At 36.1% G+C, this 97,500-nt stretch carries 96 protein-coding genes, 13 tRNA genes, 2 rRNA genes, 2 pseudogenes and 2 riboswitches (2 of these 115 cut by a window edge); of the genes and pseudogenes, 88 read left to right on the forward strand and 25 right to left on the reverse strand.

Annotated elements, in window-relative coordinates:
* The 24 genes and pseudogenes from BGI23_RS00835 to BGI23_RS00950 all read left to right on the forward strand — a co-directional run.
* Positions 1–1,338 (forward strand): 23S ribosomal RNA (locus BGI23_RS00835); it begins 1,585 nt to the left of the window's first position.
* 101 nt (positions 1,339–1,439) lie between these two features.
* Positions 1,440–1,555, forward strand: a 5S ribosomal RNA gene (gene rrf / locus BGI23_RS00840).
* 4 nt (positions 1,556–1,559) lie between these two features.
* A tRNA-Val gene (locus tag BGI23_RS00845) sits at positions 1,560–1,635 on the forward strand.
* A 17-nt stretch (positions 1,636–1,652) separates the two neighbouring features.
* Positions 1,653–1,736 (forward strand) — tRNA-Tyr (locus BGI23_RS00850).
* 65 nt (positions 1,737–1,801) lie between these two features.
* Positions 1,802–1,876 (forward strand) — tRNA-Gln (locus BGI23_RS00855).
* 5 nt (positions 1,877–1,881) lie between these two features.
* Positions 1,882–1,957, forward strand: a tRNA-Lys gene (locus BGI23_RS00860).
* Between the two features lie 5 nt (positions 1,958–1,962).
* Positions 1,963–2,034 (forward strand) — tRNA-Gly (locus BGI23_RS00865).
* A gap of 10 nt (positions 2,035–2,044) precedes the next feature.
* A tRNA-Ala gene (locus BGI23_RS00870) sits at positions 2,045–2,117 on the forward strand.
* A gap of 116 nt (positions 2,118–2,233) precedes the next feature.
* Positions 2,234–3,379 (forward strand): glycerate kinase, encoded by a 1,146-nt coding sequence (locus BGI23_RS00875; protein ID WP_070805072.1) that lies wholly within the window; start codon positions 2,234–2,236, stop codon positions 3,377–3,379.
* 209 nt (positions 3,380–3,588) lie between these two features.
* On the forward strand, positions 3,589–4,482 hold the full coding sequence (rocF, locus tag BGI23_RS00880; RefSeq protein WP_044790560.1) for an arginase: 894 nt from the start codon (positions 3,589–3,591) through the stop codon (positions 4,480–4,482).
* Positions 4,483–4,730: 248 nt separating this feature from the next.
* Complete coding sequence (cdaA, locus tag BGI23_RS00885; protein ID WP_001115700.1) at positions 4,731–5,552, forward strand: diadenylate cyclase CdaA; 822 nt, start codon at positions 4,731–4,733, stop codon at positions 5,550–5,552.
* Positions 5,545–7,032, forward strand: a complete 1,488-nt coding sequence (locus tag BGI23_RS00890) for a CdaR family protein (RefSeq protein WP_000359578.1) — start codon at positions 5,545–5,547, stop codon at positions 7,030–7,032. Before cdaA ends, BGI23_RS00890 begins: the two co-directional genes overlap by 8 nt.
* Entirely contained in the window at positions 7,025–8,371 is a 1,347-nt protein-coding gene (glmM, locus tag BGI23_RS00895) for a phosphoglucosamine mutase (protein WP_000521474.1), read from the forward strand. Before BGI23_RS00890 ends, glmM begins: the two co-directional genes overlap by 8 nt.
* 286 nt (positions 8,372–8,657) lie before the next feature.
* A complete protein-coding gene (locus BGI23_RS00900) occupies positions 8,658–8,843 on the forward strand; it encodes a hypothetical protein (protein WP_001208183.1) in 186 nt (61 codons plus the stop codon).
* Between the two features lie 12 nt (positions 8,844–8,855).
* Positions 8,856–10,658, forward strand: a complete 1,803-nt coding sequence (gene glmS, locus BGI23_RS00905; protein WP_000334168.1) for a glutamine--fructose-6-phosphate transaminase (isomerizing) — start codon at positions 8,856–8,858, stop codon at positions 10,656–10,658.
* A gap of 112 nt (positions 10,659–10,770) precedes the next feature.
* Positions 10,771–10,989 (forward strand): annotated as a pseudogene (locus BGI23_RS00910) (transposase); the annotation flags it as partial.
* Between the two features lie 270 nt (positions 10,990–11,259).
* On the forward strand, positions 11,260–11,928 hold the full coding sequence (locus tag BGI23_RS00915; RefSeq protein ID WP_001171286.1) for a hypothetical protein: 669 nt from the start codon (positions 11,260–11,262) through the stop codon (positions 11,926–11,928).
* 261 nt (positions 11,929–12,189) lie between these two features.
* Entirely contained in the window at positions 12,190–12,999 is an 810-nt protein-coding gene (locus tag BGI23_RS00920; RefSeq protein ID WP_000029411.1) for an alpha/beta fold hydrolase, read from the forward strand.
* Positions 13,000–13,406: 407 nt separating this feature from the next.
* Positions 13,407–14,138 (forward strand): gluconate operon transcriptional repressor GntR, encoded by a 732-nt coding sequence (gene gntR / locus BGI23_RS00925; protein ID WP_000167471.1) that lies wholly within the window; start codon positions 13,407–13,409, stop codon positions 14,136–14,138.
* The gene (gene gntK / locus BGI23_RS00930; protein WP_000100548.1) at positions 14,131–15,666 is read left to right on the forward strand and encodes a gluconokinase; all 1,536 of its coding nucleotides are present in this window, start codon (positions 14,131–14,133) and stop codon (positions 15,664–15,666) included. The genes gntR and gntK overlap by 8 nt, the downstream gene beginning before the upstream one ends.
* A 119-nt stretch (positions 15,667–15,785) precedes the next feature.
* Positions 15,786–17,132, forward strand: a complete 1,347-nt coding sequence (gene gntP / locus BGI23_RS00935; RefSeq protein WP_001131723.1) for a gluconate permease GntP — start codon at positions 15,786–15,788, stop codon at positions 17,130–17,132.
* A 243-nt stretch (positions 17,133–17,375) separates the two neighbouring features.
* Positions 17,376–18,785, forward strand: coding sequence for an NADP-dependent phosphogluconate dehydrogenase (gndA, locus tag BGI23_RS00940; RefSeq protein ID WP_000413554.1), 1,410 nt, complete (start codon positions 17,376–17,378; stop codon positions 18,783–18,785).
* A 77-nt stretch (positions 18,786–18,862) separates the two neighbouring features.
* A pseudogene (locus BGI23_RS00945) lies at positions 18,863–19,450 on the forward strand (alpha/beta hydrolase family protein); the annotation flags it as partial.
* A 118-nt stretch (positions 19,451–19,568) separates the two neighbouring features.
* Positions 19,569–20,135 (forward strand): DUF4256 domain-containing protein, encoded by a 567-nt coding sequence (locus BGI23_RS00950; RefSeq protein ID WP_044790565.1) that lies wholly within the window; start codon positions 19,569–19,571, stop codon positions 20,133–20,135.
* Between the two features lie 71 nt (positions 20,136–20,206).
* Here BGI23_RS00950 and BGI23_RS00955 read toward each other — a convergent pair whose 3' ends face one another.
* The 4 genes from BGI23_RS00955 to BGI23_RS00970 form a co-directional block, all read right to left on the reverse strand.
* Positions 20,207–20,713: a DoxX family membrane protein gene (locus BGI23_RS00955; RefSeq protein WP_000236350.1), complete on the reverse strand. Its 507-nt coding sequence runs from the start codon at positions 20,711–20,713 to the stop codon at positions 20,207–20,209.
* Positions 20,714–20,953: 240 nt separating this feature from the next.
* Positions 20,954–21,871 carry a sigma factor regulator N-terminal domain-containing protein gene (locus tag BGI23_RS00960; RefSeq protein ID WP_044790567.1) on the reverse strand — a complete coding sequence of 306 codons (918 nt, stop codon included), beginning with the start codon at positions 21,869–21,871 and terminating at the stop codon, positions 20,954–20,956.
* Positions 21,871–22,362, reverse strand: a complete 492-nt coding sequence (locus tag BGI23_RS00965) for an RNA polymerase sigma factor (protein ID WP_000514137.1) — start codon at positions 22,360–22,362, stop codon at positions 21,871–21,873. The genes BGI23_RS00960 and BGI23_RS00965 overlap by 1 nt, the downstream gene beginning before the upstream one ends.
* Before the next feature lie 140 nt (positions 22,363–22,502).
* Positions 22,503–23,804 (reverse strand): DUF5068 domain-containing protein, encoded by a 1,302-nt coding sequence (locus BGI23_RS00970; RefSeq protein ID WP_070805074.1) that lies wholly within the window; start codon positions 23,802–23,804, stop codon positions 22,503–22,505.
* 439 nt (positions 23,805–24,243) lie between these two features.
* On the opposite strand from BGI23_RS00970, the gene BGI23_RS00975 reads away from it, so the two are divergent.
* Positions 24,244–25,020, forward strand: coding sequence for an SDR family oxidoreductase (locus BGI23_RS00975; protein ID WP_041184059.1), 777 nt, complete (start codon positions 24,244–24,246; stop codon positions 25,018–25,020).
* A gap of 53 nt (positions 25,021–25,073) precedes the next feature.
* On the opposite strand, the gene BGI23_RS00980 is transcribed toward BGI23_RS00975, so the two are convergent.
* Positions 25,074–25,982, reverse strand: coding sequence for an NAD(P)-dependent alcohol dehydrogenase (locus BGI23_RS00980; RefSeq protein ID WP_070805075.1), 909 nt, complete (start codon positions 25,980–25,982; stop codon positions 25,074–25,076).
* Between the two features lie 145 nt (positions 25,983–26,127).
* Between BGI23_RS00980 and BGI23_RS00985 the strand changes: the two genes are divergently transcribed.
* The 6 genes from BGI23_RS00985 to BGI23_RS01010 all read left to right on the forward strand — a co-directional run bounded on the left by BGI23_RS00985 (position 26,128) and on the right by BGI23_RS01010 (position 32,912).
* Entirely contained in the window at positions 26,128–26,892 is a 765-nt protein-coding gene (locus tag BGI23_RS00985) for a DUF6612 family protein (RefSeq protein WP_000720093.1), read from the forward strand.
* Between the two features lie 111 nt (positions 26,893–27,003).
* On the forward strand, positions 27,004–28,440 hold the full coding sequence (locus tag BGI23_RS00990; RefSeq protein ID WP_070805076.1) for an FAD-binding oxidoreductase: 1,437 nt from the start codon (positions 27,004–27,006) through the stop codon (positions 28,438–28,440).
* Positions 28,437–28,970, forward strand: a complete 534-nt coding sequence (locus BGI23_RS00995; RefSeq protein ID WP_070805077.1) for an MFS transporter — start codon at positions 28,437–28,439, stop codon at positions 28,968–28,970. Before BGI23_RS00990 ends, BGI23_RS00995 begins: the two co-directional genes overlap by 4 nt.
* A 78-nt stretch (positions 28,971–29,048) precedes the next feature.
* Positions 29,049–30,770 carry a DUF3981 domain-containing protein gene (locus BGI23_RS01000; protein ID WP_070805078.1) on the forward strand — a complete coding sequence of 574 codons (1,722 nt, stop codon included), beginning with the start codon at positions 29,049–29,051 and terminating at the stop codon, positions 30,768–30,770.
* Between the two features lie 165 nt (positions 30,771–30,935).
* Positions 30,936–32,147: a multidrug effflux MFS transporter gene (locus BGI23_RS01005; RefSeq protein WP_116777297.1), complete on the forward strand. Its 1,212-nt coding sequence runs from the start codon at positions 30,936–30,938 to the stop codon at positions 32,145–32,147.
* Between the two features lie 261 nt (positions 32,148–32,408).
* Positions 32,409–32,912, forward strand: a complete 504-nt coding sequence (locus BGI23_RS01010; RefSeq protein WP_000756528.1) for a hypothetical protein — start codon at positions 32,409–32,411, stop codon at positions 32,910–32,912.
* A gap of 16 nt (positions 32,913–32,928) precedes the next feature.
* Here BGI23_RS01010 and BGI23_RS01015 read toward each other — a convergent pair whose 3' ends face one another.
* Positions 32,929–33,144, reverse strand: coding sequence for a DUF3951 domain-containing protein (locus BGI23_RS01015; protein WP_070805079.1), 216 nt, complete (start codon positions 33,142–33,144; stop codon positions 32,929–32,931).
* Positions 33,145–33,316: 172 nt separating this feature from the next.
* A riboswitch (SAM riboswitch) is annotated at positions 33,317–33,422 on the forward strand.
* Positions 33,423–33,557: 135 nt separating this feature from the next.
* On the opposite strand from BGI23_RS01015, the gene BGI23_RS01020 reads away from it, so the two are divergent.
* The 5 genes from BGI23_RS01020 to BGI23_RS01040 are packed head-to-tail and all read left to right on the forward strand — an operon-like array spanning position 33,558 to position 38,857.
* The gene (locus tag BGI23_RS01020) at positions 33,558–34,475 is read left to right on the forward strand and encodes an ABC transporter permease (protein WP_000289331.1); all 918 of its coding nucleotides are present in this window, start codon (positions 33,558–33,560) and stop codon (positions 34,473–34,475) included.
* A gap of 16 nt (positions 34,476–34,491) precedes the next feature.
* On the forward strand, positions 34,492–35,496 hold the full coding sequence (locus BGI23_RS01025) for an ABC transporter permease (RefSeq protein WP_070805080.1): 1,005 nt from the start codon (positions 34,492–34,494) through the stop codon (positions 35,494–35,496).
* A complete protein-coding gene (locus BGI23_RS01030; RefSeq protein ID WP_070805081.1) occupies positions 35,453–36,463 on the forward strand; it encodes an ABC transporter ATP-binding protein in 1,011 nt (336 codons plus the stop codon). The genes BGI23_RS01025 and BGI23_RS01030 overlap by 44 nt, the downstream gene beginning before the upstream one ends.
* Positions 36,460–37,233, forward strand: a complete 774-nt coding sequence (locus BGI23_RS01035) for an ABC transporter ATP-binding protein (RefSeq protein WP_070805082.1) — start codon at positions 36,460–36,462, stop codon at positions 37,231–37,233. The genes BGI23_RS01030 and BGI23_RS01035 overlap by 4 nt, the downstream gene beginning before the upstream one ends.
* A 13-nt stretch (positions 37,234–37,246) precedes the next feature.
* Positions 37,247–38,857 carry a peptide ABC transporter substrate-binding protein gene (locus tag BGI23_RS01040; RefSeq protein WP_070805083.1) on the forward strand — a complete coding sequence of 537 codons (1,611 nt, stop codon included), beginning with the start codon at positions 37,247–37,249 and terminating at the stop codon, positions 38,855–38,857.
* Positions 38,858–38,873: 16 nt separating this feature from the next.
* Here the strand turns inward: BGI23_RS01040 and BGI23_RS01045 are convergent, their stop codons facing one another.
* Positions 38,874–39,341, reverse strand: coding sequence for a YusW family protein (locus tag BGI23_RS01045; protein WP_001221555.1), 468 nt, complete (start codon positions 39,339–39,341; stop codon positions 38,874–38,876).
* Positions 39,342–39,514: 173 nt separating this feature from the next.
* Between BGI23_RS01045 and BGI23_RS01050 the strand changes: the two genes are divergently transcribed.
* From BGI23_RS01050 to BGI23_RS01060, 3 genes are read left to right on the forward strand one after another with little or no spacing between them, the layout of a single operon-like run.
* Positions 39,515–40,414, forward strand: coding sequence for a helix-turn-helix transcriptional regulator (locus BGI23_RS01050; RefSeq protein WP_000544196.1), 900 nt, complete (start codon positions 39,515–39,517; stop codon positions 40,412–40,414).
* A gap of 18 nt (positions 40,415–40,432) precedes the next feature.
* Positions 40,433–40,624, forward strand: coding sequence for a hypothetical protein (locus tag BGI23_RS01055; protein ID WP_044790574.1), 192 nt, complete (start codon positions 40,433–40,435; stop codon positions 40,622–40,624).
* A complete protein-coding gene (locus tag BGI23_RS01060) occupies positions 40,621–40,971 on the forward strand; it encodes an ABC-2 transporter permease (protein ID WP_044790575.1) in 351 nt (116 codons plus the stop codon). Before BGI23_RS01055 ends, BGI23_RS01060 begins: the two co-directional genes overlap by 4 nt.
* Positions 40,972–41,015: 44 nt before the next feature.
* Here the strand turns inward: BGI23_RS01060 and BGI23_RS01065 are convergent, their stop codons facing one another.
* The 4 genes from BGI23_RS01065 to proC form a co-directional block, all read right to left on the reverse strand.
* Positions 41,016–42,656: a peptide ABC transporter substrate-binding protein gene (locus tag BGI23_RS01065; protein ID WP_000731078.1), complete on the reverse strand. Its 1,641-nt coding sequence runs from the start codon at positions 42,654–42,656 to the stop codon at positions 41,016–41,018.
* A 386-nt stretch (positions 42,657–43,042) separates the two neighbouring features.
* Complete coding sequence (locus tag BGI23_RS01070) at positions 43,043–44,683, reverse strand: peptide ABC transporter substrate-binding protein (protein WP_044790576.1); 1,641 nt, start codon at positions 44,681–44,683, stop codon at positions 43,043–43,045.
* A gap of 132 nt (positions 44,684–44,815) precedes the next feature.
* A riboswitch (SAM riboswitch) is annotated at positions 44,816–44,922 on the reverse strand.
* 151 nt (positions 44,923–45,073) lie between these two features.
* Positions 45,074–45,907 carry an aldo/keto reductase gene (locus tag BGI23_RS01075; protein ID WP_000060176.1) on the reverse strand — a complete coding sequence of 278 codons (834 nt, stop codon included), beginning with the start codon at positions 45,905–45,907 and terminating at the stop codon, positions 45,074–45,076.
* 1 nt (position 45,908) lies between these two features.
* Complete coding sequence (gene proC, locus BGI23_RS01080; protein WP_000956262.1) at positions 45,909–46,712, reverse strand: pyrroline-5-carboxylate reductase; 804 nt, start codon at positions 46,710–46,712, stop codon at positions 45,909–45,911.
* 187 nt (positions 46,713–46,899) lie between these two features.
* Here proC and pnuC point away from each other — a divergent pair, with 187 nt between their 5' ends.
* The gene (gene pnuC / locus BGI23_RS01090) at positions 46,900–47,550 is read left to right on the forward strand and encodes a nicotinamide riboside transporter PnuC (RefSeq protein WP_044790578.1); all 651 of its coding nucleotides are present in this window, start codon (positions 46,900–46,902) and stop codon (positions 47,548–47,550) included.
* 67 nt (positions 47,551–47,617) lie between these two features.
* On the opposite strand, the gene BGI23_RS01095 is transcribed toward pnuC, so the two are convergent.
* From BGI23_RS01095 to modA, 3 genes are all read right to left on the reverse strand, one after another.
* The gene (locus BGI23_RS01095) at positions 47,618–48,469 is read right to left on the reverse strand and encodes a GRP family sugar transporter (protein ID WP_000353544.1); all 852 of its coding nucleotides are present in this window, start codon (positions 48,467–48,469) and stop codon (positions 47,618–47,620) included.
* 301 nt (positions 48,470–48,770) lie between these two features.
* Positions 48,771–49,445, reverse strand: a complete 675-nt coding sequence (gene modB, locus BGI23_RS01100; protein ID WP_000006670.1) for a molybdate ABC transporter permease subunit — start codon at positions 49,443–49,445, stop codon at positions 48,771–48,773.
* A gap of 5 nt (positions 49,446–49,450) precedes the next feature.
* Positions 49,451–50,257, reverse strand: a complete 807-nt coding sequence (gene modA / locus BGI23_RS01105; RefSeq protein WP_070805084.1) for a molybdate ABC transporter substrate-binding protein — start codon at positions 50,255–50,257, stop codon at positions 49,451–49,453.
* A gap of 133 nt (positions 50,258–50,390) precedes the next feature.
* Here modA and BGI23_RS01110 point away from each other — a divergent pair, with 133 nt between their 5' ends.
* Positions 50,391–51,338: a helix-turn-helix transcriptional regulator gene (locus BGI23_RS01110; protein WP_000712210.1), complete on the forward strand. Its 948-nt coding sequence runs from the start codon at positions 50,391–50,393 to the stop codon at positions 51,336–51,338.
* A gap of 204 nt (positions 51,339–51,542) precedes the next feature.
* Here the strand turns inward: BGI23_RS01110 and BGI23_RS01115 are convergent, their stop codons facing one another.
* Both BGI23_RS01115 and BGI23_RS01125 read right to left on the reverse strand, forming a co-directional pair.
* The gene (locus tag BGI23_RS01115) at positions 51,543–51,644 is read right to left on the reverse strand and encodes a DUF3948 family protein (protein ID WP_001060013.1); all 102 of its coding nucleotides are present in this window, start codon (positions 51,642–51,644) and stop codon (positions 51,543–51,545) included.
* A gap of 255 nt (positions 51,645–51,899) precedes the next feature.
* A complete protein-coding gene (locus BGI23_RS01125; protein ID WP_000423069.1) occupies positions 51,900–52,766 on the reverse strand; it encodes a LysR family transcriptional regulator in 867 nt (288 codons plus the stop codon).
* Between the two features lie 127 nt (positions 52,767–52,893).
* Between BGI23_RS01125 and BGI23_RS01130 the strand changes: the two genes are divergently transcribed.
* Together BGI23_RS01130 and BGI23_RS01135 are read left to right on the forward strand one after the other, a co-directional pair.
* Positions 52,894–53,862, forward strand: a complete 969-nt coding sequence (locus BGI23_RS01130) for a DMT family transporter (RefSeq protein ID WP_070805085.1) — start codon at positions 52,894–52,896, stop codon at positions 53,860–53,862.
* Between the two features lie 21 nt (positions 53,863–53,883).
* The gene (locus tag BGI23_RS01135) at positions 53,884–54,024 is read left to right on the forward strand and encodes a YrzO family protein (protein WP_000894070.1); all 141 of its coding nucleotides are present in this window, start codon (positions 53,884–53,886) and stop codon (positions 54,022–54,024) included.
* Positions 54,025–54,095: 71 nt separating this feature from the next.
* Here BGI23_RS01135 and BGI23_RS01140 read toward each other — a convergent pair whose 3' ends face one another.
* Complete coding sequence (locus BGI23_RS01140) at positions 54,096–54,191, reverse strand: DUF3948 family protein (protein ID WP_070805086.1); 96 nt, start codon at positions 54,189–54,191, stop codon at positions 54,096–54,098.
* Positions 54,192–54,528: 337 nt separating this feature from the next.
* On the opposite strand from BGI23_RS01140, the gene BGI23_RS01150 reads away from it, so the two are divergent.
* A complete protein-coding gene (locus BGI23_RS01150; protein ID WP_070805087.1) occupies positions 54,529–55,134 on the forward strand; it encodes a lysophospholipid acyltransferase family protein in 606 nt (201 codons plus the stop codon).
* A gap of 73 nt (positions 55,135–55,207) precedes the next feature.
* Here BGI23_RS01150 and BGI23_RS01155 read toward each other — a convergent pair whose 3' ends face one another.
* Positions 55,208–55,303, reverse strand: a complete 96-nt coding sequence (locus tag BGI23_RS01155) for a DUF3948 family protein (RefSeq protein WP_001059999.1) — start codon at positions 55,301–55,303, stop codon at positions 55,208–55,210.
* A 305-nt stretch (positions 55,304–55,608) separates the two neighbouring features.
* On the opposite strand from BGI23_RS01155, the gene BGI23_RS01165 reads away from it, so the two are divergent.
* The 6 genes from BGI23_RS01165 to BGI23_RS01195 all read left to right on the forward strand — a co-directional run bounded on the left by BGI23_RS01165 (position 55,609) and on the right by BGI23_RS01195 (position 61,926).
* The gene (locus BGI23_RS01165; protein WP_070805088.1) at positions 55,609–56,586 is read left to right on the forward strand and encodes a LacI family DNA-binding transcriptional regulator; all 978 of its coding nucleotides are present in this window, start codon (positions 55,609–55,611) and stop codon (positions 56,584–56,586) included.
* Positions 56,587–56,733: 147 nt separating this feature from the next.
* Positions 56,734–57,063, forward strand: coding sequence for a PH domain-containing protein (locus BGI23_RS01170; protein WP_070805089.1), 330 nt, complete (start codon positions 56,734–56,736; stop codon positions 57,061–57,063).
* Positions 57,064–57,181: 118 nt separating this feature from the next.
* Positions 57,182–58,018, forward strand: a complete 837-nt coding sequence (locus tag BGI23_RS01175) for a YitT family protein (protein WP_044790585.1) — start codon at positions 57,182–57,184, stop codon at positions 58,016–58,018.
* Positions 58,019–58,157: 139 nt separating this feature from the next.
* A complete protein-coding gene (locus tag BGI23_RS01180; RefSeq protein WP_000728417.1) occupies positions 58,158–58,514 on the forward strand; it encodes a YxeA family protein in 357 nt (118 codons plus the stop codon).
* 896 nt (positions 58,515–59,410) lie between these two features.
* Complete coding sequence (locus tag BGI23_RS01190; RefSeq protein ID WP_070805090.1) at positions 59,411–60,208, forward strand: TatD family hydrolase; 798 nt, start codon at positions 59,411–59,413, stop codon at positions 60,206–60,208.
* Between the two features lie 212 nt (positions 60,209–60,420).
* Positions 60,421–61,926, forward strand: a complete 1,506-nt coding sequence (locus BGI23_RS01195) for a DL-endopeptidase inhibitor IseA family protein (protein WP_070805091.1) — start codon at positions 60,421–60,423, stop codon at positions 61,924–61,926.
* 35 nt (positions 61,927–61,961) lie between these two features.
* Here the strand turns inward: BGI23_RS01195 and BGI23_RS01200 are convergent, their stop codons facing one another.
* Positions 61,962–63,611 carry a DUF2334 domain-containing protein gene (locus BGI23_RS01200; protein WP_000710540.1) on the reverse strand — a complete coding sequence of 550 codons (1,650 nt, stop codon included), beginning with the start codon at positions 63,609–63,611 and terminating at the stop codon, positions 61,962–61,964.
* Between the two features lie 250 nt (positions 63,612–63,861).
* On the opposite strand from BGI23_RS01200, the gene BGI23_RS01205 reads away from it, so the two are divergent.
* Entirely contained in the window at positions 63,862–64,395 is a 534-nt protein-coding gene (locus BGI23_RS01205; RefSeq protein WP_000713259.1) for a transglycosylase SLT domain-containing protein, read from the forward strand.
* 16 nt (positions 64,396–64,411) lie between these two features.
* Here BGI23_RS01205 and BGI23_RS01210 read toward each other — a convergent pair whose 3' ends face one another.
* Together BGI23_RS01210 and BGI23_RS28065 are read right to left on the reverse strand one after the other, a co-directional pair.
* Positions 64,412–65,200 (reverse strand): DUF4931 domain-containing protein, encoded by a 789-nt coding sequence (locus BGI23_RS01210; RefSeq protein ID WP_000381049.1) that lies wholly within the window; start codon positions 65,198–65,200, stop codon positions 64,412–64,414.
* Between the two features lie 134 nt (positions 65,201–65,334).
* Positions 65,335–65,457 (reverse strand): hypothetical protein, encoded by a 123-nt coding sequence (locus tag BGI23_RS28065; RefSeq protein ID WP_000709145.1) that lies wholly within the window; start codon positions 65,455–65,457, stop codon positions 65,335–65,337.
* A 426-nt stretch (positions 65,458–65,883) separates the two neighbouring features.
* Between BGI23_RS28065 and BGI23_RS28235 the strand changes: the two genes are divergently transcribed.
* Together BGI23_RS28235 and abc-f are read left to right on the forward strand one after the other, a co-directional pair.
* On the forward strand, positions 65,884–66,018 hold the full coding sequence (locus tag BGI23_RS28235; RefSeq protein ID WP_000830642.1) for an RAxF-45 family protein: 135 nt from the start codon (positions 65,884–65,886) through the stop codon (positions 66,016–66,018).
* 124 nt (positions 66,019–66,142) lie between these two features.
* Positions 66,143–68,023, forward strand: a complete 1,881-nt coding sequence (abc-f, locus tag BGI23_RS01225; protein ID WP_070805092.1) for a ribosomal protection-like ABC-F family protein — start codon at positions 66,143–66,145, stop codon at positions 68,021–68,023.
* A gap of 244 nt (positions 68,024–68,267) precedes the next feature.
* Here the strand turns inward: abc-f and BGI23_RS01230 are convergent, their stop codons facing one another.
* Positions 68,268–68,465, reverse strand: a complete 198-nt coding sequence (locus tag BGI23_RS01230) for a hypothetical protein (protein ID WP_070805093.1) — start codon at positions 68,463–68,465, stop codon at positions 68,268–68,270.
* A 98-nt stretch (positions 68,466–68,563) separates the two neighbouring features.
* On the opposite strand from BGI23_RS01230, the gene BGI23_RS28885 reads away from it, so the two are divergent.
* From BGI23_RS28885 to BGI23_RS01255, 6 genes are all read left to right on the forward strand, one after another.
* Entirely contained in the window at positions 68,564–68,683 is a 120-nt protein-coding gene (locus tag BGI23_RS28885) for a peptide ABC transporter substrate-binding protein (protein ID WP_083322634.1), read from the forward strand.
* Between the two features lie 237 nt (positions 68,684–68,920).
* A complete protein-coding gene (locus BGI23_RS01235) occupies positions 68,921–70,648 on the forward strand; it encodes an ABC transporter substrate-binding protein (RefSeq protein ID WP_000730684.1) in 1,728 nt (575 codons plus the stop codon).
* 103 nt (positions 70,649–70,751) lie between these two features.
* Positions 70,752–71,708: an ABC transporter permease gene (locus BGI23_RS01240; protein ID WP_000860750.1), complete on the forward strand. Its 957-nt coding sequence runs from the start codon at positions 70,752–70,754 to the stop codon at positions 71,706–71,708.
* Between the two features lie 12 nt (positions 71,709–71,720).
* A complete protein-coding gene (gene opp4C / locus BGI23_RS01245; RefSeq protein WP_070805094.1) occupies positions 71,721–72,644 on the forward strand; it encodes an oligopeptide ABC transporter permease in 924 nt (307 codons plus the stop codon).
* A gap of 10 nt (positions 72,645–72,654) precedes the next feature.
* Positions 72,655–73,635: an ABC transporter ATP-binding protein gene (locus BGI23_RS01250; RefSeq protein ID WP_070805095.1), complete on the forward strand. Its 981-nt coding sequence runs from the start codon at positions 72,655–72,657 to the stop codon at positions 73,633–73,635.
* Positions 73,632–74,597: an ABC transporter ATP-binding protein gene (locus BGI23_RS01255; RefSeq protein ID WP_001294511.1), complete on the forward strand. Its 966-nt coding sequence runs from the start codon at positions 73,632–73,634 to the stop codon at positions 74,595–74,597. Before BGI23_RS01250 ends, BGI23_RS01255 begins: the two co-directional genes overlap by 4 nt.
* A 37-nt stretch (positions 74,598–74,634) precedes the next feature.
* Here BGI23_RS01255 and BGI23_RS01260 read toward each other — a convergent pair whose 3' ends face one another.
* Positions 74,635–75,507, reverse strand: a complete 873-nt coding sequence (locus tag BGI23_RS01260) for a Cof-type HAD-IIB family hydrolase (RefSeq protein ID WP_070805096.1) — start codon at positions 75,505–75,507, stop codon at positions 74,635–74,637.
* Between the two features lie 451 nt (positions 75,508–75,958).
* Here BGI23_RS01260 and BGI23_RS01270 point away from each other — a divergent pair, with 451 nt between their 5' ends.
* The 15 genes from BGI23_RS01270 to uvsE all read left to right on the forward strand — a co-directional run bounded on the left by BGI23_RS01270 (position 75,959) and on the right by uvsE (position 89,290).
* The gene (locus BGI23_RS01270; RefSeq protein WP_000664237.1) at positions 75,959–76,066 is read left to right on the forward strand and encodes a DUF3948 family protein; all 108 of its coding nucleotides are present in this window, start codon (positions 75,959–75,961) and stop codon (positions 76,064–76,066) included.
* 35 nt (positions 76,067–76,101) lie between these two features.
* Complete coding sequence (locus tag BGI23_RS01275) at positions 76,102–76,218, forward strand: DUF3948 family protein (protein WP_001984868.1); 117 nt, start codon at positions 76,102–76,104, stop codon at positions 76,216–76,218.
* Between the two features lie 35 nt (positions 76,219–76,253).
* Positions 76,254–76,370: a DUF3948 family protein gene (locus BGI23_RS01280; protein WP_001984868.1), complete on the forward strand. Its 117-nt coding sequence runs from the start codon at positions 76,254–76,256 to the stop codon at positions 76,368–76,370.
* A gap of 44 nt (positions 76,371–76,414) precedes the next feature.
* Entirely contained in the window at positions 76,415–76,522 is a 108-nt protein-coding gene (locus BGI23_RS01285; RefSeq protein WP_000664237.1) for a DUF3948 family protein, read from the forward strand.
* Positions 76,523–76,557: 35 nt separating this feature from the next.
* Entirely contained in the window at positions 76,558–76,674 is a 117-nt protein-coding gene (locus tag BGI23_RS01290) for a DUF3948 family protein (protein ID WP_001984868.1), read from the forward strand.
* 33 nt (positions 76,675–76,707) lie between these two features.
* Complete coding sequence (locus tag BGI23_RS01295) at positions 76,708–76,827, forward strand: DUF3948 family protein (protein ID WP_001984893.1); 120 nt, start codon at positions 76,708–76,710, stop codon at positions 76,825–76,827.
* Positions 76,828–77,135: 308 nt separating this feature from the next.
* The gene (hppD, locus tag BGI23_RS01300) at positions 77,136–78,254 is read left to right on the forward strand and encodes a 4-hydroxyphenylpyruvate dioxygenase (RefSeq protein ID WP_000810913.1); all 1,119 of its coding nucleotides are present in this window, start codon (positions 77,136–77,138) and stop codon (positions 78,252–78,254) included.
* A 66-nt stretch (positions 78,255–78,320) separates the two neighbouring features.
* Entirely contained in the window at positions 78,321–79,277 is a 957-nt protein-coding gene (locus BGI23_RS01305) for a fumarylacetoacetate hydrolase family protein (RefSeq protein ID WP_070805097.1), read from the forward strand.
* Positions 79,243–80,415, forward strand: a complete 1,173-nt coding sequence (locus tag BGI23_RS01310) for a homogentisate 1,2-dioxygenase (RefSeq protein WP_000499913.1) — start codon at positions 79,243–79,245, stop codon at positions 80,413–80,415. Before BGI23_RS01305 ends, BGI23_RS01310 begins: the two co-directional genes overlap by 35 nt.
* A gap of 231 nt (positions 80,416–80,646) precedes the next feature.
* Positions 80,647–82,062: a branched-chain amino acid transporter BcaP gene (locus BGI23_RS01315; protein ID WP_070805098.1), complete on the forward strand. Its 1,416-nt coding sequence runs from the start codon at positions 80,647–80,649 to the stop codon at positions 82,060–82,062.
* Between the two features lie 108 nt (positions 82,063–82,170).
* Positions 82,171–83,442, forward strand: a complete 1,272-nt coding sequence (locus tag BGI23_RS01320) for an MDR family MFS transporter (protein ID WP_070805099.1) — start codon at positions 82,171–82,173, stop codon at positions 83,440–83,442.
* A 383-nt stretch (positions 83,443–83,825) separates the two neighbouring features.
* Positions 83,826–84,911, forward strand: coding sequence for a D-alanine--D-alanine ligase (locus BGI23_RS01325; RefSeq protein WP_070805100.1), 1,086 nt, complete (start codon positions 83,826–83,828; stop codon positions 84,909–84,911).
* A 61-nt stretch (positions 84,912–84,972) separates the two neighbouring features.
* The gene (gene murF, locus BGI23_RS01330; protein ID WP_000610682.1) at positions 84,973–86,349 is read left to right on the forward strand and encodes a UDP-N-acetylmuramoyl-tripeptide--D-alanyl-D-alanine ligase; all 1,377 of its coding nucleotides are present in this window, start codon (positions 84,973–84,975) and stop codon (positions 86,347–86,349) included.
* 305 nt (positions 86,350–86,654) lie between these two features.
* The gene (cshA, locus tag BGI23_RS01335) at positions 86,655–88,232 is read left to right on the forward strand and encodes a degradosome RNA helicase CshA (RefSeq protein ID WP_000206582.1); all 1,578 of its coding nucleotides are present in this window, start codon (positions 86,655–86,657) and stop codon (positions 88,230–88,232) included.
* A 95-nt stretch (positions 88,233–88,327) separates the two neighbouring features.
* A complete protein-coding gene (gene uvsE, locus BGI23_RS01340) occupies positions 88,328–89,290 on the forward strand; it encodes a UV DNA damage repair endonuclease UvsE (RefSeq protein WP_070805101.1) in 963 nt (320 codons plus the stop codon).
* On the opposite strand, the gene BGI23_RS01345 is transcribed toward uvsE, so the two are convergent.
* Positions 89,283–89,855, reverse strand: a complete 573-nt coding sequence (locus BGI23_RS01345) for a rhomboid family intramembrane serine protease (protein WP_000906920.1) — start codon at positions 89,853–89,855, stop codon at positions 89,283–89,285. The genes uvsE and BGI23_RS01345 overlap by 8 nt on opposite strands.
* Positions 89,856–89,947: 92 nt before the next feature.
* On the opposite strand from BGI23_RS01345, the gene acpS reads away from it, so the two are divergent.
* The 6 genes from acpS (at position 89,948) to BGI23_RS01375 (ending at position 95,881) form a co-directional block, all read left to right on the forward strand.
* Positions 89,948–90,307: a holo-ACP synthase gene (acpS, locus tag BGI23_RS01350; RefSeq protein ID WP_000635037.1), complete on the forward strand. Its 360-nt coding sequence runs from the start codon at positions 89,948–89,950 to the stop codon at positions 90,305–90,307.
* 156 nt (positions 90,308–90,463) lie between these two features.
* Positions 90,464–91,414 carry a LolA family protein gene (locus BGI23_RS01355; protein ID WP_025388382.1) on the forward strand — a complete coding sequence of 317 codons (951 nt, stop codon included), beginning with the start codon at positions 90,464–90,466 and terminating at the stop codon, positions 91,412–91,414.
* A 117-nt stretch (positions 91,415–91,531) separates the two neighbouring features.
* On the forward strand, positions 91,532–92,701 hold the full coding sequence (gene alr / locus BGI23_RS01360; protein WP_000390609.1) for an alanine racemase: 1,170 nt from the start codon (positions 91,532–91,534) through the stop codon (positions 92,699–92,701).
* Between the two features lie 301 nt (positions 92,702–93,002).
* Positions 93,003–93,290 (forward strand): antitoxin EndoAI, encoded by a 288-nt coding sequence (locus BGI23_RS01365; RefSeq protein ID WP_000004570.1) that lies wholly within the window; start codon positions 93,003–93,005, stop codon positions 93,288–93,290.
* Between the two features lie 4 nt (positions 93,291–93,294).
* Positions 93,295–93,645 carry a type II toxin-antitoxin system endoribonuclease NdoA gene (ndoA, locus tag BGI23_RS01370; protein WP_000635963.1) on the forward strand — a complete coding sequence of 117 codons (351 nt, stop codon included), beginning with the start codon at positions 93,295–93,297 and terminating at the stop codon, positions 93,643–93,645.
* 67 nt (positions 93,646–93,712) lie between these two features.
* Complete coding sequence (locus tag BGI23_RS01375; protein WP_070805102.1) at positions 93,713–95,881, forward strand: Tex family protein; 2,169 nt, start codon at positions 93,713–93,715, stop codon at positions 95,879–95,881.
* Positions 95,882–95,938: 57 nt separating this feature from the next.
* Here BGI23_RS01375 and cmpA read toward each other — a convergent pair whose 3' ends face one another.
* The gene (gene cmpA, locus BGI23_RS01380) at positions 95,939–96,055 is read right to left on the reverse strand and encodes a cortex morphogenetic protein CmpA (RefSeq protein ID WP_001143642.1); all 117 of its coding nucleotides are present in this window, start codon (positions 96,053–96,055) and stop codon (positions 95,939–95,941) included.
* Between the two features lie 195 nt (positions 96,056–96,250).
* On the opposite strand from cmpA, the gene BGI23_RS01385 reads away from it, so the two are divergent.
* The 8 genes from BGI23_RS01385 to BGI23_RS01420 form a co-directional block, all read left to right on the forward strand.
* On the forward strand, positions 96,251–96,709 hold the full coding sequence (locus BGI23_RS01385) for a SprT family protein (RefSeq protein ID WP_000344246.1): 459 nt from the start codon (positions 96,251–96,253) through the stop codon (positions 96,707–96,709).
* Positions 96,710–96,823: 114 nt separating this feature from the next.
* Positions 96,824–96,898, forward strand: a tRNA-Asn gene (locus BGI23_RS01390).
* Between the two features lie 3 nt (positions 96,899–96,901).
* Positions 96,902–96,992, forward strand: a tRNA-Ser gene (locus BGI23_RS01395).
* An 8-nt stretch (positions 96,993–97,000) separates the two neighbouring features.
* Positions 97,001–97,075 (forward strand) — tRNA-Glu (locus tag BGI23_RS01400).
* A gap of 4 nt (positions 97,076–97,079) precedes the next feature.
* A tRNA-Val gene (locus tag BGI23_RS01405) sits at positions 97,080–97,155 on the forward strand.
* 46 nt (positions 97,156–97,201) lie between these two features.
* Positions 97,202–97,277 (forward strand) — tRNA-Asp (locus BGI23_RS01410).
* Between the two features lie 87 nt (positions 97,278–97,364).
* Positions 97,365–97,439: transfer RNA gene (locus tag BGI23_RS01415), tRNA-Gln, on the forward strand.
* 5 nt (positions 97,440–97,444) lie between these two features.
* Positions 97,445–97,500, forward strand: a tRNA-Lys gene (locus tag BGI23_RS01420) (it continues 17 nt past the right edge of the window).

The raw sequence follows: 97,500 nt of genomic DNA on the forward strand, positions 1-97,500 counted from the left end.
CCTTATGGAGCGAAGTCTTTGATTCCCCGCTGCCAAGAAAAGCTTCTAGCGAGATAAAAGGTGCCTGTACCGCAAACCGACACAGGTAGGCGAGGAGAGAATCCTAAGGTGTGCGAGAGAACTCTGGTTAAGGAACTCGGCAAAATGACCCCGTAACTTCGGGAGAAGGGGTGCTTTCTTAACGGAAAGCCGCAGTGAATAGGCCCAAGCGACTGTTTAGCAAAAACACAGCTCTCTGCGAAGCCGTAAGGCGAAGTATAGGGGGTGACACCTGCCCGGTGCTGGAAGGTTAAGGAGAGGGGTTAGCGTAAGCGAAGCTCTGAACTGAAGCCCCAGTAAACGGCGGCCGTAACTATAACGGTCCTAAGGTAGCGAAATTCCTTGTCGGGTAAGTTCCGACCCGCACGAAAGGTGTAACGATTTGGGCACTGTCTCAACCAGAGACTCGGTGAAATTATAGTACCTGTGAAGATGCAGGTTACCCGCGACAGGACGGAAAGACCCCGTGGAGCTTTACTGTAGCCTGATATTGAATTTTGGTACAGTTTGTACAGGATAGGCGGGAGCCTTTGAAACCGGAGCGCTAGCTTCGGTGGAGGCGCTGGTGGGATACCGCCCTGACTGTATTGAAATTCTAACCTACGGGTCTTATCGACCCGGGAGACAGTGTCAGGTGGGCAGTTTGACTGGGGCGGTCGCCTCCTAAAGTGTAACGGAGGCGCCCAAAGGTTCCCTCAGAATGGTTGGAAATCATTCGTAGAGTGCAAAGGCATAAGGGAGCTTGACTGCGAGACCTACAAGTCGAGCAGGGACGAAAGTCGGGCTTAGTGATCCGGTGGTTCCGCATGGAAGGGCCATCGCTCAACGGATAAAAGCTACCCCGGGGATAACAGGCTTATCTCCCCCAAGAGTCCACATCGACGGGGAGGTTTGGCACCTCGATGTCGGCTCATCGCATCCTGGGGCTGTAGTCGGTCCCAAGGGTTGGGCTGTTCGCCCATTAAAGCGGTACGCGAGCTGGGTTCAGAACGTCGTGAGACAGTTCGGTCCCTATCCGTCGTGGGCGTAGGAAATTTGAGAGGAGCTGTCCTTAGTACGAGAGGACCGGGATGGACGCACCGCTGGTGTACCAGTTGTTCTGCCAAGGGCATAGCTGGGTAGCTATGTGCGGAAGGGATAAGTGCTGAAAGCATCTAAGCATGAAGCCCCCCTCAAGATGAGATTTCCCATAGCGTAAGCTAGTAAGATCCCTGAAAGATGATCAGGTTGATAGGTTCGAGGTGGAAGCATGGTGACATGTGGAGCTGACGAATACTAATAGATCGAGGACTTAACCATATAATATGAAGCAATGTTATCTAGTTTTGAAAGAATATAAAAAACTTGTTGACTTTCAAAGTTAAATGAGTTACAATAATTCTTGTCTTAAATGAATACAGTCTGGTAATGATGGCAGAGAGGTCACACCCGTTCCCATACCGAACACGGAAGTTAAGCTCTCTAGCGCCGATGGTAGTTGGGACCTTGTCCCTGTGAGAGTAGGACGTTGCCAGGCAAATGGAGGATTAGCTCAGCTGGGAGAGCACCTGCCTTACAAGCAGGGGGTCGGCGGTTCGATCCCGTCATCCTCCACCATATATATTTTAAATGTCGGAGGGGTAGCGAAGTGGCTAAACGCGGCGGACTGTAAATCCGCTCCTTCGGGTTCGGCAGTTCGAATCTGCCCCCCTCCACCATTTTCTTTAAAATAACCTGAGAGGGTTTATTTTTTTGAAAAGATAACCATACTAGTAAATATTAATGGGCTATAGCCAAGCGGTAAGGCAACGGACTTTGACTCCGTCATGCGCTGGTTCGAATCCAGCTAGCCCAGCCATTTACGAGCCATTAGCTCAGTTGGTAGAGCATCTGACTTTTAATCAGAGGGTCGAAGGTTCGAGTCCTTCATGGCTCACCATTTTCGCGGAAGTAGTTCAGTGGTAGAATACAACCTTGCCAAGGTTGGGGTCGCGGGTTCGAATCCCGTCTTCCGCTTAATTACTAAGGGGCCTTAGCTCAGCTGGGAGAGCGCCTGCCTTGCACGCAGGAGGTCAGCGGTTCGATCCCGCTAGGCTCCATCTAATAGAGAAAGCTTACATCATATGATGTAAGCTTTTTTTGTGTTTAAAAAGACAACTTTCATACTTGTCATTTAAAATGGAGAAAACGTGAAAATAAAGGGTGGGGGATAATTATGAAAGTTGTTATTGCATCTGATTCATATAAAGAAAGCTTAACAGCTATAGAAGTATGTGAAGCTATTGAAAGAGGTTTTGGAGCAATTTTTCCTAAAGCAGAGTACGTAAAAATACCAATTGGAGATGGAGGGGAAGGAACGGTCGATTCCCTTGTTGATGCTACAAGCGGGAGGATTATATCATTTCATGTGACAGGACCGCTTAGAGAGAGCGTACAAGCCTTTTACGGTATGTCTAAAGATAAAAAGACAGCGTTTATTGAAATGGCAGCAGCATCAGGTTTACAACACGTTCCGGCTAAAAAGCGAAACCCACTTATTACGACGACGAAAGGAACAGGAGAACTTATACTACATGCGCTAGACGAAGGAGCTGAGCATATCATTTTAGGACTTGGGGGAAGTGCTACAAATGATGGAGGAGCGGGTATGTTGTCAGCTTTAGGAGTCAGGTTTATAAATAGAAAAGGAGAAGTAATAGAGCCGTCTGGTGGAACGTTACATTCGATTGTCTCTATTGATTTTTCACAAATGGATTCACGCTTAAAGCATATAAAGATAGAAGCAGCATGTGATGTAGATAATCCGTTAGTTGGAATAAAAGGAGCATCTTTCGTATTTGGACGACAAAAGGGTGCGGAGGAAGAGATGATGAAAGAGCTGGATGAGAATTTAAAGCATTATGCGCATATCCTTAAACAATACCTATTTTGCGACGTATCTAAAATACCTGGTGCAGGAGCTGCAGGAGGTATGGGAGCAGCTGTTAGTGCAGTGCTAAAGGGAAACTTGCGGAGAGGAATTGAAATTGTATTAGATTATACAAATTTTGATAAGCATATAGAAGGTGCAGATTTAATTATAACTGGCGAAGGGAGAATAGATGAACAAACAGCATATGGAAAGGCCCCAGTAGGTGTTGCGGAGCGTGCAAAGCGTCTTCATATTCCTGTCATTGCGATTGGGGGATCAGTATCTCCGAATTACTCGGCTGTTCATGAAAAAGGAATTGACGCAGTATTTAGTATTACAACAAGTCCGATGACATTAGAGGAGGCATATAAAGTAGCAGAAGAGAATATCGAAATGACAGCAAAGAATATTGCAGCAGTGTGGAAAATAGCATCAGAAAAACACTTCTAAATGCGGGAGTGTTTTTTATTATTATCTAATAATAATGATGGTAGTTGTTTCATTAAGTTAACTTTATACATAGAATAGTCTTAACATTTGGATTTTTAGGTGGATATAAGTGAATAATTTGTATATCCATACAGAAAAATGTCGAGTTGAGTCAGACTATATAAAAGATTTAAAATATTTAGTGAAGGCACAGAAGGGGGATACTATCTATGAAAAAAGAAATTTCAGTTATTGGAGTTCCAATGGATTTAGGGCAGATGCGTCGTGGCGTTGATATGGGACCGAGCGCAATCCGTTATGCAGGTGTAATTGAAAGAATTGAAGAAATTGGATATGACGTTAAAGATATGGGAGATATATGTATAGAGAGAGAAAAAGAAGTAGAGGTAAATACAAGCTTAAGAAACCTTACACAAGTTGCAACTGTATGTAACGAATTAGCAAGTAAGGTGGATCATATTATAGAAGAAGGGCGTTTTCCACTTGTATTAGGTGGCGATCATAGTATCGCTATCGGTACATTAGCTGGTGTTGCGAAACATTATAAAAACCTAGGTGTTATTTGGTATGATGCACATGGTGATTTAAATACAGAAGAAACTTCACCATCTGGAAATATTCACGGTATGTCACTTGCAGCAAGTTTAGGGTATGGACATCCCACGCTTGTAGATTTATACGGGGCATATCCAAAGGTGAAAAAAGAGAATGTTGTAATTATCGGTGCACGTGCATTAGATGAAGGAGAAAAAGACTTTATTCGAAATGAAGGTATTAAAGTATTTTCAATGCACGAGATTGATCGTATGGGTATGACGGCTGTTATGGAAGAAACAATCGCGTATTTATCTCATACTGATGGTGTGCATTTATCATTAGATTTAGATGGTCTTGATCCTCATGATGCACCAGGAGTTGGAACACCTGTAATTGGTGGCTTATCTTATCGTGAAAGTCATTTAGCAATGGAGATGTTAGCGGAAGCTGATATTGTTACATCTGCCGAGTTTGTTGAGGTAAATACGATTTTAGATGAGCGAAATAGAACGGCAACAACAGCGGTTGCTTTAATGGGTTCTTTATTCGGTGAAAAACTAAAATAAATGTAAGAAAAGCAACTGAGAAGTTGCTTTTTTTATTTGAAAATAGGCGTATAATAATGATTTATATTATACTGTACGATAAGAATGTTTGACATCTTACCAATTTAGACTAAAGGGGGTTGTTTGTAATTGTCGTTTGTTTCATGTATGGTATAATTAACTAGTTGTTGGAAATACATACAGATAGAGCATAAAACAATATTTCAATATATGGATAGAATTGCTCGTAAGTAGGAGGAAGGGTTAGCATGCCTTTTGAAGATACGACCATTTTGAAATATCTTAGTACGGCATTAGATATTGCCGTTGTATGGTTTATTATATATAAGCTAATTCTCATAATCCGAGGGACGAAAGCTGTTCAACTTTTAAAAGGGATTACAGTTATTATTGTCGTTCGGATGATCAGTATTTTCCTTGAATTGCGAACGCTATATTGGCTAACTGAACAAGTATTAACGTGGGGATTTTTAGCCGTTATTATTATTTTCCAGCCAGAATTGCGAAGAGCGCTTGAGCAGCTAGGACGCGGGAGTTTATTTTCGCGTACTGGAACTCACGAGGATGATGAGCCTGAAATGGTTGCAACAGCGATAGCGAAAGCAACGGAATATATGGGAAAACGTAGAATTGGTGCATTAATTACCTTGTCAAAAGAGACCGGTATGGGTGATTATGTAGAAACGGGTATTCCGCTAAATGCAAACGTATCATCGGAATTACTCATTAATATTTTCATTCCAAACACACCTCTTCACGATGGAGCAGTAATTATGCAAGGAAGTACCATTAAAGCAGCAGCTTGCTATCTTCCGTTATCGGAAAGTCCATTTATTTCTAAAGAGTTAGGAACTAGGCATCGCGCTGCAATGGGAGTTAGTGAAGTTACTGATAGTATTACAGTAGTTGTGTCGGAAGAAACAGGCCAAATTTCTTTAACGAAAAATGGTAAGTTGCATCGTGATTTGAAGACAGAACAACTGAAAGATATGTTGTTAGCTGAATTTAGTGCGAACGAAAAAACGACTTCTTCGTCTTTATGGAATTGGAGGAGAAAGCGTCATGGATAAGTTAATGGAGAATCATTGGTTTTTAAAGGGGATCTCATTACTATTGGCGTGTATGCTTTTTATGTCAGCGACTTTAACTGAAAAAAATACGACATCGGGGATACTACCTTTTGCAAATGATGCGAAAGAAACATTAACTAATTATGCTATTAACGTTAAGTATGATGAAGAGAAATATATTGTAAGTGGTATTCCGGCAGAGGGCGTTAAGGTGAAGTTAGAGGGTCCAAAAGCAGCAGTTGCTACGGCAAAAGCGAAAAAACAATTTGATATACCAGTTGATTTGAGAGGCAGCGAAAAAGGAACGTATGAAGTTTCTTTGAAAACGAATGGACTTCCAGATGATGTGAAAGGAACAGTTCAGCCATCAACAATTAAAATTACTCTTCATGAAAAAGCGAGAAAATATGTTCATGTAGACTTGAAATTATCAAATGAGGATCAAATGCCAGCTGGTGCTACTCTCGAAAAATCAAATATTAAACCTGATACGGTTGAGGTAGTTGGGACGAAAGAAGAAATTGAAAGTATTTCATCTGCTAAGGCGTATGTTGATTTAAAAGGTGTTAATAAAACTGTTACAAAAACAGCCGAAGTTACATTATACAATAAAGAAGGCAAACGTTTAAATGTAAGAACAAGTCCATCTAAAATTAGTGTAACGTTGAATGTGGCGACGCAAGCTACGGCCAATAATACTGAAAAAACTGTTCCTATAACATATGCGAAAAAGGGGAGTTTACCGGAAGGATTGGCCGTTACAAATATTAGTGTTGAGCCGAGAGAAGTAACGATAGCAGGTCCAAAAGATATATTGGATAATATACAATCGATAGAGGGGGTCGAAGTAGATCTTAGTCAATTGACAGAGTCTACAACATTCGATACCTCTGTTTTATTACCAAAGGGTGTAACAAGTGCGAAGCCAAATCAAGTAAAGGTTTCAGTAGGTGTACAAAAAACAAAACAAACGAAAACAAGAACGATTGATGGTATATCAATTCAAAAAAATGGACTTTCTAAAGACGTTACGGCCCAGTTACTTTCGCCGCAAGATGGGAAGATAAGCGTTGATATTTCAGGAGAAACAAGTATAGTAGATAAAATAACAGCTGCTCAAATAACAGCAGTGATTAATCTACAAAATGTGTCTCCTGGGACGAAGGATGTTGCTATTCAAGTGAGTGGCCCTGGTAATATTTCAATAGAGCCAAAACAAAAAAGTGCTAAAGTTACAATTGTGAAGAAAGAAAATCCCGATAAAGAAGTACAGGGTAACGGTGAGCAACCAAATTCAAATAATAATAAAGATAATCAAACTGAAAAACCAAAAAATCCTGAACCTGAACCTAAGCCTGATCCAGAAAAGGAAAAGGAAAAGGAGAAGGAATCGGAACAAAATAAAGATAAAGAAACTAGCCAAGAGCCAACAGTAGATAATCAAAAAGAGCCAGAAAAAGGAGCGAATCATAATGGGTAAATATTTTGGTACAGATGGAGTACGCGGGGTTGCGAATAAGGAGTTAACACCTGAATTAGCGTTCAAAATTGGACGTTTTGGTGGTTATGTATTAACAAAAGATACAGACCGTCCAAAAGTAATTATTGGCCGTGATACACGTATATCAGGACATATGTTAGAAGGAGCTTTAGTAGCAGGTCTATTATCAACTGGAGCAGAAGTAATGCGTCTTGGTGTTATTTCTACACCAGGTGTTGCTTATTTAACGAAAGCGTTAGATGCACAAGCTGGTGTTATGATTTCTGCATCTCATAATCCAGTACAAGATAACGGAATTAAATTCTTCGGTTCAGACGGTTTTAAATTAACAGATGAGCAAGAAGCAGAAATTGAAGCTTTATTAGACAAAGAAGTGGATGAATTACCACGTCCAACAGGTACGAACCTTGGGCAAGTGAGTGATTATTTTGAAGGTGGACAAAAGTATTTACAATACATTAAACAAACTGTAGAGGAAGATTTCTCAGGTTTACATATCGCTTTAGATTGTGCGCATGGTGCTACGTCTTCTTTAGCTCCGTACTTATTTGCTGATTTAGAAGCTGATATTTCAACAATGGGAACTTCACCAAACGGTATGAACATTAACGATGGAGTAGGTTCTACGCATCCAGAAGTATTAGCTGAATTAGTAAAAGAAAAAGGTGCTGATATTGGTCTTGCTTTCGATGGTGATGGTGACCGTTTAATCGCTGTAGATGAAAAAGGAAACATTGTTGATGGCGATCAAATTATGTTTATTTGTGCAAAGTACATGAAAGAAACTGGTCAACTAAAGCATAATACAGTTGTTTCAACAGTTATGAGTAACTTAGGTTTCTACAAAGCACTTGAAGCTAACGGTATTACAAGTGATAAAACAGCAGTTGGTGACCGCTACGTAATGGAAGAAATGAAGCGCGGAGGTTACAACTTAGGTGGAGAACAATCAGGCCATATTATCTTACTTGATTACATTACAACTGGTGATGGAATGTTAAGTGCACTTCAACTTGTAAACATTATGAAAATGACGAAAAAACCATTATCTGAGCTTGCAGGAGAAATGACAAAATTCCCGCAATTACTAGTAAACGTTCGTGTGACAGATAAAAAACTAGCACTAGAAAACGAAAAAATTAAAGAAATTATTCGTGTTGTAGAGGAAGAAATGAATGGTGATGGCCGCATTCTTGTTCGTCCATCTGGAACAGAACCACTTATTCGTGTAATGGCAGAAGCACCAACACAAGAAGTTTGTGATGCATATGTACATCGCATTGTAGAAGTTGTGAAAGCGGAAGTTGGCGCTGAATAATTTAATAAATTTATTGAAAAGGAGCACAATAAGTGCTCCTTTTTCATATGTTTTATAGATGGTGAAAAAATTTTCATTGACGGTTTATCCATGTTTGTTATAAGATGGTCTTGTTCTTTTTCTCAAAGGAAATATTGTAAATTATAGAAGCGCCAGAACTACAAGTAGTGTAGTTGACGAGGTGGGGTTTATCGAGATTTCGGCGGATGGCTCCCGGTTGTTCATCACAACCGCAAGCTTTTACTTAAATCATTAAGGTGACTTAGTGGACAAAGGTGAAAGTGTGATGAGAGAAAAGGAACGGATACAAACTAGCTGTATAAGTATATACGGACTTAAACCCAATCGAGAGGAAGGTGAAAGCCGTTACAAGCTTACAGGGCTAGCAATATGTAATCCGTTTTTTAGTATAAATAAAAATGGTATCGGACTATGTCGTTACATGTTCGCAGAGCAGTGTAAGCATTTGTAACGGCGACTAAACATGTGTGGAATCGTAGGATTTATTGGAGAGCAAGATGCAAAGGAAATTTTATTAAAAGGTTTAGAAAAGCTAGAATATCGTGGATATGATTCAGCAGGTATTGCAGTACAAGCAGAGAACGGTGTTGTTGTATACAAAGAAAAAGGCCGTATTGCAAAACTTCGCGAAATCGTAGATGAGAACGTAGCAACAAGCGTGGGGATCGGTCACACACGCTGGGCTACACATGGTGTTCCGAGCAAAGTAAACGCGCATCCGCATCAAAGTACATCAAAGCGTTTTACACTAGTTCATAACGGTGTAATTGAAAACTATGAGTTAGTGAAGAAGGAATATTTACAAGATGTAACGTTCGTAAGTGAAACGGATACAGAGGTTATCGTACAGCTTATGGAACAACAAGTGAGCACAGGACTAAGTGTAGAAGAAGCGTTCCGTAATACGCTATCTCTTTTACATGGCTCTTATGCAATCGGATTACTTGATGCTGAAAATCCAAACATGATTTATGTTGCTAAAAACAAAAGCCCGCTATTAGTAGGTGTTGGTGACAACTTTAATGTTGTGGCGAGCGACGCTATGGCGATGTTACAAGTTACAGATCAATTTATTGAATTAATGGATAAAGAAATTGTAATTGTAACGAAAGAAAGTATTACAATTAAAAACTTACAAGGTGAAACGATTGAACGTGCACCGTTTACAGCGGAATTAGACGCAAGTGATATTGAAAAAGGAACATACCCTCATTTCATGCTTAAAGAAATCGATGAGCAACCACTTGTTATCCGTAATATAATTCAAAAGTACCAAGATGAAAATGGCGAGATTGAATTAGATCAAGACATCCGCAATGCGATTTTAGATAGCGATCGTATTTACATCATTGCATGTGGAACAAGTTATCATGCAGGTCTTGTTGGAAAACAATTTATCGAGAAGTTTGCAAAAATGCCAGTTGAAGTGCATGTAGCAAGTGAATTCTCTTATAACATGCCATTATTAACAGAAAGACCATTCTTTATTTACATTTCACAAAGTGGTGAAACAGCTGATAGCCGTGCAGTACTTGTACAAACAAATGAAATGGGTCATAAAGCATTAACAATTACAAACGTACCTGGTTCTACACTTTCTCGTGAAGCAGATTATACACTTCCGTTATACGCGGGACCAGAAATCGCCGTTGCATCAACGAAAGCTTACACAGCACAGCTTGCAGTACTTTCAATTTTAGCTGCAGATATTGCTAAAGCAAAAGGTGAAGTTCTTGGTTTTGACTTAACACACGAACTAGGACTTGTAGCAAATGCAATGGTACAACTTTGTGATCAAAAAGAAGAAATGGACGCTTTAGCAAAACAATTTTTAGCAACAACTCGTAACTGTTTCTTCATCGGACGTAGCGTAGACTTCTACGTAGGATTAGAAGGCGCGTTAAAACTAAAAGAAATCTCTTACATCCAAGCAGAAGGATTTGCTGGAGGAGAATTAAAACACGGTACAATCGCCTTAATCGAAAATGGTACACCAGTTATCGCACTTGCTACACAAGAGCACGTAAACCTTGGAATTCGTGGTAACGTGAAAGAAGTAGTAGCACGAGGAGCTAACCCATGTATCATCTCAATGAAAGGCTTAGAAATGGAAGGTGACAGCTTCGTATTACCAGCTGTACATGAAGCACTAGCACCGTTAGTAGCAGTTATTCCATTACAACTTATCTCATACTACGCAGCACTTCACCGTGAGTGTGACGTTGATAAGCCACGTAACTTAGCTAAGTCTGTTACGGTTGAGTAGGAGATTAGTAGGTTAGTAAATATAGTTGTGGATTTGAAATAAAGTCGCGATGTTTTAAAAAAAGTTGTGATGCTTCACCCCTTTAGATATGATTATCTAAAGGGGTGTTTTTATGTCTAAAAGAAAAAGAACACCTGAAATTGAAAAGTGGATAAAAGAAGGTCGTGGTTCAGGTATCGGTATAAATTATAAAACATGGCTGAAAATTCAAGATGTATCCTCTCTAGGTCGTTCAACTCGTTTAAAAGGAATAAAAATGAGTAGGTAACATGAATTTTTATCGGATTTAGAACAAAAATATTTTTATTTAAATGAATATTCAGATTTTATTAAGAGAGAAATTATTTAAGAGGTTATTGAAGTGAGGAAATATCCGAAAGTTTATTTTGAGAGATCTGTCAATTTTTATTCTGAATATTATAGAAAAAAAAGAGTTGTTTCGTAATAAAATTAGAGTAGATTTAAATAGCATTTACTGATGAATTGCATTAATTTGTAAAGATGAATAAATTTCAAAATAATTGTACTTTACTTGAAGGTATGATGGTGAAAACGGGTGCGAAAAAAGCTTGGTCAACAGTAGCGGGGTGGTTTAATTAACATGCAAAAAAATATAGATTTTAATAAGAAAGCTTTTGAATACTATATGGCTGTTTATGCTGCACAGGATATAAGATCGACCATTATTACTCTTGTTATTGGGATAGCAGACATATTTGTTCTTGCGCCTGCTTTTGCGAATCCTTTTCGATTATTGTATGTATATATAGTGGCTCCTCCGATTATCTTTTTGAACTTATGGGCGATATGGATTATTATCAATCCTCGGAAACGGCAATTACAATACACTCTATTTCGAGGAGTATTTGGTATCGTATGTTCAGTAGGATTATTGGTTATAGCTCAAAAATTTGCATATGAAATGTTAGAATTACAAACGCCAATTTATTTTATTTTTTCATTTGGTTTATATAGTTTTGCTTTGTATCATTATTATAAAAATCATATTAAAAAACTTCAGGAACCAAGAAAAAAGTCAAAATCATCGAAAGGAATGGGGGGCATAGGAGCAGTTGCTTTTGTAGGATTAGGGCAACTTATTGCTAACATCAGTCTTGGTTTTGCAACACAACAGATGGTGGCAATTGTATTAATGTGTGTATACTCAATGCTTTCGCTTATTTTGTTTCATTTCATTATGGAACTTCATAGATATTATTATTTACGGAAGCATATAGAAAGTGGAGGGAAAACACATAGAGCCTTTTAAAGAGGGTTTGTTGAACCTTGATTATATAATTGCATTCCTCTTTTGGATAAGAAACCATTTTGATTAGACTTTTTCAAAATGGTTTCTTTTTATTCATCATAGAATACGGTTTAACACAATATTTTTAATCAAACTTTATTTTAAAGCCACACATTGCTTTTTCTTATGGTAAATTTGTTTCTTAGTTATTTCCTGCATTTTATATCGTTCACCAATTATGTAATGTTAAGGGAGATGACAAAAGAAAGGAAGAATGTACAAATGAGTATAGTAAAAAACGGAACATTGCAAGTAATTGGAGCAAGCATCTATTATGAGGTGCGTGGCTCGGGTCCAATTCTTCTTTTGATTCATGGTGGGGGTGGTGATGCCGACAAGTTCCATAATATCGCCGACCATCTTGCTAAGTGGTATACCGTTGTTACTTACGATCGTCGTGGTCATTCCCGTAGCAATCTCGTCAATAAAAATGAGGATTACCATGTGCACACGCATAGCGAAGATGCTCATCGGTTGCTAGCTAATCTGACCAAAGAACCGGCTTATGTATTCGGAAGTAGTTCTGGTGCTGTTATCGGACTTGATTTGTGCATACGTCATCCTGAGCAGGTACAGTTACTAATTCCACACGAACCGGTTTTATTACAACTTTTATCTGAAAATGAGTTGAAGCAGGCTATAAATTTCATGGAAGACCTTAAAGGGAATCATCAAAGTGAGGTCATGAAGTTATTGTCAAATATTGATGATAGTAATTCCGAACCATCGAAGGATATGCTAACAGAGCGACTACTTGGCAATTCGATGTATTTCACTGAGTATGAAATCCCGGGAATTCTCAGCTATACTTTAAATATCGATGCATTAAAGTCCCTATTAAAACCTGCATCGATACAGGTACGTCCAGCTGGTGGAAGTATTTCAAGAGAAACTTTTCCTTATCATTGCGCATTCAACTTAGCAGAACACCTCGGAACAGAATTCGCAGAGTTTCCAGGACATCATGTGGGTTATAACACAGTGCATCATAAAGAGTTTGCTGAGAGGTTACATGATGTTATTGAGAATTAATCGGGAAGCTATCAATGAGCAGTGTATAAACACAATAGTGCGAATAGATATTCATGGAGTTACAAGACAATACGTAATTTAGGGTTTTGTCTATATGTCTAAATTAATTTCAAAGCATCAGCAGAATATGAACAACTAAAAAAGCAGCTACCTCTCCATTTAAAGGTAGCTGCTTCTTTTTACATAGATTCTATAATTATTTGTCTTTCATACCACTTGTTTCGTTTTCCATTTCCTAAATCTTCTTTATCAACAATAATAGTTTTGGGGTGACTTGATTTGTTAGCTTAATAATTATGGGCTTTCCTCTAATAGAACCAACGCGAACAATAAAAGCGCTTGCATAATTAAAAATCCGAGTTATAATACTTGTATACAAGTATACTTGATTAACACGAGGTGGGTTTATGACGAAATCAATGGAATTTCTTTATCCTGAAAAATGGCTTTCAAAAGCTTCTACAGGTGATCGTGTTGCGAGCGAATTGAGAATGCGCATTATTGCAGGTGCAATTGAAAGCGGTACCATCCTGTCAGAAAATAAAATAGCTGCCGATTTTTCTGTAAGTCGGTCACCCGTTCGTGAAGCATTAAAATTACTAGCTTCTGAAAATATTATTCGCTTAGAAAGAATGGGCGCAGTTGTCATTGGTTTAACCGAGAAAGAAATTGAAGAAATATATGATGTTCGTTTACTTATAGAAACGTTTATCTTTGAGCGACTTGGAAAGATGGACACAAATGATTTAGTAAGAGAACTAAATAAAATAATGGAAATGATGAAAATCGCCATTAAGTATCATGATTCTGATGAATTTTCTTATCAAGATCTCTTATTCCATGAAACGATTATTCGAACCATTGAGCATTCCTACATCCTGATGATTTGGAATAATTTAAAGCCTGTTATGGAAAGCTTAATCCTTTTATCAATGCGTACTCGTTTCAAGGAAAAGTACGAAGACTTTGAACGGATTATTAAAAATCATGAGCTTTATATAAAAGCAATCGAATCAAAAGATCGAGCCCTCATGATTAAGGCCTTACATCAAAACTTTGATGATGTTCAAGGGAAAGTCGAAGACCTCTGGATGTCACAACAAATGTTATCTAAAGGAGTTGAGCAAGGACATGAGTAGCTATATGTTAGGTATAGATATCGGTACAACAAGTACGAAAGCAGTTTTATTTACTGAAAAAGGCGAAGTCATTCAAACTGAGAATATTGGTTATCCACTTCGCACACCGGATATATCCACAGCGGAACAAGATCCAGAAGAGATTTTTCAAGCAGTTTTACAAGCAATATCAAATATAACGAAACAGCATTCAGATAAAAACCCATCGTTTATTTCATTTAGCAGTGCTATGCATAGTGTCATTGCCATGGATGAAAATGATCAGCCGCTGACACCTTGTATCACTTGGGCAGATAATCGCAGTGAAGCATGGGCACATAAAATCAAAGATGAACTGAATGGCCATGCAGTTTATAGACGAACAGGAACACCTATTCACCCAATGTCACCATTAAGTAAAATTACATGGATTGTGAATGACCATCCGGAAATTGCTATTAGAACGAAAAAATATATTGGAATCAAAGAATATATCTTCAAAAAATTCTTTGATCAATATGTTGTTGATCATTCCATCGCCTCGTGCATGGGTATGATGAACTTAAAAACGCTAGATTGGGATGAGGAAGCTTTAAAAATTGCTGGTATAACATCAGCTCAATTATCTAAACTCGTACCAACCACCAAAATATTCAGCAACTGCAATCCAGATTTAGCCCAAAAGATTGGTATCGATTCCCAAACGTCGTTTGTCATTGGTGCCAGTGATGGGGTGCTTTCTAATCTAGGTGTGAACGCAATTCGGAAAGGGGAGATTGCTGTCACAATTGGAACAAGTGGTGCTATTCGGACCATCATTGATAAACCACAAACAGATAAAAAAGGAAGAATATTTTGTTATGCCTTAACCGAAAAACATTGGGTAATTGGTGGACCGGTAAACAATGGAGGGATGGTCCTTCGCTGGATTCGTGATGAACTTGCTTCATCAGAAGTAGAAACTGCGAAAAGACTAGGAATTGATCCATACGATGTATTAACTAAAATAGCAGAACGCGTGAGACCTGGTGCAGACGGATTATTATTCCATCCGTACCTCGCAGGGGAACGTGCACCATTATGGAATCCAGATGTACGTGGCTCCTTCTTCGGTTTAACGATGTCACATAAGAAGGAACATATGATTCGTGCAGCTTTAGAAGGTGTTATATATAATTTATACACTGTATTTTTAGCATTAACAGAATGCATGGATGGTCCTGTAACTCGTATTCAAGCAACAGGCGGCTTCGCAAGGTCTGACGTTTGGCGACAGATGATGTCCGATATTTTCGCATCTGAAGTCGTTGTTCCAAAGAGCTACGAAAGCTCTTGTCTAGGTGCATGTATATTAGGTCTCTATGCCACAGGAAAAATTGATTCTTTTGAAATCGTTTCCGAAATGGTTGGCAGTACCTACAAACATACACCGAAAGAAGAAGCAACAAAAGAATACAGACAATTACTGCCTATATTTATTAACCTATCAAGGGCACTAGAAGATGATTATACACGAATTGCAAATTATCAAAGAAATTTAATAAAGTAAAACTTTCATCAGTAATCTCCCATGCCTCGCTTCTATCTAAATCTCGAGGTGGTGGGGGCCTTACTGCCCACGAATAGCGGGATCAATACAAATACAGCTAAGATTAGGGGGGAACTACGATGCCATTAGTCATTGTAGCAATTGGGATTTTAGCATTACTTTTACTGATTATGCGCTTTAAATTAAATACCTTTATTTCATTAATCATTGTATCCGTCGGGGTTGCGTTAGCACTTGGAATGCCACCAGAAAAGATTTTTAAAACCATTGAAGCGGGATTAGGCGGAACACTTGGGCACTTAGCACTCGTTTTTGGACTTGGTGCGATGTTAGGTAAGTTGCTTTCAGATTCTGGGGGTGCACAACGCATTGCCATGACCCTTGTGAAAAAATTTGGTGAAAAGAACATTCAATGGGCTGTTGTGACTGCCTCATTTATTATCGGGATTGCATTATTTTTTGAAGTAGGATTAGTATTATTAATTCCGATTGTATTTGCAATTTCAAGAGAATTAAAAGTTTCTATCTTATATCTCGGTATTTCGATGGCAGCTGCTTTATCTGTAACACACGGATTTTTACCACCACATCCAGGACCAACTGCTATCGCTGGTGAATTGCATGCAAACATCGGTGAAGTATTACTTTACGGTTTTATGATAGCGGTTCCAACGGTTGTGTTAGCTGGACCTGTATTTACTAAACTTGCAAAAAAACTAGTACCTGAGGCGTTCACAAAAACCGGTAATATACAATCATTAGGTGAGCAGAAAGTATTTAAACTTGAAGAAACTCCTGGTTTTGGAATCAGTGTTTTTACCGCTTTACTGCCTGTTCTTTTAATGGCAGTCGCTACAATTATTACTTTGTTGCAAAAAACAATGGGATTCAAAGATAATAGTTTACTAGCAACGATCGAGTTTATTGGGAATGCGGATACTGCCATGTTGATATCCTTACTAGTTGCGATCTATACAATGGGATTGGCAAGAAATATTCCAATCAAAAACGTGATGGAATCTTGTACAACAGCGATCTCGAATATTGGGATGATGCTCTTAATTATTGGTGGAGGCGGCGCTTTCAAACAAGTATTAATTGATGGCGGCGTTGGTAACTATGTAGCCGAATTATTCAAAGGAACTTCATTATCACCGATCTTGCTCGCATGGATTATCGCTGCCATCTTACGTATTTCATTGGGGTCTGCTACGGTTGCTGCATTAACAACTGTCGGTTTAGTGATTCCGATGTTAGGTCAATCTGATGTTAACCTTGCTTTAGTTGTCCTTGCAACAGGGGCTGGTAGTTTAATTGCTTCACACGTGAACGATGCTGGTTTCTGGATGTTCAAAGAGTACTTTGGTTTAAGCATGAAAGAAACATTTGCAACATGGACTTTACTTGAGACTATCGTTTCTGTAGCCGGATTAGGGTTTACTTTATTATTAAGTTTATTTGTATAGATCTTTCTAAACAGTAAAAGGGATACGGAAGCTGTTTAATGTGATTTTTCATGATTGATTAATAAGGATGAAAATTTCTCTTTATTTTTTAACTTGATAGTGATGTGCCGTGTCCCTTTAACCTTTTGCACGAATACTGGCAGAGCCTATTGAAATGAAAAAGTTGGATTATTTGATTAAAATGTTATTTTAGGTATATATACTATAATACAGAGTAACATACATGGAAAGGAACGATAGAATATGGAAAAGTTACAAATTGGAGTTGTTGGTGTGGGCGTTATGGGAAAAAGCCTCGCACTTAACTTTGAGAGTAAAGGGTATTCTGTTGCCCTATATGATATTTCAAAGGAAAAAGTTGATGAAACCATTGAGGAAAACCGTGGTAAAAACTTAGTTGGTACTCATATAGTTGAAGAGTTTGTTAACTCACTCGAATCACCTAGAAAGATTTTATTAATGGTTAATGCGGGAGAAATTACAGATAAAGCGATTGATTCTCTAGTCCCTCACCTCGATAAAGGTGATATTTTAATTGACGGTGGTAATACATACTTTGTCGATACAATTCGCCGAAACAAACGTCTTGCCGAAGAAGGAATCAATTTCATCGGGGCAGGTGTGTCAGGCGGCGAAGAGGGTGCATTGAAGGGACCATCTATTATGCCCGGCGGACAGAAGGATGCATACGAAAAAGTAAAGGATATGCTTGAAAACATCTCTGCAAAAGTGAATAACGAGCCTTGCTGTTCTTATATCGGACCGAATGGGGCAGGACACTATGTAAAGATGGTTCACAATGGTATTGAGTATGGAGATATGCAATTAATTTGTGAAGCATATTTCTTCTTGAAACAAACACTAGATTTGACTGCAGAAGAGTTCCATGAAATATTTGCTGAATGGAATAAAGGTGAACTGAACAGCTATCTAATTGAGATTACAGCCGATATTTTCAAGAAGAAAGATGAAGAAACTGGTAAGCCATTAGTGGATGTTATTCTTGATACTGCAGGACAAAAGGGTACAGGGAAATGGACAAGTCAAAGCGCACTTGATTTAGGTATCTCTCTGCCTATTATCACGGAATCTGTATTTGCACGTTGCATTTCTGCTTTAAAAGAAGAGCGTGTGAACGCAAGCAAAGTTTTATCTGGCCCTAAAGATAAAACAGCAATTGGAGTTGAAAAAGCCGAATTAATTGAAGCGGTGCGCCAAGCTTTATATATGAGTAAAATTTGTTCTTATGCACAAGGATTCACGCAATTGAAGGCAGCTTCTGAGGAATACGATTGGAACCTTGATTTTGGCAGCATTTCTATGCTTTGGAGAGGCGGATGTATTATCCGTGCTGCCTTTTTACAGAACATTAAAGAGGCTTATGAGACTAACATTGACCTACCGAACCTTTTACTTGATCCATACTTTAAAGAAATTGTAGAGTCATATCAAGGTGGATTACGCCAAATTATCTCAATGGCGGTACAACAGGGCATTCCGATACCTGCATTTTCAGCAGCAATTTCTTATTATGACAGCTATCGTACTGCCAAACTACCTGCAAACTTGTTGCAAGCGCAGCGCGATTATTTTGGAGCGCATACGTATAAACGAGTAGATAAAGAAGGTACATTCCATACAAAATGGATATAAAATAATAAATGGACTAAGATTAAATTCTTAGTCCATTTTTCATTCCACAATTCGTAGGCTATAAGACTCCCACTGATGGAAGTTCTGGTTATGGTAATGAATTTTTAAAAGCGAACTACAGAAAACAAGGACTTGCTGATTACGATGATGTTATATCTGGAGTGGATGAACTAGTTGAAAAAGGGATTGTAGATAAAGATAGAGTAGGAGTTATGGGATGGAGTAACGGAGGATATATATCAGCTTTCTGTTCTACATTTAGTAGCAGATTTAAGGCAATTTCAGTTGGGGGCGGAATTACGAACTGGAGTACTCATTACGTAAATACAGATATCCCTTACTTCATTAGGATGCATTTAGGAAATACTCCATGGAATGATCCAGATATATATACGAAAACATCACCAATGACGTATATTAAATCAGCTTGTACGCCTACCTTAATCCAACATGGCGAAAAGGATGCAAGAATTCCAGTTACAAATGCATATGAGCTACATCAAGGATTAAGGGATATGGAAGTTGATACAGAATTAATGATATTTAAAGGAATGGCATATAGTCCTGATCAGCCAGGAATGAATGTAGCTATTATGAAGCAGAATTTGATGTGGTTTTCACATTATATTCTTGGAGAAAGTATGGAGGGTTTTAGTACTATATAATGGATATCCGCACAGGGATTATTCGTTGTGCAATCGGGCCAGATTGTTGTAAACTGCAAGTAAACCATTATTGAGAAGATTTAAGTGGTTATAAGGAAGCTTAATTCGGAGGACGAATATGACAGAGAATAAAAATGAGTTATCTGTAGAACGACGTGAAGAACTATTAAAAGTATTACAAGCCCGTTTTGAGAAAAACATGAACCGCCATGAAGGCCTTGAATGGGCTAAAGTTGAAGCGAAGCTGGCTACTAATAATGAAAAATTGTGGTCACTTAATGAAATGGAAGTAACAGGCGGTGAGCCGGATGTTGTTGGTTATGATGAAGAGAAGGACGAATATACTTTCTATGATTGTTCAAAGGAGAGTCCTAAAGGCCGTAGAAGCCTTTGTTATGATCTTGAAGCGTTAGAATCAAGAAAGAAGCATAAACCAGAAAATAACGCTATTGATGTGGCAGCCGCTATGGGTATTGAACTATTAACTGAAGAACAATATCGAGAGTTACAACAACTTGGAGATTTTGATATGAAATCATCAAGCTGGGTACAAACACCTTTAGATATTAGAGAACTCGGTGGTGCGCTATTTTGCGATTATCGCTTCGGGCATGTTTTCGTGTATCACAATGGGGCAGATTCTTATTATGCTGCCAGAGGTTTTCGTGGCTCGTTAAGAGTTTAAATTTGGAGTAAACAAAAAAGAGCCTATACGCAGGCTCTTTTTCTTATTTATATTTTAAGAGTAAACCGTTACTACGCAGTTTTACTTAATTTATATGTTCCGTGGTTGTTTTTACGGAAAATTTTTGGGAAAACATAGCCATCTAATCCAATACGTCCAGCGTTCTGTCCTGCAACTAAAATGAACATAGTCAAAATAAGCAGGTTTGGATTTACACTAACAGTTCCGCTTAATAAAAATGATAGATTCATTATGATTCCGAAAAATGCAGCTGTTTTTGTTAATCCGCCTAAAATCAAACCTAGACCTACTAAAATTTCTCCCCATTGAACTAAAAAGCTAAATAGGTCTGCGTTTGGAAGAACAAAATGTTGAAGAAAATCTGCCCACCAACTTTGTACTGCGGGGTGGTCACCTGATGCTTGAGCGATAGCGCCCTTTAGAAAACCACTTGCGTCAAAAGATTGTCCAAAGACTTTGCCTATTCCAGCAGCGAGCCATGTATACCCTATGTAAAGTCGTAAAAATAATAATATGAAAGTAGCACGTTTATCAGTTCTTAAAAAATTGATAACCATCGAAATCCCTCCAATATTGTATTTACAAGTTTATTATATATCCATTGTGAAAAAATTCACAATGGATATAATGTGAACAAATTTATGATTTTTTATTTATAAAATTGCACATAAAATATTGTGAAGTTTATTTTTGAAAATTAAGCAATAAATGAGAGATGGGAGCTATCTATTGTAGCGGATAGCTCCCGTAGTAAACAGGTTCATGTATGTTCTTTAAGTTCATCTGGGGGTTCCTTATTATTTCTCTGGTTTTATATAAGGAACAATTGGTGCAGTAACCCCTACAGAAGCACCACGAATAAATTCTTGATTTTCTAATGCCTTAAAGTTTTCCGTTTTTCCTGTTAGCATAACACCTAAAATTTTCACTTGATCGAATGGTTTGCCCTTGTTTGATTTTAAAAACTTTTGGATATCTTCGTGATATCCATCGTCATCGTATTGTTTAAGTGAATCAACGAACTCTTTGTACGCTTCTTTAGGAGAATTGTCTGGATTGAATCCGTAAACGGGCATACCAGCAGGTCCTTTGCTTTCATCTCCAATTGGTGAGGTCATATATAACCATACAATGTTTAAGTTGTCTGGAATTTTTTCTTTAATTTCTTGTAGTGTGTAGGGCTGATTGAAAGAGATAGCAACTTCGGCAACATAGTTGTTCATTTGTGAAACTTCTCCTAATTCATTTTGGACATCATCAAAATAGTCCTTAATAGCAGGATTATAAAATGTTGCAAATTTATTCTTTGTTTGTTTATCATACTCATAAAACTCTGTATTGGACCTAGACCAATAAAAACCAGGCGTTAATTCATTGGAATCAATATTGATACGGATCCAACCATAGGAGCTTGTTAATGTGTTCCATGGGACGATATAACCATTAATATTTTTGGAACGATTTGATATAATATTGCCGCCAAACATAGATGAATTACTCGTTACTTGAGAATCAATTTGTACATTTGGTTCTGCAATTGCATTATGTAAAAATAGTTGTTCGTGAAGTTTCGTAGAACTTTTGGCTGCGAAGTAATTGCCCACCTTATAAATGATAGGGATAAGTATGATGACAACGATAATAGAAGTAATGATGATTTTAAGTAACTGTTTCCTTTTAGCTTTTTTTAATGCATCTTTTAAAGAAGTATCCATTAAGGTTTTCCTCCTACTGTAGAATGAATTGTTTTACGTGCGCGATGTAACTTTTGTTTGACGCTGTTTACTCGAATATCTAGTATTAGTGCGATTTCTTCGTATGTAAAATCGTAATAATACTTTAAAAAGAAGGCTTCTTTGTATTCTAGTTTTATATCTTTTAATAGATAGAAAATCTCATCTTTATTTAAAACAGCATCTAATTCTCGGTCTGTATATTGTAGTTTTGAATAAATCTCTTCAGTTAAATAGATGTTTTGCTGCTCTTTTTTTCTCTTCAAGTCAATGTATTCGTTTAATGCAACCCTAAAAAACCATGGACGTATGTTATTCTCTGTTAGGTCATCTAGCAACGTATATACTTTATAGAAAGTATTTTGGATGATGTCTTCTGCGTCTTCTTTTATAGCCCCTTTCGCTAGTAATAGTTTGAACACTTCCTCCCCTAAATTGATAAGATAGGAGGTCAATATATTTTCTTTTCCCATCATTTTTCCTCCCTATACTTATACAACGAATAGGTAATCATAAATGTATACACTTAAATGAAAGTTTTGTTCTTGATACAAATAGAAAAGGCATATAACAATCATATGTTATATGCCTTTTCTATTATATATTTAGTAATTTATTTAGGTAATGTAAATTTAGCTTTTTTACCTTGTGAAATATCTTTAGCTTCTTTATTTCTCATAGGTCCTAACTCAATCTCAAAGCTTTTGTCTTTCCAAATCTTCTCATACTGCTCTTGATCTAAAATAAATACTTGCAGTAACTCTCCAGATGTTCCCGTTTTGACTGCAGCGTTATAGTCGTAATTTAGTAGCATACCTTCATTAATCGTATATTGTGTACCATCATTCACTCTCAATGTAGAGCTTATAGGAGATAGTGAAACGTCTTGAGTATCTTTGTTATCAAGCTTGAATTTCACTGTTAATAGAACAATACCATTTTTGAAATTTGCAAAGCGTGGAGCTTCGACGGAATTTGGTGTGAATTGAGTAAATTGGTATCCGTCTAATGTAACATGAACAGCACCTAATTCTTGGCTGCTATTAATACTTGATTTCTCTTTTAACATTTTTTTATCGCCCATGTTATTAGCCGTAGCTTTATCTTGGTAGAAAGTTTTATCTGTTGCAACCTTCTCAGCACCTTGTTTATTTAAACTTAATGAAAAGCTTCCAGGGCTTCCGATTGGAGCATCGAATTTTCCTTTATTAGCTTGTGCAGTTGGGACTGTGACTGAGACTGTTGAGAGACTTGAAATTTTTTCTAGATCATCTTTTCCGAATGGATACGCGATATAACCAGAAATAGTTTCTCCTGCTTTTACTAAGTAATCATTCGTTGGAGCAAGCTTAGTTGGTAGCTGATCTTCTTTTGGAATTAAGTCTTTATAGTTACTATATACTTTCTGAGCACCAGTAAATGACATGTCCAATGCTGGCATATAATAAATATCTTTAGCTGAACTATTTTTTACGCTATAGTTCACAAGAATAACTCCGCCCTCTGTTTGACGGTTAAATGGAATGTTAAAGTCCGTATGGAATCCATTTAATTCAACTAATGTATAGCTGTTCATCGATACTGAAACATCTTCAGCTTTATGGACTTGTGGTTCCTTATTTTCAAAAAGAACTTTTGTTTTACCACCTGTTTCTTTTTCCATGTAGGAAATAAGTTTAGAATAATCGCTGGAGCTAGTAGCGGTATTTTCCGTCTTTTTATCTTCAGTTTTCTTATTTTCGGATTTTTTATCTTCAGGTTTATTTTCTTTCGTCGTATCCGTTTTTTCTGTTTTGCTTTCTTTTGTTGCATTCTCTTTTTGTTCTTTATTTGTCGTATCGCTTTGACCACAGCCGGTTATTACAAAAGCTGCTACGATTATTGCAGAAAATAAAGAAAGTAATTTTTTTGACATGTTTCTTCCCCCTATTTGTATAAAACTAAACTCTCACATTAGCCCCACGTTTTATTATAAGAAGGCTAGTCAATATTTACCAGTGTTTTTTTCTGATTATTTCCATTATTTAAATATTATAATATAATAAATTTGATGGAAGTTTGGAATGGAATATTGGTTTTTATTTTTTATCATTTAAAATATTACATCATATTGTTAAGATAGAAATAGAGGTATATGGAAAGGAGACAAGGACTCAATATGTGGATGAACTTGTAATGATTAGAAATTAGATAGATGAATTTTTCTCTCATAAGTGAGGGGTTATTTAGCTATCTGTAAATCATGCAAGGATTGCATATTTGGCTTGTGCATCCCCTTTGTAAGGATAGATACGTATGTGGGGAAATTCATATCTCTTATATAAAATATGCGTCCTTTAAAATTGGAGGAGTATATGATGAATCAATTAAAACATAAAGTAGCAGTTGTTACAGGTGTAAGTCGTCTAGATGGTATAGGTGCAGCAACTTGTAAAGAATTAGCTGAAGCAGGATACGATATATTTTTTACATATTGGACAGCTTACGATAAAGAGATGCCTTGGGGCGTTGATCAAAGTGAACAAATACAATTACAAGAAGAGTTACTAAAAAATGGTGTGAAAGTATCGAGTATGGAGTTAGATTTAACTCAGAATGATGCACCGAAAGAGCTTATAAATAAAGTTACTGAACAACTAGGCTACCCCCATATATTAATTAATAATGCAGCATATTCTACGAATAATGATTTCTCTAATTTGACTGCTGAAGAACTGGATAAGCATTACATGGTAAACGTTCGTGCGACTACATTGTTAAGTAGTCAATTTGCCAGAGGATTTGATAAGAAATCTGGTGGTAGAATTGTGAATATGACGTCGGGACAATTCCAAGGGCCTATGGCGGGAGAACTAGCGTATGCAACAACGAAGGGAGCTATTGATGCTCTAACTAGTACGTTGTCAGCAGAAGTAGCTCATTTAGGAATAACAGTGAATGCAATTAACCCAGGTCCAACCGATACAGGCTGGATGACTGAAGAGATAAAGCAAGGATTAAAACCGATGTTTCCTTTTGGAAGAATTGGTGAACCAAAGGATGCAGCAAGACTCATTAAGTTTTTAGTAAGTGAAGAAGCAGAGTGGATTACGGGGCAAGTTATTCATTCAGAAGGTGGATTCAAAAGGTAAAAAGAAGGTATCTCACCCTGGTGAGATACCTTCTTTTTTAATCCTTATATATTTTATTTTAAGGTAATCGAAACGTTTCCTTTTTTATGCCCTTTTTCCACATACATATGAGCTTCAGCAATTTCTTCTAATCGGTAAGTTCTATCAATAACAGGTTTTAAATGTTCTGTTTCAGTTAGTTTTTTTAGTAGAATCATATCCTCTTTACTTACCTTTGCCATCATTCCATTCACAGATACATATTTTCCATTGGGTGTTAATGTATTTGTACAAAGGGATTTTTTATACTTCCCAACTGCATCAAATATAATATCGTAGCGCTCGCACCCCTTAGTAAAATCTTCTTTCGTATAATCAATTACTTTATCAGCCCCTAAAGATTGAACGAGTTCAAAATTTGAATTACTACAAACAGCCGTAACGGTCGTACCAAAATATTTAGCAAGTTGTACGGCAGCTGTTCCTACTGATCCAGATGCGCCATATATTAGTACTTGTTGCCCCTTTTTTATCCGGCCTTTTCTCAGAAAATGCAACGCTGAAGTTCCACCAAAAGGAATAACTGCCGCTTCTTCATACGTTACATTGGTAGGTTTTAATGTTATTAATCCACTTTCATGCACGCATGTGTATTCGGCATAACCACCAAGATTGAGTTCTGTTAATGCAAAAATTTGATCCCCTTTTTTAAATTGAGTTACATCTGTCCCAATATCCTCTATCTCTCCTGCTAATTCTACGCCAAGTATAGGGTTTCTCGGTTTTCTAAGTCCTAATATAAGTCGCATAGGAATCCAAAATAATAGAGGGCTATTAAATCCGCGTATTTTACAATCTCCAGTCGATACACTTGTTGCGTGAATTTTAACTAATACTTCGTTCTTTTTAGGTATAGGTTTCTCTATATTTTGAAGCTGAAGAACGTTAGGTGGTCCATACTGTGTGCAAATGATCGCCTTCATAATGTCCTCCTGAAATGAGTTGTCGTTATTTACATCATATTTAAAATCTTTATTAAACATGTCGCTATATAGCGAGTATAGATTAAAAATTATATAGATTTCATAGGAAAAGAGGTGATATTATTTTGGGAAAGGGGGCAACAGTATGAAAAAAATTATTTTTGTTTCAAGTTTAGTACTTGCAATCAGTCTAGGGGTAGGGTGTAGTAATGAGAAAACAGCAAAGACGGATGAGCCGAAAAAAGAATCCGTTCAAAAAGAAAAGGAATTAACGGCGAAAGATGTTTTCAAGAAAACGAATGAAGCTTTTAAAAATGAAGAACATGTAACGATGACATATGGTGTAGGGGTAAAAGCTGAGGGGACAGAGATGGATATATTAAAGGCTAAGATGCAATTAGAGCCAAAGACAAAGAATTCTCGTTCTGAAATGAATATTTCCGGTACAGATGTTGTAGTGTATACTGTGGATGGTAAAGTTGCTGGTGAGGTAAAAAACCCTAATACAGGAGAAGTTATAACCGTACCAGAGGAGCAATTAAACGCTGGTGGAATGAAAGCGACTCAAGATATTATAGATAAATTAGAAGTACCGGAAGTAGTTTTAGATAAAATGAAGCTGGAGAAAAGCGGAGATAAATATAAACTGAAATTTACATTAAAAGGGCAAGAAACAGAAAGTATGTTAACTAGCATGGATGAAACGCAGAAGAAAATGTTACAAGCACAAAATGCGAAGATAGAAGAAGTGGATGCAGAATATATCATTACAAAAGATTTTAAATATGAATCAGCAAAGATAGACATGATTATGAGTAGTAATGGCAAGGATAAAGCACACATTATTACGAACGCAAAATATACGTCGTATGAAAAGTTTGACCCAATACAATTGCCAGCAGCAAAGTAACAGTTTTGATAAGGAGGGACCTAAAATAAGGTCCCTCTTTTTTGTATTCTTTCTTCATAGGAAAATAGGTACAATATAAAGAGGAAAAGATGTAGAAGAGGAGAGTGTCATTTGAAAAAAGGAAAGATAGCGGTGGTCATTGTAGCATATACAGTGTTGCTTGCAACGTCTGTACATACATATAAAAAACAACTCGATCATCCTATTATGAGTGATGTAGGTAAATTGCTTCCGACAAAAATAAAACGTGTTGAAAGTGCTACTGATGAGCAATCGTTAATAAAATTAGTGCAAGATGCGAATGTTTCTGGAGAGAAGATTTCTATTGCTGGTATGCAACATAGTCAGGGCGGGCAGACGTATTATCCACATGGTACGATGCTTGATATGAAAGGGTATAATAAAATATTAGAATTTGATCCAGAGAAGAAGCGCATTACAGTTCAAAGTGGTGTCACGTGGAATGATATTCAGAAGAAAATAAATCCATATGGTCTTGCAGTTCAAGTTATGCAATCTCAAAATATTTTTACGGTTGGCGGTTCATTAAGTGTAAATGTACATGGTCGTGATATTCGTCATGAAGCATTGATTGATACAGTAGAGTCGTTTAGATTGCTAATGGCGGATGGTACGGTGCGTAATGTAAGTAGAGAAGAGAATGCAGATTTATTTCCTTACGTCATTGGCGGTTACGGGTTATTTGGTGTCATTTTAGATGTGACCTTAAAGTTAACAAATGATGAATTATATGAAACGCATACGAAAATGCTAGATTATAAAGAATACACGTCTTATTTCAAAGAAAAAGTGAAAAAAGATGCTAATGTTCGTATGCACTTAGCTCGTATTTCTGTTGCTCCAAATTCATTCTTAAGAGAAATGTATGTGACAGATTATACATTGGCACAAAATCAAAATATGAGGGAAGAGTATAGTGAACTAAAAGAAGAAACTATTATAGCAGCGCCGAAATTTTTACTTGGATTATCACGTTATAGTGATTGGGGAAAGAATACGTTTTGGGATATACAAAGAAGTTATTTTGAACGTACAGATGGAAAGTATGAGACGCGAAATAATGTTATGAGGTCAGATAGTGCCTTTATGGAATATGAAAACCCGAATAGGACAGAGGTGTTACAAGAATATTTTGTGCCTATAGATTCTTTTACGGAATACATAGATGATTTACGTAACGTATTAAATGAAGAAGAGTTTAATTTGCTCAATATTACGATTCGTTACGTGGAAAATAATGGAAATTCGGTTTTATCCTATGCGAAAGATGATATGTTTGCACTGGTTCTTTTAATTAATCAAGGGCGTTCTGAAAATGAGATAAAGAAGACAGAGAATGTTATTCAGAAAATGATTGATGTTACGTTAAAGCATAACGGTAGTTATTATTTACCGTATTATTCTTATCCAACGAAAGAGCAGTTAAAGAGAGCATACCCTCGTATAGAAGAATTTCTTGGGAAGAAAAAAGAAGCGGATCCAAAAGAGAGATTTGTGAATTTATTTTATAGGGAGTATACGAAATGACATATAGAAGATTTATAGCTTCACAAAGCATTATTATGATGGCGGGAAGTATGGTGTTTCCTTTTTACATTCTATTGCTCCGGAATGTTGGAAATAGCTTTTCGCAGTTTGGCTGGGCTTATGGTTTATTTGCCTTAACTTCAGCACTTGTATACCCGTTAGTAGGAAAACTGTCTGATCGAGTAGGCGATCAAAAATTATTAATTATATATGCCTGGACCATGGCAATATTAATGCTTTGTTTTCCTATTGCAACAGAAGTATGGCATGTATACATTCTTCAAATTTTAATGGGTATTTTAGGGGCTGTGCAGCGTAATACGGAGAAGACTTCGTTAGCACGAAAAGTTGTACAAGAAAATGCTGGTTATGAGATTGGAAAATATCATGTGTGGACATCGATTGGAGGAGCAGTAGCAATTATTGCAACAGGATATTTAGTAGATTTCTTTACGATCGGCACGATTTTTTATATTGCATCTATCTTATATGTAGTGAGCGGAGTTGTATTAAGTAGTAAAAAAATATAACAATTCCCATTTTTACCTGAATAACCTTTATTTGTTATACTAAAGAGGAAGACAAAAGAAAAGGGGACATTGCCTTTGATGAAATTTTTAATTTTAGCTATTCTCACTTTGTTTTTGATCCCATGGACAAGAAGAAGCGGTAGTAAACTTCGAGCAGTGGATAAGAAAGGGGATGAGAAGGTTGTAAAGGGTAAGAAATCATCTATTTTAGTTATTCCAGTTTTATTTTGGATAGGTATTGCAATCTATGAATATTTTTGGCTAATTGATGATCGAGTGGATTCAATTCTTACTCATTATTCTGTTGCAGTAGCGATTTTAATTGGGCTTGTTTTATTTTCCCAAGATCAAATAGGTAAATTAGAAGGTACGTTAAAAGGACTTCTAATGCTTGTTTTACTTGCAAGTTACGGCTACTTTGGTTATTTGCACGATATAGTAATCTCGCAAAAGAAATATGATTCTGTTGTAAAGGTAGAGAAAGATATTTCAGAGCCATTTACTGAAAATGATCAGCCATTTACAGTGCCGCCAAAGACAGCGGAAAATAAGATGAAAAAAGTATTTGGGGATATTCCGAAAGTAGCTTATTTTGAGCTAGGAGAATTAACGCCACAAATGGTAAATGGCGAGGCTTTATATGTAGCACCGATTGAAGTTTCAGGATTTTTTAAAGCACGTAAAGCTGAGACAATTCCAGGGTACGTCACGATGTCAGGTACGAATCCTGATGCAGAAGCAAAGCTGCACCTTGGTTATAAAATGAAATACGTGCCAAGCATGTTTTTCGGAAATAATTTAGAGCGTGTGGTAAGGCAAGCAGAACCAAATTTAATCTTTAAAGGAAAACCTAAATTTGAAGTGGATGATAAAGGGAAACCGTATTATACAATGACGTACGGTGAATTTATTTCAGGAAGATCTGGATTTGAGGTAGAGGGCGTTGTAGTAGTAGATGCACAAACAGGCGAAGTGAAAAGATACGATAAAGGAAAGGCACCTAAATTTGTTGATGGCGTATTAAATCACGAGACTGCATCTACGTTAAATACGTACTTCGGTAAATATATTCACGGATTTTGGAATACAAAATTCTCGCAAACTGATATGAAGATCCCGACTGAGTGGGGAACGAAAGAAGGAGTTACACCGATTTTCGGTAAGGATGGAACACTATATTACTTTACTGATTTCACTTCTCCGAAAGAAGGAGTAGATTCTGCGTTAGGTTACTCACTCATTGATGCGCGTACAGGTAAGTTGTATTACTATAATGGAAAAGAAGTAAAGGGAATTATGGATGGTTCGGCTGCTTCGGAAGTCGTGGATAATTCCTTTAAGAGAGAAAAGTGGCATGGAACAATGCCGGTTATTTATAACGTGTACGGTAAACCTTCTTGGATTGTACCTGTTATTGATGATGGAGGGTTAGTACGTGCCCATACTGTTATCTATGCTTCTAATGCGAAAATATTTGCAACAGGTTCGACGCAAAAAGAAGCGCTTGAGAATTATAAAAATGCGCTGAGTGGAAGCGGAGATTCATTTAGACCGACTTCAAATGGAAAAGAGGCGCAAAAAGAAGGCGTTGTACAACGTGTATATAAAGAAAAATCAGGTGAAAATACAATCGTGTACGTACTGTTAGAGAATGAACAAAAAGTATTTATGATACCTGTGAAGAAATTCCCATATGCTATGTTTACAGAAGTGGGAGATCCAATTCAAATCACATATTTAGATACAGGAGAGGCGATGTCTTCCGTATCCAAATTTACAAATAGTAATTTGAACAAGTAAAGCGATAGAAATTCTATCGCTTTTTTTACAGAATTAAACAGGAAAATGCGCTATACTTGACGTATGTTTATGTTGTAACTATAATTGTTACGATTTAGTATATATAGGAAAGGGTGAACGAAAAAAGTGAATGAAGTTAATCAGGAAATATATAAGCCTGTAAAGATGAACAGGTTATGGATGATTCTTGTATTAGGAACACTTACGGCAATTGGGCCATTATCTATTGATATGTATTTGCCTTCGTTACCAAAGTTAACGGATGACTTGCAAACAGGTGCATCCCTAGCGCAGCTTACATTAACAGCTTGTTTGCTTGGGCTTTCAGTAGGACAATTATTTGTTGGCTCAATTAGTGATATTTATGGAAGACGCAAACCTCTTATTATTGCTCTCATTATTTATGTTGCTTCTTCTTTACTTTGTGCTGTTGCGCCATCTATTTGGACTTTAGTGTTATTACGCTTCCTACAAGGAGCTTCAGGATCAGCCGGGATTGTTATATCACGTGCAATGGTACGTGACATGTATTCAGGTTCTGAAATGACGAAATTCTTCTCATTGCTTATGTTAGTAAACGGAGCAGCACCTATTTTGGCACCAATTATAGGGGGACAATTATTACAGTTCACAACGTGGCGCGGTGTCTTTATCGTTCTCGGGGCAATAAGTGTATTTATGTTAATATCAGCTACTTTCGTATTACGTGAAACATTACCTCCTGAAGAAAGAGAAACAGGCGGTTTGTCAGGGACGTTAGCGACGTACGGAAAACTATTAAAGGATCGTTTGTTTATGGGATATGCATTGTCACAAGGATTAGTAACAGCGGCAATGTTTGCTTACATTTCGGGATCGCCATTTGTATTGCAAAATATATACGGGGCATCACCACAGCAATTTAGTTTATTCTTTGCGATTAACGGTATCGGTATTATTATTGCTAGTCAGGTAACGGGTCGTTTAGCAGGGAAAGTGAATGAGAAGACATTATTTGTCTCTGGTATCATTATTGCAGCTGTTGGTGGTTTATCTTTATTACTAACAATCTTACTAGGGATAGGGTTAATTGGTGTTTTATGCTCGTTATTCCTTGTCGTATCAAGTGTTGGGGTTGTCTCAACAACTGGGTTCTCATTAGCGATGAGAAATCAAAAACAAGCTGCAGGAACAGCATCAGCTTTATTAGGCTTATTACAGTTCATTTCAGGAGCGCTTGTTGCACCGCTAGTAGGTATAGGTGGAAGTAACACGGCATTACCGATGGGTGTTGTAATAGCTCTTTGTGAAATTGGTGCGGTACTATGCTATTTATTTATGGCTAGAAGAAGTGAAAAGCAGTTTGAACTGCAAGCAAGACAAAATTTAGAGGCTTAACAAAAAAGAACTGATTCAAAGGGAATATTTGAATCAGTTCTTTTTTCATTTCTTTGAAATACCTCATATAGTTTTGTAAGGTGCTGTAGTAAAGCAGTGCAAAAGTTATTTGTATAAAGTGACGATACTGTGACAAACATGTTGGTATATATATTATGATGTCGTCTTAAGTGTAAAAAGTAGGATGTTCTCGGTATAATAACAAGTGGAGATAAAAGAAACTATAATGAGTAGTAGCTGTAGATAAAAGGAGAAGAAGAGATGAAGAAGGTTTTGGGTATTGCTGTAATGGGAAGTATGATCCTTCTAGCAGGATGTAATGGAAATAAGGATACGAAAGAACCGAAAGAAAAGGTAGAGCAATCTACAGAACAAACAGAAGAAATGAAAGAATACCGTGCAGTACATGAAAAATACGATTTGAAAATGAATAAAGAAATTAATAATGCACTGCAGTTATTTGAAGTGGCAAAAGAAAAGGGCGGTAAGGAAATAACGACTGCTACATATAAAGAAGATGTGCAAAAGGTAACAACGAGCATGTTAGAAGATATTGATCATATACGAAAAGAAATTCGTGTTCCGAAGTCGAAAGAGCAAGAACATGAGGTATATGTTGGTTTCTTGAATGAATCGGAACAAGCAATGAAAAAATTACAGAAGTTAGCTAAAGAAGAAGATTCATCGTTGATTCGTGATATAGAAATTAATTTTGCAACAGCATCGACATACTATAAACGTTTTCAAGCAGAAACGAAAAAATAACCTTGCCTATGCAAGGTTATTTTTTCTTCTTGCCATCTCCATCTTCATCCTCGGATACTAATATCTTCTGTTCTTCGTGAAATTCGGAAATAGTTTGCCCGGTAATATTATCAAAGGGGGTGTAAAAAGAGGTAATGCTTTTCTTTTTAATGAAAAGCTTATAAAATCCAATGATAACAAGTATAACGATTGTTAATGGTAATCCTATAGTTGTTAGAAGTAAGGGATCCATCATATAACTCCTTTCATATCGTTTTTTTTTATTATAGGCGAAAAACTGTAATTTAGATAAATACACTATTAAAAACTGATTTTTCTAAATATATCCAATTTGATTGACTTTTCATTTTTTCAGAATTATAATTCGAAATATACAATTTGAACCAAATAATAATATAGCAATTTACTTATCCAGAGAGGTAGAGGGACTGGCCCTATGACACCTCAGCAGCGGGTTCTGTAATAGGAACACCGTGCTAATTCCAGCAAGCAAGTCTTGAAAGATAAGTGATAGGCCTTTGTTTATTAAGCCTTGATCTTATTTTTTAAGATCAAGGCTTTTTGTATTCTAAAAAGAGAAAGGGAGTAATGGAAAAAGTACGTTCATAAAACTAAGTAAATATATGTGTTTAGGGGGTTATTGGAGTGTATGTAATTAAAAAATTATCGGTTATGGTGTTCACACTATGGGTTATTACGACAGTGACATTTCTAATTATGCATATTATTCCGGGAGATCCATTTTCATCAGATGCAAAGATCTTTCCGGAGGAAGTTGTGCAAAATATGAGAGCGAAGTATCACCTTGATGAACCGTTATGGAATCAATATGTTGCTTATTTAGACGGCGTAGTTCATTTTGATTTTGGTGAATCTGTTCAATCAACCGGGCAAGGTGTATCAGAAATCATAACAACTGGCTTTGGTCCATCAGCAATTATTGGTTTACAAGCACTTATTATTTCATTGCTAGTCGGAATTGCTGCAGGTACATTTGCTGCTCTCTATCATGGGAAGGTAATTGATTACGGTGTAAGTTTACTTGCCATCCTCGGTATTTCTATTCCAAGTTTTATTTTAGCACCACTATTTATACAAATATTCGCTATTCAATTCGAGCTCTTACCAGTAGCCTCTTGGGGTACATTTGAACATACAGTATTGCCATCCTTTGCATTAGCGTTAGGACCAATCGCAGTGATTACAAGATTTGTTCGCTCTAATATGATTGAAGTTTTGCAGAGTGATTATATTAAGTTAGCGAGAGCGAAAGGTATACCGATTAAGAAAATTATTATAAGACATGCTCTTCGAAATGCAATTGTTCCAGTGCTTACATTTGTTGGGCCGTTAATGGCTGGACTTTTAACAGGGACTTTCGTTATTGAAAAGATTTTTTCAATTCCTGGTCTCGGAAAATATTTTGTAGATAGTATTTTTAATCGAGATTATCCAGTGATTATGGGAACAACCATTTTTTATAGTGCACTTTTAATTGTATGTATTTTTATTACAGATATTATTCATCGTATTGTTGATCCACGTATTCGTTCTATTACGTAAGGAGGGAGATGTTTAGATGGAGGCTTATGAAATTAATGACCAGTTATTAACAAATGAAGAGAAAAAAGAATTAACAATAAATAAAGATCAGCAAAAGATTAGCCGAAAGAAAGAAGTGTTTCGTAAGTTTGTATCGAATCCAATCGCAGTTTTAGGATCAGTGACGTTATTACTCATTATTGTTTTTTCACTTGTTGGTGAAAGTTTAACGCCATTTACTGCGAGTGAACAAGTAAAAGAGGCGACAAATTTACCACCTAGTAGTGAGCATTGGTTCGGAACAGATGATTTGGGAAGAGATATTTGGGCGCGTACTTGGGTTGGTGGGAAGATTTCGTTAGTAGTTGGATTAGTGGCAGCTGCTCTTGATATAGGACTTGGTGTGCTAATTGGAGGATTTAGTGGATATGTGAGAGGGCGCAATCGCCTTGGGACATTAATTGATGAGTGGATTATACGAGGAATCGAAGTGTTATACGGTATCCCGTATTTATTAATTGTTATTTTACTATTAATTGTTATGAAACCAGGTCTTTTTACCATTATCATCGCCCTTGCATTAACAGGATGGATTGGTATGGCACGTCTCGTTAGGGCGCAAGTCTTATCTTTAAAACAAAGAGAGTTTGTTATTGCAGCGGAGCGATTAGGTACATCACATATGAAAATTATATACGGGCACTTAATTCCGAACTTAACAGGCATTATTATCGTAAATTTATCATTTACAATTCCAGCAGCTATTTTTTCAGAATCATTTTTAAGCTTTATCGGACTAGGAGTGCAATCACCGGCAGCAAGCTGGGGGACGATGACGAATGATGCGCTTGGGACATTACTAAGCGGGGAATGGTGGCAGCTATTCTTCCCAGCAATCATGATTGCGCTCATTATGTTCGCATTTAATGCGATTGGTGATGGTTTACAAGATGCAATTGATCCAAAAATCGTAAAACAGAATCGAAAGGAGAAAAAACATGGGACAGCTCTTATCTTTAGAAAACGTAACGTTAGCCGTTGAAAAAGAGAATAGTAAACAAGCAATTGTGAAACATGTTTCCTTTTCTATTAACGAAGGTGAAATTGTTGCACTTGTAGGAGAAAGTGGCTCAGGGAAAAGTGTTACAGCACAATCTATTATCGGCTTAAATCAAGAATCAATTCATATTGATGATGGAAATATATCTTTTGAATCAGAGGAATTAACGAATCTACAAGAATCAGAATGGAATCAAATTCGTGGGAAAGATATTGCTTTTATCTTTCAAGACCCACTTTCATCTTTAAATCCGACGATGAAGGTGGGAAGGCAAATTACAGAGGTGATTTTGCAACACGAAAAGAAATCGAAAAAAGAAGCAAAAGAAATTGCGATTAACTTATTAAATGATTTAGGGATACATGAAGCAGAGAAACGCTTTGAACAGTACCCACATCAATTAAGCGGAGGCATGAGGCAACGTATTTGTTTAGCGATCGCATTTGCCTGCCACCCAAAACTCGTTATTGCGGATGAACCTACGACAGCGTTAGATGTAACAATTCAAAAGCAAATTATGGAGTTATTAAAGGAAAGAAAGGAAAAGCAAAATACGAGTATTTTACTAATTACGCACGATTTAGCACTTGTACGTGAAGTAGCGGATCGAGTAGTTGTCATGTATGGAGGACGTGTTGTTGAAAAAGGAACGATAGAGGAAGTGATAGGCTCCCCTAAACATCCATACACAAAAAGCTTATTACAAGCAATTCCCAATATGGATGATTCTGAAAAAGTATTACGTGCAATAGAAGGGACGACACCTTCCATTGAGACGTTAAATAGCTTTGGTTGTCCTTTTGTAAATCGTTGTCCAGTAGCGATAAAAGAATGTATTCATCGTTTCCCAGAGAGAACAATATATTCCAAGGAGCATAGTTCACATTGCTGGCAACATGTTCTGGAGCATAATAAGGCGAAATCAAAAGAGAAGGTGAATGCCTCATGACGACAGATTTAATTACTGTAAAGCAAGTAACGAAAACGTATGGAAGTAAAAATAAAGAAATCGCAGCGTTAAAAGACATATCACTTGCGATCCCTAAAGGAACAACGCTTGGCATTATTGGAGAAAGTGGTTCAGGAAAAACAACACTTGGTAAGCTCATAGCTGGGATTGAGAGTCCAACGTCTGGTGAAATTGATTATAACGGTCAAGTCGTTCACAAGTTGAAGGCAGCTCATAAACGTGATTTCTTACAGAAAGTACAGTTTATTTTTCAAGATTCCACAGCAGCATTAAATCCGCGCTGGAAAGTACGCGATAGCGTAACGGAAGGTTATATTTCATTCGGTTTAGGTGATAAAGGATTAAAGGATAAAGTAGCAGGTGATGCGCTAGAACGTGTGGGGTTAGATAGACGATATATCGATCGCTATCCGCACGAATTTAGCGGAGGACAACGTCAACGAATTGCTATTGCAAGAGCGTTATTGTGTAAGCCAGAAGTATTAATTCTTGATGAACCAATTTCAGCCTTAGATGTTTCATTGCAAATTCAAATTGTACATCTGCTGCAAAAAATCCAAAAAGAACAAGGTTATACATATTTATTCATCGCGCATGATTTACCGATGGTTCACTATTTATGTGAAAAAGTAGCTGTCTTATACAAAGGAGAACTTGTTGAATTTGGAAATACGGACGAAGTATTCCGTAATCCACAACATTCTTATACAAAAACACTATTGGCATCAACACCAAAAATTTCAGGTTAAAGGAGAATGTAGGATGAAGAAGTTTTTACTGTTTGTCATTATGACTGTTTTAGCAATTACTTCTGTCGCTTGCGGTAAGAAAGAGACGCAAAAGGCGAGTGCTGGTAAGGGAGAAGGAGATCGATTAGTAACGAATATTGGTAGCGATCCATATACACTTGATTCCGCTATCGCGACAGATAGTACTTCAGGTTATGTAATTGGACATTTATTCTCAAGCTTATATACGCAAGATAGTGATGGGAAATATCAAAATGAATTAGCAGAGAAAGAAGAAGTAAATGCTGATGGAACTGAGTATACAATTCATTTAAAGAAAGATATTAAATGGTCAGATGGTTCTGCTATTACAGCAAATGATTTTGAATTTGCATGGAAGCGATTATTAAATCCGAAAACGGGTTCTATGAATGCGACAGAAATGTATTTTATTAAAGGGGCAGAGGCATACAATACTGGAAAAGGTGAAGAAGGACAAGTTGGCATTCAAGTCATTGATCCTCAAACATTAAAGGTAACACTTGAGCACCCAGTGTCTTCTATTAAACAAAAGTTAGCAAGCTCATTATTCATTCCATTATCTAAAAAATCAATTGATGATAATAATAAATTAAAAACAGATCCAAAAGAGTTAATTACGAACGGACCATTCACATTAAAAGAATGGAAGCATAATCAGGCTATTACAGTACAAAAAAATAAAGAATACTATGATAAAAAGGTAACATTAAAAGAAATTGAGTTTCGTATTATTCCAGATTCTAAAACAGCGTACCAATTATACAAATCAAAAGAATTAGATGTACTAAGTGGTTTACCACAAGAGATGATTGAGAAAGAAAAAGGAAATAAAGAATACAAGCGTGTTTCAGGATTTTCATCTTATATTTATTCGTTTAACGTAGAAAAAGAGCCGTTCACAAATGCGAAAGTACGTAAAGCATTCTCGTTAGCAGTTGATCGTAAGTTTATTGTTGAAAAACTGTATAAAAACAATGCACAAGAAGCAAATGCATTCGTTCCAGAAGGAGCAAAAACACAAAGTGGGCGTGATTTCCGTAAAGAAAAAGGTGGTTACGTTAAATTTGATCCAGCAGAAGCGAAAAAATTATTAGAAGAAGGCATGAAAGAACAAGGCTGGTCTACATTACCTGAAGTAACATTAAAGTTCACTACAGATACACAACATAAAAAAGTAGCAGAAGCAATGCAAGAAATGTTTAAGAAAAATCTTGGCGTAGATATTAAATTAGAGAATAAAGAGTGGAAGAGTTACATCGACACATATAAGCAAAGTGATTTCCAATTAGCTTATATGGGATGGGGCGGTTCTCTATTAGATCCAATTACTAAATTAGATTTATATGCAGGTGATGGTCCAAACAATTATGCAAAATGGCATAATAAAGAATTTGATGCTTTAGTGAAGGAAGCAGAAGTTGAACAAAATGAAGATAAGCGTTTTGACTTATTGCATAAAGCGGAAGATATTATGTTTACAGATTCACCATTAATTCCAATTATATTCCCGTCGGATTCCTATTTACAAAAACAAATGGTATCTGGACTTCAATATTATGTTGGCTCTAAACCAGATTTAAGATATGCAAAAATAAAGAAGTAGGCAACTGCCTACTTCTTTATTTTATTTCTCTTTTATATTCTTTTTTCGTTCCATCAGAGAAGACAACTTCTAACTCGAATTTTTGATAGTCTTTATCAAGTTTGAACACGTTCACTACTTGATCGATTACTTCTTGGTCAGCAGTATCTTTATCAAATTTTAATTCTTGTAGAAGTGGGCTTAATTTTGTAATAGCCTCGTCTCCTGTTAATTTTACATCTGCTTTATGATCTTCAATTTTTGCTTCCATTTTCTTATCAGCTGCTACATTTTTATAATCAGCTTCGTAGTCTTTCTTCGTATCTTGATAGTCTGCATCTAAACTAAATTCATTAAAATTAAGTTTTAAATCTGCAGGAGCTTCATTTTTTGCTTCTTCAGTTGTTTTCTTATTCGAAGTTGTATCTTCTTTTGCAGGAGCTTTACATCCTGTTAATGCAGGTACTAGCATAAGAGCTAATAAAACTGATAGTAGAATTCTCATTATAAATTCCTCCTTATGTAAATTCGTTCTATACAAGTTTTTCCCAAAAACATGTAATTATGTATGTGTTGAAAATAAATTATTATTCTGTAGTCACAAGGGCTAATCCGCAATTTAAATCAAAAAAGATTTGTATGTATATGGTAAATTGAAGTTGTGAGGGAGGGACTAACATGCATGAAGAGTATAAAGAGATAATAAAAAAATCAATTGAATATATAGAGAATCACTTACATGAGGAGCTTACAACAGAAAGAGTGGCATCTCACAGTGCAGTATCGATGTACCATTTTCATCGTATCTTTCAAAGATATGTTGGGATGAGTGTAACGGATTACATTCGAAAGAGAAGATTAACTCATGCTGCACAGGCTTTAGTATCAACTGAAATAGCTGTTATTGATATTGCAATGCAATATGGTTTTTCCTCACAGGAGGCATTTACGAGGGCTTTTAAAAGAATGTTTCAATTGCCACCAAAGAAATATCGAAAGTACTTCCAGTCATTTTATATAGAAAGAGAGGGTGTTTCAATGCAAAAAGGTATACCGAAAGGATGGATCTTAAGTGGAAGTCATCCTGCTGAATATGAGATGGGTTTAGATTATGAAGTTGTCCATCAAGGGAAAGTATCTGCATACATAAAAGCAAAAGAGAATGTTACGCACGGAGGATTTTCAACATTAATGCAAATGTTCCGAGCAGATAAATATGTAGGGAAGAGATTACGTTTTACAGCATTTGTTAAGAGTGAAAATGTAAGAGATTGGGCAGGATTGTGGATGCGAGTAGACGGAAAAGAGACAGAACCGCTCGCTATGGATAACATGCAAAATCGCCCAATTAAAAATACGAATAACTGGCAATCGTACTCGGTTGTATTAGATATAAAAGAAGGAGCGCTTGGTATTGCATTTGGTGTTTTATTATCAGGAGAAGGTTGTGTATGGCTAGATAGTATTCGATTTGATGAAGTAGATGAAAAAATTCCTACAACAGATTTGGCAGAGAACTTTTATGAAACACTTTTAGAAGAACCAGTGAATCTACAATTTGAAGAATTAGAAAAATAAAAAACAAGGAGAAAAGATATGCTCAAATATGTAAAACTAATAAGTATTAGTTTAGTAATAGCGTCTTGTATTATGGGAATTAATTATTTAGTTAGCTATCTTTGGTCAGGGCATATACCTTCTTTGACGTGGAGAACATATTTGATGTTTGTGTTTATATTTATGATGAGTTTTAGTTCGATGCAAAAAGATGGGGAAGAGGATTATTGAAAATAGTCTTCTTCTCCTTTCTTTCATTAACACAAATGTTCATAGCTGTTTTCGGAAATGCAGGTATGATCTTTAATATAATTTCACTATCGTTACAACTCGTAAATTCGGGTGTAATTGTACCGCATGAAATGCTTTCTAAAACATATCAAACAATCGGCGAATTATTTCCCGCAACATATGCAGCGAATGGCTATTATACAATAATATTTGGGGGAGTTAATTTAGAGAGAAATATTATTTCGTTATTAATTATTGTATTGGTTACACAATCAGTAGCAGTGATGACTTTAGCTATAAAAGGAATGGTAAAGGGAAGAAGAAGCTCTGTAGTTAAAGAAGCATAAAATAAAAAGGTATCCTCGGTGGGATACCTTTTTATTAGTACTTATTATTTTGCAACTTCTGTCCACTTGTAGTTAAACTCACCACCGAAGTCAGTTGTTACAAGTCCTTTAATGAAAGAGCGTTGTAAGTAAGAACGACCTTGTTGGTATAAAGGAGCGACAGCACCGTCTTGTAATAGAATTTTTTCAGCTTGCTTCATTGCTTCCCAGCGAGCTTTTTCATCACCAGCTAAATCTGTTTTTACTTTATGAATTAGCTCATCGTACTCTTTGTTAGAGTATTTATCGAAGTTGTAAGCACTATCTGTTGTAAATAAATCTAAGAATGTAATTGGATCAGCGAAGTCAGGGCCCCAGCCATCAATACCGATTTCATAGTCACCACTTAACAGTAGTTTTAACTGTTGTTTACGTGGTTGTGGTTTTAAATTCACTGTTAATCCATCTAAGTTCTTTTCTAGTTCACCTTTTAAATATTCACCAGTCTTTTTAGCTAAAGCATTATCACTTGTTAGGAGTTCAATTGTTACTTTGTCAGTACCAAGTTCTTGCTTCGCTTTTTTCCAGTTTTCTTTCGCTGTTTTCACATCATCTTTCACTAGATTTCCATTTTCTTTACGGAAGTCGTTGCCATCAGGACTTTTTGCGAATTTCGCAGGAACCATTCCTTCAGCTGCAACAGCGCCGTTATTTAAAATTGTTTCTACATATGCTTTCTTATTCATTGCTCCGTTAATAGCAAGGCGTGCATGTTGATTTTTTAATGTTTCATTTTTTTGATTGAGTCGTAAAAATTGAATGCCAACTTCAGCGCGTTCTTTGAAGTTTGGATCGCCCTTATATTTATCAACAAACTCCGCAGTTAAAGCAACGCGATCAATTTGTCCTGAATCATATAAATTAACTTCTGTAGACTTGTCTTTAACGACATTGAAGTTGATTTCTTCTAATTTCACCGTTTTAGCATCCCAATAGTTAGGATTCTTCTTCAGTTGGAAGCTTTGCTCGTGTTTCCAGTTATCTAATGTGAAGGCGCCGTTGTAAATTAAATGATTTGTTTCTAAACCGTATTTATCGCCTTGAGACTTTAAGTACTCTTCATTAATTGGTAAGAATGTTGAGAATGTCGTTAAACTTAAGAAGTAGGGAACAGGACGATCTAGTTGTACTTCTAACGTTTTATCATCAATAGCTTTGACCCCTAGTTGATCAATCGGCAATTGTTTTTGGTTTATTTGTTTCGCATTCTTTATATCGAAGAATAAGAATGCATATTCAGCTGCTGTATCAGGGTTTACAGCACGTTGCCAAGCGAAGACAAAGTCTTTTGCTGTAACAGGAGTACCGTTTGACCATTTTGAATCACGCAGATGGAATGTATATTTCGTTTTATCGGGACTAACGTCAACCGACTCAGCGACACCAGGAATCGGTTTATTATCTTCTCCCATTGCATATAACCCTTCAAAAACATTACGCATTACGTTCATGGATTCCCCATCCGTTGCTTTTGCAACATCCATTGTTGGAATTTCTGAAGCAAATGATAAGTTAATTGCCTGTTTATCAGGTGCTTTATCATTTGCTTTCGCTCCGCTTGCGTTATCTTTATTTCCCCCGCAAGCAGTTAGTAATAGACTTGCCCCTAAAACAGATGCAACAACAGGTACAACTTTTTTCTTCATTGTTCGTTCCTCCCTAAATGTGTTGTTCGTAACGTCATAATGTCCATGTTTTGAAGTGTATCTATAGAAGAAGAGAAAACCTATTATAAATATGTACATGTAGGTAATCAGGTGTTCTATATGTATATACATGTTGAACTATAATTTATCATTATATGCTTCGACGTAGTAGACGTTATATTATGATGGTGAAATATTTCGTTTCTTTGATTATTTAGAATATTAACACTGGAGAGAACTATATGTCAATAATAAAAAGTTGAGCATTAATTTTTTAAAATAATATATTAAAAAAGCGGATTTCCTCTTATTGAGAATCCGCATTTAATACATTTTTTCAATAAAATAATTGGTTTAGATAGAAAAACTTCAATTCAGGTTGTCTTTTATTTTTCAATTTGTGCCCATTTGAAGTTTAATTGGCCTGCAAAGTCTACTTGCACAATTCCTTTCACATAAGAACGTTCTAAATAAGATTCACCTTTTTGGTAAAGGGGAGCGATAACAGAGTCTTTAAATAATATTTTCTCAGATGCTAGTAATGCTTCCCATCGAGCTTTTTCATCACCAGCTAAAGTCGTTTTAACCTTTTCAATTGTTTCATCGAACTCCTTATTAGAGTAATGATCTAAGTTGTATGGATTATTCGTTGTAAACAATTCAAGGAATGTAATTGGATCAGCAAAGTCAGGGCTCCAGCCATCAATACCGATTTCATAGTCACCTTTTAATAAAAGTGAAACTTGTTGTTTACGTGGTTGTGGTTTCACATTTACTGTTAATCCATCTAAATTCTTTTCTAGTTGTCCTTTTAAGAACTCACCCGTTTTCTTATCAAGGTCAGCATCACTTGTTAATAATTCTAATGTAATCTTTTCAGAACCAAGCTCTTGTTTTGCCTTTTTCCATAACTCTTGTGCAGATTTTGTATCAACTTTGGTTAAATCCCCGTTTATAGTACGGAAGTCCTTTCCATCAGGCCCTTTTGCAAAGTTTTTTGGAACGAGACCAAAGGTTGGTGTAGAGCCATCATTTAATAGTGTATTTACAAAGGATTTTCGATCGATTGTTTGATCGATTGCTTGGCGTGCAGAAACGTTTTGAAGTACTTTATTTTGTTGATTCATACGTAGAAACTGTACCCCTACGTTCGGACGTTCTTTAAAGTTGGCATCTTTTTTATATTTATCAACGAAGTCAGATGTTAGTTTTATACGGTCTAATTGTTTTGATTCGAATAAATTTACTTCTGTAGATTTTTCTTTTACGACGTTAAAATTGATTTCTTCCAGTTTGACAGTATCTTTATCCCAATAGGTAGGATTTTTCTTGAATTTAAAGCTTTGCTCGTGCTTCCAATCGCTTAGTGTAAAAGCTCCGTTGTACAAGATTGCATTGTCTTCTAAAGCGTACTTATCACCTTGTTGTTTAAAGAATTCCTCGTTAATTGGTAGAAATGTTGGGAACGCTGTTAAGCTAATAAAGTACGGAACAGGACGTTCTAATTCTACCTCAAACGTATGGTCATCAATTGCTTTTACACCAAGTTGGTCGGCTGGAAGTTCTTTGTTGTTAATTTTTGTTGCATTTTTAATATCAAAGAATAGAAATGCATATTCAGAGGCTGTTGCTGGATCAACAGCTCTTTGCCAAGCGAAGACAAAATCTTTCGCTGTAACAGGAGTACCGTTTGACCATTTTGAATCTCGCAGGTGGAATGTGTATTTCGTTTTATCACCACTTACTTCATGAGATTTTGCAACACCAGGGACAGGTTTGTTACCTTCACCAAGATTATACAAACCTTCAAATACGTTTCTCATTACTTGACCAGAATCAGTATCTGTAGCACGAGCTGTATCCATTGTTCGTATTTCAGTAGGTGAAGATAAGTTTAAAACCTGTTTACTAGGCGCCTCGTCTTTTGCATTTGCTCCGCTTGCTTCGTTTTTATAACTACCGCAACCAGTTAATAAAATACTTACTCCTACAACTGATGCAATACCGGGTACAAACTTTTTTTTCATTTGATTTTCCTCCTAAATAATTAAGTTTGGATGATGATGAGGGAAATGAAAAATAAAAAATCCCTCTTTTCATATTGAGAAAGAGGGATTTTTACGTACAAGTTATGCACCCGTATATAAACGAAGTCCCTCATTCTATCTTTCAAGCTATAAAGCTTGCAGGAAGTGGCACAGTATTCAAAAATGAACCTGCTGCCGAGGTTTCAAAGGGCCAGTCCCTCCACCTCTCTTGATACAATGAGTAAACGAATAAACTTTATTAATTTTTGTGTTTCTTTGATAATTCAAAATCTTACACCTTGGATGATGAAGTGTCAACTGAATGAAATATAGTTTAAATTTTCAGTTTTCTTTAATGAAAAACCACTGCATATGGCAGTGGTTTTTCTATTAGAAGTTAAAGTTATCTGGATCTGGACCAACGCGACGATCTTCATTTAAAGCTTGAATTGCTTTCATATCATCAGCACTTAATTCAAAGTCGAAGATGTTTGCATTTTCAATAATACGATGTTCTTTAATTGATTTAGGAATTGTTACAACTTCGTTTTGTAAATCCCAGCGTAAAATAATTTGCGCAGTTGATTTATTATATTTTGTCGCAATTTCTTGCAACGTTGGATTATCTAGTAGTTGTCCTTGCATTAACGGTGACCAAGCTTCAAGCTGGATATTATGTTCTTTACAGAAAGCGTGCAACTCTTCTTGTGCTAGACGTGGGTGGTATTCCACTTGATTGACCATTGGCTTAATTTCAGCAATTTCAAATACGTCTTGTAAGTGGTGAATATGGAAATTACTCACGCCAATTGCACGAACACGGCCGTCTTTATAAAGTTTTTCTAACGCTTTCCATGATTCAGTATATTTCCCTTTTACAGGCCAATGTACTAAATATAAATCTAAATACTCTAGTCCTAATTTTTCTAATGTAGTTTCAAATGCTTGAAGTGTTGTTTCATACCCTTGATCGCTATTCCATACTTTTGATGTAATAAATAATTCTTCACGTGAAACACCTGATTCACGGATTGCTTGGCCAACGCCTTCTTCATTTTGATAAATTGCTGCAGTATCTATACTGCGGTAGCCATTTTTAATTGCTGCTTTCACAGACTCAATTACTTCTGAACCATCTTCTACTTTAAAAACACCTAAGCCGAACCAAGGCATTTTTACACCGTTATGTAATGTTGTATAGTCTTTTAAACTTGTTAAACTCATATTATTTCCCCCTAGCTTTTTTGTTTGTCGCTTCTACTGCTTTTTGAATTGCCTCTGAAAAATTATATTCATATAAAGCTTTGAGACCTTCAGCTGTGGAACCACCTGGCGTTGTTACTTGTTCACGGAGGTTAGCTGGATCTTGTGTTTGTTCAAGCATAGAAGCAGAGCCAGAAATCATTTGAATGACAAGGTGTTTTGCGGTTGCTTCATCGACTCCATAACTTTTTGTTGCTTCAATTAAACTTTCAGCAAAGTAATAAAGGAAGGCTGGTGCACTTCCAGTAACTGCAGTAAGTTGATGAACTTCTTCCTCGGTACAAAGTTGCGAAGTACCAATGCCCCCTAAAAGCAATTGCAGGGTTTCTTGATCAGTCTCGTTTACGAATTGTCCCATCGTGTATAAGGAGATAGACTTACCAATTTCAGCAGCTGTATTTGGCATAATCCAAGCAACAGGCGTTCCTTTAGGAAGTCTTTCTTCTAAATAAGATGGGCCGATGCCGGCAGCTACCGTTACGACAAGTTGATTCGATAGTAACGGAGATAACTCTGCTAATAATTCTTCATGTGCAGAAGGCGGCATTGCTAAAACAATCGTATCAACAGATGTAACATGTTGCTTCCAATCTGTTGTAGTAGACACATTATATCGCGCTCGTAATTGATCTAGCTTTTCTACGTTACTTCGGTTAGAAACGATAATCTCTTCGATGTATTCTTTGCTTGTTTTAAGTAATCCGGAAAATATAGCTTCTGCCATACGACCAGCACCAATAAATAGAATTCGATGTTTAGTTAGCATATCCTCTATTCCTTTCTAGTGGAGATATGTTATAAAAAACGATAACATTTTTAAGAGAATTTTGTAAAAAGAAAAGATTTCCCGTAGGTGGAATGGATAATGAAAAGTAGGAAATTCATGGTAAATGTAAAGGCTGTTACTTATACTGGTGATAGGGAATTTATTATACATCTGGGGAGAGATGATCATGATTAGAAGTCCGCTATTTTTAGTTGTTTCTAGTATCATTTGCGTATTGGTTGGATTTTATATTCAATCGAGTTATATTGAAATTTTTGCATCGGTTATGGGGATTATTAATGTTTGGTTATTAGCGAGGGAAAAGGTCTCTAATTTTTTATTTGGCATGATTACCGTTGCGGTATTTCTGTATATTTTCATTACACAAGGATTATATGCAATGGCAGTATTGGCAGGTTTTCAATTTATATTTAATGTATATGGTTGGTATCATTGGATTGCACGTAGTGGGGAGGAAGAGGTAAAAGCAACAGTTCGTTTAGATTTGCAAGGTTGGATTTTTTATATAATCTTTATTTTAGTTGCATGGATTGGTTGGGGGTATTATCAAGTCCATTACTTAGAATCAACAAGTCCATATTTAGACGCTTTAAATGCTGTACTAGGATTAGTAGCTCAATTTATGCTAAGTCGAAAAATCCTAGAAAACTGGCATTTATGGATTTTATATAATGTAGTTAGTATTTCAATTTATATCTCCACTGGGTTATATGTTATGCTAATATTAGCTGTTATTAATCTCTTTATATGTGTAGCGGGTTTGCTAGAGTGGAAGAATAATTATAAGGGCCAAAAACATACAAATAATTATATCTAGAAAATAATTAGAATTAAAAAACCCCTGAAGCATATGTGCCTCAGGGGTTTACTAATAGATTATAAGTTTATGCTTTTGTCATACCAAGTAATACAGCGCCGCCGATAATTAAAACACTACCTAGTGCAATAAAGATCAATTGACGTTTCGTTTTCTTTTCGCCTAAGAAGACAATCGCACCAAATGTTGAGATAACGATTCCAGTTTGAGATAATGGGAAGCTTGTTGCTACTCCGACACGTGGTAATGAAAGAAGTAAGAATAAGTTTCCAGTTCCCCATAGTAAACCAGATAAAGCGTTACGGATTGCATATTTGTTAAATGGTTTATGTTTAGATGTCAGTACAACCGCACCAACAAACATACCAACTGCTTGTGGTAAAATAGCAGACCAACCATCGATGTTATACCAACGAATAATAATTACATATACAAGATAGCCAAAAGTAGAAACAATTAAAGTAAGAAGTCCCTTTTTCAATTGTCCTGGTGGCTGAGCATTTTCTTTATCATCTAATGATGTGAATACAACACCAACTACGATTAATAGGATTGCAATCGTTCCCAGAATGATCGTTGTAGTAGTAGTCCACTCACGGAAAGCGATAACCCCAAAGATAGAAGTTGCAACAAGTTGCATACCAGTAGAAATTGTTACAGTAGTTGAAACGCCTAGTTTTTCAACTGTTTTTAATTGGTTTACTTGTCCTAAAGCCCAGAATAAACCTGAAATAAAACCAACAATCAAGATTGTCATTGTTAAAGCTGGTTGAGTAAATACATACATAATTGTTGCGAAGAATAGAGCACCGATTGTCATACCTACCGTTTGGCTATATGCACCACCGCCCATTTTTACGCTTACTAATAAGATGTTTCCCCATGCAATTGCAGGAAGAAGCGCTAATAAAATGTCCATTACAAGACTCCCTTCGTTTTGCTATACCAATATAATTACATATCGTTCTAACGATCGGTAATGCCCCACTAATAGAGTAGAAGATTACCGATCGCTAAAACAGGATGAAGAATTCACGATATAAATGCGTTTTCATTTCTTCATTTTTTCAAACACCTCCATATAATAACAGGAAATTGCCTATTTTAGAAAGTAAATTCAAATAGAATGTATATTTAAATAAAATTTAAAATTCAGTTATTTCCCGGTGGTATATTTTTATTTCCTAAGAAATAAAAAAGCAGCTTCAAAAAGAGCTGCCTTAAGAGTTAGTAATTCTTTTATTAATAAGCTGAATACATAGCAAAAATAGGAGGGACATACTAATAGTGATAACTACTAGTGTCCAGGCGAGCTGCATATTACTTGCATCAATCGCCATGTAAATGGCAGTTGGGATAGTTTGTGTTTTACCAGGAATGTTTCCGGCAAACATGAGCGTAGCACCAAACTCACCAAGCGCACGAACAAAGCTCAAAATCATTCCACTTAGTAAGGCAGGAAATGCAAGCGGAAGTGTGACGTGTAGAAAAACTTGATATTCACTTGCACCAAGGTCACGAGCACTTTCTTCAATTTGTACATTCGCGATAGAAAATCCTGTTTTTGCTGATTGGTACATAAGCGGAAATGCAACAACTGTAGAAGCAATGATAGCAGCAGTAGATGTGAACATAATAGATTGCTGAAATATTGATTCTATCCACGTTCCAATAGGACTGTTATTTCCAAAAATGATAATGAGAAAAAAGCCGATTACAGTTGGCGGAAGTACCATTGGTAACAAGAAAATCGTTTCTAATATTACTTTATATCTCCATGAGGAGCGTGCTAGCGCTCGTCCGATTATCGTTCCTAAAATGGTAACGATAATGGTGGCACATGCAGCTACTCGTAAAGATAGAAAGATTGGTGACAAAATAGCATCAAAGCTCATGGCAATTATGGTAGGACTGTAAATCCATATTTTTTAAAGATAGATTGTGCATCTTTTGACTGCAAATACTCATAAAATGAGGTCGCCTCTTTCTTGTGCTTAGATTCTTTTATAACACCTAAAGGATAGTGAATTGGCTCATGAGAAGTAGCCACTGCTGTCTCACCAATTTTTACTTTGTTTGAAATAAGAGCATCTGTTTTGTATACAATACCAGCATCAACATTACCTGTTTCTACATATGTTAACACTTGGCGAACATCTTTTGTAAATACGACTTTATTTTGAATGTCATTCCAAAGATTTTCATGTGTGAGAGAAGCTTTTGCGTATTTTCCCGCAGGTACAGATTCAGGTGTACCAAGTGCGATTTTTTTTATTTTTTCATCTTTTAAATCTTGAATTTCTGTAAGAGAACTATCTTTTGGGACGACTAGAACGAGTTCGTTTCCAAGGAGATTTTTCCCCTCTTTTTCATTAATGAATCCTTTTTTAACGAGAGTTTGGAATTTATCTTCGGCTGCTGAGAAGAATAAATCAGCAGGTGCACCTTGTTCGATTTGTTGTTGAAGTGCACCAGAAGCGCCGAAGTTAAAAGAAAGTTTAATATTAGGTTCTTTTTCTTTATATTTTGTTTCAATTTCTTTTAGCGCATCTTGTAAGCTTGCAGCTGCTGATATAGTAAGTTCAACTGTTTTTCCTTCTTTAGCGGTTGATTTCTCTTTCTTCTCTCCGCTTGTACATGCAACACTAAATATAAGAAGAAAAGAAAGGATAAGTGCCCCGATGGAGTGTAATGTAAACTTATTCATAAAAAATCCCCTTTCGTTTTTACATAATTAATTATAACTAAATATAAATAAATATAACTAGTTATAATTGAATATAATTTGAACGATGTAGTTATTTTTAAAATATAGGAGAAATATTCTTTTCTTTGTTACAATGAAGAAAGAAAGTGAGGAATCGTCTATGGATCATCATTCCTACACAACGGAAGAAGTAGCGAAGCGATTAAAAGTATCAAAATTAACTGTATACGATTTAATTAAAAAAGGAGAACTGCCTTCTTATAGAATTGGTAGACAGATGCGCATTGATGCAGCAGATTTAGAACAATATATTAAGCAAATGAAAACAGGTAACGTACAAGTTACTTCTGTAAAGAATGACAGTAATAGTATCTCGAATACATGTATTATTAGCGGACAAGAACTAACGTTAGACATGTTGGCAAAACGTATAGAAAATCGCCTGCCAAGTTCAAATATATTAAGGGCATATCAAGGTAGTTTAACGAGCCTAGTAAAAATGTATCAAGGAGAAGGAAGTATCGTTAGCTTGCATTTGTTTGATGGCGAAACGGGTACATATAATGTTCCTTACGTAAAACGTATTTTAGTAGGACAACCATGTACGATGATTAATTTATTAGCAAGGAACGTTGGGTTTTATGTGCAAAAGGGGAATCCTAAAAATATAAAAACATGGGCTGATTTATCTCAATCATCTATACGATTTATAAATCGAGAAAAGGGTTCTGGTATTAGGGTGTTAGTCGATGAACAATTGCGCATTCAAAATTTAAATAAAGAACGTATTAGTGGATATGAATGGGAAGAATCGAATCATCTTGGTGTTGCTACGCAAGTCGCGAATGGGAAAGCTGATGTGGGAGTAGGATCAGAAAAGTTTTCGCAAATTGTAAATGTAGACTTTATTCCAATCATGAAAGAGCAGTATGATTTAGTGATTTTGAAGAATAAAGAAAATGAAGAGTTGATCGAAGTTGTAAAAGACATTCTGCAATCGGAAGAATTTCATAATGAACTAAAAGCGATTGGCGGATATGATATGACGAAAACAGGTCAAATTATATATGAAATAAAGTGAAACTTTAATCAGTGGGGGGCTTCATCCCCCACTGATTATCAGCCCTCCCAATCGGACTTTAATGGGCAGCCCGACCCCACCTAACTTCTTTGCTTTCGCTGAAGGGGATCTTACTGCCCATTAAAGCGGGACAAACTAAAAAGCTGCTTGTCTATAAGACGAGCAGCTTTTTCTATATATAAAGGGGTTTGGGGAAACAAAGTGTTAAACAAGACCTTGAGCAAGTGTGTAAATGAAAGCTGTAAGAAGAGTCGCTCCACTTGCAAGTCCGAAGAAATCTGATTTGTTAAATGTAATGTTGTTCATTATAATCTCTCCTTATTTGTTTAATGTAGTTGCAACGGCTTTTGCATCGACAAGTGCGGATAGCACCATGCCCATTGTATTTAAAAATTTGTTTGATTTCATTTTGTTCATCATGCGTATCCGCTCCTTTTCGAATTGTTGTTGCCCTGCTTTATATCTTAATTATAGGAAATATGATCGCCTGCAACTATCGAATTAGCTTACGGAAGACTTACACTTTTGTAAGAAAAAAAGACATTCGTGTAAGAATGTCTTTTAAAGCATATTAATGTGGTGGTGCTCTTCGATTGTTTTTAAAAAGCTACGCATTGAATTTGTCATATAGCTATCCTTGCGGCGTATGAAAACCGTTGAAATACTGCCGTATTTTTCAGGGATTGCATGACAATGTACTTTCCCTGCTTTAGAAAGGTGGTGGACAGCAGACTGTGGTACGAGCGTAATTCCAAGGCCGAGTGCAACACTGTTTAATATAGTCTCTAATATATTAAATTCCATAATTCTTTTTGGTAGCAAACCTTCGTCTTTCAGCCATCGTTCTAGTTTGGAACGGTATCCACAACCTTGGTTAAAAACGAGTAGAGGCGTTGTTGTAAATTCTTCTATATGAAAAGCTTTATTTTGTGTTACAAGCATTAATTTCTCTGTACTAACATCATATTGTTCAATAAGGGGATGTTTTATTGGCCCTGATATAAAAGCGCCATCTAGTTGATGATCGAGTACTTCTCTAATTAATTCTTCTGTTAGACCTGCTTGTAATGATAAATCGACGTTCGGATAGCTTTTATAGTAAGAAGATAAAATGGTAGGTAATGTACTTACTGTTTCGACAGTACCGATTTTTAATATGCCAGAGGGTGTTTCGCTATCTAAAAATACTTGTTTTAGCTCCTCAACATCTTGCAAAATTTTATTAACATAAACGAGCATTTTTCTTCCTTCAGCTGTTAAAGTCATGCCTCGTTTATGACGATAAAAGAGCGGTGTTTTCAGCTCGTTCTCCAGTTGTTTAATACGCGTTGTTACATTTGATTGTACGTAATTTAATTCCTTTGCTGCACTACTTACACTACCTTGTTCGGCAACGCTCTGGAAGATTTGTAAATCTCTTAATTCCATAATACGATCCTCCTTGATGTTAACTATCATTATAAATGATAGTTAACATCATTTTGAATCATTTTACGTGATATATTTTTTCTTTTACAATTCTCTTTGTGCAAATAGAAAGAAGTGGGGGATTGCGGTGAGAAAAGGTCAAATGATAATAGGCGCTTTAGCGTGTTTAATTGCAAGTATGTCATGGGGAGCAATGTTTCCAGTTGCTGATCATGCGTTAGAATACATAGATCCATTTTACTTTTCGCTTATTCGCTATGGAGCGGTGGCGATAATGCTGATTGTATTGTTGTTAATGAAAGAAGGAAAACAGGCATTTCGTTTAGAAGGAAGAGGAAAGCTGCTCGTCTTTTTCGGAACGATGGCGTTTACTGTATATAATGTACTTGTATTTTTAGGTCAAATGTTAATGGGAAAATCAGGTGTGATGGTAGCTTCCATTATGGAAGCACTTATGCCGATGATTTCTATTTGTATTTTATGGGGATATAAGCATGTAAAACCGAAAAAATATATGATAACGAGCATGATTATCGCTTTTGTAGGGGCTGTATTTGTTATTACAAAGGGCGACATGAGTTTCTTTTTAACATTGAAAGATAACATGTTTTCACTAGCATGTATATTTGTTGGAGTTGTAGGTTGGGTTATTTATACGATGGGTGGTCAAACGTGTAGCGATTGGTCGACATTACGTTACTCTACGTTGACGTGTGTATTCGGTACGACCGTTACAGGAATTATAACGGTACTTATTACGTCGCTTGGATATGTTTCAGTTCCGAGTATGGGAACGATTTCTGTCGTGAAATATGATTTGTTATTTATGATGACATTACCGGGAATTGTAGCATTACTTGCTTGGAATTACGGTGTGAAGATTTTATCATCGATTAATGGGATTTTGTTTATTAACTTTGTGCCTATTACGACTTTAATGATTATGATGATGCAAGGATATCAAATAACGATGTTTGATATTATAGGAACTTTACTTGTTATCGCAGCGCTTATTCGCAATAACGTTTGTCAGAGAAAAGAAGAAAATATAAGTAAGAAGATTTTACAAGAAGAGCAATTACGCCAAGCTGTTTAATAGCCAATTGGAGGATTTCATATGTTAGAAAGTTTATTGTTTTTCTTTGCCGTTGGAGTTGCTTGTGAGCTTGCAGCAATTAATCGGAATGGTCGTAAAAAGATAAAACAACAAGCTGAAATGATACAGCTTTTAAAAGAGTTGAAAGAAAGAAACATGTAAAAAGACGACCGGGCATAGACGGTCGTCTTTTCTATTACTATTTATAAATAAAGGGGAAAGGGGACACAAAGTTATACAAGCGTAGCAGCGTAAATAAAAGTAGTAAGAAGAAGAGAGCCGCTAGCTAATCCTAAAAAATCTAATTTGTTAAAAGTGATATTGTTCATCATGCATTCTCCTTACTTGTTTAATGTAGAAGCAACAGCTTTTGCATCGATAAGAGCGGAAAATACCATGCCCATTGTATTTAAAAGATTGTTCGTTTTCAGCTTGTTCATCATATTGATCCGCTCCTTTTCGAATAATTGTTGCCCTGTTTCTGACTTAATTGTATGAAATATCGCAAGAAGTAACTATCGAATTAGCTTACAAGAAAATTACACTTTTGTAAGAATTGAAAATTAACAATTAATACTCATTTTTATTACCAACTCCTATAACTTAGTGTTATAATTAAGGTAAGAAAATGACTATACTTCGGATGTTCAGAAAGGAACGAAACCAATGTATAAACCAATTACATTTTTGTTGAAATATATATTTAAAACAGCTGGGAAAGTAGAAGTGCAAGGAAGAGAAAAGCTACCAGAAGGTGGTCCGTATGTTGTTGCTTGTACACATACAAGTTTTATGGATGTATTAATGTTAGCTACAGGGATGTACCCAACAGAGATTCATTACATGGCCAAAAAAGAATTATTTGAAGGGAAATTCAAAAATTGGTTCTTTAAAAATGTAAATGCATTCCCTGTAGATCGTGCAAATCCAGGACCGAGTACACTTAAAATTCCATCACGCTTATTAAAAGAAGGAAAAGTGGTAGGGATTTTCCCGAGTGGAACGAGATCGACAGAAGACGTTTCGTTAAAAGCTGGTGCTGTGACAATTGCGATGCGTTCTAACGTTCCATTAATACCGGCAGCTTATATTGGTCCATCAAGTGTAAAAGAATTAATAAAAGGGAAAAAGGCACAATTGATTTTTGGAGACCCAATTCAAATTGATGCTGAAGAACAAATAGATCGAAAAACAGCTATGAAAATGATGACAGATCAATTAAATGAGAAGTTTGAGGAGCTAAAGGTAGCTTTGCAATCAAATCAAAAGTAAGAAAAGACGACCGGGCATAGACGGTCGTCTTTTCTATTACTATTTATAAATAAAGGGGAAAGGGGACACAAAGTTATACAAGCGTAGCGGCGTAAATAAAAGCAGTAAGAAGAATCGAGCCACTAGCTAGTCCTAAGAAATCTAATTTGTTGAAAGTGATGTTATTCATCATACATTCTCCTTACTTGTTTAATGTAGAAGCAACAGCTTTAGCATCGATTAGAGCGGAAAATACCATGCCCATTGTATTTAAAAAATTGTTTGATTTCATTTTGTTCATCATATAAATCCGCTCCTTTTCGAATAATTGTTGCCCTGTTTCTGACTTAATTGTATGAAAAAAAGAAGGGGGTAACTATCGAATTAGCTTACAGGAAAATTACACTTTTGTAAGAAAAACGAATGAAGGTGTAATGATGAGAAGGTTTGACATATGTTCATGGGATTTATTAATTTAAAAGTAGAGGTGAGTGTATGGCTAATATTAAAGATATTGCAAAGATGGCGGGAGTTTCAGTTACGACTGTTTCAAGAGTATTAAATGATCATCCGTATGTAAGTGAAGAAAAAAGGAAAGCGGTTATAGAGATAGTTGAGAAGTTGAATTACTCACAAAACGCAAATGCCGTTCATTTATCAAAAGGGAAAACGAATATTGTTGGTGTAATTTTACCGTATATTAATCATCCATGTTTTGATGCGATGGTGGGCGGGATGATGGAGGTGGCGTTAGCTCATAATTACAGAGTGCTACTTTGCCAAACAAATTATAATAAAAAAGAAGAAATGAAAAGTTTACATATGTTAAAAACAAAACAATTGGATGGTCTTATTATTTGTTCTCGTGCGAATGAATGGGAAACGATAGAGCCATATGCTTCCTATGGAACAATTGTTGCTTGTGAAGATAATGATATTTCAAATACCTCAAGTGTATATACGAATCATTCAGCAGCTTTTCAATTAGGAATGGATTATTTGATTGAGAAAGGTTATAAAAAAATTGGTTATTGCACGGGAAGAAAGTTAGGACCGAGTAGTCAAAAACGTTTTGATGTGTATAAACAGCAATTGCAATCTATAGATGAAGAAGTGAATGAAGAGTGGATTTTTACAGAATGTTTTACGTTAGAAGATGGTGTGAAAGTGGCTCATAAATTAAAGGAAATGCAGCATCTTCCTGAAGCATTAATAGTAGCAGGAGATGAGGTTGCAATTGGGGTTATGACGGAAGCTGAAAAATTAGGTATTCAAGTTCCTGAGGATTTAGCGATTATTGGCTTTGATAATCAACCTATCTCGCAAGTGTTACAACTTACAACTATTGATCAAAATTTAAAGGAAATAGGTAAAAAAGCCTTTGAAATGTTTTATCGGCAAACAAATGATGAAAGTTCTAAACAAGAAAAGGTAGAAATTCCATATGAACTTGTGGAGCGATCTACAGTGTAGTTTTAATCCGTTATGTGTATAAGTGCATAACGGATTATTTTTTGAAATACCTTTGACAGGAAACGCGTTTCATACTTTATAAAGGGGTTAAACCGGTTTGTAACAATCCATGGATTCTTTTCAAAAATAGTATTTGGAGGGAAATGCATGAATGAACTTTTATTAAGTATAAAAAAGTTTTTAGGAAATGACGAAAATGTTTTAGCCTTTGTGGTGGGGGTTTTTGAGAAGGATCATTTTACGTTATGTTATCAACATGGGATTTTTGTTGCGACTACTAGACGTCTCCTGTTTTACGGGAAATTTCCGTACTATCCTTCAACATGTAAAGAGTACTCATATTTGTATATAGATAGCATAGTTTTTCGCCCGTATTTCGAATTTATTTGTAATCATGAAACCATCCGAGCTAAGTATATTCAGAAGGGGAATGTGGAGCAATTTGTCCGTATAGTTAGAGCGAATGTGAATAATTAATCACCCCTCTGTTTAAACATAATATCCTGGTCTTTATGAGGAAAAATGCTGAATAAAAACAACTTCTAAACCTCTAGGAGATAGTGATACAATGTCAAATGGGGGGAGGGTATGAACTATGGTTAATCAACGTATAAAGGAAATAACACTAATTACAATTGGTTCATTATTATTCGCAATTGGTATTAATTACTTTGCAATTCCAAACCGTCTATCAGAGGGTGGAATTATTGGTTTAACGGTTGTTACGTACTATTTATTTGATTGGTCGCCGGGGATTGTGAATTTTGCTATAAATGCAATTTTACTAGCTGTTGGTTATAAATTTTTTGATAAGAAAACGATGGTTTATACAATTTTAGGGATTGTAGAAACATCTTTGTTTTTATATGTTACGGAACATATTGAGTATCATGTAAATAGTGATACGTTATTAGCGGCACTATTTGCTGGTGTATTTGTCGGTATCGGATTAGGCTGTATGTTCAAAGCTGGAGGTACATCAGGGGGATCGGCAATTTTAGCACGGTTAGCAAATCAATATTTAGGTTGGAGTGTCGGAAAAGGTGTACTTATTATTGATATCGTTGTAATTGCTGGTTCTGTATTTATAATAGGGCAAGAAAAAGCGATGTACACACTTGTTGCAGTATTCATCGGAGCGAAAGTAATTGATTTCATTGTAGAAGGAATGGACACAAAAACGGCTGTTACAATTATTTCAAATCAACCAGAGTTAATACGTGAGGCTATTACGAAAAACATGACACGCGGCGTTACTGTATTAGAAGGGCGCGGCGGATATACTGGTAAAAATAAAGAAGTTTTATATGTTGTTATTAATAAACAAGAGCTTGTTAAGTTAAAGCAAGTTATTAGTCGAGTAGATGAAGATGCTTTCGTCGTTATCCATGATGTACGTGATGTACTTGGCGGAGGCTTTAAAGCGAGCTAAAAGGTGAACGAGTAAATTCGTTCACCTTTTTTTAATTCTTACAAAAATGTAAGTGTAATGTAATGAGATTCAATAGTAGATTGTATTCCTTCTTTTTAAAATGGATGTATATATATCCTGCAGAGGAGGAATGTTTATTATGAAGAAAAAAATGATCACTACTATAATAGCGATGATAGTCATAGTAATAATGTTACTACCTACGAAACTTGGACCGGTTATCGATAAATATAATCCATTTTATAAGACGAAAGAATACTATACGGTTGTGAATACAATTGGTCAGCATATTGGCGATGAGTGGTATGAATATGAATTTATTGCATTTGACGAACGTGGAAGAGAACAAAAAATAAAGAAGACTGTTAAGCATATGTTAAAGAGAGATGAAACATTAAAGGTGTATGCAAAAGGACGTTACGGCGAGGCAATTGAAGAAATTGAAGCGATAAATATTCCTATTAATGCAAAGAGTAAACTTTTAGCGATGAGATAGCGAATTATACCCCCACCTATTTTTTGTCGAAAATAAAAATACTAGGTAGGGGTATTTTGGTGTATGCAAAAAAAGCCTTATTCCATATGGACTAAGGCTTTTTTTAATATATAAAGGGGAAGGGGGTACATTGTAGTAGCATGAGTGAAAGGGATAAGAAGAATAGCTACTAGCAATGTAATTTGGTTATGTGAGTGTTCTTCTTATTTGGCTTACTTGCTAACCTTATTGTACGAGATGTAGGTGAGGGAAACTATCGAATTACATTACACATAGCTTACAAACATGTAAGTCTTCTGTAATGTAATTCGATGGTTAAAAGATAGTGAATTTTATATAGTGTAATTAGAAAGTCTCACTGTATTACTTTCTGTTTGTAATATGAATGAAGAATGAAAAACCAACTACTTTTTAATAGCCTCATCTGTATGGAGATGAGGCCCTTTTTATCCCGCCTTAATGGGCAGTAAGACCCCCACCTCAAAATTCAGCGAAAGCAAAGAAGTTAGGTGGGGGATCAACTGCCCATAAAAGTCCGATTGGTTCAACTAATAATCAGTGGGGGATGAAGAACCCCCCACTGATTAAAGTTTCACTTTATAAACCTTACAACATTGTAAGGTTTACGTAAGTTAATTCGATAGTAAATTTGTCATATTTTTTGCATAATAGATACAAATAGATAAAAATAATTAGGGATATAGTAAGAAGGGAGAAGAATGGGATGCGTAAAGAAGAAGTAGTGAAGTTTCCAATTAAAGATTTCTGTAGCTACTTTACTGTTGCCGTAGTATGTATTGGGTTATTTGATATCATAACAAACTTAATTGTTAAATAATATAGATGACAAAACAAGAAGGGAGATCCTTTCTTGTTTTTTTTATGGGGGAATAAAGGTGAAGTGGATTGATAGTCATATACATGTTGACCAATATAAGGATGAAGAGAAAAGTAAATTACTTAAAGATGTGGAGCATAGTAAAGAGATAAAGGGGCTTATTGCAGTATCTATGAATTATCAATCATGTAAAGAAACTTTATCTTTAGCAAAACTATATCCTTTTGTACATCCAGCAATAGGTTTTCATCCGGAGCAACCGATTCATAAAGAAGAATGTGAGCAAATTTATAAATTAATTGAAGAGCATGTAGATGATATAGTTGCGATTGGTGAAGTTGGCTTACCGTATTATTTAAGAAAAGAAGATGAGCGCATTGCTATCAATTCGTATATATCAGTGTTACAACGGTTTGTTGAACTAGCTAGTAAATATGATTTACCAATTATATTGCATGCAGTGTATGAAGATGCTGATATTGTATGTGATTTATTGGAGAAATATAAAGTTCCACGTGCACATTTTCATTGGTTTAAAGGAAGTGAAACAACAATGAAACGTATGATGAGGAACGGTTATTATATTTCTATTACACCAGATGTTTTACATAAGGAGAAGATTAGAAAAATTGTTTCGTATTATCCTCTTGAATATATGATGGTAGAAACGGATGGACCGTGGGAATTTCAAGACGATGTTATGACGCATCCGAGAATGATTCGAGAGGTATTAAAGGAAATTAGTGTTATAAAAAACATGTCTGTTGATAAGGTTATGAAAACGATATATGAAAATACGATTCAATTTTACCCCGCATTAACGGGCAGTAAGACTTCCAACTCAAAATTTGACTAATGCGGAGGAATTAGGTGGGAGATCAACTGCCCGTAAAGCCCGATTGGTTCAACTAATAACCAGTGGGGGATGGACAAAACCCCACTAATTAAAGTTTCACTTTATTTGAAAGGATAGGAGCGTTACTCTTATCCTTTTTATTATGGATATTTTTTCTAATATTTTCTATAATTTATGATGTGTTTAATTTGATGAAGGAAGTTGGGAAGAAAATGGGGAGAGCATATAAAAAAATAGCTATTACAATGATGATCGGTACACTTTCACTTGCAGCGTTTGGATGTGAAGCAGAAAAAAAGACTATCAATTCAAACGTAACACAAGAAAATAAAGAAGAACAAATTGATCCAGTAGTTGAAAAACAGATGAAAGAAAATGAGAAAAATGGCAATACGGTTGGAAACAGTTCTAATAAAGGGAAGATGGCAGAGAGTGATGGATGGGTTTACTATGCAGTAAATGGTAATAAAAATACAGGAGGCATTTATCGTACGAAAGATCAATTTCAGACTTCGGAACGTGTAGTGGAAGGTGTAAATGCTTCTTACATAAATATAAAAAACAAGGTTTTATATTTTATTCATACGGATGAAGATAAGAATGCGGGATTATCTTCTTTAATGAAGTATGATATATCTAACAAAAAGCTAGACACGTTAAAAGCGGATATAAATTATGTTTATATAAAAGATCAAACTTTATTTTATCCGAAAAAATATTCTGAGCATGGTGGTTTTGATATTGTAGGGATTGTAAAGATGGATTTGAAAACGGGACAGGAAGAAGAAGCAGCATTTAAAAATTCTGGTTGGTCTCAAACGATAGATGATAGTATTCTACATTGGAATAAAAATCGTGGAACACAAGTTACAAAAGATAATAAAACTTGGTCAAAAGAAAATTATGCAACAATATCTAGTGCTACATATGATAATGAAAAATTATATGCTGTTGTCGACTTTTCGTTACCTTTTGAAACAAATGAAGCTGAGCATGGCATATATGAAATAGACGTTCAACAAAATAATGAAAAGTTATTGGTAAAGGATGCCTTGCAGATGAATGTGAAAGGGGACACTTTTTATTATATAAAAAAGGATGGAGTATATAAGAAGAGAATGAATGGAGGAAAGGAAAAAGTAATTTATAATAAAGCGGTTGAACCAACTAAATCTTATTTATATTTTGTAGCAGGAGATATGTACCTCTATACGGATAATGGAACTATCATGAATTTGGATACAAAGAAATCAAATGAAGTAAAAGATAAGAAGCTAGCAGATAACGTTATGTTACAGAAAGTATGGAATGCACAGAAGGAACTGACTAATGTTCAAATGGCTGCACTAACAGGAAACCCAAAACGAGTAGGGGATTTTTCATACGGGGAATTAGTGAACCCTATTTATAATACGAAGGATAATTTAGAGACTACGCTATCTACGTATTTCTCAAAATCATTTATAGCAGAGTATATGAAGAGTAAGTATGTGAAAGAGTTAAATGGAAAAATGCACTATGCTATTGGAGATCCAGGGTCAAAAGCAGCAACTAAATTTACAAAAATTATTTCTGCCGAGTTAAAGGATGGAAAAATAAAAGCGCAGGTAGAAACGTATAATGACTATGATAATGTAACGGAAAAAGTGGAAGTTGAATTTATTTATGAACATAATCAATGGGTTATTAATAATATGCCGCGTTTTGGTTTAAGTTAAAAAAACCACCAAGAATTTTGCTTGGTGGTTTTGTATTAGGATTCTAATTTTTTTGCACGTCTTAATAACAATAGAAAGACAATGATGAAGAAACCAAGTATAAGGAAGAATCCATATTGTTTTACATAATCCATTACGTCGCTTGCGCTTGTTGGTTTTTCAACGTGAATGCCATCTTTATTAGTAGTAATATGAATATCCTTCATTTTCACTTCATTTGTTTCTTTTTGTAAATCAATCCATTCTATATTTGGAATACTTTCTAGATCCTTTAGTACTTCTTTTAATGGTTTCACACCTAAGTAAGGATGATAGAATGCACCGATAATGCCGTCAGATAGTTTTGCAACAGATACAGCACGTTCTTTCATTTTAGCGATAGCATGTGGCTTATCTTCTTCAATAAATCCAACTGTTTCAGGCATTAGTTTCATGCCATGTAAAAAGGATGGGGTACTTGTATAAAATGGTGAGTGCATGGATTTCCAAGTTGTATCACTTAGCTGTAGTTGTCCTACATAAGTTGAAAAGTACCTTGATAATATTTCATATCCTTTTTGAGACATCGTGTAATGAGGTGCTTCAAATGCGACAGGATATAATTTGGCATCTACAAGTTCTTGAATGCCTTTTTCAATATGATCAGTTGTATATTTTTCTTCAAATTCTTCCCCTTTTTTTACGTATGCATTATAGGCATCTATAGTAGGGAAATCATCTTTTGTTTTTGGTTTTTCATGCTTTGGTTGACGAATTGGCTGGTCTGTTTTTACGTCCCAAAATTCAAAACCTTCACCAGTTTCACTATCATAAAATTGGTGGGTATAACCATGCATAATAATTGCTGCACCATCATCTTGCATAGAGCGTAAAAGATCGACTAGTTCTGGTTTATCTTTTAAATGTAGTGTTTTACCTGTTTCCGGATCCGTATATACAGGTATAACAGTGATCATGTATGGCATCTTTTTCTCTTTTAGTAATTCAGCAATTTCTTTTAATTGATTTATATCTGCGGCTGGATGAACGTCTTCAAGACGTAAATAAGCTTCTACTTTATTTGTCGTTGGTTTTTGTCCAAAGTAAGAAAATAGCATTTCACCGACGTAATGAGAGATCCAGTCAAAGAGATTTGGTGTTGCAACGTAGTAAGATGTTTCATGTTGAACGATTAGTGGGTTCTTGTTATTTGAGCTTAAAGCGTTAGCAAGAACAGTTCCGTTTGTATCAAAAGATTGAATCAAACGTTCTTCTTCTAGAGTGTTTTTTAATTTATTACTTGGATATTCGATTTTATTAGTTCGTATATCATTATCCTTTAGGGTAATGAATGAAAAACGATTAGATAATTGTTCAACATTTTGCCCTAAAACTAATACTGGGCCTGAGAAATTTTCTATAAGTTGTTTTGCTTCAGTAGGAAACTCTTCTTTTTGTTCACCGATATAGACAATATGTGTATAAGAAGATGAATTAGTAATTTCATGAGCTTTGTTTAAACTTTTCGTAGTTATATCGTTTGTAAAATGTCCTAATTGAGTGTTAAGAATTTGAATATTATTTGTAATTTTATCTTCTTTTGTACTATATAAAACAAGTACTTTTGGTTTTGATGATGTTTGTGCAGAGATGTGGATAGGGATAAGAAGTAAAATACTGAACAAGAGTATTATGCACTTTTTCATTTGGTCTGCTCCTATTCTATATGTAGAGTTCAATTTACAATTATATACAAGAAATACGTTGTAGTCTATGAAAGTTACATTTTTGCACGTATTTACCAGCTGTTTTTTCACAAAATCGGTCTAAAGCATGATGATAATATGTATAGTTATTTGCTATGATAAAAGAGTAAGAGAATGATAGAATGTGGGTAATTGTAAAGGGAAGAAGGCTGAAAGGGGACAAATTTCAGCGGAGAAAGAGGTAGAGGTAGTGAAGAAATTCTTTGTAGGATTTTTAGTTGTTCTTGGGGTGTACTTATATTTCCAAGGAAAGTCTGAAGGAATGGGCAAATTAGTAAATGAGACAAGCTATGTTGACTCAGAAGAAGCAAAACAGATGAAACAAATTATTATAGAGGAAGCAAAGAAAGTCAATCTTCCAGAATGGATACCTCTTACAATTGCCGAACATGAAAGCCGTTTAAATCCAAGAAGTGTTGGAGATAACGGAACTTCATTCGGATTGTTTCAATTGCATCGCGGTGGTGGACTTGCGCCGGATCATTTAACGGATGATGAGCTAAAAGATCCACGTACAAACGCGCAAATTGCAATGCCGCATTTAATGAAAGGATATAAGCGCGGGGTGCAAAAAGGTTTGACGGATTTTGCATTACTAAAATATATAGCAAATACATCTGGGTGGCCAGGGAATTTAGGGCCAGAGTGGACGGATAATAATATGAAGTATAACATCGGATTAGAAGATGTGTACTATCGAAATAAAGGTGTAATTAAAGAGTAGGTTTTTGATACCTACTCTATTTTTTGTGGATAATCGCGTCGTTTTGTTTTGTGAAATATGCTGCTAGTTGTATTTTCACGTTTTCTAGTTTGGTGGAAACTTGCGGTATTTTATATCCTACATACAATGGTGAAACGACAAACCTAGGAACAACTTTACAAATGATTTTTCCGTTTAAGTAATAGAAGAATAAGTTATAACTACTACATCCTTTATGGAAATCTGTCAGTATGTAACGTACAGTTTGCTGAATATAAGTTGCTAGTTCATCTATGCATCCAATATCTTCAATAATGATATTAAATTCAGTAAAACCGATAATAGGACGATCTGAGATATTGAGTTCAATGTGTTCGTTCTTTTGTACAATTACGCCTTGGAAGTTGTCGTGTTCTACGTTATCGAGGTAGTTTACATATTTCATTCCAATAATCTGCATGTGTGCATGATGCAAACTTCCACCTGAGAATGGACCATGATTTTTGTATAAAATTACAGATGTGAATTCTTCATTCTTCTGTAAATCTAACCAATGTTTAATGGAGAAACGGATTAACGATCGCATATGTTCTTCTGTATATGTCGCAATATGATCTTCACAATTATCTGTTTCGATTAACACCGTTTGAAATGTATCTTTTAATGTAGGAAATTTGTTTTTTAGCCAAATAATTGAGCCTTCAGTTGCTAAAATATCCGTTAAATTTTCTCTGTCACAAAAAGGACATGCAGCGCTTCTATTCCGGATGCTTTCTGGTTTTTGTTTGCCGATATCGTTTAAAAAGTATAGTTGTTGTGTATCCATTTGTATATATGCCCCTTTAAAATATGTGTAAAAATCCCGCTTAATATATTCGGGAAAAGGAGAAGAAAATCCTTTAAAGGGAATATAAAAAATAAAAGACAAGATATCCTCATTAAGATAGGGTACCTTGTCTTTTATTTTTTCTTTAATAATGTGTATGGATAATATAAATCGTTTTTATTATGCTTCTTTTTTCTATTTTTTATTGTGTATAAGGCAATTGCTGTACTTGCGATGACAATAATGGCTTTCTTCATATTCGTTTACCCCTTTTTTATTGTTGGTTTAATTCTTGGCTAACTGCTTTTGCATCAACTAGGGCGTGTAAAATCATTTTTACCATGTTCATCATATTCTTTCACTCCTTTTTATAGTTCATTTAGTTCTTTTACAACTGCTTGTCCGTTCACTAATACCTCAAAGATTGCTTTTACGATTTCTTTCATCATGATTGTTTCCTCCTTTTGTTGTCTCTCTTGTTTACATCTTTATTGTATAGGGAGGCATCTTTTCGTACTATCGCTTTCCATTACGTGAACATAACAGTTTTGTAAGATTTGATGTCACTTATCGAAATGTTTAGTCTATCTTCATTATTTTCAGAAAAATGACTATTCAAACATGAAATGGGAAAGTATAATAAAGAAGTAAGTATTAAATTCCGTACGAAAGAGGTGAATGAGATGAAACGTTCTTTAGCTGCACGTGCCAAATTTTTAGATTTTATCTATTTTTGTCGTGCGATTTTTCATGATGTAGTTGTTAACGGGATACGTCTGTCCTTTTTTAACAATTGCATAGTAGCTATAGAACGATAGAGATCTCTTCACCCATTTTTAATAAACGTGTGAAAAGGGAGCTATTTAGCTTCCTTTTTCTATGCCGAAAACCATGGGGAATGTTTCTTTCCCATGGTTTTTTATATTGAAAGGAGTACGGAAAATGACAATTTGTAGTGTAAATAATGTAACGAAATCTTTTGGTGGAAACATCATATTTGAAAATATATCGCTTGAAATAAAGAATGGTGAACGTGTTGGATTAGTTGGTCGTAACGGTAGCGGGAAGACAACAATCTTTCAGCTTTTAACTGGAATGGAAAGTTTGGATGCAGGGGCCATTCATATGAAGAAAGGTACACGTATTGGTCATGTGGCACAAATTCCGAAATTTGATGAGAGTATGACTGTATATGAAGTATTGAGTTCCGCTTTTAAAATAGAAAAGGAATTAGAAAGAGAAATGCGTACTTTAGAAAAAGATATGGCGGAAGAACAGGAATCTTCTGTTTTACAAAAATTAATGGAAAGATACGGAATCATCCAAGAAAAGTTTGCGTTTCTTGGTGGTTATGAAATCGAAGCGAACATTATGAAGGTAGCAAATGGTTTACAGGTGACAGAACTATTCCCACGATCATTTGTGGAGATAAGTGGTGGGGAACAAACAAAAGTAAGCCTTGCATACATGTTGTTGCAGAAACCAGATTTACTTTTATTAGATGAACCAACCAATCATTTAGATTTATTTGCAGTCGAATGGTTAGAGCAATTTTTAAAAGAATATAACGGAACAGTTATGGTGATTTCACATGATCGCTATTTCCTTGATGAAGTTGTAACGAAGATCTTTGATTTAGAAGATGGAGAGATTCACGTGTATCATACAAACTATTCTCGGTTTGTTGAAGAGAAGGAAGAAAGGTTGCTTCAGGAGTTTCAGGCTTATCAAGAACAGCAAAAGAAAATAAAGAAAATGAAAGAAGCAATTAAGCGACTACGTGAATGGGCAAATCAGGCGAATCCTCCGAATGAAGGATTGCATAAGAGAGCGAGAAGTATGGAACGTGCACTGGAACGTATGGAAAAACTAAAGAAACCTATTTTAGAACGAAAACAAATGGGACTTCAGTTTGAAGGGCAAGAGAGAAGTGGAAAAGATGTTGTTGTAATGAAAGAAGTGAGTAAAGGGTTTGCGGAACATCTTTTATTTAACGAAGCAAACTTACATGTTCGTTTTCAAGAGCGTGCAGCTATCGTTGGTCGTAATGGTACAGGAAAGACAACGCTATTAAAGTTATTATTAGAAGAAATAGAACCAGACGCTGGAGAAATTCGAATTGGAAGTAGTGTGAAAATCGGTTATTTATCCCAGCATGCGTACGGAAATATGAAGAGTAACGTATTGGAGGCTTTCAGGGAATGTGTAGCTGTAACAGAGGGAGAAGCGAGACATATATTAGCTAAGTTTTTATTTTATGGTCCAGCGGTGTTTAAGAAAGTAACGCAACTGAGCGGTGGAGAAAAAATGAGGTTAAGACTTGCACAACTTATGTATCAAGATATCAATTTTTTAATTTTAGATGAGCCGACAAATCATCTCGACATTGAATCAAGAGAAGTTTTAGAGGAAGCTCTTGAACAATATAATGGAACGATTTTAGCTGTTTCACATGATCGTTATTTTTTAAATAAGTTATTTGAAAAGACGTATTGGATTGATGAGCGTAAATTATTTGAGTTTGCAGGGAACTATGCATGGGCGCGTCAAAAGTGGGAGGAAAAGCTCGAGACGCAAGTGATAAAGCAGCAACGCCAAGGAAGAAAAAGTATGGAAACAGTCCCTGTAAAAAAGAAAGAAGTTAGGAATATTGAGGAAATTGAAACCGAGTTAATGCATGTTGAAGAAGATATATATACGCTTGAGTGTAAGATGGAACAAGTAGTTGATGTTGAAATGCTTGAACAATTGTATGAAGAAAAAACGAAGAAAGAGTTATTACGAGCGGAGTTATATAATGAGTTAGAGAATATTGTGGAGTGAAAAATAAAAAGCGAATCCCTTTCAGTTTTACTGAAGGGATTCGCTTTTTTATACTGCTGTTTTGCTTTAAGAGATAAATAAAAGTTGTGTTTCACGTGAAACAGTAAATTTGATAAATCTTTGTTTCGTAACTTGCATAGATTGTGAAACATAAATCGTATTAGGAGCTTTTTAGAGCGGTTAATTATTTCCCGAGACATAAGTATGTGTAACGGCAAAGCATGATTGAAAACAAAAAACAGAGTTACAGCTTTACACGCTGAACTCTGTTTTCTTTTTGTTTGGTATCTTCTCTTGTTGAAATGATAATAGCTATCCCGAGCATCATAAAAAAAGCTAAAAAGAGGACGAACTTTGGGAAGAACGGGAATAGTAATAGCGCCCCAACTATCATAATTGTTAATAATACGTAGTGAAGGACGTATTGGAATAGGTTGTCCATGTTTTCGCCCCCTTTTTGGTAATTGGTTATTAGTATTCTATGTTTCATACGGAACGAATAGAAGTGAATTTTTAATTTTTTATATGAATTAAAAGGGAATGATTGACATGTTTAATAGCAAGGTTGTTTCTGCACATAATGCGCGCATTCAAGGATTGCAAGAAGATAACTATAACGGTATCTTGCTAAGATTGCCTAAATTGAAGATAGAACAATAATTTTTAAAAATTCTCAAAATATTTATTTAGAAAGAATTGACAAAACATAACGAACGATATAAGCTAATAACCATAAAGTCTACCGGAAAGGTCGGAATAGGATTGTTACCCCTCAAAAACATCTATTTTTTTACGATTAAAACCGACTTTTCCGATTGGCTATAAATGTGCTGTGGGAGGCATACATAAGCTAATAAGTTCAAAGGGTATAACTATTAAAAAGTTAGGGTGGGGACAATGAAAAAAAAGACAAAAAAATGGGCTGGTGTATTTTCGGTATTACTGAGTAGTTCGCTTGTGTTATCTGCTTGTGGGGGACAGGAAGATACGGCTTCTACAGAACCGGTTAAACAGCAGGATTTAAAAAATATAAAAGTTGAAAAAATTGCGGCTACAGATAAGACGAAAGTACCTGATAAGGCGAAAAATAGAAAAGATACGTTTATTTCTGGTATCTCAAAGCCGGGGGGAGTTTTCCTACCTTACTTTCAAGAGAACGGTTGGGATGGCAATGTGACATCGGTTATTTTCGCCTCTCTTGTTACAACAGATAAACAAGGGAAACCTATACCAGATCTTGCCGAGAAATGGGATGTCTCTTCAGACCAATTAACATATACATTTCATTTACGCAAAGACTTGAAATTTAGTGATGGATCGCCATTAACTGCTGACGATGTAGCATTTACATTATCACTTCTACATGATAAAGCTTATGAAGGTGGCGATGATATTTCACAATATGCAATTAAAGGTGGTAAGGAATATAAAGAAGGAAAAGCGACGTCTATTGAAGGAATTCAAGTTGTTGATCCACAAACAATTAAAGTTACGACTGAAAAAGTTAACTCACAAGCGCTAATTGCTTTAGGTGGTCCAGTATTATCAAAAGCTTATTATGGAAAAGAATATAAGCAAAATACTAGTTTAGATTATTTAAAAGAGTTATATGGGAAACCGATAGCTGCGGGACCATATAAGTTTGAAAAATATATCCCAGGACAGGAAGTTCGTTTTACAGCAAATGAAAATTATTATGCAGGTAAACCAAAAATTCAAAACTTTATTTATAAGATTACTTCACCAGATACAAAATTCCAATTATTCCAAACAGGTGAGATAGATTATACAGGAGTAGGTTACGGGGATGAAATTTTAGAACAAGTGAAGAGTTTGCAGTTTGCAAATGTTGAAATAGAGACGGCTTCTTCATTTAGTTATATAAGAATGAATAGTAAAAAACCGTATTTAAAAGATAAGAAAGTTCGTCAAGCTCTTATTTATGGTTTGGATCGTAAAAAATATGTAGATACAGCTTTCAAAGGATACGGTACAGTAGCTAATGTTCCAATTCATCCAACATCTTGGGCTTATACAGAAGAGGGGATTAATAAGTACGAATATAACTTAGATAAGGCGAAGAAATTATTAGATGAAGCTGGATGGAAAGCTGGTTCAGACGGAATTCGTGAAAAAGATGGTCAAAAGCTTAAATTAACGTATTATGGTGCAAGTTCAGCAAAAGACGGTGATTTGTTTATTCCGATAGCAAAAGAGAACTATAAAGAATTAGGTGTTGAGTTCAATCCTGAATTTATGGATTTCAATACGATGCTGTCAAAAGTGAAAAAAGGCGATTATGATTTAGCTTCAGTTGCAACACCAATTACAACAGACCCAAGTGAAACTGTAAGTGGTTACTCCTCAGAAGGTGATGATAATACTTTAGGTTATAAAAATGAAAAAGTAGATGCATTAATTAAAAAAGGAATTGAAACTGTAGATATTGAGAAACGTAAACCGATTTACAAAGAACTGTATAAAGAACTAAGTGATGATCCACCAGTAATTTTATTAAATTATCGTAGAGTCATCACAGCTTACAATGGAAACATTAAAGGAATTGATCCTGAGAAGTATGACAGTATTAGTTCAAACTCACCAGTATTATCTATTGAAAAATAACGAGAAGAATGTATAAGTAGAAGACATTTTTTCATTCGGCTAGTAATAGGCTGATTCGAAAAAATGTTCTTCTATTTTAAGCATAAGATTGGAGAGAAAAAGGGTGAAAACGTATATCGTTCGTAGGTTGTTACAAATGATTCCTACACTTTTGGGAACGTCAGTTGTTATTTTCTTCCTGTTTGCACTTCTTCCAGGTGATTATATTGATTCGAATCCTAAGATTACACCGCAAAGGGCGGAAGAGCTTCGGGAATTGTACGGATTAAATAAGCCAATTGTTGAACGCTATTTTCACTGGCTAGGTAATGCGTTACAAGGAGACTTTGGTTTTTCGCTTCAATATCAAGAACCTGTAACATCACTATTAAATAAATTTATTTGGAACTCTTTTATTGTAGCAATTGTTGCATTGTTTTTTATTTGGCTAATCGCACTTATTATCGGTGTATTTTCAGCGACGAAGCAACATTCTTTATTTGATAAGCTTGTAACAATTGGTATCTTTGCAGCAATGTCATTTCCTTCATTTTTTATAGGTCTGTTTCTAATTAAGGTGTTCGCAGTAGATCTTAATTTATTGCCAATAGGTGGAATGATTGATGTTGGTAGTAATTCAACTGGATTCGCTTATGTGATAGAAGTTGCAAAGCATATGGTTTTACCGGTATTTATTTTGACTCTTCTTGGTGTGGGCTCATTAACTCGCTACTTTAGAACGAGTATGTTAGAGGTTGTAAGACAAGATTACATACGAACGGCACGAGCAAAAGGGTTAAAAGAGAAGACTGTTATTTATAAACATGCATTAAAAAACGCCATTTTACCGGCTATTACATTGCTTGCGTTTGAGTTGCCTGGATTGTTTTCTGGAGCGATTATTATTGAACAAATTTTTAACTGGCCAGGGATTGGCGGTATTCAATTGGAAGCACTAAATTTCCGTGATTATACAGTATTGATGGCATTTACGATGTTTCTTTCTTGTTTAACAATCGTTTCAAACTTTTTCGCAGATATCGTATATGCAGTTGTTGATCCGCGAATTCGGTTGAAGTAAGGGGGGAATGAGATGGAAACTGTTACAGTAATTAAAGAGAAGAAAGAAAAAAATAGAAGAAAAAATGAATCATCGCCATGGCGACAAGCTCTTAAAAAGATAAAAAGAAATAAGATGGCGCTCGTAGGATTGTATGCATTAATTTTTATGTTTATATTTTGTTTTATCGGTCCGTTCTTTTCGCCGTATGCATCAGGAAAAATACAAGTTACGTTAATTAACAAACCACCTAGTTTTTCTCATTGGCTCGGTACAGATCAATTGGGAAGAGATATTTTAACGAGGCTTATGCAAGCAGGACGAATCTCATTAACGATTGGCCTAGCTTCTATGGTTTTATCAGTGATATTAGGAGCTATATTAGGGGCTATTGCAGGATTTTATCGCGGCATCGTTGATAATATTATTATGCGTCTTGCCGATATTTTAATGTCGATGCCAGGATTACCGTTACTTATTATAATGGGAGCGATTTTATCAGAGTGGAAAGTACCATCTGATTATCGTCTATATGTCATTATGATTATTTTAAGTTTAGTAGGTTGGCCGGGGCTTGCGCGTCTTGTAAGAGGTCAAATTTTATCACTTAGAGAGCAAGCGTTTATGCAAGCTGCTGATGTGTTAGGGATAAAAGATTACCGGAAAATTATCTATCACTTAATTCCTAATGTTTTACCAATATTAATTGTTGTATCCACATTAGGCGTTGCAGGTTCTATTTTAGGAGAGTCCGCACTAAGCTACTTAGGTCTCGGCGTTGTCCCACCTACACCTTCATGGGGGAATATGATTAGCGCAGCGAACTCATTAATTGATTTTCAAAAGCGTCCGTGGTTATGGATTCCGCCTGGTTTTGCAATCTTTATAACAGTTGTATCCATTAATTTACTTGGTGATGCACTTCGTGATGCGTTAGATCCAAAGATGAGACGGTAGGTGAGGGAATATGAGTAAAGCGGTAGTAGAGTTGAAAGACTTACAAACACACTTTCAGACAGAAGAAGGAACAGTAAAAGCTGTGAATCATGTTAGTTTTACAGTTCGAGAAGGTGAAACTGTTTGTGTTGTAGGTGAATCTGGTTGCGGGAAAAGTGTAACGGCTTTATCTATTATGGGACTTATTGCTGAATCAGGCAGTGTAGTAGGTGGAGATATTTTATATGAAGGAAAAAGTCTTTTAGGAATGAAAGAGAAAGAGCTTCGTAGTTTACGAGGGAATGATATTGCGATGATTTTCCAAGAACCGATGACATCGCTAAATCCAGTCTTTACTGTAGGGGAACAAATTGTAGAGACGTTAAGGGAGCATGAACTGCTTAGTAAAAATGAAGCATATAAGAAGGCGATTGAGTTAATTCGTAAAGTCGGTATAGCTCGTGCGGATGAAATCGTCCATTCTTATCCACACGAACTAAGTGGTGGTATGTTACAACGTATTATGATTGCTGTTGCACTTAGTTGTAATCCGAAGTTATTAATTGCGGATGAACCGACAACGGCTCTTGATGTTACAATTCAGGCTCAAATATTGGATCTATTAAGACAAGTGAAAGAAGAATTTAAAACATCGATTTTATTAATTACACATGACTTAGGTGTCGTAGCAGAAATGGCGGATTACGTTGTCGTTATGTATGGCGGGGAAGTTATTGAAGAAGCACCAGTACTAGAAATATTCCAAAATCCGAAGCACCCGTATACGAAAGGTTTGTTGAAATCAAAACCAGTGATGGGTAAACGAATAGATAAACTATATTCTATTCCAGGGCAAGTTCCTAATTTAGTTGGTTTGGATGAGTTTTGCTACTTTAGTGGTCGTTGCGAGCATTGTATGGAAATATGTAAAGAAGAAGTGCCAAGTTTGAATCTACATGATGAGAATCATAAAGTTGCTTGCTGGTTATATGAGGAGCGTGCGGAACAATGAGTGAACCATTATTAGAAGTAAAGAACTTAAAAACATATTTTCCAATTAAAGGCGGCATATTTAGTAGAACGGTTGGACATGTAAAAGCAGTTGATGGAGTAAGTTTTACTATTAATAAAGGTGAAGTATTCGGCCTCGTTGGTGAATCGGGAAGCGGAAAAACGACGATAGGAAAAACAATTTTACGTCTCGTTCAAAAAACGGAAGGGGAAGTGAAGTTTAAAGGGCAAGATGTTCACTCTTTATCTAAGGAAGAATTGAGAAAACATCGTCCTAATATGCAACTTGTTTTCCAAGATCCATTTAGCTCATTAAATCCGAGAATGAGAATTGGGGAAGCGCTTGGTGAGCCGATGTTAGCTCACGGATTAGCGACGAAAGAAAATGTTCGTGAGAAGGTGACAGAAGTATTAGAGTTATGTGGCTTAGCTCCATATCATATCGATCGGTACCCTCATGAGTTTTCTGGTGGACAACGTCAACGTATCGTTATCGCAAGAGCTATGGTATTAAATCCAGAATTTATTGTAGCTGACGAACCTGTGGCAGCACTAGATGTATCTATTCAAGCGCAAATCATTAATTTATTTAGTGAGTTACAGGAGAAAAAGGGCCTATCATATTTATTCATTTCACATGATTTAAGCGTAGTAGAGCATTTATGTACGAAGATTGGAATTATGTATTTAGGAACGATTGTGGAAACAGCGCCACGTGATGAGTTATTTATAAATCCGCTTCATCCGTATACAAAAGCATTGTTATCCGCTGTGCCAATACCAGATCCAACAGTGAAGCGAGAGCGAATTATATTAGAGGGTGATATTCCAAGTCCAGCGAACCCACCTTCAGGTTGTCGCTTTCATACACGCTGCCCGTTTGCAACAGATATTTGTAAACAAACGGTACCTGAATTTCGTAATGTTGGTGAGGAGCATTTTGTTGCTTGTCATCATGTATAAAAGAAAAGGACTCTTTCAAATAGAAAGAGTCCTTTTTTTATTTACTAGATGAAGCTTGTTTCAATACAAATTGCTCGATTGCATGAGCAACACCATGTTCATTGTTTGTTAATGTTACAACATCACATAGTTTTTTTACATCTTCTTCAGCATTTCCCATTGCCACTGATAAACCAGCTACTTGTAACATGGGTACATCATTAAAATTGTCACCGATAGCAACTGTATCTTCAATTGGTATATTAAAATGGGTTGCCATTTGTTTCAGTCCATTTCCTTTATGTCCATTCTTATCCATAATTTCTAAATTAGTAGGAGCAGATGCTGTAACCATAATATCAGTGTCTTCTTGTAACATACTTAATAGCTGTGCACGATGCTCTGCATTAAATGTCAAAATGAAGAATTTAGATATTTCTAACTCAGGATTATTTACAACATCTTCGATTTTTTGGAAATCAATAATTAAGTTTGATTTCTTTTGTTTTTCTGTAATTCTTTCAAGTTCCTCAAGCGTAACATCTAGTGCATGTTTGTTCTCTTCAAACGCTTGCATGACTTGATCTTGCCATGTATATGGAGAATAAACTCCTTTATTCGTATATAGCTTATAAGGAAAACCTTCAGATTCTAGTAATTTTGCAAGCTTGTATACTTTATCATTTTGTAAACAACGCGAGTTAATTACTTTTCCATCCACATAAACAATTGCCCCATTGCTCGCTCCAACTGGAAGAGATAGTTTATATTCTTCCAATAATTTCAAAGCATCCTCTTTTGCACGACCAGAACAAATCATGACTATATGACCAGCCTCTTTTGCAGTTTGGATAGCTTGTAAGTTCTCTTTGGAGATTTCAAGACTAGATGATAGTAGTGTTCCATCCATATCTAATGCGATTAATTTCAAAATGACCACCTCTTTGTTTTTATTATACATAGTTATATGAAGGAAACATACAAACTTATCTTGGAAAGATTGGATTTTACCTCTCATAAACTATCAGTAAGAATTGGATAGATTCCACTTTATTCATGAAAGGTTTATGTTAATTTGTAACAAAAGTAGAGGTGGATATGGGGATGTTTCGCTATATGACTGTAATATTACATGAATGTTACAAACATGAAGGTAGTAGAAAATGCATTAAAACAAGGTTTTTAAGGGTGTTTATAAAAAAACGTAAAAAAAGTGTAATAAAATTCACGTAATTATATTGCAACGTAACAATAGTTATGTTACATTAATGTTACAAACGTTACGTTATTAAATTTAATGTAACGTCAACATAAAAACTATGAAATAAACATTTCTTAGAAATTACATATAGATAACTTATTAAAAAAGGAGGATACATAATATGAAAGAGCAAGTATTACAAGTAACAAAAGGTGACTTCGTAGGATCAGCAAGTGGAGCAGTAGTATTAACAGCGTTAATCGTATTTCTATCAAGCGTATTAGTATAATAGAAGTTTTGTAACAAAAAACAAATGAAGGGAGAATGAAAAATATGAAAGAGCAAGTATTACAAGTAACAAAAGGTGACTTCGTAGGATCAGCAAGTGGAGCAGTAGTATTAACAGCATTAATCGTATTTCTATCAAGCGTATTAGTATAATAGAAGTTTTGTAACAAAGGAAAAAAGAAGGGAGAATGAAAAATATGAAAGAGCAAGTATTACAAGTAACAAAAGGTGACTTCGTAGGATCGGCAAGTGGAGCAGTAGTATTAACAGCATTAATCGTATTTCTATCAAGCGTATTAGTATAATAGAAGTTTTGTAACAAAGGAAAAAAGAAGGGAGAATGAAAAATATGAAGGAGCAAGTATTACAAGTAACAAAAGGTGACTTCGTAGGATCGGCAAGTGGAGCAGTAGTATTAACAGCATTAATCGTATTTCTATCAAGCGTATTAGTATAATAGAAATTTTGTAACAAAAAACAAATGAAGGGAGAATGAAAAACATGAAGGAGCAAGTATTACAAGTAACAAAAGGTGACTTCGTAGGATCAGCAAGTGGAGCGGTAGTATTAACAGCATTAATCGTATTTCTATCAAGTGTATTAGTGTAATAGAGGTTTTAAATCCTATAAAACGAAAGGAGAATGAGGAATATGAACAGTGAACAAGTGTTACAAGTAACAAAAACAGATTTATTAGGATCATTAGGTGGAGCGGTAGTATTAACATCATTTATTCTATTCCTTGCAAAAGTATTAGTATGAGACATATAAATACAATCATTCAAAAAAAATAAAGACTCTAGCATATTAGTAAGTAATTAATATGTTGGGGTCTTTTTGATTTTTTCTTCTATATCCCTTCAAGTATGAATAGCCCCCTTTATTTTAAAGAGAAAAAAGTCGAATTTTATATGTAAGAAAAAAAGAGGAATTTGACAGAAAAGATAGAAAATTTTAAAGGTCAGAATTTGTTAGCTTGCTAACTAATTTCTATTAATTGATGTTGGAAGCGTTTTCGGTTGGTTTTAAGTATGAACCATTTAATCTATTTACAGGGGGATGAGGATTTTATGAAACAAAAATCTATGGATACGCTAGCTGCACAAATGGAGGACTTTTTTCCAGTACGTGATGTAGATCATTTGGAATTTTACGTAGGAAATGCAAAGCAATCAAGTTATTATCTTGCGAGAGCATTCGGATTCAAAATTGTGGCTTACTCTGGATTAGAAACTGGTAATCGTGAAAAAGTATCTTATGTTCTTGTGCAAAAAAATATGCGTTTCGTTGTGTCTGGGGCTTTAAGTAGTGACAATCGTATTGCAGAGTTTGTAAAGACTCATGGTGATGGCGTGAAAGATGTGGCATTACTTGTTGACGATGTTGATAAAGCATACTCAGAAGCAGTGAAACGTGGTGCCGTCGCAATTGCTCCGCCTGTAGAGTTAACAGATGAGAACGGTACATTGAAAAAAGCAGTTATTGGTACGTATGGTGATACAATTCATACGCTTGTAGAGCGTAAAAATTATAAAGGAACATTTATGCCAGGATTCCAAAAGGCAGAGTTTGATATTCCATTTGAAGAGTCAGGTTTAATTGCTGTAGACCATGTAGTTGGTAATGTTGAAAAGATGGAAGAGTGGGTTAGTTATTACGAGAACGTTATGGGCTTTAAACAAATGATCCATTTTGATGATGATGATATCAGTACAGAGTATTCAGCATTAATGTCGAAGGTTATGACAAATGGAAGTCGTATTAAGTTCCCTATTAACGAACCAGCAGATGGAAAGAGAAAATCACAGATTCAAGAATATCTAGAATTCTATAATGGAGCAGGTGTACAGCATCTTGCATTACTAACAAATGACATTGTTAAAACAGTGGAAGCTCTTCGTGCAAATGGTGTGGAGTTTTTAGATACACCAGATACTTATTACGATGAATTAACTGCACGAGTTGGAAAAATTGATGAAGAAATTGATAAGTTAAAAGAATTAAAGATTTTAGTAGATCGCGATGATGAAGGCTATTTACTACAAATTTTTACGAAACCAATTGTAGATCGTCCAACTTTATTTATTGAAATCATTCAACGTAAAGGTTCTCGCGGATTTGGAGAAGGAAACTTTAAAGCGTTATTCGAATCGATTGAAAGAGAACAAGAGCGTCGCGGAAATTTATAAAATTTATATCCACCAGCAAAAACTCCTTTGTTGGTGGAAATTTCATTTTCATAGGGAGGAATCAAGATGAAATTCGTTACATTTCGTCTTCCTTCGAAAGAAATGCGAGCTGGATGGCTTGAAGGTGGCAAGGTAATTGATATGAATCTTGCTAGTGGTGGGAAATTACCTTCTTCTATGTTCGCCTTTTTAGAGAAAGCGGATGAGTATGTAGAGATATTGCGTAATATTAAGAATCCGGAAAAGGGCATATATTCCTTAGAAGAAGTACAATTAGCAGCGGCAATTCCTAATCCGAGTAGTATTCGGGATTTTTACGCGTTTGAACAGCATGTAAAAACAGCTCGTGGCCGAAGAGGGCTAGATGTTGTACCTGAATGGTACGATATCCCGGTTTTTTATTTTACGAACCATCGTGCTGTAATTGGTCCAGATGATGTTGTAATTAGTCCGAAGAAATCTAAAAAACTTGATTATGAGTTAGAGATTGCTTGCGTAATTGGGAAAGAAGGAAGAAATATTTCTCGTGAGCAAGCAGAGGAATATATTTTTGGTTATTGTATTATGAATGATTGGAGTGCAAGGGACTTACAAGCAACAGAAATGAAGGTAGGACTTGGTCCAGCGAAAGGAAAAGATTTTGCAACTTCATTAGGAGCGTACCTTGTTACGAAAGAGGAACTAGATATTTATCGTAATGGTGACCGTTATGAGTTAGAGATGACTGCTCATGTAAATGGAAAGCTATTATCAAAAGGGAACTTCCGAGATATTTACTATACATTTGCTGAAATGATTGAACGTGCTTCGGAAGACGTTACGTTATATCCAGGCGATGTGATTGGTTCTGGAACAGTAGGAACAGGTTGCATTTTAGAACTAGGCACAGAAGAGTGGCTACAAGATGGTGATGTGGTAGAACTTACGATTACTGGTTTAGGTACATTACGTAATACGGTCAAAATAGAAAGGGAAGCAGGTGATGGGCATGTTTTATCGTCACATGGGGGAGCTACCTCATAAACGACATGTACAATTCCGTAAAAAAGATGGGTCGCTTTATCGTGAGCAGGTAATGGGAACAAAAGGTTTTTCTGGTACGCAATCTATTTTGTACCATCATTATATGCCAACGGAAGTAGGGCATGCGGCATTATCTCATTCTTGTCAGTTGCAGTATGAAGAAGATGTAGCTCTTGCTCATCGTCATTTTCGCACGAAAGAAAATAAAAAAACTGGCGATGCAGTAAGCGGAAGAAACTTTATGCTTGGGAATGAGGATTTATTAATTGGAGTAGTGACTCCAACAGAAAAAATGGACTATTTCTACCGTAATGGTGATGGCGATGAAATGTTATTTGTTCATTACGGAACAGGGAAAATTGAAACGATGTTTGGAACGATTCACTATCGAAAAGGCGATTATGTAACAATCCCAATTGGAACGATTTATCGTGTTATTCCTGATGAAGGAGAGACTAAGTTTCTTGTTGTAGAGGCGAATAGCCAAATTACAACACCGCGTCGCTATCGCAATGAGTATGGACAATTGTTAGAGCATAGTCCGTTTTGTGAGAGAGATATTCGTGGCCCGGAAAAATTAGAGACGTATGATGAAAAAGGTGAGTTTGTCGTAATGACAAAGTCGCGAGGGTATATGCATAAACATGTTTTAGGACACCATCCGTTAGATGTAGTTGGATGGGATGGCTATTTATATCCGTGGGTCTTTAATGTAGAGGACTTTGAACCAATTACAGGTCGTATTCATCAGCCACCTCCAGTACATCAAACGTTCGAGGGTCACAATTTCGTTATTTGCTCTTTCGTACCACGTTTATACGACTATCATCCAGAATCTATTCCGGCCCCGTATTATCATAGTAACGTGAATAGTGATGAAGTACTGTACTACGTAGAAGGTAACTTTATGAGCCGAAAAGGTGTGGAGGAAGGGTCTATTACACTTCATCCGAGCGGCATTCCTCATGGGCCACATCCTGGGAAAACAGAGGCGAGTATAGGGAAAAAAGAAACGCTTGAATTAGCTGTTATGATAGATACATTCCGTCCGCTTCGTATTGTAAAACAAGCACATGAAACAGAAGATGAAAAATATATGTATAGCTGGATTGAAGAGGGATCATATACTGTGAAATAAGTAAAAAGAGGCATGCTCAATAACGGAGCATGCCTCTTTCATGGAATCGACATGTATAATAATACCAAAGAAAGTTATAGAAAGATATATAGAAAGAATGATAAAAATCGTGCATATTCATAAGAGTTTCTACTTATTTCGACAAAAGTATTGACTGGGGAAAGTACTATGAGTAAAATAAAAAAGCGAATTAAAAATTTTCAGAAAATTTAAAACTTGGAGGAGCATGCTATGAAGCAAATTTTTCAAAAGAAGCCTATTGCAAAGTTAATGCAAGAGAGTAAACAAAAGACGTTAGCAAGAACATTGGGCGCACTAGATTTAACGATGCTTGGAATCGGGGCAATTGTTGGAACGGGTATTTTTGTTCTAACGGGCGTGGTAGCAGCGAAACATTCTGGACCAGCTATTATATTATCATTTGCGATAGCCGCGTTAGCATGTGCCTTTGCTGCATTTTGTTATGCTGAATTTGCTTCTTCAGTTCCTGTCTCAGGCAGTGTGTACACGTACACATATGCGACGATGGGAGAAGTATTCGCATTTTTAATTGGATGGGACTTAATGCTTGAGTATTTACTTGCAACCTCTGCTGTGGCAAATGGTTGGTCCGCGTACTTCCAATCTTTATTAAAGGGATTTGGAATTCATATTCCTACCATCCTTTCCTCAGCCCCTGGTACAGGAAAGGGTGGAATAATTGATTTGCCAGCAGTTCTAATTATTTTAGTGATGACGGTTCTTTTATCTAGGGGTGTTCGTGAAAGTGCACGTGTAAATAATATTATGGTATTTATTAAACTAGCGGTTGTTCTTATTTTTATCTTTGCTGGTTTTAATTATGTGAAACCTGAAAACTGGACGCCTTTTATGCCATTTGGCTTAGATGGTGTAATGGCTGGAGCTGCTACAGTGTTCTTTGCATTCATAGGGTTTGATGCAGTTTCAACGGCAGCAGAAGAAGTGAAACGTCCACAACGTGATTTACCAATTGGTATTATTGCATCTTTATTAATTTGTACGGCTCTTTATATTATCGTTTCGCTTATTTTGACAGGAATTGTTCCATACGGACAGTTGAATATATCAGATCCAGTCGCTTTTGCACTTCAATTTATTGGACAAGATAGTTTAGCGGGAGTAATTTCAGTAGGCGCAATTACAGGAATCACAACAGTAATGTTAGTTATGATGTATGGGCAAGTACGAGTTTCATATGCAATGAGTAGAGATGGATTGTTGCCGAAACGTCTTGCTAAAGTTCACCCGAAATTTAAAACACCGTTTTTAAATACGTGGACAACGGGAATTATTGCAGCACTTATTTCAGGATTAATAGATTTAAATGTGTTAGCGCATCTTGTAAATATGGGGACTTTATCAGCCTTTGCACTTGTAGCTGTAGCTGTTATTGTAATGAGAAGAACGCATCCTGATTTACCAAGAGCATTTAAGGCGCCGTTTGTACCGTTTTTACCAGCGTTAACAGTAATTTTTTGTTTATACTTAATGCTTCAATTATCCGGAACGGCTTGGATTAGTTTTGGCGTATGGATGGTTATTGGTATTGCGGTTTACTTTTTATATAGCCGAAAACATAGTGCTTTAAATAATAGTAAAGACGAAGACGATGTAGCAAATTTATAAGTAGGAAAATCCATTCTAATTCTGTTGGAATGGATTTTTTATTTGAAAATTTACATTTTTTCTGAATCTATTATAAGATAATTGTTGGTGAACTAAAGGGGTGAAATGATGAAGAATACGTGGCGTGAATTAAGGGAGATGGACCGTAACGTATGGATTCGGTTTATTGGTGAGACGTTAAATGGAATTGCAATGATGATGTTGATGCCTTTCTTTGCATTATATTTAAAAGACAAGGTAGATTCATTATTACAGGTTGGAGTTATTATGGCGCTTTCTCCAATTGCTGCGAGTTTTGGATCCATTATAGGGGGAAGAATCGCTGATATATATGGAAGAAAGCCGATTATGATATTTTCGATGGTGAGTAATGCATTATTAATGCTCGGTTTTTTATTTATAGAAGGATTTATTCCGTATGCGATTTTATCAATTTTTTTAGGGTTAAGTAATTCGCTATTTCATCCAGCTGCATCAGCGATGGTTGCGGATGTAACAGTGCCAGAAAAAAGAACAGAAGCATATGGTTTGTTGCGGATGGGGCATAATATAGGTGCTGCAATTGGCCCGATAATGGGGGCTTCAGTAGTTATGTTGTCGAAGAACCTTGTGTTTATTATTGCCTCGTCTACGATGTTATTCTATGCATTGCTTGTATTCGTTCTTATTCAAGAGACAATGCCAAAGAGTGCGAATAAAGAAGAGGATAACGAAAAGGAATCAGGAGCAGTATGGAAAATTGTATTGCGAGATAAGGCACTCATGATTTATTTATTAGCAGGTATCATTATTTCGATGGGATTTTCTCAAACAGAAGGTATGTTGCCATTGCACTTTGATAATGAAATGAAAGATATTTTTGGAACTAACAATCCATACCCATATTTAATGGCGTTAAACGGACTATTAGTTGTGTTGTTCCAATTTCAAATTTCAAAATGGGCCACAGATAAACCTGTCGGAAAGACGATGTTATATGGTGCATGTTTGTTTGGGATTGGGTTATTTTTCATAGGGTGGTTACCGAAGTGGTTTGGAGGACTTGATACAAATGCTACGATTATTTTAATAACTTTACTGTTTGTATATGCCATATATACGTTAGGTGAGATGATTATGTCGCCTGTACAGATGACGTTTGTAGCGAATTTGGCTCCTGAGCATTTGAGGGGGACTTATATGGGAGCTGCAAGTTTGCAGTGGATTACAGGAAGTGCATTCGGCCCACTTCTTGGAGGTTTTTTATTAGACCGATTACTTGGCCACTTTCTATTTACAATTTTAGCTGTCGGTTGTGTAGTTGCAGGTATTGTATATATTTCTTTAGACCGTCTCGTTGAACAAAGGCAAAAAGGCACGCTAACCAAACAATCTTCTTAATAATTAGATGACATACACAAAACAGGGATTTCTACATATTTTAGGTACATAACTAGATTGGTTTACAATTTTATCCCACTTTAATGGGCAGTAAGACCCTCACCTCAAAATTCAGCGAAAGCAAGGAATTTAGGTGGGGGATCAACTGCCCATAAAAGTCCGATTGGTTCAACTAATAATCAGTAGGGGATGAAGCCCCCCCACTGATTAAAGTTTCACTTTATATATTTATGAAGAAATTTAAGTGGAAAAAGTATAGAAAACCAATAAGTGGTGTCATTTAATTATTTGTGAAAGTTGCATTTTATTTCAAATAGGAACTACCTATTTTTATAAAAAGTGCTAAAATAGAAAAATGAAAACAATTGGTTAGGGTGATTTCAGTGACAAAAATTAAATTAGGTTTATTATATGGTGGAAAATCAGCTGAGCATCAAGTTTCGCTACAAACGGCTCTTGCTGCTATTAAAGCATTAAATCAAGATAAATTCGAGATTCATCCAATTTATATTACAGAACAAGGTCAATGGGTACGCGGTGAGCGTATTGAAGGTGAAGTAACAGATGTTGAAGTTCTAAAAATGAGCGGTGCAGAAAATGCGATTTCTCCGCTATCATTAAGCACAGAAATCATTCCATCTGCAAATGCTGAGGAAAATGCTATCGACGTTATTTTCCCATTACTACATGGACCAAATGGTGAAGATGGAACGGTACAAGGATTATTAGAATTAATGAATATTCCTTATGTAGGAAATGGTGTTCTAGCATCTGCTGCTGGTATGGATAAAGTTGTTATGAAAAACATCTTTGCAGAAGCTGGATTGAAACAAGCAAAATATGCATCATTTATTCGTAGTGCATGGGAAAAAGATCGTGAAATAGCATATGAAAAAGTAGAAGAAGTATTAGGTTACCCTTGCTTCGTAAAACCAGCAAACCTTGGTTCAAGTGTTGGGATTAATAAGTGTAAAAATCGTGAAGAACTTGAGAATGCATTTGAAGAGGCATTCCAATTTGACCGTAAAATTATTGTGGAAGAAAATATCGTTGGACGTGAAGTAGAAGTTGGTGTACTAGGTAATGATGAACCGAAATGTTCAGTTGTAGGTGAAATCGTACCTAAAAAAGACTTCTATGATTATAAGTCGAAATACATCGATGGTGATACAGCGTTAATTATTCCAGCTGAAATAACAGAAGAAGAGTCTAATGTTATTAAGCGAGATGCGATTGTTGCATTCCAATCGTTAGATGGTGCTGGCTTAACGCGAGCTGATTTCTTCTTAACGAAAGATGGAGAAGTATACATTAACGAAGTGAATACGATGCCAGGATTTACGCCGTTTAGTATGTTCCCTCTACTATGGCAACATACTGGATTACCGTATCCAGAATTAATTGAAGAGCTAATTCGTTTAGCAATGGAGCGTCACGAAGAAAAACAAAAAATTAAATATACAATCTAACAAAAAAAGGAGGAGGCACTATTCGAAGGAATAGTGCTTCCTCTATGTAAGGAGTGTTTTTATGATAAATCGAACGTTAAAACAAGTAGAACAAATGACAAATGGTACGGGATTAGCAGAGCAGTATGAGGGAATTACTATACAAGGAGTGTCTATTGATACGAGAAAAATCGAAAAAGGAAACTTATATGTTCCGATTCAAGGTGAACGTTTCGATGGACATGCTTTTGTAGATAAAGCTGTTGAAAATGGAGCTGTGGCGACATTATGGATGAAAGATGTAGCAAATCCACCTGAGAATCTTCCGGTTATTTTTGTAGAAGACACGCTATCAGCATTACAAATGTTAGCAAAAAATTATCGCGACCAATTGGATGTTAAAGTGATTGGTGTGACAGGTAGTAACGGTAAAACATCTACAAAAGATATTGTAACAAGTCTTCTTGCGACTAAATTCAAAGTTCAAAAAACAGAAGGAAACTTCAATAATCATATCGGGCTACCTCTTACTATTTTAAACTTAGAAGAAAATACAGAAGTAGCTGTATTAGAAATGGGAATGTCAAGCCGTGGGGAAATTGAATTCTTATCTAAGTTAGCTCGTCCAAATGCAGCTATCATTACGAACATTGGTGAAGCGCATTTAATGGACTTAGGCTCTCGCGAGGCAATTGCTGAAGCGAAATTAGAAATTGTGACAGGATTACAAGAAGGTGGAGTGTTCGTATATAACGGAGATGAGCCATTATTAACGAATCGTGTTCCTGAAATGAATTTAATAGCTGAAACAGTTACGTTTGGTGATGCTAGAGCAAATGATTACTATCCAACGACTGTAACGTTACAAGCAACTGGGACACACTTTAAAATGAATAGAGAAGAAAACATTTCATTCTATCTACCGGTATTAGGGAAACACAATGTGTATAATACACTTGCTTCTATGGCAATTGCGAAACATTTTGGTGTAACGTGGGAAGAGATGAAAGAAGGTTTAGTAACACTTCAAATGACAGGCATGCGTATGGAAATTGTAAAAACAAATAGTGGATTAACAATTATCAACGATGCTTATAATGCAAGTCCAACAGCTATGGAAGCAGCATTCCACCTAATGAATGGTTTAGATGGATTCTCTAAAAAAATTGTTGTTCTCGGCGATATGTTAGAGCTTGGAGATCAAGAAGTACAGTTTCATTATGAGGTAGGTAAATTAATCGATCCAGCAAAAATCTCCTATGTGTTCACATATGGTAAATTAGGGGCTCAAATTGCTGAAGGAGCGAAAATTAATTTCCCTAACGAACGTGTAAAGGCTTATGATAATAAAGAAGAGTTAGTAAAAGAGTTGCAAGCAGTAGTCGATGCAAAAGATGTTGTATTAATAAAAGCATCTCGCGGTATGAAATTGGAAGAAGTAATTACGATGTTGAAATAATTGGTGTATATAAATAGGGATGATAGCAACGAAAAAAGAAGAAACTTATAATAAGCGCTTACAGTAAATATAAAAAAATAAAAGTGAAGAAAAAACCTCTGAATATGAAAATAAGGTAACAGTTGGGTTTGCTTTTTACACATACAAAACTTATAATTGATAAAGTGTAATAACGTTTAGAAGTATTTTCGTGAAGAATATACGCCCGTTTATATACGTGAGCATTCAGGAAAAGGGCTTTTCCGCAAATTCGGAAAACGCCTTTTTTTAAATGATAAGTATAGGATAGAAAAGGAGAAGTAACATTGACAACATTTCGAGAATTAGGATTAAGTGATTCTTTACTGCAATCTGTTGAAAGTATGGGCTTTGAAGAGGCTACGCCAATTCAAGCTGAAACAATTCCACATGCATTGCAAGGTAAGGATATTATTGGGCAAGCACAAACAGGTACAGGGAAAACAGCAGCATTCGGATTACCACTATTAGATAAAGTGGATACACATAAAGAATCGGTTCAAGGTATTGTTATCGCGCCAACGCGTGAATTAGCAATTCAAGTTGGAGAAGAGCTATACAAAATTGGTAAACATAAACGCGTTCGTATCTTACCAATTTACGGTGGTCAAGATATTAACCGCCAAATTCGTGCTCTAAAAAAACACCCACACATTATTGTTGGTACGCCGGGTCGTATTTTAGATCATATTAACCGTAAAACACTTCGCTTACAAAACGTAGAGACAGTTGTTCTTGACGAAGCGGATGAAATGTTAAACATGGGCTTCATTGAAGATATTGAAGCAATTTTAACAGATGTGCCAGAAACACACCAAACATTACTATTCTCAGCGACAATGCCGGATCCAATCCGTCGTATTGCTGAGCGTTTCATGACTGAGCCTCAACACATTAAAGTAAAAGCAAAAGAAGTAACAATGCCAAACATTCAGCAGTTCTATTTAGAAGTGCAAGAAAAGAAAAAGTTTGATGTATTGACACGCTTATTAGACATTCAATCTCCAGAGCTTGCGATTGTATTCGGTCGTACAAAGCGTCGTGTTGATGAATTATCAGAAGCATTAAATTTACGTGGTTATGCTGCGGAAGGTATCCATGGTGATTTAACTCAGGCGAAACGTATGTCTGTATTACGTAAGTTCAAAGAAGGTTCTATTGAAGTTCTTGTTGCAACAGACGTTGCTGCACGTGGTCTTGATATTTCAGGTGTAACACACGTATACAACTTCGATATTCCACAAGATCCAGAATCATACGTTCACCGTATTGGCCGTACTGGTCGTGCAGGTAAAAAAGGTATTGCAATGCTATTTGTAACACCACGTGAATCTGGACAATTAAAAAATATCGAGCGTACAACAAAACGTAAAATGGACCGCATGGATGCACCAACACTTGACGAGGCACTAGAAGGTCAACAACGTTTAATCGCTGAAAAACTTCAAAACACAATTGAAAATGAAAACTTAGCATATTACAAGCGTATTGCGGAAGAAATGTTAGAAGAGAACGACTCTGTAACAGTAGTAGCTGCTGCTTTAAAAATGATGACAAAAGAGCCAGATACAACTCCAATCGCTTTAACATCAGAACCACCAGTTGTTGCAAGAGGTGGCGGTTCTAAAAAACGCGGCGGTAACGGAGGCGGATACCGTGATGGTAACCGTAATCGTAGTCGTGATGGACGCGGTGGCGATGGTCGTAACCGTGACCGCAATCGTGATGGTCGTAATCGTGACGGTAACCGTGATCGCAATCGTGATGGCGGCAACCGTGGTCGTCGTGGAGAAGGTCAAGGTCGCCCAGGATCTTCAAACGGACGCGGCGAAAGAAAACATCATAGCCGTAAGCCACAAGCTTAATAGCAAAAAAGAGAATGCCCTTTTCCGGCATTCTCTTTTTTTATTTCTGTAATTGTACATACTACATAATAACTTGTGTAGAAATGAGGTGCTACATGCTTGTAAGACTTGGGTATGTTGCGATGAGTGTACATTTGAAAAACGCATCCCCATCTCAAACGATGACGTACGCGCAGTTTCAAAAAATAGATGATCGGGAAGCGGCGATTCGTAAACTTGAAAGAATTGCTAATTCGAATTTGGAAAATTGCTTACGGTTATTAAAACATAACAAAGGCCATGATATATCCTTTTTTCGACTTAGTTCCAAGTTGATTCCTTTAGCGAATCATGAGGAGTTGTTAGAGTGGAACTACATTCGTCCCTTAAAAGAAAATTTAAAAGTGCTAGGTGATTACGCTATTCGAATGAATATGCGTATTGATTTTCATCCAGATCATTTTGTTGTACTTAATTCACCCGAGGAGAATATTTTTAAACAATCTGTCAAGACATTACAAATGCATAGAAAATTATTAAAAGGTATGGGAATTGAACATAAGCAACGATGTGTAATGCATGTTGGGGGCGGATATAAAGATAAAGAGCTCGCATTAGAGCGTTTTATAGAGAATTGGTCTAACGTCCCAAGAGGCATTCAGGAAATGATTATGTTAGAAAATGATGATACAACTTTTACGCTCGAGGAAACATTATATTTAGGAGAAAAGTTGGACATTCCCGTTGTATTTGATTTACATCATCATATGATGAATCATGATCGAGAAGATTGGCATGAAGATTGGGCGCGTGTTGTACATACGTGGGAATCGTCTTTGTTACCGGTGAAAATGCACATTTCTAGTCCTAGAGAGGGAAAAGACCCAAGGGCACATGCGGACTTTATTAATGTAGATACTTTTTTATCTTTTTTAAAAAAGATAAAAGGAAGTGTTCCGCAAATTGATTGTATGATTGAAGCGAAGAAGAAGGATGAGTCTTTATTTCAACTTATGAGGGATTTAAGTGAACAAACAGATGTGGAAATTGTCGATGGTGCGAGCTTTTATATTAAATGAGCTCTGCACCATCGAGTTTTTTTATTAATAAAGGGGTGCAAATACCACCAATGATCAATCCTGTTAAATGGCTGATAGGGTTGGCAGAGGGATTGAAGAAAGTGAATAGTAGTAATATACATATCATAATTGAAAAAATAGCGATGTCTCTTGGATTGGAAGAACGATATCGGCTATACAATAGAAATAACTGTGCACCTAGCAATCCGAAAATGCCACCAGATGCCCCGGCATGAATGTATTCATGAGGCATAATAAGGTAAGACGAAATATTTCCGAGAATGCCAGAAAGGAAAAAAATAATAATGAAAGAAAAGTGCCCTAGTTGTTTTTCAATAGAAGAGCCAAGCATGAATAAACAAATACTATTAGAAAGAAAATGTTGTAAGTCTACATGTACGAGCAGGGAAGTTATGAGACGCCACCATTCTCCTTTAGCGATATATTCATTAGAAGCTGCCATAGGAAAGAGGGAAAAATCCCCTAATATAATCATGATTAATTGTATGAGAAGTAAAGCAATGGTGATTGGTTGTAAGGAAATGCGGGCGGATGGTATTAGCATATGGTGAGTATCACTCCTTTTGCATCAGAAAGATTCTCTGTTATTCTTACAATATGAAAAAAGAAAGCTAAATAGAAGAAGGGGATTTTGAAATGATTGTAGGGATTGGAATCGATATTATTGAATTGAATCGAATTGAAAAAATGATAGATGGAAAGCTTAAATTTATGGAACGTATTTTAACTGAAAGTGAACGTAATGTTGCTAAGGGGCTGAAGGGAAGCCGCCTTACAGAGTTTGTAGCTGGAAGATTTGCAGCGAAAGAGGCGTATTCAAAAGCGGTAGGAACGGGTATTGGGAAAGAAGTGAGTTTTTTAGATATTGAAGTAAGAAATGATGATAGAGGCAAGCCGATTCTTATTACAAGTACAGAGCATATTGTTCATTTATCAATTAGTCACAGTAAGGAATTTGCTGTTGCTCAAGTTGTTTTAGAAAGCTCGTCACGCTAGTCTGCATATTTTATATCTTTGTCTCATATATTTGTGGTAGCGATAAGGAAGGTACATCTTCCATTCATTTATAGGGGCAAAGGGGCTGAAGTGATGAAAAGGCGTCTGTTTTTAGTTCTTGTCGGTTTATTAACCGTTTTTGTGTTGGCCGGTTGTATGGAGAAGAAACAAGATGATGTTGTGAGAGATTTAGAGGCGAAAGTAAAAGGGTTGAAAAGCTATCAAGCTGAAGCGAAATTATCTATTAAAACAGGGAATGAGCCTCAGGAGTATAAGGTAGAAATATGGCATAAGGAACCTTCTTTTTATCGTGTGAATTTGCAGAATGCGAAAAAAGATCAAAGTCAAATTATTTTAAGAAATGAAGAAGGAGTATTTGTATTAACGCCAGCTCTTAATAAGAGTTTCCGTTTCCAAAGTGATTGGCCGCAAAATAGTAGCCAGGCTTATTTATACGAATCTCTTGTGAGAGATATTTTACAGGATAAGAAAAACCTTACTTTTGAAAAAACAGATAAGCATTATATTTTTAAAACAAAAACAAACTATCAGCATCAAAACATGTTGCCGAGACAAGAGATTACGTTGAAGAAAAGTGATTTAACGCCAGTTTCGGTGAAGTTAATGGATAATGATCAAAATGTTCTTGTGAAAGTAGATTTCTCTAAAGTGAAATTCGACGCGAAATTTGATAAAGGTGCATTTGATACGAAACAAAATATGTCTAGAGCGCAAGTAGATGTTCAAACGACAGCGAAAGAAGACAAACCGTTTGCTATTTTATATCCACGTGATACGCCACAAGGTATGACTTTGAAAGATGAAAAAGAGTTGAAGACAGACAGTGGCAAGCGTGCAATACTCACATACACTGGAAGTAAGAAATCCTTTACTTTAATACAAGAAAAGGCAAAAGTTGCAGAGGCTTCGTCAGCAATAAGTGTGAGCGGAGAATTGGTTGATCTTGGCTTTACAATTGGAGCATTGACGAAAGACTCTTTAACGTGGTCGCATAACGGAGTAGAATATATGCTCGTGTCTAAAGGTTTAGAGCCGAAGGAGCTATTAATGGTTGCTCGTTCAGTTACAGAGAAGCAAGTGAAGTAACTTCTTAGACGTGGTGATATATGTGCACCACGTCTTTTCTTAGTTTGAAGGGTGGATTTCATAAAAGAAGCATATAAAAGAATAAGCTTCGCATATCGTGTATAAGGAAGTGTATTTATGGAAGAAGCACCATTTTACCGTGACACTTGGGTGGAAGTGGATTTAGATGCCATTTATAACAACGTTACACATATTAAAGAATTTATCCCGAGTGGTGTAGAAATTTTTGCCGTAGTTAAAGGGAATGCATATGGGCACGATTATGTACCGGTGGCTAAAACAGCATTAGAAGCGGGGGCGACAAGGTTAGCAGTTGCGTTCTTAGATGAAGCTTTAGTGCTTCGAAGAGCTGGTATTACTGCGCCGATTTTAGTGTTAGGTCCTTCTCCTCCTCGTGATATAAATGTAGCTGCTGAAAATGATGTAGCATTAACTGTTTTTCAAAAGGAATGGGTAGATGAAGCAATCAAACTTTGGGATGGTTCGTCTACGATGAAATACCATATTAATTTCGATAGTGGTATGGGGAGAATTGGAATACGTGAACGTAAAGAATTAAAAGGATTTTTAAAAAGCTTAGAAGGTGCACCATTCTTAGAATTGGAAGGAGTTTATACGCATTTTGCAACAGCAGATGAGGTGGAGACTTCTTACTTTGATAAGCAATATAACACATTTTTGGAGCAGTTAAGTTGGTTGAAAGAATTCGGAGTGAATCCTAAGTTTGTTCATACAGCTAATAGTGCTGCAACGCTACGTTTTCAAGGGATTACATTTAATGCAGTACGAATTGGCATTGCGATGTATGGGTTATCTCCATCTGTAGAAATACGCCCTTTTTTACCGCTTAAATTAGAACCAGCGCTATCATTGCATACGAAAGTTGCTCATATTAAACAGGTGATTAAAGGGGATGGAATTAGTTATAACGTCACTTATCGAACGAAAACTGAAGAATGGATTGCGACCGTTGCAATTGGTTATGCAGATGGCTGGCTTAGAAGATTACAAGGATTTGAAGTGCTTGTAAATGGTAAAAGGGTACCGATTGTGGGTCGAGTAACGATGGATCAATTTATGATACACCTTCCTTGTAAAGTGCCTCTTGGTACGAAAGTTACACTCATCGGAAGGCAAGGAGATGAATATATTAGCGCTACAGAGGTTGCGGAATATTCAGGAACTATTAATTATGAAATTATTACAACGATTAGTTTCCGTGTGCCGAGAATATTTATACGGAACGGTAAAGTTGTGGAAGTAATCAATTATTTGAATGATATATAGAAGGTAGTATGATTTGCTTCTTGTCATGTGAGAGGACTTTTCGTTGGCTAAGAATAAGTTCGTTTTTTGACGAGAAGCTTTTTACTTATCATTACTTTTAACATAATTTAACGTGGAAACTCTTCCGTTTCTTGTTGTAATGAGATAAAAAATAAAAGAATATGAATGTTTTGTTTGTGAATTGGAAAACATAAGCAAGGAATAAGGAAGTCTTTGCAACAGGCTCCATACAATGGTATTATTACAATAGGTGTCATATATATATATTTGGGTGTGTAGTTGACGGTGGAGGTGTATTTTTGTGTCCGAATCAAGTGTAACTACTGAAATCGTGGTTCGGTTGCCAAAGCAAATGGTAACGGAATTGGACGGAATTGGAAAACAAGAGAATAAGAATCGCCATGAACTAATTTGCCAGGCAACACAACTGTTATTGCGTCAACATAAGACGAAGAAACGCTACCAACATGAATCAATGCGACGTGGGTACATTGAAATGGGAAAAATTAATCTTGGTATTGCATCTGAAGCTTTCTTAGCAGAGTATGAAGCAGCTCATACAGTAGAACGCTTAGTTAGCGGGGGGTAATATTTTGATTGTAAAACGCGGCGACGTGTATTTTGCAGACCTTTCCCCAGTTGTTGGTTCTGAGCAAGGAGGCGTTCGTCCGGTTCTTGTCATTCAAAATGACATCGGAAATCGTTTTAGTCCAACGGTGATTGTAGCGGCTATTACTGCACAGATTCAAAAAGCGAAATTACCCACTCATGTGGAAATTGATGCGAAAAAGTACGGTTTTGAGAGAGATTCTGTTATTTTACTTGAGCAGATTCGAACAATCGATAAGCAGCGCTTAACGGACAAAATCACTCACTTAGATGAAGTGATGATGATTCGTGTAGATGAAGCGCTACAAATTAGTTTAGGACTAATAGATTTTTAAATCGGCAGTTTAAGTTGCTCTCTTTGAAGGGCAACTTTTTTTATTATAGAGGAGGTTACGGTTGTATATGGAAATGGTAGATAATCGACAAGCGTTAATGAAAATGTTAGTGAAGGAATTAGGCTTTACCGAAAAGCAAGTTCGTCATGTTATTCAATTAACAGAAGAAGGTAACACAGTTCCATTTATTGCTCGTTACCGAAAAGAATGGACAGGCTCTTTAGATGAAGTGCAAATTCGTACAATTTTAGAGAGATGGCAATATATAATGCAGCTTGAAGATAGGAAAGAAGAGGTTCTTCGTCTTATTGATGAGAAGGGGAAACTGACAGGAGAATTACATCAGCAAATTGTGAAAGCTACAAAGTTGCAAGAAGTAGAAGATTTATATCGTCCGTATAAAGAGAAGAGAAGAACGAAAGCAACGATTGCAAAAGAAAAAGGGTTAGAGCCATTAGCTGAATGGTTATTGTTATATACGAAAGAAGATCCGAATCAGAAGGCAATAGAGTTTATAAATGCCGAGAAAGAAGTGCAATCTGCAGAGGAAGCATTGCAAGGTGCTCAAGACATTATTGCAGAAATCGTTTCAGATGAAGCGGCATATCGTAGTTGGATTCGGAATGTTACTTTTCGAAAAGGTGTTATGTCCTCGGCTGTAAAAGATGAAGAGAAAGATGAAAAAAATATATATGAAATGTATTACAGTTATGAAGAACCGTTGCAGAAAGTCGTGCCGCATCGCGTATTAGCGATGAATCGAGGTGAGAAAGAAGATATATTGAGAGTTTCTGTTGTTCCACCAGTAGATGAGATAGTAACTTTCTTATATAAGAAAGTAATTCGTGATAACGATTCAAAAAGTGCACAGTATGTAAAGTTAGCAATTGAGGATGGTTATAAACGATTAATTCAACCCTCTATTGAAAGGGAGATTCGAAAAGAATTAACAGAAACAGCTGAGGAACAAGCGATACATATTTTCTCTGAGAACTTACGTAATTTGTTATTACAACCTCCGATGAAAGGAAAGGTTGTGTTAGCTGTAGACCCTGCATATAGAACGGGGTGTAAATTAGCTATCGTAGACGATACGGGAAAAGTTTTATATATTGATGTTATTTATCCGCATCCACCAGTGCGTAAATATGAAGATGCAAAAGCGAAAGTTCTTTCTATTATAGATAAATATCAAGTTGAAATGATTGCGATTGGGAATGGTACAGCTTCTAGAGAATCGGAAGAATTTATAGTTGATGTATTACAAAATGTGGAACGAGAAGTCTTCTATATTATTGTAAACGAAGCTGGTGCGAGTGTGTATTCGGCTTCTGATTTAGCACGTGAGGAATTCCCGGATTTGCAGGTTGAAGAAAGAAGTGCGGTTTCTATTGGTAGGCGTCTGCAAGATCCACTTGCTGAACTTGTAAAGATTGATCCGAAATCAGTTGGGGTTGGACAATATCAACATGATGTGTCTCAAAAAAGATTAAATGAATCATTAACGTTTGTAGTAGAGACAGCAGTTAACCAAGTCGGTGTGAATGTAAATACAGCTTCAGTTGCGTTGTTGCAATATGTTTCAGGCTTATCAAAAACTGTTGCGAAAAATATTGTAGCAAAGCGTGAAGAAGAAGGGAAATTTACAAAACGAACAGACTTAAAGAAAATACCACGTCTAGGTGCGAAGACATATGAACAATGTATAGGTTTCTTACGTATATTAGAAGGGGCAAATCCGTTAGACCGTACAGGTATTCACCCAGAACAATATAAAAATGTTGAATTGTTATTAAAGAGTCTAGGTTTATCAAAAGATGACGTAGGGCAACCACAATTACAAAAGAGTTTAGAAGAAGTAGAGATTTCTAAGTTGTCGCAAGAAACGGGAGTTGGAGAACCAACATTAGTTGATATTATAGATGCACTCATTAGTCCAGAGCGAGACATGAGGGATGAGTTGCCTAAACCGCTTCTGAAAAAAGGGATTTTGAAATTAGAAGATTTAAAACGTGGTATGGAACTGGAAGGGACAGTTCGTAACGTTGTTGATTTCGGTGCTTTCGTTGATGTAGGTGTGAAACAAGATGGGTTAGTACATATTTCTAAACTAAGCAAACAATACGTGAAGCATCCGTTAGATGTTGTATCTGTCGGACAAATCGTCAAAGTATGGGTAGATGATATTGATACGAAAAAAGGTCGCGTTGCATTATCTATGTTGCCGATTGAATAGTAAGAGAAGAGAGCAGATGAAACTGCTCTTTTTTTATAGGATAAAACGTGTAATGGATTAGGAACTTTGATGTATTTTGCTATAATAAAACCAGCATTCATTTAGTAATTTAATTTGATACCGGTTTTTTTCAAAATATGCGCGTTGCATTTGTTTTTTGAGCCATGTAGGCATAGGAATCCCTCCTTGTTTAATCCTACTCTCATAAATGTAAAGTACTATTGATGAGAGGTTGGTGAGTGGATTTCTATTTTTGCTATGTTTTTAGAAACCACGCTTCTTGAATGAGGATGGGTATATGTACTATTTAATATATGTATAAGAGAGGAGAAAAGTGTAAAAATATTTTTTTGTTTAGGAGGAATGAAAATGGATGAGCAAGAAATACAGCGGCTAGTGGAAGAAGTATCACTACAATATTTCGGAATGCCGTTTTTACATAAAGCAATGTTTAATAGTAGGTTGCGTACAACTGGTGGACGTTATCTGTTGAATACACATAATATTGAACTGAATTATCGATATTATGAAATGTATGGGAAAGAAGAATTAGTTGGGATTGTTAAACATGAACTTTGTCATTATCACTTACATATTGCGGGAAGAGGGTATAAGCATCGGGATAAGGATTTTCGAGAATTATTAAAGGCAGTTGATGCACCACGCTTTTGTAAACGAATGATAAATGAAGAGAAGGGCAAAAAGGTTTATATGTATGAATGTATGGAATGCTCACTTCAATATGTAAGGAGGCGTCAAATAAATACAAAAAGATATGTCTGCGGAAAGTGTAAAGGGAAACTAATCTTGATAAAGAAAACATCTTGACAGTGAAAACGCAATCCAGTATATTATAAACATGTCACGTTTGTACAAGATGTTGTGAAAAAACCTCTTGACTTACGATAAGAATTTTTATAAGATACAAATTGTCTTTATTATTCCGCAGTAGCTCAGTGGTAGAGCTATCGGCTGTTAACCGATCGGTCGTAGGTTCGAGTCCTACCTGCGGAGCCATACAGAGAAGTACCCAAGTGGCTCAAGGGGCTCCCCTGCTAAGGGAGTAGATCGCGAACGCGGTGCGAGGGTTCGAATCCCTTCTTCTCTGCCATTCATATTGGCCCGTTGGTCAAGTGGTTAAGACACCGCCCTTTCACGGCGGTAACACGGGTTCGAATCCCGTACGGGTCACCACTTCGGAGGATTAGCTCAGCTGGGAGAGCACCTGCCTTACAAGCAGGGGGTCGGCGGTTCGATCCCGTCATCCTCCACCATAATATTATAATGAAAAGTAAAATGACATTAATGTAAAGATTAAATGGTCCCGTGGTGTAGTGGTTAACATGCCTGCCTGTCACGCAGGAGATCGCCGGTTCGACCCCGGTCGGGACCGCCATTTTAACTTCTGCTAATTGGCAGTTGTTTTTTATTGGTCATTATGGTACAATAACATTTGTCTTTGAAAATAAGATAAGTATTTCGATGGGCTATAGCCAAGCGGTAAGGCAACGGACTTTGACTCCGTCATGCGCTGGTTCGAATCCAGCTAGCCCAGCCATTTACGAGCCATTAGCTCAGTTGGTAGAGCATCTGACTTTTAATCAGAGGGTCGAAGGTTC

The organism is Bacillus sp. ABP14 (genome assembly GCF_001831375.1).
Classification (GTDB): Bacteria; Bacillota; Bacilli; order Bacillales; family Bacillaceae_G; genus Bacillus_A; species Bacillus_A paranthracis.

What these genes read in the sequence shown, in the direction of transcription:
- BGI23_RS00875 (WP_070805072.1), top strand. Translation starts at nt 2,234, where the DNA reads ATGAAAGTTGTTATTGCATCTGATTCATATAAAGAAAGCTTAACAGCT.
- rocF (WP_044790560.1), top strand. Translation starts at nt 3,589, where the DNA reads ATGAAAAAAGAAATTTCAGTTATTGGAGTTCCAATGGATTTAGGGCAG.
- cdaA (WP_001115700.1), top strand. Translation starts at nt 4,731, where the DNA reads ATGCCTTTTGAAGATACGACCATTTTGAAATATCTTAGTACGGCATTA.
- BGI23_RS00890 (WP_000359578.1), top strand. Translation starts at nt 5,545, where the DNA reads ATGGATAAGTTAATGGAGAATCATTGGTTTTTAAAGGGGATCTCATTA.
- glmM (WP_000521474.1), top strand. Translation starts at nt 7,025, where the DNA reads ATGGGTAAATATTTTGGTACAGATGGAGTACGCGGGGTTGCGAATAAG.
- BGI23_RS00900 (WP_001208183.1), top strand. Translation starts at nt 8,658, where the DNA reads ATGAGAGAAAAGGAACGGATACAAACTAGCTGTATAAGTATATACGGA.
- glmS (WP_000334168.1), top strand. Translation starts at nt 8,856, where the DNA reads ATGTGTGGAATCGTAGGATTTATTGGAGAGCAAGATGCAAAGGAAATT.
- BGI23_RS00915 (WP_001171286.1), top strand. Translation starts at nt 11,260, where the DNA reads ATGCAAAAAAATATAGATTTTAATAAGAAAGCTTTTGAATACTATATG.
- BGI23_RS00920 (WP_000029411.1), top strand. Translation starts at nt 12,190, where the DNA reads ATGAGTATAGTAAAAAACGGAACATTGCAAGTAATTGGAGCAAGCATC.
- gntR (WP_000167471.1), top strand. Translation starts at nt 13,407, where the DNA reads ATGACGAAATCAATGGAATTTCTTTATCCTGAAAAATGGCTTTCAAAA.
- gntK (WP_000100548.1), top strand. Translation starts at nt 14,131, where the DNA reads ATGAGTAGCTATATGTTAGGTATAGATATCGGTACAACAAGTACGAAA.
- gntP (WP_001131723.1), top strand. Translation starts at nt 15,786, where the DNA reads ATGCCATTAGTCATTGTAGCAATTGGGATTTTAGCATTACTTTTACTG.
- gndA (WP_000413554.1), top strand. Translation starts at nt 17,376, where the DNA reads ATGGAAAAGTTACAAATTGGAGTTGTTGGTGTGGGCGTTATGGGAAAA.
- BGI23_RS00950 (WP_044790565.1), top strand. Translation starts at nt 19,569, where the DNA reads ATGACAGAGAATAAAAATGAGTTATCTGTAGAACGACGTGAAGAACTA.
- BGI23_RS00955 (WP_000236350.1), bottom strand. Translation starts at nt 20,713, where the DNA reads ATGGTTATCAATTTTTTAAGAACTGATAAACGTGCTACTTTCATATTA.
- BGI23_RS00960 (WP_044790567.1), bottom strand. Translation starts at nt 21,871, where the DNA reads ATGGATACTTCTTTAAAAGATGCATTAAAAAAAGCTAAAAGGAAACAG.
- BGI23_RS00965 (WP_000514137.1), bottom strand. Translation starts at nt 22,362, where the DNA reads ATGGGAAAAGAAAATATATTGACCTCCTATCTTATCAATTTAGGGGAG.
- BGI23_RS00970 (WP_070805074.1), bottom strand. Translation starts at nt 23,804, where the DNA reads ATGTCAAAAAAATTACTTTCTTTATTTTCTGCAATAATCGTAGCAGCT.
- BGI23_RS00975 (WP_041184059.1), top strand. Translation starts at nt 24,244, where the DNA reads ATGATGAATCAATTAAAACATAAAGTAGCAGTTGTTACAGGTGTAAGT.
- BGI23_RS00980 (WP_070805075.1), bottom strand. Translation starts at nt 25,982, where the DNA reads ATGAAGGCGATCATTTGCACACAGTATGGACCACCTAACGTTCTTCAG.
- BGI23_RS00985 (WP_000720093.1), top strand. Translation starts at nt 26,128, where the DNA reads ATGAAAAAAATTATTTTTGTTTCAAGTTTAGTACTTGCAATCAGTCTA.
- BGI23_RS00995 (WP_070805077.1), top strand. Translation starts at nt 28,437, where the DNA reads ATGACATATAGAAGATTTATAGCTTCACAAAGCATTATTATGATGGCG.
- BGI23_RS01000 (WP_070805078.1), top strand. Translation starts at nt 29,049, where the DNA reads ATGAAATTTTTAATTTTAGCTATTCTCACTTTGTTTTTGATCCCATGG.
- BGI23_RS01005 (WP_116777297.1), top strand. Translation starts at nt 30,936, where the DNA reads ATGAACAGGTTATGGATGATTCTTGTATTAGGAACACTTACGGCAATT.
- BGI23_RS01010 (WP_000756528.1), top strand. Translation starts at nt 32,409, where the DNA reads ATGAAGAAGGTTTTGGGTATTGCTGTAATGGGAAGTATGATCCTTCTA.
- BGI23_RS01015 (WP_070805079.1), bottom strand. Translation starts at nt 33,144, where the DNA reads ATGGATCCCTTACTTCTAACAACTATAGGATTACCATTAACAATCGTT.
- BGI23_RS01025 (WP_070805080.1), top strand. Translation starts at nt 34,492, where the DNA reads ATGGAGGCTTATGAAATTAATGACCAGTTATTAACAAATGAAGAGAAA.
- BGI23_RS01030 (WP_070805081.1), top strand. Translation starts at nt 35,453, where the DNA reads ATGGGACAGCTCTTATCTTTAGAAAACGTAACGTTAGCCGTTGAAAAA.
- BGI23_RS01035 (WP_070805082.1), top strand. Translation starts at nt 36,460, where the DNA reads ATGACGACAGATTTAATTACTGTAAAGCAAGTAACGAAAACGTATGGA.
- BGI23_RS01040 (WP_070805083.1), top strand. Translation starts at nt 37,247, where the DNA reads ATGAAGAAGTTTTTACTGTTTGTCATTATGACTGTTTTAGCAATTACT.
- BGI23_RS01045 (WP_001221555.1), bottom strand. Translation starts at nt 39,341, where the DNA reads ATGAGAATTCTACTATCAGTTTTATTAGCTCTTATGCTAGTACCTGCA.
- BGI23_RS01050 (WP_000544196.1), top strand. Translation starts at nt 39,515, where the DNA reads ATGCATGAAGAGTATAAAGAGATAATAAAAAAATCAATTGAATATATA.
- BGI23_RS01055 (WP_044790574.1), top strand. Translation starts at nt 40,433, where the DNA reads ATGCTCAAATATGTAAAACTAATAAGTATTAGTTTAGTAATAGCGTCT.
- BGI23_RS01065 (WP_000731078.1), bottom strand. Translation starts at nt 42,656, where the DNA reads ATGAAGAAAAAAGTTGTACCTGTTGTTGCATCTGTTTTAGGGGCAAGT.
- BGI23_RS01070 (WP_044790576.1), bottom strand. Translation starts at nt 44,683, where the DNA reads ATGAAAAAAAAGTTTGTACCCGGTATTGCATCAGTTGTAGGAGTAAGT.
- BGI23_RS01075 (WP_000060176.1), bottom strand. Translation starts at nt 45,907, where the DNA reads ATGAGTTTAACAAGTTTAAAAGACTATACAACATTACATAACGGTGTA.
- proC (WP_000956262.1), bottom strand. Translation starts at nt 46,712, where the DNA reads ATGCTAACTAAACATCGAATTCTATTTATTGGTGCTGGTCGTATGGCA.
- pnuC (WP_044790578.1), top strand. Translation starts at nt 46,900, where the DNA reads ATGATTAGAAGTCCGCTATTTTTAGTTGTTTCTAGTATCATTTGCGTA.
- BGI23_RS01095 (WP_000353544.1), bottom strand. Translation starts at nt 48,469, where the DNA reads ATGGACATTTTATTAGCGCTTCTTCCTGCAATTGCATGGGGAAACATC.
- modB (WP_000006670.1), bottom strand. Translation starts at nt 49,445, where the DNA reads ATGAGCTTTGATGCTATTTTGTCACCAATCTTTCTATCTTTACGAGTA.
- modA (WP_070805084.1), bottom strand. Translation starts at nt 50,257, where the DNA reads ATGAATAAGTTTACATTACACTCCATCGGGGCACTTATCCTTTCTTTT.
- BGI23_RS01110 (WP_000712210.1), top strand. Translation starts at nt 50,391, where the DNA reads ATGAAGAAAGAAAGTGAGGAATCGTCTATGGATCATCATTCCTACACA.
- BGI23_RS01115 (WP_001060013.1), bottom strand. Translation starts at nt 51,644, where the DNA reads ATGAACAACATTACATTTAACAAATCAGATTTCTTCGGACTTGCAAGT.
- BGI23_RS01125 (WP_000423069.1), bottom strand. Translation starts at nt 52,766, where the DNA reads ATGGAATTAAGAGATTTACAAATCTTCCAGAGCGTTGCCGAACAAGGT.
- BGI23_RS01135 (WP_000894070.1), top strand. Translation starts at nt 53,884, where the DNA reads ATGTTAGAAAGTTTATTGTTTTTCTTTGCCGTTGGAGTTGCTTGTGAG.
- BGI23_RS01140 (WP_070805086.1), bottom strand. Translation starts at nt 54,191, where the DNA reads ATGAACAATATCACTTTTAACAAATTAGATTTTTTAGGATTAGCTAGC.
- BGI23_RS01150 (WP_070805087.1), top strand. Translation starts at nt 54,529, where the DNA reads ATGTATAAACCAATTACATTTTTGTTGAAATATATATTTAAAACAGCT.
- BGI23_RS01155 (WP_001059999.1), bottom strand. Translation starts at nt 55,303, where the DNA reads ATGAATAACATCACTTTCAACAAATTAGATTTCTTAGGACTAGCTAGT.
- BGI23_RS01165 (WP_070805088.1), top strand. Translation starts at nt 55,609, where the DNA reads ATGGCTAATATTAAAGATATTGCAAAGATGGCGGGAGTTTCAGTTACG.
- BGI23_RS01170 (WP_070805089.1), top strand. Translation starts at nt 56,734, where the DNA reads ATGAATGAACTTTTATTAAGTATAAAAAAGTTTTTAGGAAATGACGAA.
- BGI23_RS01175 (WP_044790585.1), top strand. Translation starts at nt 57,182, where the DNA reads ATGGTTAATCAACGTATAAAGGAAATAACACTAATTACAATTGGTTCA.
- BGI23_RS01180 (WP_000728417.1), top strand. Translation starts at nt 58,158, where the DNA reads ATGAAGAAAAAAATGATCACTACTATAATAGCGATGATAGTCATAGTA.
- BGI23_RS01195 (WP_070805091.1), top strand. Translation starts at nt 60,421, where the DNA reads ATGGGGAGAGCATATAAAAAAATAGCTATTACAATGATGATCGGTACA.
- BGI23_RS01200 (WP_000710540.1), bottom strand. Translation starts at nt 63,611, where the DNA reads ATGAAAAAGTGCATAATACTCTTGTTCAGTATTTTACTTCTTATCCCT.
- BGI23_RS01210 (WP_000381049.1), bottom strand. Translation starts at nt 65,200, where the DNA reads ATGGATACACAACAACTATACTTTTTAAACGATATCGGCAAACAAAAA.
- BGI23_RS28065 (WP_000709145.1), bottom strand. Translation starts at nt 65,457, where the DNA reads ATGAAGAAAGCCATTATTGTCATCGCAAGTACAGCAATTGCCTTATAC.
- BGI23_RS28235 (WP_000830642.1), top strand. Translation starts at nt 65,884, where the DNA reads ATGAAACGTTCTTTAGCTGCACGTGCCAAATTTTTAGATTTTATCTAT.
- abc-f (WP_070805092.1), top strand. Translation starts at nt 66,143, where the DNA reads ATGACAATTTGTAGTGTAAATAATGTAACGAAATCTTTTGGTGGAAAC.
- BGI23_RS01230 (WP_070805093.1), bottom strand. Translation starts at nt 68,465, where the DNA reads ATGGACAACCTATTCCAATACGTCCTTCACTACGTATTATTAACAATT.
- BGI23_RS28885 (WP_083322634.1), top strand. Translation starts at nt 68,564, where the DNA reads ATGATTGACATGTTTAATAGCAAGGTTGTTTCTGCACATAATGCGCGC.
- BGI23_RS01235 (WP_000730684.1), top strand. Translation starts at nt 68,921, where the DNA reads ATGAAAAAAAAGACAAAAAAATGGGCTGGTGTATTTTCGGTATTACTG.
- opp4C (WP_070805094.1), top strand. Translation starts at nt 71,721, where the DNA reads ATGGAAACTGTTACAGTAATTAAAGAGAAGAAAGAAAAAAATAGAAGA.
- BGI23_RS01250 (WP_070805095.1), top strand. Translation starts at nt 72,655, where the DNA reads ATGAGTAAAGCGGTAGTAGAGTTGAAAGACTTACAAACACACTTTCAG.
- BGI23_RS01255 (WP_001294511.1), top strand. Translation starts at nt 73,632, where the DNA reads ATGAGTGAACCATTATTAGAAGTAAAGAACTTAAAAACATATTTTCCA.
- BGI23_RS01270 (WP_000664237.1), top strand. Translation starts at nt 75,959, where the DNA reads ATGAAAGAGCAAGTATTACAAGTAACAAAAGGTGACTTCGTAGGATCA.
- BGI23_RS01275 (WP_001984868.1), top strand. Translation starts at nt 76,102, where the DNA reads ATGAAAAATATGAAAGAGCAAGTATTACAAGTAACAAAAGGTGACTTC.
- BGI23_RS01280 (WP_001984868.1), top strand. Translation starts at nt 76,254, where the DNA reads ATGAAAAATATGAAAGAGCAAGTATTACAAGTAACAAAAGGTGACTTC.
- BGI23_RS01285 (WP_000664237.1), top strand. Translation starts at nt 76,415, where the DNA reads ATGAAGGAGCAAGTATTACAAGTAACAAAAGGTGACTTCGTAGGATCG.
- BGI23_RS01290 (WP_001984868.1), top strand. Translation starts at nt 76,558, where the DNA reads ATGAAAAACATGAAGGAGCAAGTATTACAAGTAACAAAAGGTGACTTC.
- BGI23_RS01295 (WP_001984893.1), top strand. Translation starts at nt 76,708, where the DNA reads ATGAGGAATATGAACAGTGAACAAGTGTTACAAGTAACAAAAACAGAT.
- hppD (WP_000810913.1), top strand. Translation starts at nt 77,136, where the DNA reads ATGAAACAAAAATCTATGGATACGCTAGCTGCACAAATGGAGGACTTT.
- BGI23_RS01305 (WP_070805097.1), top strand. Translation starts at nt 78,321, where the DNA reads ATGAAATTCGTTACATTTCGTCTTCCTTCGAAAGAAATGCGAGCTGGA.
- BGI23_RS01310 (WP_000499913.1), top strand. Translation starts at nt 79,243, where the DNA reads ATGTTTTATCGTCACATGGGGGAGCTACCTCATAAACGACATGTACAA.
- BGI23_RS01315 (WP_070805098.1), top strand. Translation starts at nt 80,647, where the DNA reads ATGAAGCAAATTTTTCAAAAGAAGCCTATTGCAAAGTTAATGCAAGAG.
- BGI23_RS01320 (WP_070805099.1), top strand. Translation starts at nt 82,171, where the DNA reads ATGAAGAATACGTGGCGTGAATTAAGGGAGATGGACCGTAACGTATGG.
- murF (WP_000610682.1), top strand. Translation starts at nt 84,973, where the DNA reads ATGATAAATCGAACGTTAAAACAAGTAGAACAAATGACAAATGGTACG.
- uvsE (WP_070805101.1), top strand. Translation starts at nt 88,328, where the DNA reads ATGCTTGTAAGACTTGGGTATGTTGCGATGAGTGTACATTTGAAAAAC.
- BGI23_RS01345 (WP_000906920.1), bottom strand. Translation starts at nt 89,855, where the DNA reads ATGCTAATACCATCCGCCCGCATTTCCTTACAACCAATCACCATTGCT.
- acpS (WP_000635037.1), top strand. Translation starts at nt 89,948, where the DNA reads ATGATTGTAGGGATTGGAATCGATATTATTGAATTGAATCGAATTGAA.
- BGI23_RS01355 (WP_025388382.1), top strand. Translation starts at nt 90,464, where the DNA reads ATGGAGAAGAAACAAGATGATGTTGTGAGAGATTTAGAGGCGAAAGTA.
- alr (WP_000390609.1), top strand. Translation starts at nt 91,532, where the DNA reads ATGGAAGAAGCACCATTTTACCGTGACACTTGGGTGGAAGTGGATTTA.
- BGI23_RS01375 (WP_070805102.1), top strand. Translation starts at nt 93,713, where the DNA reads ATGGAAATGGTAGATAATCGACAAGCGTTAATGAAAATGTTAGTGAAG.
- cmpA (WP_001143642.1), bottom strand. Translation starts at nt 96,055, where the DNA reads ATGCCTACATGGCTCAAAAAACAAATGCAACGCGCATATTTTGAAAAA.
- BGI23_RS01385 (WP_000344246.1), top strand. Translation starts at nt 96,251, where the DNA reads ATGGATGAGCAAGAAATACAGCGGCTAGTGGAAGAAGTATCACTACAA.